The following is a 115,343-nucleotide window of genomic DNA, read 5'->3' on the forward strand; positions in this document are numbered from 1 at the left end:
GGGCGGGGAGGGCGGCTGCTCGGGACCGGCCTTCACGTGGCGCACCATCAGGGCCGCCTCGGCCAGCGCGAGCACGCCGTACAGGACGGTGAAGACGCTCAGGGAGATCGCGACCTCGATGAGACTCACCCCGGGCGAGACGCTCGCGGCCGTGAGCAGCTCACCCTGGACCGTCCACGGCTGGCGCCCGATCTCGCTGAGCAGCCAGCCCGCGATGATCGCCGCCGTCGGCAGCGGGAGCGCCAGGACGCAGGCCCGCGCGAACCAGGACGGCACCGGCGGCGCCGCGCCGTTCCCCATGCCGTTCCCCATGCCGTCCCCCATGCCGCCGCCCGCGCCGGGTCCGCCGAGGCTCCTGGTACGCCTTCCGCCGGCACGGCCGCGTCGCTTCCTGGTGAGCCAGAGGCCGAGCACCGAGAGGCCGACCGTCGCCATGCCGAAGCCGATCATCACGCGGAACGACCAGAAGACCACGGGCAGGTTGGGCGTGTAGTCGGCCGGGCCGAACTGCTGCTCGTACCTCCGCTGGATGTCGTCCACGCCCTGGACCGTGGCGCCGGGGTCGTGGGCGGCGAGCAGGCTGAGCATGCCCGGCACCGCGACGCCGGGGACGAGGGAGAAGGGCGCGCCGTCGGTGTCCCGGGTGAGCCCCTCGGCCGCGGCCAGCTTCATCGGCTGCTGCTCGCGCAGCAACTGGCCGGACAGGTCGCCGGTCCCGGCGACCACGACCCCGGCGAGGGCCGTCATGACCAGCGCGCCGCGCAGGCTCGTCCGCCACATGTCGGTACGGCGGCGCAGTGGCACCGTGATGTCGCCGTCGATGGCGGACCCGGCTCCCGTGACGGGCCTGCCGGTGAGCCCGACTCCCCGCTCGCGCAGGATCCGGTAGCCGCTGACCGCCAGCACGAAGCCGCCGGCCACGACGAACGCCGCCGCCACGACGTGCGGGATCTGGGCGAGCGCGGTCGAGTTGGTGAGGACGGCCCACAGGTCGTTCATCCTGGCCCGGCCGTTCACCACCTCGTAGCCGACCGGATGCTTCATCCAGGCGTTGGCAGCAAGGATGAAATATGCCGACAAATTGGACCCGATCACGGCGGCCCAGATGGCCGCCAGGTGGATCCGCTTGGGAAGCCGGTCCCAGCCGAAGATCCACAGGCCGAGGAAGGTCGACTCAAGGAAGAAGGCGAGCAGCGCCTCCAGCGCGAGGGGTGCTCCGAAGACGTCGCCGACGAAGGTCGAGTACTCGCTCCAGTTCATGCCGAACTGGAACTCCTGCACGATGCCGGTGACCACGCCCATCGCGAAGTTGATCAGGAACAACTTGCCGAAGAACTTCGTCAGGCTGAGGTAGTGGGCCTTGCCCGTGCGGTACCAGGCGGTCTGCAGTCCGGCGACGAAGACGCCGAGACCGATCGTCAGCGGTACGAACAGAAAGTGATAGACGGTGGTCACCCCGAACTGCCACCGTGCCAGGTCTAGCGCGTCCATGTCCCCCTCGCGGGTGCCGGAGCTCTACAAGTCGTAGTTCTACTAACAGTAGTACTACAGCCTGTAGAGCAATTGGTGGGACGACTGTGCCGCGAGATCTTTGTCACACGGATCGATGCCCCCATGATCCGCGTTCGCGGCACTTGTCCCGTTCGATACAGAGAATGCGTGCCGTGCGGTCCTGGATTGAAGGGACCAGTGGCCCGACTCTCCGGGAACGCCTCCTGGGAGGCGTGGTCTCAATAATGGACATGTCACGCGAAACCGGCGTCCGCCGCTGGGGTGATTCCGCGGTACGTCGCGCGAGGGACTGTGACGTGTGATCTTCTGCAGGCTCGTACGGAGCGGGGCGGCCTTCCGCCGGCCCCTTCCACGTCCCCCTTCGCCGGTCCTTCCGCGATCTTTTCCACGATCCCGTTCGAGGGACCGGCTCCTCCCCGATGTCAGGAGACCGGTACGCCTCCGGCCCGCATGTACGCCCGCAGATCGCCGATCTCGAACCCCCGGCGCCTGATCTTGTTGACGAGTACGCGGAAGTCCCTGGCCATGTTCGGCCGGAAATGCAGCAGCAGGATGTCCCCGGGGCGCAGCTTCTTGTCGGGCACCTGGTAGGCGATCTTGCCGCCGGGCTGCACGGTCGCGGTCCACATCATGATCGCCTTGATGCCGCATTCCCCGGCCGCCCGCGCGGTGGCCGCGTTGTGGTTGCCGAACGGCGGACGGAACAGCGTGGGGCGCCGCCCGATCTCCTTGCGGATGAGCGTGGACATCCCACAGATCTCGGCCTTCTGCCTCTCGTAGCCGAGCGTCCACAGGTTGGGGTGGCTGAACGTGTGGTTCTCGATCGGCGCCCCGGCGTCCCGCAGGTCCCGGAAGTAGTCCCACTTGCCCGCGCCCACATACCGGCCTCCCCCGGAGGCGGCGTCGGGGGACCCGGTGGCCTCGACCGCGTCCCGCATGGCGAACACCGTGATCGGGATCCGCTGATCGCGCACTTGCTTGAGGAAACCGGGATCCTGCTCCCAGCCGTCGTCGATGGTCAGGAAGACCACCTTCCGTTTGGTGGGAATGCTGCTGATCACCGGGATCCCTTCCGCCGGCCTGGGGATCCGCGCGACCTCACCCGGCCGGGGGAGCGCCGCACGGGGCGTCGGCGACGCGGAGGGGGACGTGGCGGTCAAGGGGGAACGCGCCTTCGCCGGGGCCGTCGACTCCGCCTGCGTGGTGCCGCCCTCCGCGCATCCCGCGGCCAGTGTCAGTCCGATGATCACGCCTGTCAGACGCCGGTTGCCCTTCATGACCGACAATCTTCGCGCAATTGGATCTATAGGGCGTATGGCCGATGCCGCCCACAGACGCGTGATCATCGCATCATTCGCGCGTCCGGCGTGAAGAGACCTGACGAGGGCCGATCATGGGAGTGGGCAGATGTTGCCCTTATCCGCACTGCCGGGGAGTCCTTAGTCTCCGGAGCCACAAGGGGTGCCAGAAGGAGTGATGGTGTGAAAATCACGGGAAGCGCCGTACTCGGTGTGGAACGGGGCCGTGTCTGGACCGCCCTGCAGGATCCGGGCGTCCTGGTACGGACGATCCCCGGATGCGAGCGGCTCGAGGCCGTCGGCGAGGACGTCTACAAGATGACCGTGACCGCCGGAGTGGCCTCCATCAAGGGGCTCTACCAGGGTGAGGTCGCGCTGTCCGACCCCGAGGAGCCGGAGCGGTTCGTGCTGCGCGCCCGGGGCCAGGGCGCGCCCGGCACCGTCGACGCCACCGTGCGGATCCGGTTGAGCGAGGTCGAGGAGGGCACCCGCGTCGACTACGACGCCGACGCCGTCGTCGGCGGCATGATCGGCGGAGTCGGCCAGCGGATGCTCGGCTCGGTCGCCAAGAAGACCGCCGGCGAGTTCTTCTCGGCCGTCGAGGAGCACCTCCTGTCCGGTGTGGCCGCCGTCCTCGAACCGGTGGCCGCCGCGGGCGCGCCGGTCGCGGCGGTGGCGGCCGGTGACCAGGCCGAGGTGGCGGCGGCGGTCGGCGCCGGGGCTGCCGTGCCGTACCAGGCGGAGGCCGGGCAGGTGTTCACCCGCGAGACGCCGGCCGCCCCGCGGCAGCCGCGTCCGGGCGTGCCGCCGTGGTCGATGCTCGCCGCGTTCAGCATGGGCGCCGGCGTCGCGCTCGGAAGCGCCGTCATCGGGTGGGTCCTCGGACGCCAGAGGCGATGACCTCGGACGCCGGAGGCGATGATCCCGGGGCCTGATGGATGGTTCCGGAGGGCCGATTCCGGGTGCGGTCGGCGGGAATGGCACGGTTTCGCGGCCGGTTAGAGCAGATCGTGAAGATTGAGATTTTCTCTGACGTCGTCTGCCCGTGGTGCTACATCGGGCACGCCCGGCTGGAGAAGGCGGTGCGGCTCTTCGACGGGGACGTCGAGATCGCCCACCGGCCGTTCCAGCTCGCCCCCGACGCGGTCTCGAACGGGGAGCCGCTGCTGCCCGCGCTGGCGCGCAAGTTCGGCGGGGCCGCCCAGGTGGCGCAGATGACGGCGCGGGTGACGCGGGCGGCGGCCGAGGACGGCCTGGAGATCGACTTCGAGCGGGCGATCCAGGCCAACACCCTCGAGGCCCACCGGCTGATCTGGCTGGCGCAGCGCGCCGGGCACGGCGCGGAGGCGGCCGAGCGGCTCTTCCGCGCGCACTTCGAGGAGGGCCTCGACGTCGGCGACGCCGCCACACTGGCGAAGCTGGCCGCCGAACTCGGCGTCACGGACACCGGCGAGGGTGCCGAGGAGGTCCGCGCCGAACTGGCCCGCGCTCGCGACCTCGGCATCAGCGGCGTCCCGCTGTTCCTGTTCGAGGGGCAGTTCGCCGTCTCGGGCGCCCAGCCCGTGGAGACGCTGCTCGCCGCCCTTCGCGAGGTCCGGACCCGTACGGCGGTCGCGGTCGCCCAGCAGGATTCCCAAGGAAGCGCCCAGGGGGACGGCGACGCCTGCGACGACGGTTTCTGCGCGGTCTGACGGCCGGGCGGAACCGCGGGCGGACCGCGTCACATCAAGATCTCGTCACACCCTTGCCGGGCTACTTCCGCATACGGCCGAAATGCGATCGGCTGATCCCCTATAGGCGGATATATACACCGTCGGCAGGCGGGATCGACTGAGGGATCTCCATCGCGTCGACGAGAGGCACAGGGGGCAGAGAAAGTGAGCCAGGACGAGAGCGCGCCGCGCGGCATCGACCTCACCGTTCCGAGCGTCGCGAGGATCTACGACTGGTGGCTCGGCGGCAAGGACAACTTCGCCGTCGACCGCGCCGCGGCCGAGAAGCTGCTGGCGCTGGTCGGTGAGGACGGGCGCCTGGTGATCCGCCAGAACCGCGATTTCCTCGGCCGGGCGGTGCGTTTCCTCAGCGAGTCCGGCATCCGGCAGTTCCTCGACATCGGCGCGGGGATCCCCACCCGGGGCAACGTGCACGAGGTCGCCCAGGAGGTCGACCCCGAGGCGCGCGTGGTCTACGTCGACAACGACCCCATCGTCGCCACCCACGGCCGGGCACTGCTCAGGAACGGCGGCCGTACCGGTGTCGTCGAGGCCGACATGCGCGATCCGGAGAAGATCACGGACAGCCCCATCACCCGCGACCTCATCGATTTCAGCCAGCCGGTGGCGGTGCTGTTCGTGAGCGTGCTGCACTTCGTCGACGACGACGAGGCCGCGCGGGCGGTCGCGTACTTCCGCGAGCTCATGGCGCCGGGCAGCTACATGGTGATCGCCCACGGCACTCAGGGGCGGCTGACCGAGCAGACCATCGGCGAGACCCGGCGCGTGTACGAGAAGTCGACCGCGGCGCTCAACGACCGTACGCCGGAGGAGATCGCGGGGCTCTTCACCGGGTTCGAGCTGCTCTCGCCAGGGCTGGTGGACGTCGCCGACTGGCGCAACGACAACAAGTTCATCGAGCACAGCAGGGGCGGCTACGTGCTGGGCGGGGTCGGCCGTCTCCTCTGACGCGCGCCCGCTCCTCTGACGTACGCCCGCTCCTCTGACGTACGCCCGCTCCTCTGACGTACGCCCGCTCCTCTGACGTGCGCCCGCTCCTCTGACGTACGCCGGCCGAGTGAGGCCGGCGGGAGGACGGCACGCCCGGCGCGCGAGGCCCCGCCGGGCGGCGAGGACGGTCCCGGTGCCGTCCTCGCGCGGAGCCCGGTCAGACGTGGGCCTCCCGGCCCGCCGCGGCTTCGGCGGGTGACGGCTCGCCGAGGTCGCCCGTACGGTGGTGGCGGCGGCACAGGACCCGGTAGTGCACCATGGTCTCGGCCGCGCCGTCCGGTTCGGCGGCGGGCGTGCCGGCCCCGGTGTCGGCGATGACGACCTGCTCGCCCGTCCTGGCCATGACCCCGCCGACGACGCGGGCGTTCAACATGCCCGGCCGGCCGCACCAGCACAGGACCTCCACCTGCAACCGGGAGACCTCGTCGGCGAGCTCGAAGAGCCGCTGCGCCGCCGGGAACATCTGGGACCTGAAATCGGACGCGAGGCCGAAGGCGTAGACGTCGATGCCGTGGTCGTCCACGAGATCGGCGAGCTGCTCGATCTGCCGGACACTGTAGAAGCACGCCTCGTCGCAGATCAGATAGTCGATGCGGTCGTGCGCGGCGACCAGTTCGACCAGGTCGAGGCCGTCCACGACCTCCACGGCCTCGTTCCCGAGGCCGATCCTGCTGGTGATCCGGGGTTCGCCCGAACGGTCGTGCTTGGTCAGCACGAGCCCGCGCCTGCCCTGTCGCCGGTGGTTGTAGTTCAGCTGCAGGGCCAGGGTGGACTTGCCGCAGTCCATGGGGCCGTAGAAGAACTTGAGCACGGCGTCCCGGAGGCCCTGATTAGGTGAAGAAGACAAGGCAGACAGATCAGTCACGGGGCGCCAGCTTAGTGGCAAGGTTCCCAGACGGTGCTCCCGTCCGGAACGCCCGTTCGGAAGTCCGGTGATTCCGGGATCAGCGGGCCCGGGGAGCGGCCGAGGCGGCCGAGGCGGCCGAGGCGGCCGAAGTGGCAGAGGTGGCAGAAAAGTGGCAGGCGATCATGTTCGCCTCCGGACGCGGGGAAGGCTCTTCGGAGAATCCGTACCGCCTGAGCCGGTCGATCATCTCGTCCATGGTCCGGGGTTCGAGCCAGGCGGCCCTGCTCCCGCCCGTCAGCGGCTCGCGCCCTCCGACGAGGGTGCGCTCGGCACCCTGGCAGAGGAGGCCGGGGTCCTCGATGACGAGGCCCTGCGGGTGAACGGTCATGATCTTCGCCCCGTCGGGCAGGGGGTCTCCCTGCGAGCGGATCCCCATGTTGTACGGCGGCCTTTCCCGCGGAAACACGAGCACCCGGGTGCCGGTCGGGATCGTCTCCTCGAAGTCCGCGACCGACTCCTTGTACGCCCGCTCGAACTCGATGAACATCACACCGCCGCGGAGGGATGGAGTCGTCCTGACGCCTTTCAGCGGATGGGTGACGCGCACCCTCATCAGCACGTAGGGGACGGGCGGGTCGCCCGGAAGGACGCCGAGAGTGGGCCCCCGCTGCCACCCGTCGACCTCGCCCACCGCGACGATCGGTTTCATGGCCGCCAGAGCCTCGGGCGACGGGACCGGGTCGTAGTCGAGCGCGCTCGACTGGATGCGGGAGAGGTCGAGTGTGCCGCCGGTCGGCTCGGCGGACGGGATCGGACGACCCGGGCTCGCGGTGGCGACGCCGGGGGAGACCGGTGCGCTCGCCGTTCCATCTGCCGTTCCGTCCGCTGTCCTGCCCGCCGTCCTGCCCGGACCGCTCCCGCCCGCCTCCGCCCCCGCCGACGGATCCGCTGTCTCCGCGCACCCCGTGAGGGCGATCGCCATCGCGAGCAGTGCGGCGACCCGGTGGCGGGTCGCCCGATCACGCCTCATCCGCCCGTCCTCTCCATGGTCTCGATCTCGTGGGCGAGCGTGTACGCCCGGGGGAGGAGCGCCGGGCTCGTCACATGGCGTATGGGAGGCCGCCGTACCGTCCTCGGGATGCCCGGCCGTACATTGTGATCTTAGAGACGATGATCATAAGAGGGCGGCTCGATCGCGATATCCCCGCGTCCTGAAGGGCAGAGCTGTTGGCGTGATTGGGAGCAACATGGGACATTCTTCTTCACTCGAACCCCAGGAGGTGCTGATGGCCACGCCCGAGGAGCAGCCGGACACGTCGAGCGCGCTGGAGGCGATGATGATCGCCGACGACACGGCGGCGGCCGAGGCGGAGGCCGCCCGCTGGCGCTACGGGTTCTATGTGGTCCTCACCGGTCTCGTGGTCACCCTGGTCGGCTTCAGCGTCGCCGTGATCACCACGGGCGAGGCGAGCACGCTCTTCGCCGGTCTCGCCGGAGTCGTGGGAACGCTCACCGGCGCGTACTTCGGCGTGCAGAGCGGCCAGTCGGGAAAGGCCAAGGTCGAGGCGGAGCTGCGCCGGGTCAACGACCGCGCCATGCGCATGGCGGCGTACGTCGGCGCCCAGAACATCGAGGAGATCATGGGACGCGCACCCGGTGGGAAGGCCGTGGCCCGCTGGCCACGCCGCCCCTGAGCCGTTCTGGGCGGCGCCGGGTGGCGCCGGGCGGTGCTTGGACGGTGGCCTGAACCGGTCCGTGTGCCGCCCCCGGTCCCTGTGCCGCCCCCGGGCGACGGGTTCCCGCCGGCGGCGTCGGCCCTGACCGGCGGGGATCCACGCCCGGCTCCCGCGGATACGTACGGTGCGGCAGCCTGTGACGAGGATTCGCCGATTCTTCGGCAGATTCTTCGGCAGAGTGCGCCGGTTCCCGCCGTCGGTGCGGGTCTGTAGACACTGGAACATGCCTAGCGTCCGCATCGGGGTCGACACCGGAGGCACGTTCACCGACGTGGTTCTGGTGGACGAGCACACCGGCAAGATCGTTACGACCAAGACTCCCTCGACTCCTGCCAATCCGGCCGACGGGTTCATGGCAGGCGTTCACAAAGTGCTGGAGCTCCACGCCGGAGACCCCGAGGGCCCGGACATGGGACTGGACCCGGGACTGGACACGGGATTGGACACGGGATTGGACACTGTGTCCGGGATCGTGCACGGCACGACGGTGGCGACCAACCAGCTTCTGGAGGACCGTGCGGATGGCACGGCCCATCTCGGGTTCGTCACCACGGAGGGCTTCGAGTTCCTCCTGGAGATCGCCCGGCAGAGTGTGCCCGACGGGTACGGCAACTCCTACTTCTGGGTGAAGCCGCCCAGGATCGTCCCGGTGCACCGCGTCAGGACGGTGGGCGGGCGGCTCGACCACCTGGGCCGGGAGGTCCGCCCGTTCGACGAGGACGAGGCGGTGGCGGCGGCCCGCTGGTTCAAGGAGCACGGCGTCACCGCGATCGGCGTCTGCTTCCTCCACTCGTACATGGACCCCGCGCACGAGCTCCGGATGAGAGAGGTGCTCGAACGCGAGCATCCGGAGGCCGTCGTCTCGCTGTCGAGCGAGGTGCTCCGGGAGTACCGGGAGTACGAGCGGTCCGTGACCACGCTGGTCGACGCCGCGGTCAAGCCGGTCATGCGCAGGTACATCCAGAACCTGTCCGACCGGCTCGGCCGCGGGTTCTCCATCATGAAGAGCAACGGGGGCGTGCTGTCGGCCGCCGAGGTCGTGCACCAGCCGATCACGACCGTCCTTTCCGGCCCCGCGGCGGGCGCGCTCGGCGCCGCCCTGATCGCCGGTACGGCCGGCCGGCCGAGCGTGATCACCCTGGACGGCGGCGGTACCTCCACCGACGTCGCCGTGGTGGTCGAGGGCGAGCCGTCCCTGACGACCGAGGGCAGCATCGGCCGGTACCCCTGCAAGATCCCGATGATCGACATCGTCACCGTGGGCGCGGGCGGCGGGTCGATCGCGTGGATCTCGCCCGAGGGGACGCTGAAGGTCGGGCCGAAGTCCGCGGGAGCCGACCCGGGGCCGCTCTGCTACGGCAGGGGCGGCACCGAGGTGACCGTCACCGACGCGCACGTCTTCCTCGGCAGGGTTCCCCCGCACCTGCTCGGCGGCGAGATCCCTCTCGACGTGGCCGCGGCCAGGGCGGGCATCGAGGTCCTGGCGGGCAAGCTCGGGCTGACGCCGGAGCGCTGCGCCACCGGCATCCTGGAGATCAGCGCCTTCAACCAGTCCAACGCCATCAGGCAGATCACGGTCAAGCGCGGGCTCGACGTGCGGGACTTCCCGATGGTGGCGTTCGGCGGGTCCGGCCCGCTGCTGGCCTGCCGCCTGATCGACATCCTCGGGCTGCCCGCCGCGGTGATCCCGCCCAACCCGGGCAACGTCTCCGCTTTCGGGCTGCTCACGGTGGACGTCAAGAACGACTACGTCCGTACGCACGTGTCCCGGACGCCCGCGCCGGACGCGCTCGCCGCGATCTACACGGAACTGGAGGCCCAGGCGGCGGACGCGCTCGACCGCGAGGGCTTCGCCGACCACGTGTACGCGCGCAGCGCCGACCTCCGTTACTACGGCCAGGCGTACGAGGTCCGGGTGCCCGCCCCCGGGGGCGCGATCGACGACGCGTGGTGCGCGGACGTGGTCGAGTGCTTCCACACCGAGCACGAGAAGCTCTACGGGTACGGCTACCGCGACGATCCCCGGCACGCGGTGGAATGGGTCAACCTGCGCGTCTCCGGCATCGGCCCGATCACGCGCCCCGCCATCGCCCGCGTACCGGAGCAGGTCGCCGAGGCGAGCCCGGTGGCGACCCGCGAGGTGTTCTACGAGCAGTGGGGGCGCACCGTGATCTACCGCCGCGCGGATCTCGGCGCCGGCGCCGTCGTCAGGGGCCCGGCCGTCATCGAGGAGTACGGCTCCACCCTGCCCGTCCACCCCGGCTTCACCGCCACGGTGGACGACCACGGAAACCTGGTCCTGGTGAGCGACCGATGACGAGGAGCGAGCAGATGACTCTGGCGGACCCGGTACTCGTGGAGATCGTGGAGGGCACCCTCGCCTCGGTCGAGAAGGAGGTCGAGACCGCGATCGCGCGGACGGCCCGCTCGCCGATGATCCGTGACGCGCACGACTTCCGCGCGGGGATCCACGACGTACGGCTCCGCAAGCTGACCGGCCGGTCGTACTCGGCGCTGGTCCAGCCGATCGTCCGGGACTTCCCCCTGGACACGATGAAGCCCGGCGACGTCTTCTTCCACAACGACGTCTACCTGTCCGAGGGCGGGATCGGTCATCTCCCGGACCTGTGCGTGACTGTCCCGGTGTTCCACGAGGGGGAGGTGGTGGCCTTCGTGCAGGCGTTCGGCCACCACGACGACATCGGCGGCGCCGTGCCCGGCTCGATGCCCTCGCACGCGCGCAGCGCCTTCGAGGAGGGCCTGATGGTCCCTCCGATCAAGCTGTGGGACCAGGGCGTGCCGAACCGCGCCGCGTTGACGATCATGACGCGTAACTCGCGGATGCCCGACTCCCTCGCGGGGGACCTCGACGCCGAGTGCTCGGCCTGCCTGATGGGTTCCCGCCGGTTGGGCGAGCTCTTCGACCGGTACGGCAGGGATGCCGTCGAGGCGTGCTTCGACGCGATCATCACGAAGACGACGGAGACGTTCCGCAGGGAACTGCTGGCGAAGATCCCCGAGGGGGTCCACGTCTGGGAGGACTACGCCGAGCACGACGGCGTCGACGAGCCCCGGCTGCACACGCAGCGGATCACGCTGACCGTGGACCACGCCGCCGAGGTCCCGCTGACGATCGACTTCACCGGGACGTCGCCGCAGGCCAAGGGGCCGATCAACCACGCGGGCGACTACGCGGACGGCGTCTTCCTCAAGAAGTGGCTCGCGCCGATCCTGCGCAACCTCGCCGACACCCCGGAACGCATGGCCGAGCTCGACGTCAACGAGGGCGTCGTCCCCCTGATCAGGATGGTGTTCCCGGAGAAGGGCACGCTGCTGACGCCGATCTTCCCGGCGCCGACGAACGCGCGGACGTTCGTGATCCTGCGGCTGCTCGGGGTGCTCGCGGGAGTGCTGGCCAAGGCCACCGGCGGCCGCATGCCCGCCGACCAGGAGACGATCAGGTACACCGGCGTCTACGGCGACTCCGATGACGGGCCGTACCTGATGCGGGAGGTCCTCGGCGGCGGCTCCGGCGGGCGGTGGTACGCCGACGGCGAGGACACGATCCACGTCGTCCCCGACTCGCGCAACATCCCGGTGGAGTTCGCCGAGGCCCGCTGGCCGTTCCGGGTGGAGCGGCTCGGGCTGGCCGTCGACAGCGGAGGTCCGGGGGAGTACCGCGGCGGCCTGGGCTACGACAAGCACATCCGCATGCTGCGTGACGCGTCGTTCATGTCGATCGCCGACCGGTCGATCCTGGCCTGCTGGGGCGTCAACGGAGGCCGGGCGGGCAGGCCGTTCGTCGTCACGGTCGACGGTGAGGAGATGGAGGGCCTGGTCGACGACTTCCCGGTCCGCGCGGGGGAGATCGTCCGGGTGCGCACCACCGGTGGCGGCGGGTGGGGCTCGCCGTACGACCGCGACCCCGAGGCGGTCGCCGCCGACGTCCGCGACGGCAAGGTCTCGGCCGAGGCCGCCAGGGAGGAGTACGGCGTCGTCCTGCACGGCCCGCGTGACGATGTGCGGATCGACGAGGAGCGGACCGCCGAGTTGCGGAACTCCCTCCGGGCCACCGTGCCGGAGGGAGCGCCGTTCTTCGACCGGGGCCGCGGCTACCCCACCCTCTCCGGCGGCCTCCCGTACGCCGAGGTGGACACGATCTGAACCGGTGAAAGGCGTGTCGGCCCGCCGCTCGGGTTCCCCATCCGGGCGGCGGCGCCGACGTGGTCGTGCGGCGGTGTGGTCGTGCGGCGGTGTGACCGGCGTGCCGGTGTGACCCGCGCGGCGCGAAGCGGACCGGAGCGCCGGCGGGCCCGTTCAGGCGGCGAGGTCTACGGGTTGCGAGTCAGGCGCTCATCCCGCGCGCCAGGGATTCGCGAGGCGCATGGCCGTCCCGTCGCCCTTGGGATTCGTTTGCAGCACCATGAACGCCTCGTCGTCGATGTCGATCGAGAGGGTCCTGGACTGCCACACGCCGTTGCATTCCTTGGTCGAGACCTCCCCGACGCCCCCGTGCCGCCACACCTTCAACCGGGCGCAGTGGCCGTCGCCGGGGCCGGAGTCGCGGAGCTGCCCGGAGACGGTGACCCAGACGCGCTTGTCGGCGGTGTCCTTGCGCCAGGTGACCGTGACGTTCCTGAGCTGGGCCCTGGCCGTGCCGGCCGACGGGAATCGCAGGTAGGAGTATCGGTACGTCTTGACGTAGACGCCGCGCTGGGCCGACGCCGAGGTGGTGGACACGGAGGTGGTGGACGCGGAGGTGGTGGACACGGAGGTGGTGGACACGGAGGCGGCCGAGGCCGCCGACGGTGCGGCGAGCGCCGCGAGTGTGAGCCCGGCCGCGAGCGCGGTACGGAGAGGTCGTTTCACTGTGCCCCCAGTGTCGATGAAATGTGCGCGGGGTGACGATCCGGCATGCCGGTATAAGGGCGGTATATCCGCAGGCGTATGCGCCGCGATGTCCGTCGAGGAGTCCACCGTGATGTCGACCGAGGAGTCCGCGATACGGTCACGGCTCCGTATCGACGCGATTTAATGATCTTGACAAAACGATCAAAGGACTAAAGATGGATATTGGTTGAAATTTCACGGACGTGGGGCGTGAGTGGAGTTCCGCATTCTGGGGCCGCTGGCCGTGTCGGACGGGGGCACGAACGGAGTCCCCGACCGGGATGACCGGGATGACGGGGATCTCGACATCGGGGGCGCCGGCAAGCCGAGGCTCCTCCTCGCCCTTCTCCTGTCACGGGCGCGGAGCCCGGCCCCCATCGAATGGCTGACCTGGGCCATGTGGGGCGATCACCCCCCGCCTTCGGCCCGGCGCAACATCCAGCTGTACGTGTACCGGCTGCGGCGCGTCCTCGGCCCGGACCGCATCCTCGGCCATCGGGACGCGTACTCCGTCGACGCCTCCGACGAGGAGGTCGACGCGCTCCGGTTCCGGCGGCTGACAGGAGAGGGAGACGCCGCGCTCGCCGAGGGTGACCACCGCCGGGCGGCCGAGCGCTTCAGGGAGGCGCTCGCGCTGTGGCGTGGCGAGCCGTACGGGGACTTCCCGGAGTGCGTTCCCCTCGCCTTCGAGGCGCACCGGCTCGCCCAGTTGCGCATCGCGGTGCAGGAGCGTCTCGCGGAGGCCGAGCTGGCGCTGGGCCGTTGCACCACGCTGATCCCGGACCTGTCCGAGCTGGCGAGCCGCCACTCCCTGAACGAGCGCTTCAGCGCCCAGCTGATGCTCGCGCTCTACCGGGCGGGCCGCAGGGGCGAGGCGTTGGAGACCTTCCAGCGGATCCGGGGAGAACTCGTCACCGAGCTGGGGCTGGAACCCGGTGCCGAGCTCCGTGAACTGCACCGGCGCATGCTCGCCGACGACGTACGGCTCCAGCCGCACTCCGGGCCGCCGAGCCGGTTACCGCCGGACATCGGCGACTTCGTGGGACGTGACGACGAGCTCATCCTGATCGAGAAGTACCTGTCGGCCAGGGAACCCCGAGCGGGGTCGAGCGCGGTGCCGGTGGTCGTCGTCTCCGGGCAGGGCGGGGTCGGCAAGAGCGCCCTGGCCGTACGCGCGGCGCACCGGCTCAGGCAGTCCTATCCCGGCGGGGCGCTGTACATCCGGCTGCGGGGGACCGAGGAGCAGCCGCTGCCGCCGATGGAGGCGCTGGAGCGGCTGCTCCGCGTCCTGGACGCCGACGCGCCCGCCGACGGCGCGGGTCTCGACGAGATGGCCGGGTGTTTCCGGCAGGCGCTGCACGGGCGGCGCCTGCTCGTCGTCCTCGACGACGCCGCGAGCGTGGAACAGGTCCGGCCGCTGATCCCGGGTGATCCCGGCTGCGGCGTGATCGTCACAAGCCGGCGCCGGCTGGCCGGCCTTCCGAGCACCGGCCAGGTCGAGATGCGGGTCCTGTCCGAGGCCGAGGGTGTGCGCCTGCTGAGCCGGGTCGCCGGTCACGAGCGGGTGCGGGCCGAGCCGGACGAGGCCGCCGAGGTCGTACGGCTCTGCGCCGGCCTGCCCCTGGCCGTACGCATCGCGGCGGCCCGTCTCGCCACGCGCCCGTACTGGGCGATCTCGGACCTCGTGGGCAGGCTCGCGGACGAGCGGCGCCGCCTGGACGAGCTGGCCGTGGACGACCTGGACGTCCGCGCGAGCGTCGCGCTCGGCTACCGGGGACTGACGGCGGACCAGCGCCGGGCGCTCCGGCTGATCAGCCTGCTGGGGTCGTCCGGGTTCGCCACCTGGGCCGTCGCCGCGCTCCTCGGCCTGCCTTCCGATCGGGCGCTCGAACTCGTCGAGGAACTGGTCGACCACCGGCTCCTGGAGGTCGTCTGCGGACGCGGACCCGACCTGCGCTGCCGTACGCACGACCTCGTCCGGGTCTACGCGGCCGAGCGCGCGGCGGCGGTGGAACCCCCCGAGAGGATCGCCGCGGCGGTCGAACGGGTGGCCGTCGCCAGCCTGCGGATGACAGGCACGATGTCCGCGCGGCTGCCGCTGGCGCTGCCGAGGACGCACCGCCCGCCCGGGCAGGCCGGACACGGCGAGTCAGAAGCGGCCCTCGGCCCCGGCTGGTTCGCCGCCGAGGAGGAGTTCCTCGTCGGACTGGTCGAACGCGCCGCGCAGACCGGGCTCGACGAACTGGCCTACGCTCTCACCGAGGCGCTGGTGCACGCGCTGTTCGCCGTCGGCAACAGGTTCGACCTCTGGAACCGCGCGCTCGACGCCGCTCACGCGGCCGCGAAGGCCGCCCGCAGCCATCGGGCCGAGGCGGCCGTCGAGAGCGGGCTGGGACAGCTGCGGTACTGCGAGGACCGGTTCGCCGACGCCAAACGGCATTTCGACCGCGCTCTGCTCCTGTATCGGGAACTCGGCGACGCGTACGGCGAGGCGAACACGCTGAACGGCCTGGGAACCGTGCACAAGGAGCTCGGCGAGCACAGGGAGGCGATACCGCTGCTCACCAGGTCCCGGCGGCTGTGCCGGGAACTCGGCGACGGCGAGGGCGTGGCGCACGCGCTCTACGGTCTGGGCGTCGCTTTCCGCGAGTTGGGCGCGGACCGGCGGGCGCTCGGCCGGTTGGGCCTGGCGGCGCGCGCGTTCCGCCTGGTCGGCCATCAGCCCGGCGAGATCATCGCCGTCCGCGGCATCGGCCTGGTGTTCCGGGCCAGGGGAGATCTCGCCAGGGCGGAGGAGTGGTGCGCGGAGGCGCACCGGCGGGCGGCCGGGCTCACCGACCGGCACCTGAGGTGCTACACCGGCCAGGCCCTGGCCAAGGTCTGGCTCCGCACCGGGAGGACGGCGGAGGCCGAGCGGCTGCTCGCCCCCACGCTGGAGACGAGCGCCGAGCTGGGGGACCGGTTCGGTACGGCCCTCACCCTGCGGACCATCGGCGAGGCACACCTCGCCGCGGGCCGTCCCGGACCGGCGCTCGACCACCTCCACCTGGCCATGGCCACGTGGGAGGACATGGAACACGACCTGTGGGCCGCCCGCACCCGCCGGGACATGGGCGCTGCGCGGGCCCTGCTCGACGGTTGCGCCGCCGCGCACGACCTCTGGCGCTCCGCCCTGCGCACCTTCACACGTACGGGCGTACGCGAGGCGGGCGAGCTGACCGCCTGGCGCCGCCGATGGGGCTGTGAGTGCGACCTCCCGGACGCTCACGTAGAACGATGACCCGGCCGGCAGCCGACCGCTCGATCTCGATGTGCGTGATGTCCGGCGTAACCGGGTGTCGCCGTACTTGTGGGCGCGCGCCTCGAAGGAGGTCACGAGGGTTAGCCGAGGTGGCTCGGTCAGGCCACACCGGTCACGCGTGCGTCCTGCTGGATCCGCGGAACCACATCGCTGAGGAATCGACTGTGCAGAGAGGGGGCATCCATGGCATTCCTTCCTGGTCGGAATGAATCTTTACCACGCAGTCATGCCGGAGCCCACGGAATTAACGGCGAACGGAATTAACGGCAATCGGAAGGCCGCGGCACAGAAAGGAACCCCGACACAGCCGCACGGCCGAAGTAGCGGTCCTGGGGCGTGCGCCTGGCCTCGACCTTGTACGGCGCGGGCACCGTGGCGATGGTCCACCGGCGTGCGCAAGAAGATCGGGCGAGGTGCGGGAACGGCTCCACCGGCCGGAGGTGGCCTCCGACGAGGCGGCGGCCCTCCGCACGCCCGAGGAGTGAGGCTGCCGAAGGCGTCAGAGCGAGTTCGGCGCATCGCGCGTAGCCACTTGACCTCAACTGCGCTTCAGCTTCTACGATCGCCGCATGATCTTCACTGAAGCGGAGCTCAAGTACCTGGAAGGGCAACTTCTCGGTCGTTTGGCCACCATCGGCCCAGACGGCGGCCCACAGAACAAGCCGGTGACTTTCCAGTTCAATCCCGAGACCCAGACCATCGATATCGGCGGCCACAACATGGGGCGCAGCCGTAAATTCAAAAACGTCGGTACCCACCCTCTGGTGTCCCTGGTCGTCGACGATGTCTCCGAACACTTTCGCTGCATCGAGATCCGCGGCAGCGCCGAGGCGCTGACCGGCCAGGCACCGCTGCAGCCGGGGTTCAGCGAAGAGATCATCCGCATCCGCCCGAGCCGTGTCATCAGCGCCAACATCAACCCCGGCGTCACCGGCCAGGTGGGCCGGGACATCCCCACTCCCTGACGGCGACCGCGCAGCCCGGGCGGTGGCGTAAGGCCCGCGCACGGTGAGAAGGCGTTCGTGGCCTTCCGGTGGTGCGAGGTTCTCGCCGAGATCATGTGCGTCTGTCGCGGAGCCTGGCGATCGTGATGACAGGGGTCCCAGGGTGGTCGCTTCGACGGTGTGCGGGTTGGCACAACCTGACAGTTGCCCCGGTGGAGCGACCTGGCAGGCTAGCCGGTGTGACACCGAGCCGCATCGGAGGATGATCTTGCGGGGACCGCTGGAGGGCATCGTCGTTCTGGACCTGTCCCGGGCGCTGGCCGGGCCGCACGCCGGCCAGATGCTCGGCGACCTGGGCGCCCATGTGATCAAGGTGGAGCATCCCTCCACCGGGGACGAGTCACGAGGGTGGGGCCCGCCGTTCGTCGGCCCTGATCACGACATATCCACGTACTTCCTCGCGGCCAACCGCAACAAGCAGTCCGTCACGGTCGACATGAAGACCGCCGAGGGCAAGGAGCTCATCGAGCGGCTCGTACGGCAGAGTGACGTCCTGATCGAGAACTTCCGCACCGGCGTCCTCGACCGGCTCGGCTTCCCGGTGGAACGGCTGCACGAGCTCAACCCCCGCCTGGTCATCCTGTCGATCACCGGCTTCGGGCACGACGGCCCCGAGGGCGGCCGTCCCGGATACGACCAGATCGCGCAGGGCGAGGCCGGCCTGATGTCGCTCACCGGCCCCTCCCCGGACGAGCCGTACCGCGTGGGGGCCTCGATCGCCGACCTGCTCGGCGGCATCCACGGGGCGTACGGCGTCGTCGCGGCGCTCTACGAGCGCGAGAGGACGGGCCGGGGCAAGGTCGTGCGCACCTCCCTGCTGTCCTCGATCGTCGGCGTGCACTCCTACCACGGCACCGCCTGGACGGTCGGCGGACAGGTGCCGAGGGCGGCGGGGAACCACCACGCGTCCATCGCGCCGTACGGAGCCTTCCGCTGCGCCGACGGCATGATCCAGATCGCGGCCGCCAACGACAGCCAGTGGCGCAAGGTCGCGGCTCTTCTCGGCATCGACCCCGAGACCCCGAAATACGCGAACAACCGGGAGAGGTTCGCCCATCGCGACGACCTGATCGGCGACATGGAGAAGGCCCTGGCCCAGCACGATCGGGCCCACTGGCTTGCCGCGCTCGGCGAGTTGGGCGTCCCCGCGGGCGCCATCCGCACCATCGACGAGGTGTACGCCTGGGACCAGGTCAGGTCGCAGGGTCTGCTCGTCGAAGTGGACCATCCCGTACTCGGCCCGATCGAGTTGCCTGGCCCGCCCCTGCGCTTCGAGGACGCGGGTTCCGGCGAGTCGCCGGCGCGTCGCCACGTCGCGCCGCCCCTGCTCGGCCAGGACAACGACGCCGTGCTCGGCTGGCTCCGCGAGCGCGAGGCAGACCCATCCGGGTCCCCGTCCGGCTCCTCGCCCGAAGCCCGGCCAAAGTCCCAGAACGAGTCCCAGAACGGGTCCCAGCCCGGTTCCCCACCCGGGACCGCGCGATGACCAGGCCGGACGCCCGGACCCTGATCGGCCGGGTGCTCGATCCCGACTCGTGGAAGTCGTGGGACGAGCCACCCGCCGACCCGGCCGAGCCCGGTTCTCCGTACGCCGAGGAACTGCGGGAGGCCCGCGCCCGGACCGGATACGACGAATCCGTGATCACGGGGGAGGGCACGCTCGACGGCCGCCGGGTCGCCGTCGCGGTCTGCGAGTTCTCCTTCCTGGCCGGCTCGATCGGGGTGGCCGCCGCCGAACGGCTGGCCCGCGCGGTCGAGCGCGCCACCGCGGAACGGCTGCCGCTGCTCGCCGCCCCGGCCAGCGGCGGCACCCGGATGCAGGAGGGCGCGCTCGCCTTCGCCCAGATGGTGAAGATCACCGCGGCTGTCGCAGCCCACCGTGCCGCCGGCCTGCCGTACGTCGTCTACCTGCGCCACCCGACCACCGGCGGCGTGCTCGCCTCGTGGGGGTCGCTCGGCCACGTGACGGCGGCGGAGCCCGGCGCGCTGATCGGGTTCCTCGGCCCGCGCGTCTTCGAGTCGCTGCACGGTTACCCGTTCCCCGAAGGCGTACAGGTGTCGGAGAACCTGTACGCCCACGGCCTCGTGGACGCCGTCGTCTCCGCCGAGGACGCGAGGGAGATCGCCATCCGGGCCCTGTCCGTCCTCTGCGCCCCGAAGAAGGGCCTCACCCGCCCGCCCGAGCCGGAGGAGGCGACCGAGAACGCCGAGGCGTGGGACGCGATCACCCGTTCCCGCCGCGACGACCGCCCCGGCGTGCGCACCCTGCTCAAGCTGGCCGCCTCCGACGTCACCCCGCTCAACGGAACCGGCGAGGGCGAGAACGACCCGGGCGTGCTGCTGGCGCTGGCCAGATTCGGCACGGTGCCCGCCGTCGTCCTCGGTCAGGACCGGCGCCGCCTGCGGGCCGGGGGTCCGCTCGGGCCCGCGGGGCTGCGGGTCGCGCGGCGTGGCATGCGCCTGGCGTCCGAGCTGGGCCTCCCACTGGTGACGGTGATCGACACGGCGGGTGCGGCGCTGTCCAAGGCGGCCGAGGAGCGCGGTCTCGCCGCCGAGATCGCCCGCTGCCTGGCCGATCTCGTCATGCTGGACGCGCCCACGGTCTGCCTGCTACTCGGCGAGGGAGCCGGCGGCGCCGCGCTGGCCCTGCTGCCCGCCGACCGGGTGATCTGCGCCCAGCACGGCTGGTTGTCACCGCTGCCGCCCGAGGGCGCGTCGGCCATCCTCTACCGGACGGTGGACTTCGCCCCCGAGATCGCCGCCTCGCAGGGCGTGCGCGCCGCCGATTTGAAACGCGACGGCATCGTGGACCGGATCGTGCCGGAACGGCCGGACGCCGCCTACGAGCCGGTGGCGTTCTGCCGCCGCGTGGCCGGGACGCTCGAATACGAGATCGCGGGCCTGCTCGACCGGCCCCCGGCCGACCGCATGGCCGCGCGGCTCGCCCGCTATCGGTCGCTGGGCTCCTGATCCCCGCCGATCCTCGTGGGAACGGGAACCCGTTCCACCCGGATGGACTGGACCTCGTCGCGCGGCACGACGACCTCGTAGGCGCCGTGGTCCACCAGCCAGTAGCCCAGCGCCTCGGCTTTCACGCCGCTGTGCCCCGTGTAGGCGATGTGCAGCCCGGCCACGTCGCCGGTGTCGTCCTCGTCCAGGACCAGGCAGGGCTCACCGCCGTACGCGCCGACCGTGCGGAGCATGGTCAGCCACTCCAGATCGGCGCGGAACACCTGGCGCCGCCAGTACCCCGCGGCCTGCGTGAAGCCGTTCTCCGGTGACTCGCTGAACAGGACCACGTCGCCGCTGTCCGGGCCGACGGCCGCGGCGTACGTCTGGCCGCGATAGCCGGCGACGAAGCCCAGCCCGACCGGCTCGATGTCACTCATGCCGTGCCCCGCTCCGAAGTCGTGGTGAATCCTGTGGGTCCTGCCCCGCCGTACCCGAAGGGTGTCCCGCGCGCCCGCTCACGACGCCGGGCGCCAGGACAGGCCGTCGTAGTGGGCGAAGGCGCGTTCCCCCGCCTTCGTCAGGTGGATGATCTCGGCCCCGGCCGGAATCGGCATCGGCATCGTGTGGAGTTGCGGCACGACGCTGTCCCTGGACGCGGTGAACCCGTTTCCGGTGAACGGGGGTGCATCGTTCCAGTCCCCGCCCATGTGCGGGCCGTACGGGACGACATAGCTGTCGGTGTCGCGCGCCTGCCACCGCATGATGTACAGCTCGGGCACTCCCGGCACCAGATCCGACCCCTCGAACCCGAGGTCGAGCGCGCCGACGAGCGCCGCGGGCGTGGTCAGCCGGCCGCAGTCCCGCACGCGGTACACGTACCCGGAGATGATCGTCCGTTTTCCGGAGAGATACGGCACGAGCAGTCGCGGCGGGATCACCTTCTGCATCGGTGTCCTGTGTCCCGGCTCGGTCATGACCGACAGTTTACGATCCGGTGACACTCGCTCCGGCGGGGCGGGAGAAAATGTCCGGTCGCCGGTGCCGCAGGGAGGGCACCGTCTCGCGGATCCGCTCACCGAGCGCCTGGTCGATCACCCCGGTCTGTACGGCACGAGCCGGGCCGAGGTCGTGCCGTACGACACCGAGGGGGTCGACCAGCATGCTGCGGCCCACCCCGAACCCGTCGGAGGCCGAAGGGTTCGGCGCCTGGCCCACCGCGATCGTCCATGTGGTGTTCTCGATGGCCCGGGCCCGGACCATGGTCGCCCAGTGCTCCTCCTTCATCGGGCCCGACCCCCACGCGGCGATGACCGCGAAGGTGTCCGCCCCCGCGTCCACCAGCGCCCTGGCCAGCTCGGGGAACCGGACGTCGTAGCAGGTGATCAGCCCGATCCTGAGCCCGGCCAGCTCGACCACCGTGGGAGTGTCACCGGCGACGACCAGATCGGACTCGCGGGCGCCGAACGAGTCGAAGAGGTGGATCTTCCGGTAGGCGGCCTTCAGCCCGCCGACCTCGGAGATCGCCACGGCCGTGTTGCGCACCCCGCCGTCCCCCGGCTCGAAGGTGCCCGCGATGATCGCGGTGCGGAACTCGCGCGCCGCCTCCCGCAGCCCGGTCACGAACGGCCCGTCCAGCGGCTCGGCGACCTCGGCCACGCCCCGGCCGAAACGGGCCAGTGTGGCCTCGGGGAACACCGCCAGTTCGGCGTCCCGAGCCTCGGCCAACGCCTCGCGTACGGCTTCCAGGTTGGTCTTCGGGTCATGGGAGATCGGGATCTGGCACAGGGCTACGCGTGTCACGGTTCCCATTCTGCCTGTTGGGCAGGGGTTCCCACCATGTGAGGCGGCGCCAGACCCACTCCAGCGGGCCGTACCGGTAGCGGGCCAGCCACCAGCGGGTCAGGACGATCTGGGCGGCGATCGTCAGCACGCTGACGGCGACGACGGTGAACCCGCTCTCGTCCGCGGTGAGTAGGGGGAGCGTGGCCAGGATGACCGCCGTCCCGGTGAGATAGCAGGTCAAGGCCATCCTGCCGAGCGTCCGGAAGATCTCGCCGACGGCCGGGATCGCCCGGGTGAGCAGCAGGAAGCCGGTGGCGTAGGCCACCGCCCCCGACAGCGCGGCGGCCAGGTAGAGCCCGCCGGTCTGGGACGCGTTCCATCGCAGGGTGAGGACCACGGTGAGCGACGCGGCGAGCGGGAAGATCACGTAGCCCGTCCGCCGGGCCGCCCGGCCGTACCCGGCCCCGGTCGCCGGTCCCGACGCACGCTGCGGTGCCTCTTGCGCCGCCTCCTGCGGCGCTGTCTTCTCGGGGGCCGTCTCCTTGAGCACCGCGGCCGTAGCGCCCGCGCCGAGGGCGAAGAGGCCGGCGATGAGCGGCCACGGATCGCCGACGGTCAGGGACACGGCCACGATCCCCGTCCCGACCAGGATGACCACCGGCGGGGCCAGGAATCCGGCCGGAAGCAGCACCAGCAGGCCGATGAGGGCGTAGGGGAGGAGCACATCGCCGGCGTTGACCGCCCCATGGAGTGCGCCGAACAGCGCGAGCACGACCAGTCGCGCGAGCGCCACCAGCCAGGGCCTGGCCGTCCGGGCCTTCGCCGACCGCAGGAACAGCGCGAACCCCACGCCGAACAGGCACGCGAAGATCGGATAGAAGCGGCTCTGCGCCAGATTGGTCATGGCCCAGTCGATCGACGTCGTACGGCCGTGGGCCAGGGTGTTCTGCCAGACGTTGACGACCGTCATCCCGCATACGGCGAAACCGCGAAGAGCGTCGATCTCGCCGATCCGGGACCGGGGGGCGGGACGGATCACGTCTGTCATCTTCGTCCGGAGACCCCGGATGCGGTCAACCGGTACATTGCGAGCGTGAGAGAGCCTCTGGTGGCACGGATGCGGGAGTTCGGGACGACCGTTTTCGCGACCATGACGCGACTGGCCGTCGAGACCGGTTCGATCAATCTGGGACAGGGTTTCCCGGACACCGACGGGCCCGAGGAGATGCTGGAGCGGGCCGTCGAGGCGATCCGCGGCGGCTTCAACCAGTACCCGCCCGGCCCCGGAGTGCCCGAGCTCCGTCACGCGGTGTCCGAGCACCAGAAGGACGGCTACGGCCTCGACTACGACCCCGACGGCGAGGTGCTGGTCACGGTCGGCGCCACCGAGGCCATCGCGGCGGCGGTGCTCGCGCTGTGCGAGCCGGGCGACGAGGTGATCGTCTTCGAGCCCTACTACGACTCCTATGCCGCCGCCATCGCCCTCGCGGGGGCCGTACGCGTTCCCGTGCCGCTACGCGTGGACGCCGGGAGGTTCACGTTCGACCCGGGCGAGCTCGCCGCGGCCGTGAGCCCCCGGACCCGCGCGATCCTCGTCAACTCACCGCACAACCCGACCGGGACGGTGTTCACCCGCGCGGAGCTCGCGGCCATCGCGGACCTGTGCGAGGCGCGCGATCTGATCGCGATCACCGATGAGGTGTACGAGCACCTGACCTTCGACGGCGTCGAGCACCTCCCACTCGCGACGTTCCCCGGCATGCGGGAACGCACCGTGACCATCTCGTCCGCGGGCAAGACCTTCTCCGTGACCGGCTGGAAGGTCGGCTGGGTCTGCGCGCCGTACGCCATGGTGTCCGCGGTGCAGGCGGTCAAGCAGTTCATGACCTTCACGTCCAGCGCTCCTTGGCAACTCGCCGTCGCGTACGGCCTGCGGCACGACATGGAGTGGGTGGCGAGCCAGCGCGCGTCCCTGTCCGCGAAGCGCGACAGGCTGATGGTGGGGCTGGCCGCCAGCGGGTTCGAGGTGCTCCGGCCCGCGGGGACCTACTTCATCCAGGCCGACATCCGGCCGCTGGGGTTCGACGACGGGCTCGCGTTCGCGCGGCGGCTCCCCGAACGCGCGGGCGTCGTCGCCATCCCCACCCAGGTCTTCTACGATCACCCCGAGTACGGCGCGCGGTACGTACGTTTCGCCTTCTGCAAGCGCGACGATGTCATCGACGAGGCCGTCGAGCGCCTCAAGCGCCTCTGACGAGGAGTCGCGGTCCCGCGGTCGCGCGGACCTGTGATCTGCGGTCGCCCGTCAGGCGGGTTGATCCCAGATGCTTGGTGTATCCGCTTCATGGCGCTTGCCCACCGGCTGGCCGGTGGGCCACTCAAGCGCCAGGCGCGCGTTCTCCAGGTCATCGGTGGCTATGACGACCTTCACGCCCCCGAAAGTGGTGTAGGCGAGGTCGACGTTGACGTTCGCGTCGGCGAGTTGCCGGGTCAGCTCACCCAGAGTCCCCGGCCGATCCTCGATGTCCACCACCAACACCGGGCGTTCATCGGCGACCCCCAGCCCGGCGCCTTCCAGCACTTCCCGGCATCTGTCCGCGACCGCGTCGTCGACGAGTACGTGGACCACGCCCTTGCCTTCACCTGTGAAGGCCGCGAAGCCCTGGATGTTCACGCCGGATTCGCCGGTGACCTCCCCTAGGCGGGCCAGCTCACCCGGTTGATCGCTAAGAATGACGGTAATGTCCTTCGGCATCGCCCTTCAATCTTCCCACTACGCCACAAATGCGGCAATCCATCCGCTTCGGCGGCACCGACAGGGTCCGGATCCGAGTTCAGGCAGTCAGGGTTTCTCAGCGGATAGCCGATCAGCACTGCCACAGGAACGAGCCTTTCTCGCACGGCGCGCACGCGAAGGCGTATCCGCAGCCGCCTCCACCGAAGTTCATCGCTGTCCGGTGGTCGCGTCCCTCCTCGAGTTGGGCCATGAAGCTCATCGGCTGCGCGCACGACGGGCATGCCGGCGTCTCGTCGTGCTGCAGCCAGGACGGAACGCCGCGCAGCTGGCCGAGGACGTCCCGCAAGGGGCGGCCGTAAGTCTGCGACCAGTTACCGGTCGGGAAGCCTAGATGCGTCCGCGCCCTCGGCGAACACGCCGCCGCCGAACTCACGCAGCGCTGGCGCGCCCTGCGGCACGTCACGCTCAGCTCCAGCCGGATCGGCGCCATCGCCGCGCCGCCCTCGTCCTTAACGGAACATGGAAATGATCACCGTTGAGAAAACGTCAGTTCCCGCCCAAGCTCGGGGCGGAAGACATCCTCGGGCTCGACCGGCATCGGCCGGGGCAGGGCGGGGGGCATGGTTAGCAGTGACCGCTGCGATGGCGTCGGCGCCGAGGTTGACGTAGCGCATGGCGGTGCGAGGGCGTTGTCTCCTCGCCGCCGCAGGGCGAAGGCGCGATCGTAACGGCTCATCCAGTCAACAGGTCGGACTCCTGGACGGCGTTCTGGTGGCTGGCGGCGAGAAAGGCGTGGATGGTCGCGAGTTGTTCCGCGCTGAATTCGCTCATCAGCCGGCGGCTGCGCGTGTCCAGTCCGGCATAAAGGGCGGCCACCTTGCCGAGCGCGTCAGGCACGGCCTCCACCAGAACGCTGCGGCGATCTTCTGGATGCGGTCGGCGCTGGACGTATCCCGCCCTCTGGAGCCGATCGATCATTTGGGTGATGGCGCCGGTCGTGCGACCGAGGCGGGCGCTCAGCGCACCCGCGGTGCTGGGGCCTTCCCGGTTGAGGGTGTGCAGGCACAGCAGGTCGGTGGGACCGACCCCCACCCGTTGAGCGACCAGGTCGTTCAGCCGTCCCATCGCCCCGGCTAGATCGGTCATCGCAAGCACGATCCGATCGGCGAGCGCGCCTTCATCCTCATGGTCCGGTTTGACGTTCATGCACACTCCTCAATATCTTCGCTACTAAGAAGTTTAGCTTCTAAGATACTTTCGCGCTAAGGCAACCTTAGCTCGTCCCCGTCGACCGGAGGGCCTCGGTGTCTCCTGACGCAACCCACCTGACCACCTCTGCCACCAGCGGTCGCACGCGTACGATCGCCCTGATCGTGATCTTGCTGGCCGGCTTCATGGACCTGCTCGACGTCACCATCGTCAACGTCACCGTGCCCTCCATCAGGGCCGAACTCGGCGCCTCACCCGCACAAGTGCAATGGATGCTCGCGGGCTACACGCTCGCCTTCGCCCTCGGCATCATCACCGGCGCTAGGCTCGGCGAGCTCTACGGCTACCGCCGCGTCTTCCTGATCGGCATCGCAGGGTTCACCGCCGCCTCGGCGCTGTGCGGCGCCGCCCCGACGGCCGAAGCCCTGGTGGCGGCCCGCGTCGTCCAGGGCGTCTTCGCCGCGGCGATGGTCCCGCAGGTGCTCTCGCAGATCCAGCTCATGTACGCGCCGCACGAGCGCGGCGGAGCGATGGCCGCCTTCTCGTCGCTGTCCGGCCTGGCGGCGGCGGTCGGGCCGATCCTCGGCGCGGCACTGCTGGAGGCCAACTGGTACGGCCTTGGCTGGCGCGGCGTGTTCTGGCTCAACGTCCCGGCCGGAATCCTGGCCCTGATCATGGCCGCACGCGTCCTGCCCCACGGGCACGGCACCACCCGGCCGCGCCTGGACCTGGCAGGCATGCTCATCTGCGCGGCGGGCCTGCTGCTGGTCCTCTGCCCCCTCATCGCGGGCAGCGAGGAACGCTCCTGGCCGGTCTGGACGTACTTCAGCCTGGTGGCGGGCGTGGCCGTGCTGACTGGGTTTCACCGTCATCAGCGACGGCTGGCACACCGCGGCGACTCTCCTCTGCTGGAGGTGTCCCTCTTTCGAGTGCGCTCGGTGGGCGGCGGGCTGCTGGTGCAGTTCCTGTTCTTCGTGCCGGTGATGGGGTTCTTCTTCACCTTCATGCAACTGCTCCAATCCGGCCTGGGCATGGCCCCGCTGGAGGCCGGGGTGACGATTCTGCCCTGGCCGATCGCCACCACCGTGGCCGCCGGTCTCGGCGCGACGGTGCTGCTTCCCCGGCTGGGCCGGGGGACTGTGCAGCTCGGGCTGGTCGTCCTGGCCGCGGGGTTCGCCCTTTTGGCCATGACCGCGACCACCGCCACACCGGACACCGGATGGCTCGCCTTCCTGCCCGGCGTGGTCGTCGGGGGTGCGGGCATGGGCCTGACCGTCGCCCCTCTCGCCCAGCTGACTTTGGAGAACGTCCCCGCGCGGCATGCCGGGTCGGGCTCTGGCCTGTTCAACACGGTCGCCCAGGTCGCCGCCTCGGTCGGCGTCGCAATCATCGGCACGATCTTCTTCCCGCTGCTGGCCGAGCACTCCGGCGAAGCCACGCGCGGGTACGGCACCGCCTTCAGCGTCACAATCTGGGTCAGCCTCGCCCTGCTGGCACTCACCACCGCGGTCAGCTTCCTGCTGCCCCGCAGGTCTACCAGCGGCTGACGCCCTGCGGGAGAGCCTCAGCGACACCTCGCGCCTTGGTCACTTCCGCAACGGGCACCGAAGTGTCGGAGTCAGACGAGGCGGACGGGGAAGCGCTTGGCCCGGACGGCGGACCGGATCGCCGCGGCCAGCCGGGCGTACTCTGCGGCGCGGGGTGAGGTGCCGCGATAGGCGAGCCCGATGCGACGGCCGGGCGGGCGCGCGAACCGGCGCAGGGCGATGCGGACCCGCTTGCCCGTCTCGACCGGGACCGCGAGCTCGGGGATGAGCGTCACGCCGAGACCGCCGGCGACGAGCTGGACCAGCGTGGGCAGGCTCGTCGCGTAGGTCGTCATCGTCGCCTTCGTGCCGACCTCGCGGCAGACGTCGATGGCCTGTTCGCGCAGGCAGTGCCCCTGGTTGAGGAGCACGATGTCGAGCCCCTTCAGCGCCTCGCGGCTCAACGGTGTGTCGTCGCCCGCCAGCGGGTGATCGTATGGCAGGGCGAGGAGGAAGTCCTCGTCGTAGAGCGGCTCCTCGACCAGGCCGTTCGCGTCGGTCGGCAGGGCGAGCAGGACCATGTCGAGGCGGCCCTCGCGCACCTCTTCGAGGATCGTCTCCGTCTTGGCCTCGTGCACGGTCAGCTTGAGGCGCGGGAAGTCCTTGGCGAACATGGGCAGCAGCAGCGGCAGCAGGTAGGGCGCGACGGTCGGGATGACCCCGAGATGGGCGGGGCCGCTGTACGGCTCGCGTGTCTCGGCGACGTCGCTGATCAGCTCGTCGAGGCCGGCGAGGATCCGCGCCGCGTGCAGGCTCACCCGCTCGCCCGCCGGCGTCAGCAGGACCTTTCTGGTCGTACGCTCCAGCAGGCGGGTCTCCAGGATCTCCTCCAGGGCGGAAACCGCGCTCGACAACGCCGGCTGGCTGATCCGGAGCGTGGCGGCCGCCTCCCGGAAGTGGAGGTGATTGGCCACCGCGAGGAAGGCCCGCAGCTGGGCGATGGTGGGCACCGCCTCACTGATAAGAATCACCTCTCAGATTAGTCCGACTGCTCGATTTCTCGGATCAATGGTATGTGCGGCAATCTGAGCACGACAACGTCGTCCTCAGGAAGGTGCCTGACATGCTCACCGTTGGTGACCAGTTCCCCGAATACGAGCTCACCGCCTGCGTCTCGCTGGACGCCGACAGCGCGTTCGAGACCATCCACCACAAGTCCTACGAAGGCAAGTGGCGGGTCGTCTTCTTCTGGCCGAAGGACTTCACCTTCGTCTGTCCCACCGAGATCGCCGAGTTCGGCCGCCTCAACGACGAGTTCGCCGACCGTGACGCGCAGGTCCTCGGCGCGTCCGTGGACTCCGAGTTCGTTCACCACGCGTGGCGCAAGAACCACCCCGACCTGCGCGACCTTCCCTTCCCGATGCTGTCCGACATCAAGCGTGAGCTGTCGTCCGAGCTGGGCGTCCTCGGCGAGGACGGCGTGGCCATGCGCGCGACCTTCATCGTCGACCCGAACAACGAGATCCAGTTCTCGATGGTCACCGCCGGCTCCGTGGGCCGGAACGTGAAGGAGGTCCTCCGGGTCCTCGACGCCCTCCAGTCCGACGAGCTCTGCCCCTGCAACTGGAACAAGGGCGACCAGGGTCTCGACGCCAAGACGCTGCTGGCCGGCTGATGTCGATCGACAACCTCAAGAACGCCCTTCCGGCGTACGCCAAGGACGTCAAGCTCAACCTCGGCTCCCTTGTCACCACGTCGTCGCTGACCGAGCAGCAGCTCTGGGGGACGCTGCTCGCCACCGCCATCGCGACGAGGTCGCCGAAGGTCATCGCCGAAGTGTCCGCCGACGCCGCCGACTACCTGTCGGCCGAGGCTTTCACCGCGGCGAAGGCCGCCGCGAGCATCATGGCGATGAACAACGTCTACTACCGGACGACGCACCTGATCGGTGACGAGACGTACGCCACGATGCCCGCGAAGCTGCGGATGACCATCATCGGCAACCCGGGCGTCGAGAAGCTCGACTTCGAGCTCTGGAGCCTCGCGGTGAGCGCCATCGGCGGTTGCGGCAAGTGCCTGGAGTCGCACGAGCAGGTCGTACGCAACGCGGGCCTGTCGCGCGAGCAGGTGCAGGAAGCGGTCAGGATCGCCGCGGTGGTCAACGCCGTCGCGACGACGATCGAGGCTGAATCCGTCTCCGTCGGGGGATGAGACGGTAGGCCCCGCAAGGGGTCGTGAACGGTGTGGCAGGTACAACCGGAGCGGGTGGGCACCCTTGTGGGGCCCACCCGCTTTCGGCTTCTACGCAAGGCTTGCCGAAGGATGGGGCACCGGTGGGCGAATGTCGCCAATGAAGCCCGGTCGCCCGCTGGATAGTTTCGCGATGTGGGCGAACGCGTACTGATCGCACTGGGCGGAAACGCCATGACGTCTCCCGACGGGAGCGCGTCACCGGAGGACCAGCGCCTGGCGGTCGAGCAGGCCATGGCGCATGTCGCCGCTCTGATCCGGGCCGGGCACGAGGTGATGCTCACGCACGGGAACGGGCCGCAGGTGGGCAACATCCTGCTGAAGAACCAGCTCGCCGCGCACGTCGTGCCGCCGGTCCCGCTCGACTGGTGCGTGGCGCAGACGCAGGGCACGATCGGCACGCTGATGATGAACGCGCTGGAACGCGCGCTCGCGCCGCTGCCGGCCAAGGTGGCCGCCGTGGTGACCCGAACCCTGGTCGATCGGGACGATCACGCGTTCGCCGACCCGGTGAAGCCGATCGGCCAGTACTTCCCGGAGGACGACGCCCGCCGTTCCGAGAAGCTGGGCCAGACCTGGAAACACTTCGAGCGCGGCTGGCGCAGGGTCGTCGCCTCGCCCGAACCGATCGAGATCCTCGACGCCGACGCGGCGATCGCCCTGATGGAGGCGGGATACACCGTCGTCGCCTCCGGGGGCGGCGGGGTGCCGGTCGTCCGCACCCCGGACGGGACGCTGGACGGCGTCGAGGCGGTCATCGACAAGGACCTCGCCGCCGCGGTGCTGGCGAGAGCCGTACGGGCGACGTCGCTCGTCATCGCGACCGACGTCCCCGGCGCGGTCGCGGGGTTCGGCACGCCCACCGCACGGCCCATCGGAAGGGTCGGCGTCGGCGAGTTGCGGTTCCTGCAGGCCGCCGGGCACTTCGCGAGCGGCAGCATGGGACCGAAGGTGGAGGCCGCGCTGCGCTTCGTCGGGGACGGCGGCCGCCGAGCGGTGATCACCTCACTGGAGCACATCGGCGCCGCCCTTGGGGAGACGGCCGGGGCCACCGGGATCATCGGGACGATTCTCGAGAGATGAGCGGGGACTCCGGTCCGAGACCGGCCGCCGAACCGGCGGCGCACACAGCGGTGAAGTCAGCCACGCGGCAGCGGTGAAGTCAGCAGTACCGGGCAGGCCGCACAACGAGTCGCACAACGAAAGGTGCAGGAGATGCCGGATCCGATCGAGGTACGCAAGGTCGCCATCGAGAGCGTCACCGACGCCTCCGGGCTCGCGAAACTGATCGACGACGGAGTGATCGAGGCCGACCGTGTGCTCGCGGTGATCGGCAAGACCGAGGGCAACGGCGGGGTGAACGACTACACCCGCATCCTGGCCGACCGCGCCTTCCGCGAGGTGCTGGTCAGCAAGGGCACCCGGACCGAGGACGAGGTGAAGCAGGTTCCCCTCGTCTGGTCCGGAGGCACCGACGGCGTGCTCAGCCCGCACGCCACGATCTTCGCGACCGTCGACCCGGCGACCGCCGTACAGACCGACGAGCCGCGGGTCAGCGTCGGCGTGGCGATGAGCGAGGTGATCCTCCCCGAGGACATCGGCCGCCCGGCCATGGTGGAGAAGGTGGCCAGGGGAGTCCGCGAGGCCATGAAGATCGCGGGCATCGACGACCCGGCCGACGTCCACTACGTGCAGACCAAGACGCCGCTGCTGACCCTCGCGACGATCACCGACGCCAAGGAGCGCGGCCACACGGTCGTCACCGAGGACACGCTCAAGTCGATGGACATCTCCAACTCCACGACCGCGCTCGGCATCGCCGTCGCGCTCGGGGAGATCGAGATGCCCGCGGCCGAGCAGATCCACAAGGACCTGTCGCTCTACTCGTCGGTCGCCTCGTGCTCGTCCGGTGTCGAACTCGACCAGGCCCAGATCGTCGTCGTCGGGAACGTCCGCGGCATCGGCGGCCACTACCGCGCCGGGCATTCCGTCATGAAGGACGCGCTGGACGCCGACGGCATCTGGGAGGCGATCCGTGACGCGGGCATCGAGCTTCCCGAGCGGCCCCACCCGAGCGACCTGGGTGACAAGCTGGTCAACGTCTTCATGAAGTGCGAGGCCGACCCCTCGGGGCGGGTGCGCGGCCGCCGCAACATCATGCTGGACGACTCCGACGTGCACTGGCATCGCCAGATCAAGGCCACCGTCGGCGGCGTCGCGGCCGCGGTGACGGGCGACCCGGCGATCTTCGTCTCGGTCGCGGCCGTGCACCAGGGGCCCTCCGGCGGCGGCCCGGTCATCGCCATCGCCGACCTGTCCTGAGCGACGTCCCGGGCCCCCTCCACCGGTGTGGGGAGGGGGCATGGGGGCGGGTAGGCTCGCGAATCGTGCTGACCATTCCGCAGCCGCTCGCGCCCGATGACGACGGAAGCGCGGACGCCGCCGTCGCCTCCGCCCTTTCCGCGTTCCAGGCCGGTACGGCTTCCGCCGCCGACGTCCTCCCGGCGATCAGCCGGGCACGGCTGCTCGTGCCCGTGGTCGCGCTCCTCACCGAGTCCGAGATCGGCGATCACGGGCTGAAGCGGGAGAAGGAGAGCGAGATGGCGCTGCCGAAGCTGGTCGGCAAGGACGGGCGGGAGGCCGTCCTCGCCTTCACCGGCACCGAGGCGCTCACGATGTGGCGCCCGGACGCTCGGCCCATCCAGGCGACCGGCCCGCAGGTGTGCCAGGCCGCGCGCCTGGAGAACGCCGCGGCCGTGGTGATCGATGTGGCCGGGCCGATCCCCTTCGTGATCGAGGGCGGGATGTTGCGGGCCCTGGCCGCGATCGAGGACGTCAAGCGCGATCCCTCGGCCCTGGACGACCTCGCGGACGCCATACCCGGGATCACGGTCACCAAGATCGGTGAGGCCGCGCCCCGGCGTCGCTGGTTCCAGCGCAAGCGGTCCTGATCCTTCGCCGGCGCGTTAGGGTCACGGCGTGCCCCTCGCCGTCGTCGCCCCTGTCTCCGCCTGCCTGATCGGGCTGATCGGGCTGACCGGGCTGATCGTGGGAGCGTACGCGCGGGCGTTCGCCGACGGGTTCGGCGAGCATCCCGACGTCCCTCTCCGTGAGGCGCGCGACGCCCTCGCCCGGGCCACGCGGATCACGCCACTCCCACGCCGCCCGTTCGTCGTGGAGATCGTCATGGCCGGAGTCTTCGGCCTGGTGACCTGGCGGTCCGCGAGCGGGACCGGCGGACCGGCGGCCGGTGTGGCGGCCGGTGTGGGGGGCGGCGTGACGATCATGACCGCTGTCCTGCTGTACGCGGCGGCGGCGGGGGTGACCCTGAGCGTGATCGACTGGCGGACTCGGCGGCTCCCGGACGCGATCACCCTGCCGTCCTATCCCGCCCTGGCCGTCCTGCTGGCGCCCACCGGCCGCCTCGGCGTCGCGCTGCTCTGCGGGCTCGCCCTCGGCGCCGCGTACGCCGTGTTGTGGTTCGTCCGCCCCGCGGCGCTGGGCCTGGGCGACGTGAAGCTCGCGGGACTGGTCGGCATGGTGACCGGAGCCGTCGGCGTGAACGCCGTGATCCTCGCCGCCGTCGGGGCGCACGTCCTCGGCGCGCTGTACGCCGTGGGGCTGCTGATCACCCGGAGGGCGACCCGTACGAGCGAGTTCCCGTTCGGCCCCTTCATGCTCGGCGCCGCGCTGTTCGCCGTCGTGCTCCCCGTGACCTGACGCGTTGCCTCACGCGTTGCCCGGTGCGGGGTCCGGTGCGGGGTGCGGTGCGGGGTGCGGCGCGGGGTGCGGCGCGCGATCGCCGTCTCGCCTGGTGAGCAGGTGGGACGTCGCACTGTGGGACACATGGAAGACTTGTCATCATGCTGCGCTGGTTGACCGCCGGGGAGTCCCATGGCCCCGAACTCGTCGCGATCCTTGAAGGCCTGCCCGCCGGGGTGGAGGTGACCACGGCCGACCTGGACGAGGCGCTGCGCCGCCGTCGCCTCGGTTACGGCCGCGGGGCGCGGATGAAGTTCGAGCAGGACGCGGTGTCCGTGGTCGGCGGTGTACGGCACGGCCGCACGCTCGGCTCGCCCGTCGCCGTCAGGATCGGCAACACCGAGTGGCCCAAGTGGGAGACGGTGATGGCCGCCGACCCGGTGGATCCCGCGCTGCTCGAAGGCCAGGCGCGCAACGCGCCGAGGTCACGGCCGCGGCCGGGCCACGCCGACCTCGCCGGCATGCAGAAGTACGGCTTCGACGACGCGCGACCCGTGCTCGACCGGGCCAGCGCGCGGGAGACCGCCGCTCGGGTCGCGCTCGGCCAGGTCGCCCGCAACTTCCTCAAGCAGGCCCTCGGCGTCGAGATCGTCAGCCATGTGGTGTCCATCGGCGGCGCGGCCGCGCCCGAAGGCGTGATCCCCGAGCCCAAGGACCTCGCCGCCATCGACGAGGATCCGGTGCGCTGCTTCGACCCGGCCGCGAGCGCGGCCATGGTCGCCGAGATCGACAAGGCGCACAAGGACGGCGACACGCTGGGCGGCGTGGTCGAGGTCGTCGCGTACGGCCTGCCGCCGGGCCTGGGCGGCTACGCGCAGTGGGACCGGCGCCTCGACGCCCGCCTCGCCGGCGCGCTCATGGGCATCCAGGCGATCAAGGGCGTCGCGGTCGGCGACGGGTTCGAGACGGCCCGGCGTCCGGGCTCACGTGCCCACGACGAGATCGTCAACACACCCGAGGGCGTGCGCAGGGTCACCAACCGGGCCGGCGGCATCGAGGGCGGCATGACCAACGGCGAGCCGCTCCGGGTCAGCGCCGCGATGAAGCCGATCTCCACGGTGCCCCGCGCGCTCGCCACCGTCGACGTGGTGACCGGTGAGGCCGCCAAGGCCCATCACGAGCGGTCGGACGTGTGCGCGGTGCCCGCCGCCGCCATCGTCGCCGAGGCGATGGTCGCCCTGGTGCTCGCCGACACGGCGATCGAGAAGTTCGGCGGCGACTCGGTGGAGGAGGTCGCCAGGAACCTGTCCGGCTACCTCTCCTCGCTGATCATCAAGTAAGCCGCCCGATGACCGCGAGAGAGCTCCACGACATCGACGACACCCCCAACACCCACGACGCCCACGACACCCACGACATCCAAGGCACCCAGGACACCCACGACATCCGCGTACGCCAGGCGGGATAAGGCTCGATAAGGTTCGTGACCATGCAATCGGCAGAACAGCGGCGGCCCGCCGCGGTCCTCATCGGGCCGCCGGGATCAGGCAAGACGACGATCGGCACCCTGCTGGCCGGGTACCTCGGTGTGGGCTTCCGCGACACGGACGCCGACGTCGAGGTGGTCGCGGGCAAGCCGGTGAGCGACGTGTTCGTCGAAGACGGCGAGGCGCGCTTCCGCGAGTTGGAGGCGGCCGCCGTACGCGCCGCGCTGGAGGAGCACGACGGCGTCCTCTCGCTGGGCGGCGGCGCGATCCTCGACCAGTCGACGCAGGAGGCGCTGGCCGCGCACCAGGTCGTCTACCTCCAGGTGAAGCTCGACCAGGCGGTCAGGCGGGTCGGTCTCGCCTCCGCCCGCCCGCTGCTCGTGCTGAACCCGCGCAGCCAGCTCAGGAAGCTGATGGAGGAGCGCCGCCCGATCTACGAGCGGCTGGCCAAGGTGATCGTGGTCACCGACGAGCGCGAGCCGGCCGACATCGTCGCCGAGATCGTCAAGGAGCTCGCATGACCGCGCGCCGCCCCGGCTCTCCGCGCTCCCGCGAGGTGGCGCCGTGACCGCCACCCGCATCGCCGTGCGGGGCGACAGCCCGTACGACGTGGTCGTCGGCACCGGCGTCCTGGGCGAGCTGCCCGGCCTCATCGGCGCCGGCGCCCGCACGGTCGCGGTGATCCACCCGGCCAGCCTGCCCGAGATCTCCCGCCCGGTGTGCGGGGTGCTGGAGGCCGCCGGATACGAGGTGGTCGCACTTCCCGTGCCCGACGGCGAGCAGGCCAAGTCCGTCCACGTCGCCGCCGAGCTGTGGTCGGCGCTCGGCCGGTACGGCGTGACCAGGTCCGACGCGGTCGTCGGCGTCGGCGGGGGAGCGACCACCGACCTCGCCGGGTTCGTGGCGGCCACCTGGCTGCGCGGCGTCCAGGTCGTCCAGGTCCCCACAACGCTGCTCGCCATGGTCGACGCGGCCGTCGGCGGCAAGACCGGCATCAACACCCCCGAGGGCAAGAACCTGGTCGGCTCGTTCCACCCGCCGAAGGGCGTCCTGTGCGACCTCGCGACGCTGGTCAGCGTGCCGCGCGAGGACTACGTCGCGGGTCTGGCCGAGATCATCAAGGGCGGCTTCATCGCCGACCCGGTGATCCTCCAGCTGATCGAGGACGACCCCGCCGGGGCGTGCACCCCCGAGGGCGGCCACACCCGCGAGCTGATCGAGCGCAAGGTCCAGGTCAAGGCCGACGTGGTCGGGGCCGACCTGCGCGAGAGCGGGCTCAGGGAGATCCTCAACTACGGCCACACACTGGCCCACGCCATCGAGCGGGTCGAGGACTACCGCATCCGGCACGGCGAGGCCGTCGCGATCGGCCTGGTGTACGCCGCGGAGCTGTCCCGGCTCGACGGGCGCGTCGGCAGCGAGATCGTCGACCGGACCCGGTCGATCCTCACGTCCGTCGGCCTTCCCACGGCGTACCGGCGGGAGGCGTGGCCCGCGCTCCGCGACCATATGCGGATCGACAAGAAGAGCCGGGGGGCCACGCTGCGATTCGTGGTCCTGGACGGGCTGGCCCGGCCGTCCCGTCTGGAGGACCCGGCCGAGGAGCTGCTGGAGGCCGCCTACCACGAGGTCGCGCGGTGACCTCGTGGCGTCCCACCCGCGTTCACGGCTCCCGTGACCATGGCTCCCGTGACCATGGCTCCCGTGACCATGGATTTCGTGTCCGCGGTTTCCCTGCTCGCGGCTCCTCTGTCCGCGGCTTCTACGAGAAGGCGGTGCGCCGATGCGGCCCGTGCTGGTTCTGAACGGTCCCAACCTGGGGCGCCTGGGCAGCCGTGAGCCGGACGTGTACGGCGCCGACACCCTGGAGGACCTGGCCGCGCTCTGCCGGGCGACCGGCCGTGAGCTGGGGCTCTCCGTCGAGGTCAGGCAGACCGACGACGAGGCGGAGCTCATCGGCTGGATCCACGAGGCGGCGGACGGCAAGATCCCGGTCGTGCTGAACCCCGCCGCGTTCACGCACTACTCGTACGCGCTGCGGGACGCCATCGCCCAGCGGACGGCTCCGCTCGTGGAGGTGCACATCTCCAACCCGAACGCCCGGGAGGAGTTCCGCCACACCTCGGTCGTGGCCGCCGTCGCCACCGGCACGATCGCCGGATTCGGGATGCGATCGTACGTCCTCGCGCTGCAGGCGATCGCCGAACTGCCGGAGTGACTCCGCCGGACCCTTGTGACCGGAGTGATACCCCCGCGTTTCGTCCAGCTGACCGGCATGGGGAAAATTAGCCGAAAGCTCGGTTGATTCGTGTCGTGCCGGACGCGAACGGCAGGGGGCGGATCGACACAAGGGGGTAGGACGTGGCCTACACGTCGTTCGTGGCCGTCGGGGACAGCTTCACCGAGGGGCTCAACGATCCCCCCGTCGGCACGACGGGCCCGACCCCGGGGCAGGCGGACCGTTTCCGCGGCTGGGCCGACCGCGTCGCCGAGCGTCTCGGCCAGGTGCAGCCCGGCTTCCGGTACGCCAACCTCGCGGTGCGGGGCAAGCTCCTCGACCAGATCGTCGAGCACCAGGTGCCCCTGGCCGTGGAGATGAGGCCGGACCTCATCAGCTTCTGCGCGGGAGGCAACGACCTGCTGCGTCCCGGCAGCGATCCGGACCGGATGGCCAAGAAGCTGGCGGGGGCCGTACGCGACCTGCGGAGCACCGGCGCCGACGTGCTGCTCTTCACCGGTGTGGACCCGCGCGACACGCCGATCATGCGGCGGGTGCGGGGCAAGTTCGCCACGTTCTATCTGCACATCCGCTCGATCTCCGACCTGTACGGCTGTCGCCTCGTGGACCAGTGGTCGATGCAGGGCCTGCGGGACTGGCGGGCGTGGAGCGACGACCGCCTGCACATGAACGAGCACGGCCACCGCATGGTCGCCGCGAAGGTCCTCGACGTGCTGGGCGTGCCGTCCGAGGACTCCTGGCGAACGGTGTGGCCGCCGAGGGAGAACGTCGACGCGAGGGCGAAACGCCGCGAGGACGCCCAGTGGGTGCGTGAGCACCTCGCCCCGTGGATCGGCCGTCGTCTCAGCGGACGTTCCTCGGGAGACGGCCTCGATCCGAAACGCCCCGACCTGACTCCTTTCGTCGGAGATTCCTCCATTCTGTAACGAAATCGTGGTGTTGACGGTTAGTTAATAGGGAATTGACGGCTAGGTGAACTTTGGCGTAACGGGGGAGAACTAAAGTCCTCTGCGTCTTTCCGTGGTGTATCGGCATGGAGGTCGGATTGCCACAACCTGGCCAGGATGAGACGAACGTCAGTGCCACGAGCCTGAAGAGGCAGGCGGGGGAGTTCCGGGACCAACGCGACGCGCTGGAGGCGGCGTTCACCCAGGCCATGCAGAGCCTGCGAAGCCTCGGCAACTTCTGGGGCGGTGACGACGTGGGCCAGAAGTTCGCGGGCACGGAGGAGGGCAAGGGCTACCGGGCCGCGGTCAAGGAGGCCGCGGAGCACGTCGCGCACGTCCGGGACGGCTACCTCGCCATCGGCGACAATCTCGACGCCATGGCGGTCAACGTCGACGGGGCCAACTGGGCGTCCGTCGTCGCCCTCGTCACCGAGATCCACGGGCCGGAGATCGCGGTCCCGGTGACGCCGGCGGAACTCGAATGAGCCCGGCCCTGGGCTTCGTCAAGGCCCATCCGTTCGCGAGCGCGATGGGCATCGGCACGCTGGGCGGGGCCGGGCTCGTGACCTCGCTGCTCGCGGTGAGCTGGCCCGAAGGAGATCCGGACAGGCTGCGCAAAGCCGCCGATATCTGGGATGACCTCGCCGAGGCGATCGAGCGCACCAGGAAGGACGCGAACGACGCGGTCGGCCAGGTTCTCAAGAGCAATTCCGGTCCGGCGGTGGACGAGTTCCGGAACATGTGGACCGGCCGGTTCGCGGCCTATCCCGGCGACGTCGCGACATACTGCCGGGCCGTCGCCAAGGCGTGCCGCGAGTACGCCAAGGCCGTGGAGATCACCCGCTACGTGCTCGTCGTGCTCGCGATCCAGATGTTCGTGAACATCCTCTTCACCGTCGCCTGGGGGTGGGGGACCGCCGGAGTCGGCTCCCTCGTCCAGAAGGCGGTCATCGAGAAGGCGTTCAAGGGCCGCGCGATCCTGCAGAAGAAGCTCTTCAAGCTGAGCGTCGAAAAGATCATCTACAACTCGTTCTACTACCTGGGGGACAGCCTCGCCTACGCCGGTGGCCAGCAGGTCATCCAGTGGAGCATCTTCGAGCTCGCCGGCGTCCGGAAGGACCTCGGCGGCAACGAGGTCACCACCCTTGGGGTGAACGCGGAGCAGTTCGGGCGCGGGTTCGCCGCGAACATGGCCTTCAACGGCGTCTACGACCTGACGAAGGTGGCCCGCGTCCCCGTCAGCCCGACCGGCAACCTCCTGTCCAGGCTCGCCGGATCCGGCATGTACACCGTGACGGACAACGCCCTTCAGGGCGACATGTCCGCGCCCACGCTGGAGCAGTGGATCGCCAAGATCATCATTCACGGCGCCCGGACGGCCAAGCCGGTCAACGCGCCCGCGTCGGCCGGGCCGTGACCGGGCGTCCGGCCGGACATCCGGCCTCCGGGCGAGGAATACAGGAGAGACCATGATGCCGTTCTCCCCGACCGGGGATCCCGACGCCGACCGTGTGCTCGCCGGACTCCAGGAGCACATGGAGCGCGCGGAGGAGGTCGGGCGGAGGCTGGCCGAGGTGCGGGGCAGGGGCGAGGCCGCGGGGGGTCACGTCCGGGCGGACGTGCTGGCGACCGGCGCCCTGACCGGTCTGTACATCGATCCGAGGGCCATGCGCCTGGGCTCCGAGGCTCTCGTGGAAGCGATCATGGAGGCGGTCGGTGAGGCCGCAAGGGCGGCGACCGAGATGGCCGACGAGCTGATGACGCCGCTGCTCGAACCCTTCGATTCCTGACGTCTGAGGCGCCCCGCGCGTCGCCTCTCGGGTTCACGTCATCGGAGTGCGCGTCTCCGCCGGTGTACCCGTGAACGAGGCCGGATCGCAGGCGGGCGGGCGGCGATATGCCGACGTGCCACGAGGGGTGGTGGCGGCCCTGCGGTGATGCGCGGGCGGACCGGTCCGGCGACATCGGCGTGACGGCCGGTGGTGGTTCCCGAGAGAGCGCTCTATCGTTCGGTCATGCACCTCCGTGATATCCACATTTATCCCCTAAAGTCGGCTTCTGGTGTGCGGGTCGACCACGCATCCATCGAGCCCTGGGGTCTCGACGGAGACCGCCGGTGGGCCGTGATCGGTGACGACGGTGCGAACCTCTGGCTGGGCGAGTTCCCCCGCATGCTCTCGGTGACGGCGCGCAATCTGGCGCACGGAGGGCTCTCCCTGACCGCGCCGGGGCTGCCGGACCTCGTGGTGCCGCCCGCGACCGGAGAGAGCGTCCCCGTCGGCTTCACCGGGCTGGACCGGGCGGTCACCGCCGACGAGGCGGCCCACGCCTGGTTCTCCGAGCTGCTCGGCCGCCCGGCCCGCCTGGTCTGGTTGGACGACCCCCGGCGCCGGACCATCGATCCGAAGCACGGGGGACTGCCCGGCGAGGTGGTCAGCTTCGCCTGGGACGCGCCCCTGCTCCTGACGTCGGCGTCCTCGCTCCGGCTGCTCGACGAGTGGATCTCCGCAGGGGCGGTGCAGCGCGGTGAGGAACCCCCGGGCCCGCTGGCCATGGCGCGGTTCCGGCCCAACGTGGTCGTCGAGGGCGCCGAGCCGTACGAGGAGGACGGTTGGACGGAGGTGCGCATCGGCGACGTCGAGTTCCGGATGTCGGAGATATGCGACCGCTGCGCGGTCACCACCATCGACCCGGACACGTGGGTGAAGGGCAAGGAGCCGATCCGCACCCTCGCCAGGCACCGCAGGTGGGACGGAAAGACCTGGTTCGGCGTCCGACTCGTCCCGCGCACCCCGGGGAAGATCAGCGTCGGCGATCCGATCGTCCCACTGGCCCGGACCTGAGTCGCGGGACGCCGGATCTCAGGACGCTCCCGGCGGCCGCGGCACGGCGGGCGGGGCTCAGGCGGTGAGGCGGCGCAGGGCCTCCCGTACCTTCGCCGGGTCGGTGGTGCGCCAGAACGGGGGCAGCGAGCCCAGCAGGAAGCCGCCGTACCGCGCGGTGGCCAGCCGGGGGTCGAGGACGGCGACGACGCCCCGGTCGGTCATCGACCGCAGCAACCGGCCCGCGCCCTGGGCGAGGAGCAACGCGGCGTGCGTGGCCGCGACGCTCATGAAGCCGTTCCCGCCCTTGGCCGCGATGTGCCGCTGCCGGGCCGAGGCGAGCGGGTCGTCCGGACGCGGGAACGGGATCCGGTCGATGATCACGAGTGTGAGCGAGGGACCGGGGACGTCCACGCCCTGCCACAGGGACAGCGTGCCGAACAGGCAGGTCGCCGGATCGGCCGCGAACTGCTTGACCAGCAGTGACGTGGAGTCGTCGCCCTGGCAGAGCAGCGGCACGTCGAGCCGATCGCGCAGCGCCTCGGTGGCGGCCTTGGCGGCCCGCATCGAGGAGAACAACCCCAGGGTCCGCCCGCCCGCCGCCTCGATCAGCTCGGTGATCTCGTCGAGGTACGCCTCCGGAAGGCCGTCGCGGCCCGGCTGCGGGAGATGCTTGGCGACGTACAGGATGCCGCTGCGCGGGTGGTTGAACGGCGAGCCGACGTCGAGGCCGGTCCAGTCGTCGTCGGGGAGGCCCCACTGGCGGGCCATGCCGTCGAAGGAGCCGCCGAGGGCCAGCGTGGCGCTGGTGAGGATCACCGTGCGGTCGCCGAACAGCTTGTCGCGAAGCATGCCGCCCACGGACAGCGGGGCCACCCGGAGCGTCGGCGGCACCCTGCCGTGCCCGGCGTCCAGCCAGACCACCTCGGCGCGGTCCGCCTCGGACTCGGCGCCGAACGCGTCGAGCATGCGTTGCGCGGTGTCATGGGTCTCGTCGAGCGCCATGAACGCCGCCTTGCGCGCCCCCGCGCTGTCGGGATCGTCCTTGTCCTTGTTGCGCGGCCCGAGGGCGGTGATGCAGGCGAACGCGGCGTCCCTGACGAGCGCGAGGGTGAACCCGAGCGACTGGGGGAGATCGTCGACCCGCCCGGGCGGCGCCGCCGCGAGGAGGGCGCCGAGATCCTCGCCCGCCTCCTTCAGCCGGTCGGCCACACCCTGCTCGACGAGCCTGCCCGCCCGGCGGACCGCCAGGGCGACACCGGCCTCCGACAGCTCGTCGGTGACCACAGAGGTCACCCGGTCGACCAGCTCGTGCGCCTCGTCGACCACCACGACGTCGTGCTCGGGCAGGACGGGGAAGTCCTCCATCGCGTCGATCGCCAGCAGTGCGTGGTTGGTGACCACGACGTCCGCCTCGCCCGCGCGCTGCCTGGCCAGCTCGGCGAAGCACTCGGCGCCGCTCGGGCAGCGCTGCGCGCCCAGGCATTCCTTGGCGTGCACCGAGAACTGCCGCCAGGCCAGGTCGCTGACGCCGGGGACCAGCTCGTCCCGGTCACCGGTCTCGGTCTCGTTCGCCCACTCCTGGATCCGCTGGACCATCCGCCCGGTGGCGCTCACCTCACGCGGGTCGAAGAGCTGGTCGTCCTCGTCGTCGGGCATGCCGGCGCCGGTCTTGTGGCGGCAGAGGTAGTTGCGCCGGCCCTTGAGGATCGCGAACTCGGGCTTGTGCGGCAGATGCTTCTCCAGCGTGTCCGCCAGCCGGGGCAGGTCGCGATCGACGAGCTGGCGCTGGAGCGCGATCGTCGCGGTCGACACGACGATGGCGTCGCCGGTCTCCATGGCGTGCCTGATCGCGGGGACGAGGTAGGCGAGGGACTTGCCGGTGCCGGTGCCCGCCTGGACGGCCAGGTGCCGGTCGCTCTCCACGGCCTCCTGCACGGCTCGCGCCATCGTGACCTGACCGGGCCGCTCGGCGCCCCCGAGGCCGGTCACCGCCGCGGTGAGCAGCTCGTCGACAGGGGGCAGCGCGATCTTGGAGTCAGTGGATGGCACGGGAGAACGCTACCTGCTGCCGCCGACATTCGTTGCGTGACCGCGTCGGCACATCCCGGCGTTCCCGGTCCGGCTGGGCGAGCCGCATGGCACACTGGCGAGCATGCCCCTGATGGTCAAAAGTGATCTACCCGGCGGGGCGCGGGGGGTCCGGGACGGCACTGGAACTGGCGTTTCTGTAGGGATTCCCGTGGTCGAGTGGACGGATAAGGGCAGGTAAAGGCACTATGTCTGCCATGTCGGAAGTTGTCCCACTGCCATCGTTCGGTGAGGTGTTCTTTGACGCCCGCGGCCAGGACCGCGTTCTCCGGGTCACCTGGCACGAGGGAACGCTCGTCCTGAGCCTCTGGCGGGGCGAGATGTGCACCGCGAGTTTCCGCATGCCCATGGACGACGTCGGACGCCTCATCGACACCCTCGATGACGGCTTCACCGAGGCCGGCGGCCAGTACGCCGACGACCCGGGGACCGGCCCGCTGCACCAGGTCGACACGGGCCGGCTCGACGCGGGGGAGTACCCCGGAACCGGCCAGTACACCCGCCCGCAGCTCACCGAGCCGCCCGCGCAGGGATACCCGCCCCAGCAGGGCCAGGGAGGGTACGCCCAGCCCGGCCAGGGCGCCGTGCCGTACCAGCCGGAGCCGCAGGCTCCCGCCTACGCGCAGGCCGGCCCGGACGGCGGCTACGGCCGACCCGACGGTTACGGTCAGGACGGTTACGGCCAGGCGGACGGTTACGGCCAGGCGGACGCCGGCTACGGGCACCCGGACGCCGGCTACGGCCCGGACCAGGGCTACGGCCAGCCGGATCAGGGCTACGGTCCCGACCAGGGCTACGGCCAGCAGGACGGCGGTTATCCGCAGGCCGGGCCGGACTACGGCAGGGCCGACCAGGGCTACGGCCAGCAGGACCCCGACTACGGCCAGCCGGTGCCGTACCAGCAGGAGCCGGCGCCGGCCGCCCTCGGCCCGAACGACGTGCTGGTGGCCAGGGGCGCGCCCGGCGGCAGGGACCGGCGTGGCGCCTCCTCGGGCGACAGCGTCCCCAGGGAGAACATGATCGTGGGCGACTCCCTGCCCTACGAGCCGTCCCCCGGTTCCTACGGCCAGTACGAGACCGGCCAGGGGCAGTACGACCCGGGCTACGAGAGGGGCCAGTACGACCAGGGGGCGCGGTCCTACGACGCGGCGTCCCGGCCCGCCGACTCCTCTGGGGGCTCGTACGACCCGGGGGAGCCGGTGTACCAGTTCCCCTCTCCGGTGCCGGGACGGCCGGCGTACCGGTTCGATCCCGAGCCCTACCCCCAGCAGGGGCAACACCAGGGCCAGCAGCAGCCGCCGCACCAGCCGCCGCACCAAGGGGTGGATCCGAACGATCCGCTGGGCCTCGGCACGTCACCGGCGCGCCAGACCGACCCCTCCCTGACCCGGCCGTACGTGCAGGATCCGGTTTACACGACCGGCGAGCGGCTGCGTCCGGAACAGCGGGACGAACGCGACTGGTGATCGGGGGACCGCCCGGAGCCCGTGACGGCCGCGCGGGTACGCTCGACCGTTGATGGATATCTCGACGGCGGCCGGACTGGTCCTGCTGGCCACCGGCGCCCTCGTGGTGGCCGCGATCGCCAGGAGACGGGACCTTTCGGCGCCCCTGCTGCTGGTGATGGCCGGGCTGGCCCTGTCGTACGTCCCGGGAGTGCCCGAATACCGGCTCGACCCCGAGATCGTCCTGGTGGTGTTCCTCCCGCCGCTGCTGTACTCGGCCGCGCTGGACAGCTCCTACCTGCGGCTGCGCGACACCAAGCGGGCGGTGGGCCTGCTGTCGGTGGGCCTGGTGCTGTTCACCACCGTCGTGATCGGCCTGGTCGCGCACGCGATGATTCCGGAACTGCCGCTCGCCGCCGCCTTCGCGCTGGGCGCGATCGTGGCACCGCCGGACGCGGTCGCCGCGGTCGCCATCGGCCGCAGGCTCGGCCTGCCGCGCAGGCCGCTCACGATCCTGATCGGCGAGAGCCTGTTCAACGACGCCACCGCGCTCACGGCGTTCCGGGTCGCGGTCGGCGCGGTGGTCGGGACGGGTGTCGGGCTTCTCGAGGCGGGCGGGGAGTTCCTCTACGCCGCCGGCGTCGGCATGGCCATCGGCCTCGCCATCGCCTACGTCGCCGGGCTCCTGTTCCGGAGGCTCACCGACGCGCTCGTGACGAACGCCACGTCCCTGATCCTGCCGTACGGCGCGTACCTGGCGGCGGAGTCCGCGCACGCCTCCGGCGTGATCGCGGTCGTGATCGTGGGACTGTACCTCGGCCACCGGCTGAGCCACACGTCGTACGGGACCCGGCTCATCTCCAACGCGGTCTGGCAGGTCGCCGACTTCATCCTGGAGTCGATCGTCTTCATCCTCATCGGGCTCCAGCTCCGCCCGATCGTGCTCGGGCTGTCGGGTGAGCCCCTCGGCCGGATCCTGACGTACGCGCTGGTCCTGTTGCTGGTGGCGGTGGTGGCGCGGGTGGTCTGGATGATCCCCTCGACGTACCTGCCGAGGATCCTGTCCAAGCGGATCAGGCGGCGCGAGCCGAACCGGCCGCCGTGGCGGCACGTGGTGGTCCTGAGCTGGGCGGGCATGCGCGGCGTGGTCTCGCTCGCCGCCGCGTTCGCCCTGCCGCAGGACTTCCCCCGGCGCAACCTGCTGCTGTTCGTGACCTTCGTCATCGTGATCGGCACTCTGGTCGTTCAGGGGTTGTCCTTCCCCTGGCTGATCAGGAAGCTGGGCGTGTCGAACGAGCGCGAGCGCTACCAGGACGACCTGCACGAGGCCGCGGCGCAGCAGGCCGCCGCCGACGCGGCGCTGGCCAGGCTGGACGAGATGGTCGCCGACGGCGTGCTCGACGTCCACGAGGAGGTCATCACGATCCTGCGCGACCGTGCCGAGCGCAAGGCGCTGCACGCGTGGGAGCGGCTGGGCGGCGGCATCGGCCCGGAGGGTGAGGAGACGCCCGCGTCGCTCTACCGCCGTCTGCGCCGGGAGATGATCGACACGGAGCGAGAAGTGATCATCCGGCTCCGGGACGAGCGCCGCATCGACGACGAGGTGCTCCGGCGGATGATGCAGGAGCTCGACTTCGAGGAGGCGACCCTGGTCCGGGACTGACCAGCAGGTCCCGTCACGCCGGGTCAGGCCATCAGATTGTCCAGGTAGCACCAGCGCCAGCTCTCTCCGGGCTGGAACGAGACGATGACCGGATGTCCGGTGTCCCGGAAATGGGCGGTGGCGTGCCGTCCGGGCGAGGAGTCGCAACATCCGATGTGCCCGCAGTCCAGGCACTTGCGCAGGTGGACCCAGTGCGTCCCCGTGGCGAGGCACTCCTCGCACCCCTGCGGGGTCACCGCCGCCGGACTGCCCGCGGCCTCCAGATGTTCGCACGATGCCATGGGGTTCCACCCTTTCCTCAGGTTCAGGTCTCTCGGGGTCCCGGATCTCCGGGGTCTCCCTGCCTCTCCGGCGAGATCTCGGGCAATCCTGTTCGTGAGCCGCCGAAAAGGCGTGCTCGCGCGTCTTCAGCCTAGGTGCCGCCGTTCCCGGGAACATGCCTGCCCGTTTCCGGCATTCCACCATAACTAAGGGGAAATACGGCAAAATATCCTGTGTTTCATGGATGGGCACGAACCGGACCCTCGTTTCACGCTGGCCAACGAGCGGACGTTCCTCACCTGGCTCAGCACCTCGCTCGCGATGAGCGCGGGCGGCATCGCGATGGCGGCGGTGCCGGCGAACATCTTCGTGGACTGGGTCAAGACGCTGCTCGCCGTCGTGCTCGTGGTGCTGTCCGCGATGACCGCGGTCATGGCCTATCCCCGCTGGCGGCGCGTCCAGCAGGCGCTGCGCCGCCAGGATCCGCTCCCGCCGCCCGCCCTCGCGCCCCTGTTCGGGTACGGCGTGGCCGCGGTGGCGGTCATCGCCCTCGTACTGATCCTGATGGCCTGACGCCTCCCGAGACGGGAGTCCCCGAGATGGGTTCTGACATCACCTCCGCGGCCTGGGATCCCGGGCTGCAGAACGAGCGCACCCGCCTGGCGTGGGTCCGCCTGGGCGCGGCCTTGTGCACACTCGGCCTCGTCGCCGCCGGCGTGACCGTACGGCACGGCATGGGCGGCGTGCCGCTCGCCGCCTTCGCCTTCGGCGCGCTGTGCGGCGCGATGCTCCTCGCCCGCGTCGGCGTCCGCTTCGAGCGGCTCCAGCGGGCACTGCACCTGGGACATCCGCTGGACTTCATGACCGACGCGCTGATCGCCTGGTCAGGCGTCATGGCCGTCGTGGCGGGCGCCGTGATCTTCGTCGTGTCCGCGTGAGACCGGCGCCCCGCGGGCCCGCCGATCTCCTGAACGTCTCAGCCCTCGCGTCGCTCCGACCTGCGGCGACGAGGGCCGCGGCCGATATCGGCGCCTGGCCGCGCCCGCGTGACCAGGGTGCGAGGAGCCGCTCGGAGGCGGGGGATCAGTCGGCGGCCAGCGCGATGGTCGCGGCGACCTCCTCGTGCCGCTCGGTCTCCTCCTGGGCGAACCGCTCCGCGTCGAGCTTTTCGGCGATCTCCTCGTCCTGCCTCATCAGGGCCTCAAGGCTCTGCCCGGCCATGTCGAGGACGCCCATGTCGGCGTACGCCTGCTGCAGGCGCGGGCTCCACAGGCCGATGTCCTTGACGCACGGCACGATCCGGCTGAACAGCAGCGAGCGGAACAGCTTGAGGTAGTCCGACTCGTCGACGCACCGCATCGCCTCGTCGACATCCTGCCTGGACAGGTCGAGGGCCTCCCACGTCTCACGGCCGCGCAGGCGGTCGCGCATCAGGTAGCAGCCTTCGATGACGAAGTCCTCGCGCTCGCGCCGCTCGGCCTCCGACAGGTTCTTGTAGTAGTCGCGCAGCGCCATCCGGCCGAACGCGACGTGCCTGGCCTCGTCCTGCATCACGTACGCGAGGATCTGCTTGGGCAGCGGCTTGGTGGTGATGTCGCGCATCACGCCGAACGCGGCGAGCGCGAGGCCCTCGATCAGCACCTGCATGCCGAGGTAGGGCATGTCCCAGCGGGAGTCGTTCAGCGTGCTGTCCAGCAGGGCCTTGAGGTGTTCGTTGATCGGGTAGGCCAGCCCGACCTTCTCCTTGAGGAACCGGGCGTAGGTCTCGGCGTGCCGGGCCTCGTCCATCGTCTGGGTGGCGGCGTAGAACTTCGAGTCCAGGTCCGGCACCGACTCCACGATGCGGGCCGAGCAGATCATCGCTCCCTGCTCGCCGTGCAGGAACTGGGAGAACTGCCAGGCCGCGCCGTGGAGGCGGACGTCCTGGCGCTGCTGCTCGCCCATCCGCTCCCACAGGGGGGTGCCGTAGATCGCGATCGTGTTGTCGGGGATGCCGAGAACGTTGTACGGGTCGACTTCGAGGTCCCAGTCGATGCGTTTGACCGAGTCCCACTGCTTGTCCTTGCCCTTCTGGTAAAGGGCGAGCATGCGGTCCCGGCCGTCATCGTATTCCCAGGTAAACCTGGCAGAACCGGTCATCTCCACGTCCCACGTGGAGAGCTCGGCGGGGATGGTGTAAAGCTCGTGGGTCGACACCTTGACCTCCCGTCTACGTACACCGTACGTACGTCACCGTGTCACGTACGCTGTACGTCGTCAATGGCCTGGGGGAGAATCGGTTCCATGTCCACCCTGAACCGGGCGAGGATCGTCGCCGCCGCCGTGGATCTCATCGAGCGCGAGGGCGCCGACGCGATCTCGATGCGCAGGATCGCCGCCGAGCTCGGCGTCGGGGTGATGTCCCTCTACAACCACGTGCCGAACAAGTCGGCCCTGCTGGACGGCGTGGCCGAGGCGGTGCTCTCGGAGATCGAGTTCACCGACGACCCGTCCGCCCATTGGACCGATCGGGTCCGCATCCAGGCGCGGGCGTTCCGGCAGATCGCCCATCACTACCCGCGCTCCACGATGGTCGTGGTGAGCCGCCAGCTCCGGTCCCCGGCGGGGATGCTCCCGGCCGAGCGCGCCCTGGCCACCCTGCGCGACGCGGGCTTCGAGGGCGGGGAGGCGGTGCGGATGTTGCGCATGTTCATCGCCTACATCGTCGGCTCGCTGCTCCGCGAGGTCGGTGTGACGCCGACCTTCGCCCCCGTACGCCCGGACGCTCCGGTGGCCGAGGCCGATCCCGCCCTGTTCCCCGAGCTCAGCGCCCGCGCGCAGGAACTCGGCGCGTGCGATCACGAGGCGGAGTTCGAGTTCGGGCTGGAGCTGCTCGTCCAGGCCATGGCCGTACGGCTCGGCGAGCGCGGCCTGTCCGGCCACGAGACGGCGTGACATCACCCGGAATGCTCCTGATCCCCGGTTCTCGACGGACTCGAAGGTCACGCCCGTCGTCCCGGCACCGGAGGCCGGTCCTGCCGGCCGGCGCGAGGCGACGGCCGACAGGATCCACGTCGAGACCTCAATAGACGTCGAAGACGACGTCGACCCAGTAGTTGGTGGCTTGGAAGGTGTTGGTCGGGAAGGTGTTCGTCGCGCTGTAGGAGTACACGCCGTTGCCGCCCTGTGCGCCGTCCGCGAGCCCGATGAGCGGCTCGTTCGTGTATTGCGTGGTGAAGTACGGCCGGGTCACGGAGTAGTAGCCGGACGTCGTGTGGTAAGAGGCGACGTACGTGGTGCCGGCGGAAACGGGGACAGGTGTCAGGAAGAACACCTGCTGCCAGCCGGAGGCGGTCTCCCCGAAGGACGTCGTGCTCGCGAGTAACTGTCCGTCGCTCGTCCAGAGACTCACGGTGTGGGTCCCCGTGTTCAGCGGCCCCTTGTAGAACCGGATGCCCCGGATGCTTCCGCCGGTGATCGATGAGAATTTGACGCCGAGCGCCACGGGCTGCGGGTCGGGCTGGCTCACGACGGCCGGAACCGCCCCGTCGTCCCACAGACTGGCCGAGGGCGCGAACATCACGTCGACCCAGTAGTTGGTGGCCTGGTAGGTGTTGGCCGGGAAGGTGTTCGTCGCGCCGTAGGCGTATACGCCGTTGCCGCCTTGATCGCCGTCCTGCGGACTGACGAGCGCCCCGTTGGCGTACGCGTCAGTGAAATAGGAGTTATTCGTCGAATAATGGCCCGACGGTGCCAGGTAAGAGGCGACATAGGTGGTGTTGGCGACGATCGACACGGGGGTTGAGAAGGTCACCTGCTGCCAACCCGAAGCCGTTTCATTGGTGAACGTCGCGCTGGCGAGCTGCTGTCCGGTGCTCGTCCACAGGCTTCCGATGTGGGTTCCCGTGTTCTGGGGGCCCTTGTAGAAGCGGATGCCGGTGACCATGCCACTCGTGACCGCCTGGAACTTGACGCCGAGCGTCACGGACTGGGAGTCCGGGCTCGACAGAACCGCGGGGATGAACGTGTCGTCCCACAGGCTGTCCATCGGTACGAACAATACGTCCACCCAGTAATTGCTGGATTGGTAGGTATTGGTCGGGAACGAGCTGGTCGCACCGTAGCTGTAGACCCCGTTGCCGCCGCCCGCGCCGTCCGCGAGGGCCGTGAGCGGCCCGTTCGTGTGCGGGGTGGTGAAATACGGGCGCGTGAACGAATAGTGTCCCGACGGCGCGAAATATGAGGCGACATATGTCACGCCGGCGCTGACGGTGACAGGCGTGGCGAAGTCCACCTGCTGCCACCCGCTCGACGTCTCGCTGGTGAACGTCGCACTCGCCAGGAGCTGGCCGCTCGAACTCCAGAGATTGCCGGTGTGCGTTCCCGTGTTGAGCGCGCCCTTGTAGAACCGGATGCCCCTGATGACGCCCGCCTGGCTCGCCTGGAACCTGACCCCGAGCTCCACCGAGTTGGAGTCGGGGGAGGAGTCCACAGCGGGCACGTCGGTGGGCGCGAAGATCGTACAGGCGGTGCACGCCGTCACCACCGTGACGTTCAGCGTGGTGGAGGTGGTCTGGAGGTTGCCGATGTCGTCGACGGCCCGGACACTGATCGTCGCGGGCCCGGCGGTCGTGGGCTCCCAGCGGTACTGCCAGCTTGAGCGGCCCGTGGCCGGATGCCACGTGGCGCCGCCGTCGACCGACACCTCGACACCACCCACCACGCCACCGCCGGTGTCGGAGGCTGTTCCCTGGATGACCGTGGTCGTCAGAGTGGGCACCGTGCTGCCGCTCGCCGGGGCGGTGATCGTGGACGTCGGGGGGCTCGTGTCCGTGGACGCGGTGGCCGGGACCAGTCCGGGCTGGAGGCTGGCCGGCTGGGCTTTCATATCGGCGAAGAGGTTGACCGTGGCCTGCTGCATGGAAACGTTGGTGGGCGTACCGGGCCGGTCGTGCACGGCGTCGAGTCCCCATGCCCACTGGGTGGTCCCCGCTCCGAAGGTGAGCGCACCGTTCGAGGTTCTGTACAGCGTCAGAGCGTGGGTCGCGGTGCCGGGGCCGAACGCGCCGCCGAAGTTGACCAGGTATCTGTTCGTGACGCTGACGGATGTCCGCGAATACTTGACCGGGCCCGGCGGCTCCACCCCGTTGTTGGGCGTCACGTCCCATTCGTAGCCGAGCGTGCCGGCGGGGAAGACGGCGGTCTGGCCCGGCTGCAGCGACGCGACGGACGTGTTGCGCCACAGCCGCATGTCGCCGAACTCCGCCGGGACCGTGATCGAGTCGTTCGCGGTGCCGTTCACCCGGAACCATGTGCCGGTCACGGCGTTCTCCGGCCGCCCGCCGTCCGAGGGCGGCGAGAAACGAGGGTCGCGCCAGGTGCCGGTCCACTGCGGGCTCGGGTCGATCTTGGCGTTGGCCGTCGTCTCCTTGTAGCAGACGAGCGTCCGGAAGGGCGTGGCCGACCCGTCGACGCTGGCCTCCCACCTCGTCTTCCAGAACATCTCGTTTCCCGAGAAGAAGGCGAGGTTGACACCCTGATTCTGGGCGGCCACGACATTGTTGCGCATCTCGTTGGACCAGTACTCGTCATGTCCGCTGGACATGTACATCTTGTGGGTGAGCAGCGCCGCCGGGCGCATGGCGGTGTCGACGTCCGTGGTGTAGCTGACGTCGTAGCCGTTCGCCTCGGCCCATCGGACCATGGGGTACTCGGAGTTGAAGAAGAAGCTCTCCACCGAACCGTTGCAGCAGCTGCTGCCCCGGGTGGTCACCGGCCGGTTGTAGCTGACCTTGAAGGCGCGACCCGCGGAGGTGGGCGCCAGGTAGAGGCTCCCGCCGCCGTAGGTGTTGTACGCCTGCCAGGTGGCGTCGGAGGTCTGCAGCAGGATGTCCGATCCGCGCTCGTCATCCCGCACCACGAAGATGATCTGGCTCGCGCCGGTCGTACCGTCCGTCCTGACCAGGTTGGCGAGATAGACGCCAGAGACCGCGCCGGCGGGCACGGCCCATGACGCCGACACGGCCCAGTTGCCGCAGTCGTACAACCCGGTCGACGTGTCGCTGACGCAGGCCGGCTGGGTCTGTGGCAGGGCCGCCGAGGGAGTGATGCTCGTGATCTGCCGCGCGCCGTCTCCCCCGTAGTAGCCGACGCGGTAGATGTCGACGCGATAGGCGGTCGCGTCCGTATTGACCTTGAACTGGACCGTCTGCCCGTGGTTGACGCTCATCTGTGTCGCGAAGCCCTGGATGTTGGTGCTGCCCGCTCCAGGGATGTCCCACTGGCTCGGCGGAGTGCCGGGCAGGCTGTTCTCCAGGCAGATGATCGAGGTCGGCGGGCAGGCCGCACGGAGCGCGCGAGCACTGACCGCTCGGTTCCTGGCCGCCGGACCTCTGCTTGCAGAGCCGTTCTTCTTCGCGACGCCGGCCTTGTACGCGTGGGCGAGCGTCGTGGCGGGGCCGGCCCGGTGCGCCTGGGCGAGCGTCCTCGCGGACGCCGGGAGCGCGGTGCCGGCACCGGTCACCGCGCTCGTATGGAGGATGGGACCGCCCGGCCTCGCCTTGTCCGCCGAGGAGGACGAATCCAGCAGACCGATGACCACGATCAGGCCGAGTCCGAAGGCGATCAGACCCGCCCGGAGCAGGCGCCGGTCGGATGAGGGGGTTCTCGTCATATTTGGCATGCGCATTCCCATTCGCACAGCCCGCCGCGGGTTCGGGTAAAGAAGACCGGCCAGGTCGGCGCCCGACGTGTGGTTTACGCGAGAGGATCGGCGGGTTTCCCGTAATGGGGAAGGGGGTCGGGGGTTTCTCTTGAAAGCGTATTTTCGGTTGGTCGAACTGGGAAGAGCAGGTCGAGATGATGTGTGTGGAACCGTGGGGCCCGGCCGGGTCGGCTGGGATGTCAGCTGATGTCGAAGACCACGTCGACCCAGTAGTTGGTGGACTGGTAGGTGTTCGTGGGGAACGTGTTGACGGCGCTGTAGGTGTAGACGCCGTTTCCGCCCTGGTCGCCGTCCTGGAAGGCGATCAATGACTGGTTGCTGTACTGGGAGGTGAAGTAGGGGCGAGTTATCGAGTAATTTCCGGATTTCGTGTGATATGAGGCGACATAGGTGGTGTTCGCGGTGATGGGGACGGCGGTGGGGAAATTCACCTGTTGCCAGCCGAACGCGGTCTCGTTGGTGGAGGTGGCGGTGGCGAGCTGCCGGCCGTCGGCGGTCCACAGGCTCGCGGTGTGGGTGCCGGTGTTGAGCGGCCCCTTGTAGAACCGGATGCCCCTGATCGTGCCGTTGGCGACCGCCTTGAATTTCACGCCCAGCGCCACGGCCTGTGGATCGCCCTGCGTCGTGACCGCCGGGGTCGTGGAGTTGCTCCACAAGCTGGCGGACGAGACGAAGACCACGTCTACCCAGTAGTTGCTGGCCTGAAAGGTGTTCGTGGGAAACGTGTTGACGGCGCTGTACTTGTAGACGCCGTTCCCGCCCTGGTCGCCGTCGGCCGGTCCGACGAGCGGGTCAGTGCTGCGCGGGGACGTGAAGTAGGGACGAGTTATCGAGTAGTTTCCGGATGCCGTGTGGTACGAGGCGACGTAAGTGGTGTTCGGAATTATGGGGACAGGGGTGGAAAAGTTCACCTGTTGCCAGCCGGACGCGGTCTCGTTGGTGGAGGTGGCGGTGGCGAGCTGCTGGCCGTCGATGGTCCACAGGCTCGCGGTGTGGGTGCCGGAGTTGAGCGGCCCCTTGTAGAAGCGGATGCCGGCGACCGCTCCGGCCGTGGCCGTCCTGAACTTCAGACCGAGCACCACGGGCTGCGGGTCGTTGACCGACGCGATGGCCGGGGTCGCCGAGTTGTCCCAGAGCGAGGCCGTCACCACCTGGGTGATCGGCTGCGACTTGCTGGGGGCGAAGTGGATGATCGCCTCGTTGTCGGGCGTGTTCCCGCCCAGATAGACGGCCGTGATCGAGTGCTCACCCGCGGACAGTGACGTGGTGTACGTGACCGACCCGACGCTCTGGTCGTAGACGATCGCGAGCACCGTGGTTCCGTCCTTGAAGGCCACCTGCCCCGCGGGAACGATGGAGCCGCTGACCGCGTTGACGGTGGCCGTGAACGTGACCGGCTGCCCCTGCGCCGAGGGGTTCTGCGAGACGGTGAGCGTCGTGGTGGTCGGCGGGTCGTTCGGGACGATGACGAGGGTGCTCGGCAGGCCGTTGTTCGTGCCCTGGATCTGGACGTCCTCGGCCAGCGCGAGGACGCGGCCGAAGATCGACGCGCCGAAGGAGATCGTGGCCGTGGCCTGCGTGAGGACGTTGCCGCGGAACGTGCAGTTCTGGCCGAAGTTCGTGTCGCCGGTGAACTCCCAGAACACGTTGTTCGCCTGAGCTCCGCCGACCAGGTCGATGTTGCTGACGTTCGCGGCGGCCAGCGTGTTGCCCCTGAAGATGAAGACCGCGTCCGGGTCGCTCTGCGCGTCGAGCGTCAGGGTGCCCGTGATCGTGAAATTGCCCCCTGCCGTGGTGTAGAGACCCGGGGTCTTGGTCGTGCCGCCGAGCTCCGCGTTCACGTTCGTGGCCCCGGTTCGCCCGGCGATGTCGTTGTAGGCGGCTACGGCGTCGGACCTGGCGCTCGCGGCGTTCGTGTCGTTGGCGTGGATGACGCCGGTGACGGCGCCCGGAGGGAATCCGGCGATGGACCCGCTCGGGCTGACCCCGAGGTTTCCCATGAGGCTGGTCTGGTTCACGTTTCTGACGAGCGTGGTGCCGAGGACGGCGTAGGACGACGCGGAGCCGAGGCTCACCGGTGCCTGGACGGCGGCGGCGGTGTCGGACATGACGACGATCGTCCCCAGCGCGAGGACCGCGGCGATCGCGGCCGCGAGCAGTGGCCGGCGACGGGCACGGATGGCACGCGGGATCAGCGTCACCGCGTGCGCGTGGTGTGCGGGCTCCGCCGCGTCGGGCGTTTGATGCGGGGCGTCGCGATGAGATGCGGACATACGACTCAACTCTTCAATCTTTGCCGTGCCGGCTCTTCTGGCCGGGCGCCGATGGCTGCAGAGATATGAAAAATGCGGCATTTGCCGTTTTTGGCCACCGCCGCCCGGCGGAGAGGCTCTTCCATCGCGCCGCCCGCACGACTTCGGGAGAATTGTGGCGGGTTGCGATTGACCACGACATTACCTCCGAGGAATCCCTGATCGCCAGAGGGTATGGTCATGGTCATTACGCGCTAAGAATTGCGAAATTTCCTGATATTTCGGCCTTTACAGTGCCAGTTTCAGGTCCGGTCGCGTTTAACGACCTTGTCAATGGCACGATCACGGCAAGAGCGTGATCGTGCAAGAGGGGCTCCGGCGCGACCCCGGATGAGTTCCGTGGGCTTCGTCATCGAGGGATGAACCCGGTCGGCGAATGGAGGGGGAAGAGATATCCGGCCGCGGCGCGGAATCGGCCCGCTCGGCTCGGACGGAAGAGATCCACGCTGTGATCGGCCTCGGCGGCCGGGGACCTCGAAGGCCGCAAGGAAAATCGAAATGCCGTGCATATGCAGAGAAGCGCCCGGGCCGCGGCCCGGGCGCTTCACGAGGAGCGGTCCCTTCCCCTGGTCACTCCTCGGTCTCAGAGGTGTCCACCACGTCCACGAGCTTCAGATCATGACGTGCGGAACCGTCAGTACCAGTTGTTGGATTGGAAGTGGCCCCACGCTCCGCACGGCGAGCCGTACCGGAGCCTGATGTACTTCAGCCCCCATCTGATCTGGGTCACCGGGTTGAACCGCCAGTCGACGCCGGTCCCGCTCATCTTGTTGCCGGGCAACGCCTGCGGGATGCCGTACGCCCCGGAACTCGGGTTCTCCGCCCGATGGTTCCAGCCGCTCTCCCTCGTCCACAGGCTGTCCAGGCACTGGAACTGGGTGCCCGGCCATGATCGACGGGCCACGAGGCGGAAGGCGTACGCCTTGTTGAGAATCGCGGGTGCCGCCGCGCTCACCCTGCGCTTGACGGCCTTGGCGCTGGTCCTCCAGACCGCGTTGTGCACCGTCGTTATCCCGCGTGCGGACATCGCGTCCGCCTGTTCGGCGGCCGCTTCGGCGGCCTCCGTCGTCGCCTGGTCGGTGGCCTGCGTGGCGGTCCGCTCGGTACTCGCGGCCGCGCCGCTTCCCGCGCCTCCGACCACGGAGACGGCGATGACCGCCGCCGCCGCGTTGCGCATGAGAACTCTGTTGCTGTCCAATTCGGTCCTTGTCGTCGGGTCGCGTGCGGAGGGGGCGCACTCGCGGTACGCCCGCCAGGCGGTCCAGCGCCCATGGCGTGGGCACGGCCGTCCGCTCGGCCTCACCGGATTCAACGTGCACTCCCGGGCAGGCGCCGCGACGGGTCCTTCAGCCGGATTGAAGTACGCCACCCCGCCCCGATCCGGTGAACTGCGACACACTGCAGAAAGTTGTTTGCCGCTCCCGCGATGACTTCTGGAGCTCCCAAGAGGATCCGCTGGTCAGGTGCCCTCGCGGGCGGGGACGTCGGTTCCGGAAAGTTGCCCGTGGCTTGGGGTTTGCCGCTCACACCCTGTCTGACCAGCGGATCCGTCCGCCGCGCGACCGTCGCGTGGCATGCTCGCGACGGAACTTTTACCGCCTCCCGCCGCGTCCCGCCGAATGGTGTTCTGGGTAAAGTCGGCGCCATGAGCATTCTCGAGATTCCGGTTCGGACCCTGGACGGAGCGGCGACCACGCTCGGCGACATCCTCGGAGGCCGGGCGGCGCTGGTGGTCAACGTGGCGTCGAAGTGCGGGCTCACCCCGCAGTACGGCGGCCTCGTCCGCCTCCAGGAAACCTACGGCGACCGCGGCTTCACGGTCGTCGGCGTGCCGTGCAACCAGTTCATGGGCCAGGAGCCCGGCTCCGCCGAGGAGATCCAGGAGTTCTGCTCCACGACCTACGGCGTGGACTTCCCCCTCCTGGAGAAGACCGACGTGAACGGCGACGACAGGCACCCGCTCTACGCGACCCTGACCGAGGTGTCCGACGCCGAGGGCGCCGCCGGCGACATCCAGTGGAACTTCGAGAAGTTCCTGGTGGACGGCGCGGGCGAGGTGGTCGCGCGGTTCCGGCCGCGTACCGAGCCCGAGGCGCCCGAGGTCGTCGAGGCGATCGAGAAGGTCACCACCGGCTGACTCGGCCTTCTCGGCGGCATGGCGGCCGATGTCACTGGCGTGGCCTCCTGGGCCCGCAGCTGGCCCGTACGACGAGTTCGGAGGGCAGCATGACCGTGCGCGGCCTGCGCCCCTGCCGCAGGACCAGTTCCGCGGCACGGTAGCCGATGTCCTGGGCGGGCTGAGCGATCACCGTGAGCGGGGGAGAGCACAGCTCGGCCCAGGGCACGTCGTCGAACATGATCAGTGAGACGTCGCGCGGGACGCGCACGTCCAGCTCCCTGGCGGCCAGGACGGTCGCCTCGCCCAGGATGTTGCCGCCGGTAAGCACGGCGGTGACGTCGGGGCGGCGCTGCAGCAGGCCCGCCGCCGCGGCGTAGGCCGAATCCCGGCTCGCCCGCGCGTGGACGACGAGTTCGTCCTCCACGGGCACGCCGAGCGCCTTGAGCGCGCCGGTGAACGCCGCCACGCGCTGCGACTGGCCGCGCCGGGCCAGGAAGGCGATCTTCCGGTGGCCGAGACCGGTCAGGTACTCCACCGCGGTCCGCACCCCGCCGCGGTCGTCGGCCAGCACGGCGGGCACGTCCGGCACGTCAGGCTCCGCCCTCCGGCTCGCGAAGACGACGTTCACCCCGGCGCGCAACACCGGATCCCACGCGTCGCCGTCGCCGGACGGCACCGCGATGACCCGGTCCATGCTCTGCTCGATGAGCGTGCCGATCATCTCGCTCTCCCGCTCGGGATCGTCGCCGGTGACGCCGATCGTGACCGGCTCGCCGTACGAGCGGGCGCAGGACAGCACACCGTCGGCCAGTCGCGCGTAGAAGCTGTCGGTGATGTCGGGGACGAGCAGGCCGACGCCGCCGGTGCGCCGCTGGCGGAGGTTCCGGCCGAGCGCGCTCGGGTGGTAGTCGAGCCGCGCCGCCGCCGCCAGCACCTTCTCCCTGGTCTCGGCGCTCGCCGACCCGCCCGACAGCACGCGGGACACGGTCGCGACGCCCACACCCGCGGCCTCCGCCACATCCTTGATCGTCGTACGGCGCTGCACTGGCATCTGCATGGAAACGATTCCATCATCTTTCCATCGCCGTCGCCAGTCTCAGAATGGTAACGAGGCCCGTGTGACAAGCGGAATAAGTTGACAGGTCCCGATCTGTCCGCTGTGATTCTTGAAAACGTATCCACTTCCTGTGGTCATCCCCAGGAGAGGAAGCCCAGCCCGCATCGGGGGGACCCAGACTGCTGGACGGGGCGGAATCGTCAGGAAGCGACGAAGGACTGAGATGGCTTCTATCGTTCTGAACGGCGTCGACAAGATCTACGCGGGCGGCGTCAAGGCAGTGAACGGCCTGAACCTGGAGATCAGGGACGGTGAGTTCATGGTGCTGGTCGGCCCGTCCGGCTGCGGCAAGTCCACGGCCCTGCGCATGATCGCGGGCCTCGAGGACATCAGCGGCGGCGAGATCGTCATCGGCGACCGGGTGGTCAACCACCTGCCCCCGAAGGACCGCGACATCGCGATGGTGTTCCAGAACTACGCGCTCTACCCCCACATGACGGTCGAGGAGAACCTCGCCTTCGGCCTCAAGCTCCGCAAGATGCCCAAGGCCGAGATCGCCAAGCGGGTCAACGAGGCCGCCAAGATGCTCGGCCTGGAGCAGTACCTCAAGCGCAAGCCGGCCGCCCTCTCCGGTGGTCAGCGCCAGCGTGTCGCCATGGGCCGCGCCATCGTCCGCGAGCCGCAGGCGTTCCTGATGGACGAGCCGCTTTCCAACCTGGACGCCAAGCTCCGCGTCTCCATGCGCGCCTCGCTGAACCAGCTCCACGAGCGTCTCGGCGTCACCACGGTCTACGTCACCCACGACCAGGTCGAGGCCATGACCCTCGGCGACCGCGTCTGCGTCCTGCGCGACGGCCTGCTCCAGCAGGTCGACACCCCGCAGAACCTGTTCGACAACCCGGTCAACCTGTTCGTCGCGGGCTTCATGGGCTCGCCGTCGATGAACTTCACCTACGCCGAGCTGGTCAGGGACGGCAGCGGCGCCGCCGTCGCGTTCGCCAGCTACCGGCTCCCGGTCCCGGAATCCACCTTCGCGGAGAAGCCGGGCCTCGACCGCTACATCGGCAAGAAGATCATCCTCGGCATCCGCCCGTCCGACTTCGAGGACTCGGTCGCCGCGAACGGCAACGCCTCCGGCTGGGTCCGCCTCGCGGTCCGCGCGAACGTGACCGAGGAGCTGGGCTCCGAGATCAACGTGCTGTTCACGATCGACGCCCCGCCGGTCGAGCACAAGGACACCGTGGCCGCGCAGAACGACGGTGACGAGGAGGAGACGACCCTGCCGCTGGCCGGGGACAAGTCCCTGTGGACCGCCCGCGTCAACGCCCGCAGCCACGTCCGTCCCGGCCAGAACATCGACCTGGTCGTCGACACCCACAACCTGCACTTCTTCGACGTCGACTCCGGCCTGTCCATCGGACACGAGGCCAACGTCGGCCGCTGAGCCGCACGGCTCACCTTCCCGGGGCCCTCGCCGCCTTCCCCCTCTCGCGGCGAGGGCCTTCCGGCTTCTTCCGGTTCTTCCGGCCCTTCACGCGCGCCGGCGGCTCACCAGGGGACAGGGGCGCCGGCGGGCAGGGTCACCAGGGCTGGTCGACGGGCACCCGGGGCGCCAGCCAGGGGAATACGACGTACCAGAGCAGACCCGCCGCGATCCCGATGAGCAGCAGGAAGACGACGAGCCGAGCCGCGGTGCCGCCGGGCAGCCGCCGCCAGATGAATCCGTACATGTCGGCCTTTCCCGGTTCAGGTGCGGCGTTCCCGGTCGGCGAGCACGCCGTGGACGATCAGGCGCTCGCTGGCGGAATACATCGGATTGCATGTGGTCATGGTGATCAGTGCCTTCGAGGGCGGTTCGGAGGGGTGGCCCGGCACCGGGGCGATGACGTCCAACCGGGTGGGGAGGACGACCTCCTTGCGGGTGACCCGGTAGGTGTACCGGGCCTCGTGGGTGTCCACCACGATGTCGTCACCGCGTCGCAACTCGCCGATGCGGTTGAACGGCGCCAAATACGTCGTCCGGTGCCCTGAGACGACGAAATTTCCTGTCTGTCCGGGCAATGCCGTGCCCGGATAGTGACCGGGACCCTCGCGCAATGCCTCGGCGTCCACGCCCTCGACGATGGCGAACGTGTAATCGGAACCCAGTCGGGGGATGCGGAGCAACGCGAGCGCGCTGCCGAGTCTGACCCTCCCGAGGCTCCTTTTCCCGTTCTTCTCGTGAATCTCCTGCTCGAACTGCTGTCGCAGGACGCGTTGGTGCCGCTCGGTGTAGGAGCCGGTGCCCCAGAGCAGATACGCGCAGAACATCAGCAGGACGACCCCGGCGGTGCCGCCGATCTCGCAGACGACTCGGAGAGCCGCCCTCACGGCGCTGTGGGTTTCGGCTGGTCACACACGCATCGAGTATCGCCGGACCGAGTGTCGGGAGGCGGCCTCGGTGACGGCGTTGGCCGATTCTTTAGTGACACGTCGCCGGACGGACATTCAGGTGCGCATATCAGCGCGTGCTCCTTCACAACCAGCCACGGCACCCGAAACCGACGTAAAGCCGAACGAATATCGGCGAGACGCTCCGCGAGCAGCGGTCGAAGCGTGGATGCTCCATGCGGCGATCGGATCCGCGGCACCGAAATAAGGCGATCGTCAACAAAGGGAGAACGGTCAGTGATCAGTCCGTAAGAAGCACGTGCCTGGCGGGGAACCTCTCAGCTTGCCGCATATAAAGCTTACGAGGTGAACGTGTCGCTGACATTTCGCCCAAATCGCCCATGGCGCGACCTATTACCATCGGGGAGTCCTAAGTGGTACGAAAAAACGCGATACCTATTCTGTTGTCGATGATGACGGCGGGAGCATTGTCTCTCGGACCCGTGGCGGCGGCGACCGCCGAAGCCGCCCTGCCGGTACCAGAGGGCATCGTGGTCGGGCAGCCGTATCCGCCGCTCCCCAACCTGCACCAGAACCTTCATCAAAGCCAGTCCCAGTCCCACGGGCAGCAGGGCAGGCAGCACCAGCGCAACAGGCAACACAACAGGTCGAACAGCTGGTCGCGCAGCGGCAACTGCAGCCCCAGCTGTGGGGGCTGCAGCGGTTGCCAGGCCAAGGGAGAGCTGCCGATGACGGGCGCTCCCGTGGCGGCGATGGCCACCGCCGGCGGAGGACTGCTCGCCGCCGCGGCGGCCGGACTCATCCTCACCGCGAGGCGTCGTCGATCCTCCCATGTGGGGCGGTAACCGTCGCCGTCTGGCCCTCATCGGCCTGTCGCTCCCAGCCGCCGGCCTCGTGCTGGCCGGCGGCTGGTCGGCACATCTCGGCCTGAGCGTGCGGGACCATCTGGAGGCCGCGAAGAACGCGTTCCTTCTGCTGGAATCGGAGGATCCCCGGGAACTGGCCGGGCCGTTGGCGGAAGCGCGGCGGCACGCGGCCGAGGCCCGGCGGCTGACCAGCGGTCCCGGCTGGTGGCTCGTCGCCCACGCTCCGTTCGTCGGAGACGCGGCGACCACCACGCAGGGGCTGGCCGAGGCCGCCGACGAGCTCAGCGATGTTCTCGGCGGGGTCTACCGCAGGGCCGCGCCGTTCCTGACGGCGAACACCCTCTCGATGAGCAACATGCGGCAGTTGCTCGACGGTCTCGACGCCGCGGCCCCGGTGCTGGACGACGGCGCCGCCCGCCTCGCCACGGCGAGCTCCCGCCTCGCCGCCACTCCGGCGGACACCGGCGTGGACCTGCTGGACCAGGCACGCGGTACGGCGCTGCGCGAAATGGATCGGCTGCACGACCGCCTCGGCGCGGCCGCGGACGCCGCCGTGCTGCTGCCGCCGATGCTGGGGCATGACGGCCCCCGCCGCTATTTCCTCGCGTTCCAGACCAACGCGGAGGCCCGTGGAACGGGAGGCCTGGTCGGAGCGTACGGCGTCCTCAGGGCCGACCACGGCAGGCTCGGGATCCAGCGGCTGTCCGCGGAGAACGGTCTCGCGAGTCCGACGCCGGTCGTCGATCACGGGGAGGCGTACCGCGCTCGTTACGGGCCGAGCGCGACGTCGCTGCTCTCCGTTTCCAACCTCTCCCCGCATTTCCCGTACGCGGCGGCCACGTGGGCCGGGCTCTGGGAGCGCCGGTACGACCACAAGCTGGACGGGGTCGTGGCCACCGATCCCGTGGGCCTCTCCCATCTGCTGGAGCTGATCGGCCCCGTCACCCTCCCCGACGGCGAGACGGTGACCGCGGGCAACGTCGTCGATCTCACCGAGCGGACGGCGTACGCCCGATATCCGAACACGGCGGAACGCAAGCGGTTCCTCATCACGGTCGCCGGCGCCGTCAGCGAGGCGATCAGCCGATCCCTCGCCGAGCCCGCGCGCTTGCTGCCCGTCCTGTCCCGGCTCGTGGACGAGCGGAGGATCCAGATCTGGAGCCGCGACCCCGCCGAGGAGCAGCGGCTGGCGGCCACCCCGCTCGGCGGCGCGCTTCCGCGACAGCCGGGACCCTTCGCCGGACTGGTGGTCAACAATTCGGCGGGCGGAAAGCTCGACTACTACCTGCGGCGCTCCCTCACCTACAGTCTGGACGCGTGCCGGGACGACGGGCTGCGCGCCACGACAGTGCGCGTCCGGCTGGACAACGACGTGCCCCGAGGGGAGTTGCCGAGCTATGTCACCGGCCGGCTCGACTCGCCGCAGGGGAACCACGCCCTCGGCTCCAACCTGCTGTGGGTGTCGCTTTACGCCACCCCGGGCGCGAGGCTGAGCGGAGTACGCCTCGACGGTCACAAGTCCGCCGTCATCATCGAGGCGGAACGATCCCATCCGGTCTACTCCACGTTGCTGGAGTTCGCTCCCCGGCAGACGCGGACGCTGGAATTCAGACTGGTGGAACCCGTCACCGCCGAGCCGCCGGCGGCTCCCGTGCAGCCGCTCGTCCGGCCACAGCGCACCCGGATCACCGAGAACCACCATGGTTGCCCGGCACCGCCGTCGTGACGGGAGACGATGCCGGAAAGGGTAAACCCCGGCGTGCCACGCAGGATCGCCAGGAGACGACGATCTACCGTCGCGTTCATGGAGGGTATCCGCGAGTACGTTGAAATCAGCGAGCCCGCGGAGAGGGCGCTGTCCAGGAAGCGCGGCATGCGCAGGGCGATCATCGGCTGTGGAGTCGCCGGCCTCGCCCTCTCGGCGGGCATGGTCCTGGGCGGCCGCGCGCTGCTCGGCTCGTACGAGCGCGGCGTCGAGCGTGTTCCCGGGGTGGTCCCTCCGGTGGGTGAGCGCCATCACCCCGCCGCCCGGCCGGTGGGGGAGGACCGCGGTGGGAAGGCCGCTGGGGCCGCCGGCGAGGTCCGGAACAGCAGAGCCGCGAAGAAGGACGAGCCGCCGGTCGCGCCCGGCGCAGGCGACGGGGAGAACCGGTGGCGCCCGATGGCGCGCCGCCCGGAGTGTTCCCCGTTCCTGGAGATTCCCGGGTTCCCGTGCCGTGACAGGGCACGATGACGATCAACAGTGTTCGACGTCCCGCGCACCCCGGCGCTGTGGCTCCAGATGGGAAAGGCGGTACCGCCGATGTCGTCTCAGGCTGACAAGGGTTTCCACGTCCTCATCGTGTGCACGGGCAACATCTGCCGCTCACCGATGGCGGAGCGGCTGGCCCGGGCCGCCATCGGAGCGGGCTCGCCGGTCAAGGTGACCAGCGCGGGCACCCGCGCCGCGCGGGGAATGCCGATGGCCGAGCGAGCGCGGGAGGCGCTGGTCCGGCTCGGCGGCGATCCCGGCGGGTTCGCCTCCCGCCCGCTCACCGAGGAGCTGGTCGCCGACTCCGACCTCGTGCTCGCGGCCACCGCCGAGCACCGGGCCGAGGTGGCGGCCCTGCACCCTCCCGCCGTCGCCCGGGTCTTCACCATCGCCGAGTTCGGCGTGCTGACCCGGGGTGTGCCGGCCGAGGCGATCGTCTGCCACCGGGATCCCGTACGGCGGGCCCGCGCGCTCGTGGCCGAGGCCGGAGCGCGCCGCGGGCTGGTCCGGGTGGACCAGCCCGACATCGCCGACCCCTACGGTCGTTCCCGGCGTGCCTACCGTGTGGCGGGACGGGCGATCGCCGACGCGTTGTCCGTCCCGCTCACGCTCATCACGCATTCACCGGCGTCTTGACGTCCGTGGAGTAGCCGTAGCCGTAGCCGTAGTAGTTCCCGCTCTTCGCCGGGGCGAAGTTCAGCACCGCGCCCACCAGCCGGGCGTTGACCGACGTCAGCAACTCCACGGCGCGGCCCACGTGCTCGCGCCGGGTCTTGCCGTACCGCGCGACGAGCAGCGTGGCGTCGCAGACGGCGGCGAGCGCCGCGGCGTCGGTGACGGGCAGCAGCGGCGGCGCGTCGATGACCACGATGTCGTAGTTCCGCGAGAGCTGGGCCAGCACCGTCCGCATGTTCTGCGAGCCGAGCAGCTCGCTGGGATTCGGCGGGACCTTGCCACTCGGCAGGACGGAGATGCCCGGGGTGCCCCAGACCTGGGTGACGTCCTGCAGCGCCGCCTTGTCGATGAGCACGTCGGTGAGGCCGGCGGCGCCCTCGATCCCGAGATAGCTCGGGATGCGGGGCCTGCGGAGATCGGCGTCCACCAGGACCACCCGCCATCCGGCCTGCGCCAGGGTGATCGCGAGGTTGACGGACGTCGAGGACTTGCCCTCGCTCGGCAGGGAGCTGGTGACGATGAGCGTCTTCGGCTGCCGGTCGACCCCGATGAACTGCAGGTTCGTCCGCAGCGAGCGGAATGCCTCCGCCCGCGTGGAGTGGCCCGCCTCCCGGACGACGAGGGGATGCCGCTGAGCGTCCTTCTCGTAGCCGATGATCCCGAGGATCGAGGTCTTCGACGTGTCCTGCAGCGTCTCGATGGTCTTGATCGTCGTGTCCAGCCGGTCGCGCAGGACGATCGTGCCCATCGCGAGGAGCAGCGCGAGCAACAGGGCGACGGCCTGGTTGACCAGCGGCTTGGGGCTGACCGGAACCGTGGGGACCGTCGCCCTGTCGACCACCGTGACCTTGACGGCGGGTCGGCTCCTGGGCGTCGGCCGTTCGATCTGGTCGATCAGCTGCGAGAACGTTTCGCCGAGGTTGTTGGCGAGCCGGGCGGCGCGCACCGGGTCGGCGTCGGTCACGGTGGCACGCAGGAGCACGGTTCCGGGGATGGCCTCAGCCGTGACAGCCGACTGGAGGCGGCCGAGGTCGGCCGGATCGGTGATCTTGCTGAGCACCCTGCGGCTTGTCAGAAGGCTCGCGTAGGACGTGACGCGCTGCGCGGACAGCATCCCCGACTGGTAGGCCGTGGACAGGTCGGATTCCTTGTCGGTGCCGGACACGATCATCGAGGTCGTCGCCGTGTAGGAGGGCGGCGTGTTCGCCGTCACCACCACCGCCGCGGACGACGCGATGATCAGGGATAGCACGATGAGCGGCCAGCTCCTGCGGGCAAGCCGTAGGTAATGGAGCAGTTCCACCGGTCTAAGGTCGCCTTTCATATGTGACTTTGGGAAGTTTCTGGGGCTGTCCGTAGATGGGCACCCGTTGCGGCAGTGTGATGAGGACGAGGGCCGAGACGATGGCGGAGATCATCGCGATGATCGGCGAGATCCAGTGCAACGCCATGGCCAGGCCGAGCGTCCCGGTCGCGCCGGCGACCGAGGCGAGCAGCAGCGCCGTCAGCCTGGCGCCGAATCCGAGCCGGCGTAGCCGGTGGGACACATGGTCCGTCCCTCCCTGGAACACCGGACGGCCCGCCCTCCTGCGTGACAGCGTCACCACGCCGGTATCGACGGTGGCGACGAAGGTCGGAAGCAGCAGTCCGGCGATCGCCGTGCCGGTTCCCTCGCCGGTGACCAGCAGGGCCGCCAGGCAGGCGGTGGTGAATCCGATGAACAGCGATCCCGCGTCTCCCATGAACACCTTCGCCGGCGCCCAGTTGTGCGGCAGGAAGCCGAAGCCGGAGGCCGCCAGGGTGACCAGGAGCAGCCCGGCCCCGTACTCGCCGCGGACGAAGGCCGCCACGGCGAGGGGCGCGGCGCCGGCCAGCGCGATGGCGCCCAGAGCACCGTCCATGTTGTCGAGCAGATTGAAGGAATTGGCGATGACGACGATCCATATGATGGTGATCGGCCCGTCCAGCCAGGTCCTGGTGATCGATGCCTCGACCCCGCTGAGCACGACCCCGGTCGCCGTCACCGACTCGACCACCAGCCGCGTCGACTTGGGAAGCGGTGAGATGTCGTCGATGAGGCCGAGCAGGGCGATCGCGGTCGCGCCGATCATGATGGCGGTCGTCCGATGATCGCCGAAGCCGAGCAGCACGAGCGCCGGCACGACGGTACCCAGCATGATCGCGATGCCGCCGAGGTAGGGCACGGGCCTGACGTGCGTCTTGTAGCCCCCCGGCCGGTCGGTGATGCCCCAGCGCAGCGCCAGGCGTCCCAGCGCATGGGTGCCCCCGGTGGCCAGCAGGAACGCGGCCGTTCCCGCGCCCGCGACGGTGACGCCGTTCACCGCTGTGATGCCTCGGCGCGGGCCTCGTCGATGATGGCCCGCAGGATGTCGTCGAGTGTCCGCACGGGAGCCCAGCCGGTCAGCGCCCGAAGCTTCGTCGTGTCCGGCACCCGTCGCGTCATGTCCTCGAAGCCCAGCTCGTACGCCTCGGCGTACGGGATGAGGTCCACTCTGGACGTGCTGCCCGTGAGCTCGCTGATCAGCTTGGCCAGTTCCAGGATGCTGACCTCGTCGCCGACGCCGATGTTGTAGGTGTTCCCCACCGCGTCGTCGTGGTCCAGGAGCAGCAGGAGCGCGCGGACGACGTCCTCGACGTGCGCGAAGCATCGGGTCTGTGTGCCGTCGCCGTACACGGTGAGGGGCACGCCGCTGACGGCCTGCCTGACGAGGCGTGGGATGACCATGCCGTACGCGGGGCTCTGCCGGGGTCCCACCGTGTTGAACAGGCGGACGATGATCGCCCGCAGGCCGCGCTCCTTGTGGTAGGTGTTGGCCAAGATCTCGTCCACGGCCTTGGCGGTGCTGTAGGCCCACCGGGCCACCGTCGGGCTGCCGAGGATCCGGTCGGCGGACTCGGCGAGGGCTCCGCTGGAGTTCTTGCCGTAGATCTCGCTCGTGCTGGTCACGAGGATCTTGCGTCGGTAGCGGTGAGCCGCCTCGATCACGATCTCCGAGCCGCGGATGTTCGTGGTGAACGAGCGCAGCGGCTGCTCGACGATCAGTTTGACCCCGACGGCCGCCGCGAGATGGACGACCACGTCACACTGATGGACGAGCTCGTCGACCATCAGCTCGTCGAGCACCGACCCCTGCACGAAACGCAGGTTCGGGTGCGGGGTGAGGTTGGTGAGCCGGCCCGTCGACAGGTTGTCGAGCACCACGACCGAGTCACCGCGTGCGAGCAGCGCGTCGCTCAGGTGGGAGCCGACGAAACCGCTCCCTCCAGTGATCAGGTACGTGCTACTTGGTGATGTGGTCACCGAATTCTCCTGGGACATATGTGTTGAGAGGGTGATTGAGAACGAGTGGATCGGGAGATACGCGCGAATCAGGCCCGCTCCGCGGTCTTCTCGAACCACTCCACGGTCAGGCGGAGCCCTTCGTCCAGCGGCACCGGCCGGATGTCCGGGAACATGTCGAGAAGCAGCCGGGGCGACGCCTGCGACTCGCGGATGTCGCCCACACGCGGAGGCAGGAACTCCGTCTCGACCGGCCGGCCGAGCACCGCGGCGAGCGCGTCCTTCAGGGACAGCAGCGAGATCCGCGTCCCGTACGCGAGGTTGACCGGGGTGCTGCCGCCCACCCGGCGGATCACGGCGTCGGTGAGCACCTCGGCCACCGATCCGACGTAGGTGAAGTCGCGTGCCTGCGTGCCGTCCCCGTGGACCGGAACCGACCGCCCGTCGAGCGCGGCGGACACGAACATCGGGATGACCGCCGCGTACGCGTGGCCGGCCGGCTGCATGGGGCCGTACACGTTGAAGAAGCGGAAGGGCAGCACCCGCAGGCCGAAGCTCTCCGCGAACGCCAGCGCGTACGCTTCCGTGGCGAGCTTGCTCGCGCCGTACGGGCTGAGCGGCCGGGTGGGCAGCTCCTCGTGCTTGTACGGCTCGGCGCAGTTCCCGTAGACGGACGACGAGGACGCCAGGATCACGTGCGGCCTGGTGGCCCGGCACGCCTCCAGGACGTGGAGCGTGCCCGTCGCGTTGACGGCGTGTGATGCCAGCGGGTCCATCAGCGATCTCGGCACCGAGGGGAGCGCGGCGAGGTGCACGACCGTCGTCGCCCTCGGGATGAGGTCGGCCAGCAGCTCCCGGTCCAGAATGCTTCCCGGGACCAGGTCCACCCCGATGTCCTCGACGTTCCGCCGGTCTCCGGTGCTGAGATCGTCGAGCACCGTGACGCTCTCGACCTCGGGACGGTTGACGAGCGCGCGGCAGAGGTTCGCGCCGATGAAGCCGGCGCCACCCGTCACAAGGATCCTCATATGTTGGTTCCCTCCGGTGTAAGGCGGTGCCGGGAGGCGCCGCGAAGTGATCGGTACAGGGCCTCGGTGTCGGCGACGAGACGTTCGACGCCGAAGGCGCCCGTTGTCCAGTCACGGGCCGACGAGCCCATCCGAGCGGCCGCACCGGGATCGGACAGAAGCCGCACGACGTGCCCGGCGAGCGCGGCGGTGTCGGGCTCGGCCAGTAGCCCGGTGTGCCCGTCGCGTACCACCTCCGCGACGCTGCCGACACGGGTGGCGACGACCGGGGTCCCGGCCATGCCGGCCTCCACGAGCGTGAGCGGTGTGCCCTCGTTGTCCGAGGTCAGTAGCACCACGTCGGCCGCCGCGTAGACCGTCTCGACGTCCCTCCGCCACCCCAGCAGGTGGAAGGCGTCCCGGACGGGCGCGATACCGCGCTCCGTGTCCTCCCGCAGGTCGCCGTCACCGCAGACGACGAACCTGCAACCGGGAACGCGGTGGAGTACCGCGCCCGCCACGTCGAGGAAGCGGTCGGGCCGCTTGACCCGGGTGAGCCGGCCGACGTAGGCGACGACCGGCGCGTCGAGGGGAAGTCCCAGCTCCGCGCGGGCCGCTTCCCGGCCGGGCACCATGCCCAGCCGTACGCCGGGAGGGATGACGACGTACTGCTCCGGGCGGCCGATCCCCGCGGCGAGCAGCTCGTCGCGCACCCGCGCTCCGACCGTCACCAGGCGGTCCGACATCGAGGCGAGCGCCCTTTCCGTCCGCACGTAGAGGCCCAGCTTGGCGGGGGAGAAGTACCCGTGCAGCAGGTGGCCGTGGAACACGTGGATCCGCGCCGCTCCCACCCCCGACAGGCGGGCCGCCGTACGGCCGAGCGCGCCTGCCTTGGCCGTACGCGTGTGCACGATGTGCGGCCGGAACCTGCGCATGGCGCTGACCAGACGGAACATGGCACGGAAATCATCGGTCGGGTTGATCGATCGGCCCAGGCCGCGCACCCGGTGCACCCGTACGGACGTGTCGCGCAGGCGCAGATGGTCGCCCTCGTCGCCCTCGACGTAACCGGTGTAGAGGCGGTGGTCGAACTCCTCCGGATTCAAACCCTCCGACAGTCCCAGCACCTGCGTGGCGGGTCCGCCGACATTCATCCGAGCGATGATTTCCATGACACGAATCCGGCTGTCCCTCTTCATCGGGCTCCTCGCTGACATGCCTGCTTCACGCCGGAGAAGCTAACTTGGCCGCGAGTCTTCCCATAGATGCGCTCACTGTGGCGGCGAAGAGTTTCCGAATTCGGTACGCGAACATGATCCAGCGCTCGCCATTCCATGAGGCTGGGGGCGTGGCCGATCACAACTGTGGCGATGTGGATCTGGGGCCCGCCGTCCGCGCCACAGGTGTCCGTGCAGGCTGAGTTTGCCGCAAAGAAGAAGCCAAGGGGCCGTGTGTCGCTTGTGGCGGACCGCCGCCTCGTCGATTCTCCTTGCGTTTGCGGGAGTGTTGGGGGAGTCGGCGTAAAAGCGCTTTCCGGCAACTCTGGGCCGCGATCCCGGATGGCACAGAAGAAAAGTCGGTGTACAGATACGTGAATATTCATTCAAATTCTCACCGCAATGATGGGGCGCGGCGCCCGGAGGTGAGCACGATGAGGGGTCTCCGAGTGTGCGAGGTCGTGAAGACCCTGAACGTCGGGGGAGCGGAGGTGCTTCTGGTCGAGCGGCTTCTGATGGCCAGGAACCGAAGCGCGAACCGCGCCGTGGACTACACGGTGATCTGCCTGCGGGCCTCGACCGGTGAGCTCATCGAGCGGCTACGCTCAGCCGGAGTCACCGTCATCGATCTCAGCGCGTGCCCGCGCACGCTGGTCTACGCCAGACTTGTCGCCGCGGTCCGTCGGATCGCGCCGCATGTGTTGAACGTGCATTCTCCGGCGCCCGCCATCGCGCTCCGCCCGTTACTCAGGTTCGCGAGGCACCGGCCCGCGCTCGTTTCGACGGTCCACAGCGAGCGATGGCCGAAGACGATGTATCTCGACCGCCTCACCCGAGGGCTGGACGACCGCACCGTGGCCGTGTCACCGCAGGTGGCACGGTCTCGCGCCGTCATCGGCGCCCGCCACGTGCTGACCCGCATGCACGGTGTCGACGTGCGCGAGCAGTGGCGGTGGGCGGCCCAGGCGAGCGTCGTGCGGCGCGAGTTCGATGTCGACGAGAACACCTTCCTGTGCGCCTGCGTGGCCAACTTCCGGCCGCAGAAGAATCACCGCATGCTGCTCCAGGCGGCCCGGGAGGTGGCGCGGACCCGCCCGGACGTCGTCTTCCTGCTCGCCGGTGACGGTCCGTTGCTGGACGAGGTCACCCGCGAAGTGAGGGAGCGGCGCCTCGGCGACCACGTGCGCGTCCTCGGGCCGGTTCCCGATGCCAGAAGGCTGGTCGCGGCGGCCGACCTGCTGGTTCTCAGTTCCCACTACGAGGGGCTGCCCGTCGTGGTGATGGAGGCACTCGCGGCGGGGGTGCCCGTCGTCTCCACCCGGGTCGGGGGAGTGCCCGATCTGATCATCTCGGGTCGGAACGGGATCCTGACCGAACCGGGCTCGCCTGAGGCGCTCGCCAGAGCCGTGGTTCAGGCGATGGAGCCCCAGACGCACCGTGAGCTGCGAGCCGGCGCCCTGGCCAGTGCGGACAGGGTCGACATGGCCGGCACGGCGGAATGGTTCGAAGAGCTTTATGAGGACGTGGTCAGGAGCGTGAAGGCCTGATGTGTGGAATCGCGGGGATCGCGTCGACGACGGCGCCTGATCCGGAGATCGTCCGCCGGATGTGCGATGTGATCGCGCACCGGGGCCCCGATGGTGCGGGCTTCTACAACGACGACCGCGTGGCGCTGGGGATGCGACGTCTGGCGATCATCGACGTGGCGACCGGTGACCAGCCCGTCCACAGTGAGGACGGACAGGTCGTCGCCGTCTTCAACGGCGAGGTGTACAACTTCGCCGAGCTGCGGCAGGACCTGGCGCGGCGCGGGCACACGCTACGTTCGACGGGCGACTCCGAGTGCCTCGTGCACCTCTACGAGGAGTACGGCGCCGACATGGTCCACCGGCTTCGGGGGATGTTCGCCTTCGCGGTCTGGGACCGGGCCAGGGGACGGCTCCTTCTCGCGCGGGACCGCGTCGGCAAGAAGCCGCTGTACTGGCGATCCGACGGCGAGACCATCTGGTTCGGTTCCGAGCTGAAGTCGCTCGAGCAGGACCCCGGCATGTCCCGCGAGACGGACCCGGTCGCCCTTCATCACTACCTCTCCTATCACTACGTCCCGGCACCATGGTCGATCTACCGGGAAGCGCGCAAGCTCCCGCCGGGCCACGTACTCGTCTGGGAACGGGGCCGCGCCACGCTGCACCGCTACTGGACGCCCGACCCGGCCACACGCGAGGTGGCCGACGAGAACGAGGAGGAGGAGCGGCTGCGCGAGCTGCTGCTGGAGGCCACCAGGATCCGTATGGTGAGCGAGCGCCCCGTCGGGGCGTTCCTGTCGGGAGGGATCGACTCGTCGGCGGTCGTCGCCGCCATGGCGATGCAGAGCCCGGAGCCGATCAGGACGTTCTGCATCGGGTTCGAGGACAGCAGGTACGACGAGCGCCACAAGGCGCGGATGGTGGCGGACCGGTACGGCACCGATCACCACGAGCTGGTCGTCACGCAGGGCATGCTGGATGTGCTGCCACGTCTCGCCGGGCACTTCGACGAGCCGTTCGCCGACTCCTCGGCGATTCCGAGCTTCTACGTCGCGGAGCTGAGCCGCAGGCACGTCACGGTCGCCCTCAACGGTGACGGCGGAGACGAGTCCTTCGGCGGCTACCAGCGCTACGCTCTCATGAACATGGCCCGCCGGATTCCCGCGCTGCCGCGTCCTCTGGCCGCGGCGGGCGCGAGGCTCGGCGCCACCATCGTGGAGCGGAGTGACTACGGCACGCTCAGGCGCCGCCTCGGCCGTCTCATCAGGTTCGCCGCCGAGCCGCCGTCACGCCGGTACGCCGGACTGATGTGCTGCTGCACCGAGGACCAGAAGTGGGGCATCTACAGCGACGAGCTGCGCGTTCTGCTGTCCGAGGTGGACAGCGGCGCCCTGGTCGAGGATCTCTTCCTGCGCTCGCGGGCCGAGACCGACCTCGGCCGCGCTCTGGACGTCGACATAGCCAGCTATCTCCCGGGAGATCTGCTGGTCAAGGTCGACACCACCACGATGGCCCACTCCCTGGAGGGCAGGTCACCGTTCCTGGACCACCACCTGATGGAATGGGCCGCGGGTCTGCCCGCCTCACTGAAGGTCCGCAACCGCCAGACCAAACTGCTGTTGAGGCGGGCGGTCGCCCCGTGGCTCCCAGGGGAGCTGTTGGACTACCCCAAGCAGGGGTTCGGCGTCCCGCTCGCCGCCTGGCTGCGCGGCGAGTTGCGCGACCTCGCCTGGGCGGTGCTCACCGACGGCACCGCGCGCGGCCGGGGCCTGTTCCGGCCGCCCGCCGTACGCGATCTGCTGCTGCGGCACATGGGCGGCGCGGACCACAGCGCCATCCTCTGGCCCCTGATGCAGTTCGAGCTCTGGGACCGGGCCCGCGCCGTTCAGGCGAACGTCGGCGTGGCATGCGCGGGGGACCCGACCGGCTCGGCGAGGGGCTGACAGCGAACGCATGAGGGGCATCGCGATGGCGGTGCCCCTCATACGCGTTCCGCGGAGTCAGCGCGGATCGACCGGGATCTCGTAGACGGCGAAGTCGCCGGAGCGGAATCGCGGGATCGCGTAGTTCGCGATCCCGTGCTCTCGACCGGTGTTCCGTTCGTCCGCGAAGAGCCAGCGGACGCCGTAACGTGCCCGCAGACGCCGGATCGACTCCCGGGACGGCTGGAGAAACGCCTGGTCGTTCGAGCGGAGCCGGTCGGCGTCCCAGAAATCGGTCGCATTCCGCTGGCGACCTGGCTGCGGCCGATCCCAGTTCGTCACGGTGTAGGTCCATCCTTCAAGCAGGACGCGCCGTTCGGTGAGGGCGCTCACCCAGGAGTGGCGGCCGTCGCAGTAGTCCGCTTCGTATCCCCAACGGCAATGCCCGTTCGTGGCGACCACGTCGTCGGCATCCGAATGGTCGCGCAGCCATCGCCCGGCGGTCAGGGCACCCCGAGGCACCGCGGTTTCCGTCGAGATCGCGGGGGCTCCCGCCGACTCGGCCCGGGTGGCGGCGTGGGTCACCGAGAGGACGCGCGCGTGCGCCTCCGCGGGCAAACCCATCGCCGCGGCCATCGACAACGTGAGCGCGAAGCCCGCGGCGCCCCGTCGCGCGATCAGGGCGATCGCCGTCGCCCCGAAGAGAAGCAGCAGCACGACGTAGGGCAGAAACAGGAGTACGTCGGACCGCCCCTGAGGTTGCGGGATTTCGACTCCGCAGGCGAGAGGGATCAGGTAGGCGAAGGCAAGGCCGACACCGGCCACGGAGGCCACCCTGACACGGGAGACACGCGTAGCGCGGACGAGAACGACCAGCCCGTACACCGCGACGATCCCCATGTAGGGGAAGGTGGCCCTGAGGAAGTAGAGCTGATCGAGAGCCTGGTTCCCGAACAGAAGGGCCATGCCGAGGCCGGCGGCACCCATGCTGACCATGATGACGACCGCGGGGCGAGCCAGCAGGCGCGGCCGGCTCAGCAGCCCCAGCACCCCGGACCAGGTGATCCCCCAGCTCATCAGGTACACGAGGATGAGGCCGATCGCCGCGGTCAGGGCCGGAGGGTCCGCCTGTCCGGTGAGATCCCTCCACACGTGCGCGGGGAGAACGAGGAGGGAGAGGCTCAGACCCTGCCGGGCCCCCTGGAACAGCACGATCTGCGCACAGAGAAGGCAGGCCGCGGTCATCCCCAGCGCGAGGAGAGGGGATCGCGGCCACCGGCGGTTCTTGGCCGCTTCCACGGCGGCGACCGCGGCCAACCCGACGGTCAGCAGCGGAAGGTAGGTCGCCTTGGCGCCCATCAGCGCGACGAGGAACACGGCGAACAACATCCATCTGCCGCCGGCGCGTGACCTGCCTTCGAGAATTTCGACGAGCAGGAGGACGACCGGTGCGAACAGGGTGGCGCCGAACGTCTGGCTCGGGCTGTTCCATGCCGCGTCCTGAATCCCACCCCACGTGAATATCCCGTTGCTGCCGAGATAGAGGCTGGGAGCCGCCATGAATATCGCCGCCACGACCGCCAGGAGCGCTCCGACCCGTGTCTTCATGACGCGCAGGGCGATCGTGCCCACGAGGACGACGAGCACGGCCAACATGGGCAGCATGGCGAGGCGGAGAAGCAGGACGACCGGCTCGATTCCGGTCACCCAGCTCGTCGCGGCCATTTCCGCGTGGACGAACCAGTGATAGAAGAGCGGCTCTCCGGCGACCCCTGGAGTCGTGGGAGGCATGTGGTGTTTCAGTTCACCGATCAACGACAGGTGAAACGACGCGTCGACATTGGAAAGTCCGAGTGCCGGCCAGGTCAGGGCGTTCGCTCTGAAGAACGCCACCGCGCTCCAGGCGACCAGATATGCGACCGTCAGCGCGATCGACCACGACCACCACAGGGGTACACCCCGGCGGTGCGAACCTCTCCAGTGACGGCGCAGCCGGGGAACGACGAGGAAAAGCGTGTACGTGCCGACGGGCCAGGCCAGGACGAGCAGCGGCATGCCGGCCGCGCGTGCGGGGATGTACGCCAGCACTTCGAGCGCGTAGCCGAGTGCCAATCCCAGAGCGATCTCCTCTGCCAGGGATCGAGCACCGCCGTACAAGGACCGGACCACAAGTACACCGGGAAGCGCCAGGCCCAGGGCCACATAGGTGGCGAAGACGGCGATGTCCGGGACGGAGACGCCGTAAAAACGCAGCGCGGCGACGGTGAACGAGCCCAGAAAAGCCGCGGGCAGCCACCGTTGCCTCAGAATGCTCCGCGAAAACCGGTTGAGACGATATCGGCGGGCCGAAGGAATATTCTGCCGAGCGGTCCCCGTGTATTCTCCGGACGTTTCCGGTGAATTCTTTATAAGTGGCCCCGTGTCCATGGGGGTACCGTAATGGCTTGCGTTTGATCGGCGAGATCGGACACGGACTGTTGGCTTCTTCCTTGTCAAAGATTGTAGGCACGGCATGGTTGCCGGCCGGCCGTTTCCCGGTGGGGCCGGACGGTTACTTCACACCGCGCACGACGTATATGCCGCGATGGCGCTCGATGGAGACCTCGCTCAGCGCGAGATCCCTGGTCCACCGCTCGAGGCGGCGGCGCGTCTGCGGGCTCTCGTACCGTGGGGCCAGCCAGTCGAACGTGTCGAGCACGGACCAGTTCCGCAACATTCGGTGGTCCTTCAGATTCAGGTAGCGGTGGTTGGCGACGGGCACCAGCCGGGCCAGGAGCGGCCCCGCTTTCGGCACCGCGTGGAGCGCCATGGACAGGGGCAGCAGGCGGGGCGCCGTCTTCTCCACGAGGGAGTAGAGCGTGGCCGGAGGCATTCGCCGGGTGAACGGGCGCAGCAGGTGCCGCGGATGCGTGTAGGCCACCATCGCGGCGTACACGTCCACGCAGAACCGGCCGCCGGGACGCAGGTAGCGGAACATGGTCTTGAACGTCCGCTCGACGTCGGGGGTGTGCTGGATGACCCCGAAGCAGAGCAGGTAGTCGAACGACTCCTCCGGGAACGGCATCTCGTAGATGCTCGCCTGGACCAGGCGCAGATTGGGGAAGCGTCCGTTGGAGGCGGCGTTGGCGTGGACGGCGCTGGAGATGTCGAGGGACGTCACCTCGGCGCCGGCCTCGCACAGGATCTCGGTGAACCGCCCGGCGCCGCTACCGCATTCGAGCACCCGCCGGCCACGCAGTCCGTCGGCCGTCCAGCGGCTGGACCGGAAGAGCCGGTCGCGGGATATCGGCAGACCGGAGTGCGAGTCGAGCTGGGTCAGCCGATGCTGGTTCCACTGGTATCCGAATCCCTTCGCGTAGTTGTCCGCGGGGACGAACCGGGGAACTCCGCGGTCGACAGGGTACGTCGCGGGGCACGCGTCGCACCGCAACCCGTCCTCCACGCGAAGACCACCGCGACAGCCGGGGCAGCGAAGCTCGGACCACCATGCGCGCGGTGTGTCCGTGCCGGCGGAAGCGTGTTTCGAGAGAGTCATTGGACACCTATCGGTGAGACGGGAAGGACCGTGATGGCGTCGCCGTCCGATCGCGAATTGTAAGGATCATCGTACGGAGGGTCACCTCGCGGACACGCGTGTTCCGCCGGTGTGTCTCGACACGGACCGTGAGATCGTCGCTCGTCCCCCTGACATGGATCGGATTTCCCGGGAGAGGACGACGGTGTCGGCACGTCGTCACACTCTCTGGAGCGGGAGCGCCGCCCGTTCCGCCGGGGTGGGCGCCTCCGATCGGGGGGCTGTGACGGTGACGCGGCCCAGCATCACCAGCCAGAAGCCACTGCCGAGGGCGGCGAGAGCCAGCGTCCCCGACGCGAAATGGAGAGCGGTCGCCACGGTGCCGGACGCGGACCAGTGCGCCACGAGGAGAGCCGCGACGAGAAGGGTCGCCTCGGCGGTGAGATAGGAGAGCCGCCAACCCGGCTTTCCCACGCCGAGGGCGAGGATGTTGGACCAGCACGCGATGCCTTTGACGCATGCGGTGCAGAGAAGGAGCATCGCCACCGCGCCCGCGTCCGCGTACTCCGTTCCGTACGCCATGGCGATGACGGTGCCGATCAGTGGGAACGTGACCACCGCCGTCACCACCCCACTCACGGAGAGCAGCAGAGAGGTCCGCCTGACGATTCGTTCGATGAACGCCGATCCGGTCCCCGTCGCGACGGCCTGGGTGATCCGGGGGAGCAGCATCGTCGTGACCGGGATGGTCAGGTTGGCGTAGAAGCGGCCCGGAGCCATCGCGATTTTCAGGACGGTCACGAGAGACGGCCCCCCGAGGAGGCCCGCGATCGTGAGGATGCCCGTGTCGGAGATACCGGCGACGGTGGTCCCCACCGACGTCTTGAAGGTGAACGGGATCAGCCCGGCAGGCAGCCGTGCGCGCTCCGTCACCGGCCCCAGCGCGGATACCGTCGCTCGCGTCGCGGTCAGGCAGATGACGGCGGCCATGGCCAGCGCGCCCGCCGCCTGCCCGGCGAGGTAGAGCAGGGGACCACCGGCCGACAATCCCACGAGCGACAGGCCGAAGGACAGGAGCGCGGCCAGCACTCGGAGCATGCCGAATGTCCGCAGCCGGTTCGCCAGCGCGAGTCCCGCGCCCGCCGTCGCGTACGGGACGATGGCTCCCCGTCCGACGACGGCGAGGGCGAGCATGAGCGCGAGACCGTCCGGGACGAGGCCGAGCAGCCGGGCGGCCAGCACCGCCACGAGGGCGAGCGCGGTCGCGGCGAGGCCGATGCCTGTGCTCCAGCGCAGCAGGAGGAGGAAGAGCGCTGTCCCCCTGCCACTGCGCCGCTGCTCCAGCGGGACGAAGCGCTGAGTCGCGTCCTCGAGGCCCGGGTTGGACACGAGGAACCAGAGCCCGGCAACGGACTGGGCGAAGATGACCTGACCGGAGATCTGCGTGCCGGTCATCCGGACCAGGGCGATCAGGCTGAGCGTGGGGAGAACGGCCTCTCCGAGCCCGGCCGAGCTCAGCGACGTGAAGGTCAGCAGTTGCCGCCCACCTGGTAGCCGGACGTGACGAGTGGATCTACTGCGCGTGTTGATGGACATGACCGAAACCCCTTCACCCACCGAACAGACAAGATCATCCGGCTGCGGCCTGTCACAGGGCCGTTCATCTCGCCGTCAGGACCGGCACCCGGTGGGAGGTGACCATCTCGTACCAGCGCTCGATCTGCGCGGCCACCAGCGGCCAGTCGAGGTCCTCCGCGGCGCGGACGCCGCGCTCGCTCATCCGCCGGCGCGTTTCGTCGTCGTCCAGGAGAGCGTGGAGCCGGGCGGCCAAGTCGGCTGCGTCCCCCGACCGGAATATCCGATAAGCGTCCCGCGGGACCACCGGGTCCAATGTGGACTCCGATGAGGCGAGAACGGCGGTGCCGAGCGCCAGCGCTTCCAGCGCGGCGTTCGGGATCCCCTCGCCTATGCCGCGCAGCCGCTGCGACGAGTGCACGAGGACCTCGGCCCGGTTCACCAGTGAATAGACGCGGTCGGGCGCGATGTGCCCGGTGAACTCGATCCCCGGACCGGTGGCCGCGAGTCGCTGCAAGCGGTCTCGTTCCGGTCCCTCTCCCGCTATGACGAGGCGGGCGTCCGGACGTACGGCCCGCACCCGGTGGAACGCCTCGATGGTCAGCTCGTGGTTCTTCACCTTCACCAGCGAACCCACGCTGATGATCAGTCCACGCCGGACCCGGCCGCTGTCACGAAATCCGGCGAGCCGGCCGACGTCCAGACCGGCCGACGTCATGCGGATGAGGCGGTCGGGGACGCCGACGGTGTGCAGGTCCGCCCTGGGACGTGTCCCCGCCACGATGAAGCCGCCGACATGGCGGAACGCCCACGGCATGATCGCGCGATGGCGCATCGTGAGGGCCCCGTGAATGTGGAGCATCAGCGGAATGCCGAGGCGCCGGGCGGCGGAGCCGAGCGCGAGCGCCTCCCGGTGATCGCCGTGCAGGTGGATGACGTCGGGCGCGGGCACGCGGGAGAGCGCCTCGGCACACTCCATCGCGAAGGCGATCTCGTCTGACTTGAGGGACACCGCCCGGCTGGCCCCGGTGCGCGTCAAGGGCATCGGCGCTGTGCCTCGCGGAAGCTCGCCCCGCCGGTGCGCGACGATCACCTCGTGCCCGCGTGGCAACTGCGCTCGGATGAGGCGTTCGATGTGGAGCTCCATGCCTCCGGGCTCCGGCGGCAGTCGATACGCGATGTGCAGAATTCTCATGACGACTTCCTGTGGTGCGTGTCAGGGACCGACAGCCGGCGCCGCCTCCGTCGGCCGCGCGGCGGGCGGTGTGGGAGGGCCGGGCGGAGCATGGCCGTGGCGCTGCGGCATCCGGGTCCAGGCGACCGCGGACAACAGGCTCACGATCATGACGATCGGCATCCGCTGCCGGAAGATGAGACCGATGTTGGACATGGTCGTCGCGTACACGATCGTGCAGGGCACGATGAAGAGCAGCAGGAGCATCAGGACTCTTCGGTCCTGAACCCACAATTGCCGTGTTCCTCGCGCCGCGCAGAAGAGCAGGTAATACCAGACCAGGGTTTCGATTTTCGCGAGCTGGAGCACCATGCTTCCCCCCATCCAGGGAAACGGTGACAGCACGGTGTAGACGAGTTTCGGCGCGAAAGCGCTCCATGGGTCTCCGCCGTCGTCGAAGACGACCCCGGATCCTGTCTCCGCGTTCGCGAGGCGGACCGCTTCGGACTGGCCGAGCTCAAGCTGTTCCTGCATCGTTTCGACAGCCGCGTTCGGAGCCGCTCCCGGAAAGAACGCGAGCGATGCCAGTACCCCCGCGAGAAGGGCGAGGGTGCAGAAGGGGAGAGCGCGCCTGGCCCCGACGAAACCGAGGACGAGCGGCAGCCCGCACATGAACACCATGTAGGGGCGTACGTTCCACAGAGCCCACAGCAATGGTGCGAGCAGCAGCACTTTCCGGATGTCGAATCTCTGCACGTTCGACGTGGCCAGCGCCAGGCACGACACGACGAGGAACACGTTGAAACCGTCTTTGAAGGTGTCCGACGTGTGCAGCAGGAACGCGGGCATGAACGCCATCAGGACGAGGAGGCGGAAGGAGGAACGCTCGTCGGCGCCGATGACCCTGGCGAACCTGTACATGACGATGCACAGAGCGCACGCCATGAGCGCTATCACAGATGTGCAGGCCAGGAGAGCCGGACCGCCGCACACATACATGATGAGCGCGAAGACGTTGCACGGCACCGCCACGGAGTAAAGCGAGGGAATCTGGTCGGAGGTGACGTACTGGAATCCCTCACGCTTCCAGTACGCGACGATCTCCAGTGCCCTGTGCTCATAGGTGTAGTTGTCGCCCCCATACGGCAGCAGGGTCCGCATGACGAGGACGTGGATGACCAACCGGGCGACGAAGGCCAGCAACAGCACCCGCAAGGCCCGTCGTGCCACGTGTCCATCCAGGCAGGACTGAACGAGGAAGACGAGTATCGTCGCGGCCACCGCGACAATTATGTACTCCACAAAGAATCACCCGAATGATGTTATGGCGGGGACGTTCCGGGACGTCCGGCCACTGTAATCGGGGGAGTCTGAAAAGGCGCCGGACGCATGGCCGCGCGATATTCCAAGCCCCCGTAAAGAATCGAATACGCACCTGGCGGGGAGACGATGGCACGCCGCCGGGGACCGTGAACGGTTTCTCGTCCGCCAAAACGGCTTTGACGACAACAAAGGCATGGCAATGAAACGGTGGTCACGCTGCGTCGGAGCCGCCTCCCGGCACGCGTGTCGCCAGTCTTGCGGTCATGGACACGATCTCACCCGTTCACGGTTCCACGTCGGGCTCGCACACGCCCGAACGGATCGCGGACGTGGGCGGGTCCGCGGAGGGCGGGCGGCCCGCCGGCCGGCGCCGGAGGGCGGCCGCGTTCCTGACATCCCGGTGGCTGCCCGCGATCGCGGCGTCCGGGCTCAGCGTCGCGGTGCTCCTCCACTACGGTGTGTCCGTTCGCGACCTGGTCGTCTTCAGCGCGTACGTGCTCCTCTGCGTCGCCGTTCCCGGCGTGCTCCTGATCCGCGCCCTGTACAAGGGCCGCCGTACGTGGGCCGAGGAGATCGCCCTCGGGCTGGCCCTGGGTTACGCCGTCGAGGTCTTCACCTACATCGCCGCCCGCGCGATCGGCCTGCCCCTCCTGGTGCTGGTCTGGCCGGCCACCACCTACGCGATCTTCATCGCCGTCCCCCGCCTGCGTCGGCACTGGAGGGGTGGGCGGCACACGGGCACGACCCCGCTCTGGTTCTCCTGGGCCCTCGTGCTGCTCGTCGCGTATCTGCTCGGATGGGGGGCGGCTTCCTATTTCGCGGTGACGCCGCTCGACTGGCCGGGGCTTGCCGCCGCCCCGCCGGACGTGGCGTTCCATCTGGCTCTGACCGGCGAGCTGAAGCATCAGATGCCGCCCATGGTGCCGATGGTCGCGGGCGAGCCCCTCTCGTATCACTGGTTCGTCTACGCGCATTTCGCGGCGTCGAGCTGGATCACCGGCGTGGAGCCGCTGGTTCTGGTGAACCGTATCGGCGTGCTGCCCATGCTGCTCGCGCTCGTCGTGCTGTTCGGAATGACCGCGCGACGTGTCACGCGCTCCTGGACCGCGGCGCTGCTCGCCACGGCAGGCACGGTCATGGTCGCGATTCCGGGCTTCTTCGTCGGCCAGAACGGGCCGTTCAGCTGGGGAGGAGTGCCGGATCTCGCGTGGACGAGCCCCACGCAGACTTTCGGGGCACTCCTGTTCGCCACGGTCGTGCTCCTTCTGATCGATCTTCTGGAGCACAGGCACACTGGCAGCGCGTGGATCCTGCTGGCGATCTTCCTTCTGGCGGTGATGGGGGCCAAGGCCACCTATCTGCCCATGCTCGGCGCGGGGCTCGCGGCGATCACCCTGGTCGAGGCCGTCAGACATCGGAGGTTGCACCGGCCCGCGCTCGTGGCACTGGGGATGACCGCGGCCTGCCTCCTGTACGCGCAGTGCGTGCTGTTCGGCGGGGCCCGGTCCGCCATCGTGATCGCGCCGCTGTTCTTCATGCGCACCTGCTGGCAGGCGTGGAGGGGGCTGAGCGCGGCGGTCGATCCTCCCACGGGCTCCCTGGTCGGTGTCACGTCGGTGTTCCTGCTGAGCTTGGTGGTCATGTGGTCCGGAATCCTCGGCCTGCTGAGCCGGGCGCGGTCACTCACGCGCCACAGCGTGATCCTCATGCTCGGCATCGGAGTGATCGGGCTCGGCACGGCACTCATGCTCGGCCACCCCGGTCGCAGCCAGCTCTTCTTCATGTACGGCGCCTACCCCTACCTGGTGATCCTGTCGGTGTACGGGCTCCTCGTACTGGTGCGGCGAGCGCGGGTGCCACGCAGGGCGGCGATCTGTGCGGCCGTGGCCGGAATCGCCGTCGCGTACCTGATCCCCTTCGTCTGCGGCGTCACGATTCCGCTGGGCCGAGGCCAGGGCGACAGTGTCCTGTACCGGCCCTATCTGGTGCTCGTGGCCGTTTCCGCGTTGGCGGGGACATTCCTTCTCCGTACCTGGGGCGGGTACCGCGCGTGGGCGCTCATGTCCGTCGCTTCCGTGGCGATCGCCCTGCAGGCGGACGTGCAGGGTCACGTCCTGTCGGTGCTGCCCCGCGTGGTCGGTGGCGGGCTGCACGAGGCGGCCGGGTCCACCGAGTTCCAGGAGTCCCAAGCCGTCCAGAGCACCCTGACGGCCCCCGGCCTCATGGCGGCCGGCCGATGGCTGCGTTCCCACTCGGATCCGCGCGACCTCATCGCCACGAACGCTCATTGCCGGCCCGATGGGCAGGTCGCGTGCGATGAACGCCATTTCTGGGTCGCCGCGTTGAGTGAACGGCGCGTACTGGTCGAAGGATGGGCCTTCACCGGCAGGAACATGAGTCAGTGGCGGCCGGGCACGTTCCCGGAGTATCTACCGTTCTGGGACCGCGAGCGCCTGCGCGCGAACGATCTGGCCTTCACCTCGCCGTCCCGCGACACGATGGAACGGCTGCGCGACCGGTACGGCGTGCGCTGGTTGTTCGTCGACGAGCGAGACGCGAGCTCGCGGATCGGCGCGTTCGCGACACTGCGATTCCGATCTCCCGGCTGCGCGATCTACGAATTGCCGCGCGCCGCGTAAGGCTTTCGCAATGGCTCGCCAAGCGGCGGCGGCGCCGCGGGAGGCGGCGTAGCCGCCCGTTATTCACTGCACTCGTGACAACAGCCGACACGATTCCCTTCAACAGACCGCACGTCGCCCGGAACGAGCTGGAGTATCTCGCCGAGGCGGTACGTCGCGGATCCACGTCCGGTGACGGGCCGTTCACAGCGCGGGCCACCCGGCTGTTGACAGAGATCACGAAGTCCCGCGGCGCGTTGCTGACCACGTCGTGCACACACGCCCTGGAGATGAGCGCGCTCCTGCTCGACCTGCGGCCGGGCGACGAGGTGATCATGCCGTCGTTCACCTTCGTCTCGACCGCCAACGCCTACGTTCTCAGGGGCGCGGTGCCGGTGTTCGTCGACTGCCGTCCGGACACGCTGAACATCGACGAGCGGCTCGTCGAGGGAGCGATCACGGACCGCACACGAGCGGTCGTCGTCGTCCACTACGCGGGGGTCGCCTGTGACATGGAGACGATCGGCAAGCTCTGCGAGCGGTACGGCCTCGCCCTGATCGAGGACAATGCCCACGGCCTGGGCGGTTCCTACAACGGCAGACCACTCGGCTCCTTCGGCGGGCTGGTGGCGCAGAGCTTCCACTCGACGAAGAACGTGCAGTGCGGTGAGGGCGGGGCCCTGCTGATGAACGACCCGGGGCTCGCCTCGCGCGCGGAGATCATCAGGGAGAAGGGCACCGACAGGAGCAGGTTCTTCCGGGGACAGGTGGACAAGTACCGCTGGGTCGACGTCGGCTCGAGCTACCTGCCCTCCGACATCCTCGCCGCGATGCTCACCGCGCAGTTCGAGTCCTTCGACAGGATCCAGTCGATGCGACACGCCGTCTGGGCCAGGTACCACGAGGAGCTGGCCGGCTGGGGGGAGGCGAACGAGGTCCGCCTCCCGATCGTCCCCGACGATTGCGAGCACCCGGCGCACCTCTACTACCTGCTGCTCTCCGACCTTGAGAACCGGCAGGCGTTCATCGCCCACCTCGCCGGGCACGGCGTGCAGGCGACCTTCCATTACCAGGCCCTGCACTCCGCCCCCGCGGGCGCCCGGCATGGGCGGGCGGCGCCCGGCGGATGCCCGGTCACCGAGGAGGTGGCCGACCGTCTGGTACGGCTGCCGCTGTTCGCCGACCTGGACGAGGACGACGTGACCCGCGTGATCGACGCCGTACGCTCCTTCACGGTGAGCTGATGGGCTGGCATGAGGTGATGGAGGCGGAGGCCGTGCGCACCGCGGCGTCGCCTTTCGAGTCCGCCAGGTTCGGCCGCTCCGTCGAGCGACTCACCGTCTCCGCCGAGTCGGCCGCTGAGCTTGCCGACGTGCGCGCGGTGATCCTGGCCTCGGACGCCGACATCATCATCCTGCGCTACCCGGCCGAGCGCGTCGGCTGGTTCGCAGGGCTCACCACGCTGGGCCGCACCGCCATCCCCGCCGACTCGCTCACGTACTGGCGGTTGCGTGTGGGGGAGGGGAGGGCGCCCGATCCCGAACCCGGGATATGGCCGGGGGGCGCACCCGCCGCCGCCGACGTGCGGGCGCTGGTGCGCGGCATCTTCGGCGCGTACGGCAACCACTACCTGGCCAACCCGTTGTTCGACGCGGTAGCCGCACTCGACGGCTATGAGGAGTGGGCGCTGAGGTCGGCGGCGCAGGGGGCCTGCGTAGTCGTGTCGGGCCAGGCGGGCGTGCTGGCGCTCGCCACGCTGGAGGAGGACACAGTGCGTACGGAGATCCTGCTCGCCGGTGTGGTGCCCGCGGCCCAGGGGCGCGGTGTCTACGGGCACCTGCTCCGCGCGGTCGAGGACCGCGCGGCGTCACGTGGGGCGGCCGAGGTGGTCATCTCCACTCAGGGACACAACACACGGGTGCAGCGGGCGTGGGGGAGGTACGGCTTCGAGCCGGTGCAGACGGTGCTGACGGTCCACCTGATCCGGAACCGGCTCCTCGTGTGAAATGCCCCGGCCGGTCGGGCTTCGGGCATACCTGATGTCCGGGATCCACATTCCTGGCCGGTCGTCACCCGTCATAAAAGGACCGGCAAGGACACTGCCTTCCGCGAGTGTCCGAGAAGCCGCCGACGCACGGTGTGGCCAGGCTTTCGCACATGGGTGAAGCTCCGTCCCTCCTGAGTTCCGCACCGGAAGCGGGCAGCGGAGAGACCTACGCGAACAGGTCGCCCGCCCACGTGCGGAAGGCGGTGAGGTGGCTACCGGCGCTGTCCGTGACCGTGCTGGTCGTGGGAGTCGTGCTCCACTTCGGGGTCAGCGTCACGGATGTCGCCGTTTTCGCGGTGTACGTCGGCCTCCTGATCGCGTTGCCGGGTGTGCTCGTGCTCCGAGCCGTGTACAGCGGCTCCCGCACACTCGCGGAGGAGATCGCCCTCGGCCTGGCCGTGGGCTACACGATCGAGACATTCGCCTATATCGGCGCGCGGGCTGCGGGAACGCCACGGCTCGTGGTGATCTGGCCGATCGCCACGTACGTCCTCTTCCTCGCGGTCCCTCGGCTGCGCCGCCATTGGAACAGCCGGCGGAGCCGCACCACGGCCCCGCTCTGGTACTCCTGGTCACTCGCCCTCGCCTTCGCCTATCCGGTGGCCTGGGGGGCCGTCTCCTATCTCAAACAGACGGTGTTGACCTGGCCGGGGCTCGCCAATTCCGAGGCCGACGTCTTCTACCATCTGGCCCTGATCGGCGAGCTGAAGCACCACATGCCGCCCACCGTCCCGATGGTCGCCGGCGAGCCGCTGCTCTATCACTGGTTCGTCTACGCCCACCTCGCCGCGACGAGCTGGGTCACCGGGTTGGAGCCGTTGGTGCTGCTGGCTCGGCTGGCGGTGCTCCCCATGCTGGCGGCCCTCGTCATCTTGATCGGGATGACGGCCAGGCGCGTCCTCGGCCTGTGGGCCGGCGCGTCGCTCGCCGTCGCCGCGGCGATGCTCGTCGCGATCCCGAACCTGTACATCGGGAGCAACCTGTCGTTCAGCGGGAAAGGCATTCCCGATCTCGCGTGGACGAGCCCGACGCAGGCTTTCGGCGCGCTTCTGTTCGCCGCCGCCGTGCTCGTGCTGATCGACATGCGTCGTCATCGAGGGAACGCCGCCGCCCGCGAGTCGCTGTTGCTGGGCGTCCTGCTCCTCGGGGTCATGGGTGCGAAGGCGACCTATCTGCCGATGCTCATCGTGGGTCTGCTGGGGATCGCGTCGGTGGAGATCGTGAGGCGGCGCCGACTGACCCGGCCCACGATCACGACGCTGACGCTCGCCACGGGGTGTTTTCTCTATGCGCAATTCGTCTTGTTCGGTGGCGTCCGGCAGGCCATGGTCGTCACTCCGCTCTACTTCATCGGGACTACCTGGAGGGAGCTCACGGGATCGAGCGGTTCCGGGGGGCCGTCGCCGGGTTTGTTCGTCGCCCTGGCCATGGTGTGGGTGCCGGTCTGGCTTCTTTCCTGGTCCGGGGTGCTGGGCCTGCTGACCCGGCCGCGCTCGCTCCTTCGTGCCCCGGTGACCCTCGTGCTGGGCATCGGCGCGGCAGGTCTCGGTGGGGCGCTGCTCTTGGGCCAGTCCGGCGGAAGTCAGTTCTTCTTCCTCTGTGGCGCCTATCCCTATCTGGCGATCGCGGCGGCCTACGGGATCATCGCCGTCGCCCGGCGCGCGAGGCTGACCCGGCCGGCGATGATCGCCGCGCTCTGTGCCGGACTGGCCGCCGCCTACGCGATTCCCGTCCTCTGCCGAGTCCGGGTGCCCCTCGCCCCAGGTCAGCCGGATGACCTGCTGATCCGTCCCTACGTCGTGCTGCTGGTCGTCATCGTGCCGGTGACGGCCGCACTGATCGCGGTGTGGGGACGCCTGCGCGCGGCGGCCATGACGATCGTCGTCTTCTCGACCGTCGGCCTGCTCGCCGACGCTCACGCGTACATCCTCGCCTCCCCGCACCTGCTCGGCGGGATCGGCCCCGCCGAGTCGAATCCGGTCGCACAGCCCCGGACGGTCCCGAAAGGGGCCATGGACGCCGGGCGCTGGCTGCGCGCGCACTCGAGCCCCGACGATCTCGTCGCCACGAACGAGCATTGTCTTCCCGGACAGGGAGACCGCTGCGACAGCCGCCACTTCTGGGTGTCCGGACTGTCCGAACGGCGCATGCTGGTCGAGGGGTGGGCGTTCACGTCGACCAATCAGGACCGATGGCGGCCAGGACAATCGGTGGAGTACTTACCGTTCCGGGACGGCTCGCGACTGAAGGCGAACGACGCGGCCTTTTCCGCACCTTCCGCGGCATCGATGCGGCTCCTGGCCGAACGCTACGGAGTGCGCTGGCTCTTCGCCGATGAGCGGCTGACGGGGCCGGGATCTCGGATCGGCGAATTCGCCATTCCCAGGTTCCGTTCCGGCGACTATGCCGTTTACCAGGTGCCGGACGGCTCCCGCGTTCCCGCAGACGTTCCCGGTGGCCGCCGAGGGTGAGCGCATGCGTGCGGCAGGGCGGGCCGATCACGGCGCAAGGGTTTCGTAATGACTCGATAAGAGGTAACGGCGCGTCCCCTGCCGCCTCACCTGCCGTGTTTCACTGCGGCATCGAAGATGTTCGGCGATGTCCGCGCCGCCCGTCGGGCGCGAGGGGAGCAGCGTGTTGATCGGCGTTCATCTGACGCCAGCAAGCCGTGAAGACAGGGAGAGCGGATGTGGCTGACCGGATCGCTGTGAACGACCTCCACCGGCATGCGATCACGACAGAAGCGACCGTGCGTACTTCTGCCGAGCGCGTGCTGCGCAGCGGGTGGTACGTCCTGGGCAAGGAGGTCGAGGCCTTCGAGCGGGAGTTCGCCGAGTACTGCGGCGTGGGCCACTGCGTCGGTGTCGCCAGCGGAACGGACGCCATCGAACTCGGGCTCCGTGCCCTCGGCGTCGGCCGGGGAAGTCGCGTGGCCACGGTCGCGAACGCCGGCTTCTACACGACGACGGCCCTGATGGCGCTCGGCGCGGAACCGGTCTTCGTCGACGTGGAGCGTGAGACGAAGCTGATGGATCTCGTCCACCTCAAGCAGGTCCTCGGAGAGACCACCCTTGACGCGGTCGTGGTCACCCATCTCTTCGGGCTCCTGCACGACATGGAACCGGTCCTGGATCTCACGGCCCGGGCCGGCGTTCCCGTGTTCGAGGACTGCGCGCAGGCCCACGGCGCCCGCCGTGGCGGTCGAGCCGCCGGCTCTTTCGGAGCCGCGGCGAGCTTCAGTTTCTATCCGACGAAGAACCTGGGCGCGCTCGGTGACGGCGGCGCCGTGGTGACCGGCAGCGCGGACGTCGCCCAGTCGGTCGGACGTCTGCGCCAGTACGGGTGGGGGTCGAGGTATCGCGCGGAGATCAAGGGTGGGCGTAACAGCCGTCTGGACGAGATGCAGGCCGCGATTCTGCGAGCCAAGCTGCCTCTTCTCGACGGCTGGAACCGGCGGCGCCGCGACATCGCCACGCGGTACTCCCGGGAGATCGGCAACCCGCGAGTGGACCGCCCTCCCGTCCACGGGGAGGAATACGTCGGCCATCTCTACGTCGTCGTGAGCGACGACAGGGAAGCCCTCCGCGCTCATCTCGCCGAGGCGTCGATTCTGACGGATGTGCACTATCCGCTCCCGGACCACCGCCAACCGGTGTTGGCCGCCCACGGCGGCGGGACCGGACTCCCGGTGACCGACGACCTGTCGGAGGCGATCCTGACTCTGCCGTGCTATCCCGAGCTCTCCGACGAGGAGGTCACGCGAGTGATCTCTCGCGTCAACAGTTGGTGACGCCATGTTCTCAGTGATCGTCCCCGTCTACCGGAACGCCGAATTCGTGCCGCAGTTGATCGCGGAGTTCAGCGCCATCAACGCGATAGTCGCGGAACGCTACGCCATGCCGATGGAGTTCGTCTTCGTGGTCGACGCGAGCCCGGACGACAGCTTCGACCTGCTCAAGGAGGCTCTGCCGCGGGCGCCGTTCCAGTCGCAGCTGCTGCTGCACGCGCGCAACTTCGGCTCGTTCGCGGCCGTCCGCACGGGTCTTCGCGCGGCCAGGGGCGACTACTTCGCCACGATCGCCGCAGACCTCCAGGAGCCGCCTGACCTGCTGCTCAGATTCCTCGACCGCCTGGTAAACGATGCCGACATCGCGGTCGGAGTGCGGGAGGGGCGTGAGGATCCGGGGGTGTCGCGGCTGTCCGCCAACATCTTCTGGGGCTTCTACCGGCGTTTCGTCGTGCGCGACATCCCGCCCGGTGGGGTCGACGTCTTCGGGTGCAACCGGCGGATCAGGGACGAACTCCTACAGATGGAGGAGGCGAACAGCTCCCTCGTCGGCCTCGTCTTCTGGCTCGGCTTCCGGCGTTGCGAGATACCGTACGAGCGGCGCGCGCGAGCGTACGGCAAGAGCGCCTGGACGGTACGCAAGAAGATCAACTATCTGCTGGACAGCGTCTTCGCCTTCACGGACCTGCCGATCCGGATCCTCACGATCCTGGGAGCACTCGGATTCGTCGTGGCGGGCTGTCTCGCCGTTCTGGTCATCGTCATGCGGCTGACCGGCCAGATCCCGCTGGCGGGATACACGGCCACCATCCTCGTCATCACCTTCTTCGGAGCGCTGAACACTCTGGGGCTCGGCTTCATCGGGTCGTACGCGTGGCGGAGCTACGAGAACACGAAGAAGCGGCCCCTGGCCCTGGTGAGTTCCGCCCGCTCCTTCGACGGGGCTCCGGAATCCATCTCCGATCTCCTCCACACCGGCGGGCGTGTATGAAACAGACCTTCGTCCACCCGCAGGCCCTCTGCGAGAGCACGGACATCGGAGCGGGCACCCGCGTCTGGGCGTTCGCGCACGTGCTCCCGGGAGCGCGGATAGGGGCCGACTGCAACATCTGCGACGGTGTCTTCGTCGAGAACGACGTGGTGCTGGGAGATCGCGTGACCGTCAAGTGCGGTGTCCAGATCTGGGACGGCATCACGATCGAGGACGACGTCTTCATCGGCCCCAACGCGACCTTCACGAACGACGCTTTTCCGCGCAGCAAGGTCTACCCGGAGAAGCCGACCCGCACGCTGGTCCGCTCCGGCGTGTCCATCGGCGCGAACAGCACGATCCTGCCGGGTGTGGAGATCGGCACGGGCGCGATGGTGGGGGCGGCAGCGGTCGTGACACGTTCGGTTCCCCCCAACGCGATCGTGGTCGGCAATCCGGCGCGCATCAAGGGATACGTCGCGGGCGGGGAACATCTCGGCACGCCTTTCGCGGGCGGCGGCACCAGGCAGACGGGGAAGGTGGGGCTCGGAGTCGGGGCCGCCAGCCTGCACGAGTTGCACGTCACGAAGGACCTGCGCGGCGAACTCTCCGTCGGGGAGTTCGAACGTGAGCTGCCATTCGTGCCCAAGCGCTATTTCCTGGTCTTCAACGTGCCGAGCATGGAGGTACGGGGCGAGCACGCCCACAGAAGCTGTGAGCAGTTCCTGATCTGCGTGCGCGGGTCCTGCGGGGTCCTGCTGGACGACGGTCACAACCGTCGTGAGGTCACGCTGGACCGCCCCAGCCGCGGCGTCTACATGCCGGCCATGATCTGGGGCACGCAGTACCGGTACTCGCCCGACGCCCTGCTCCTCGTGTTCGCCTCCGACTACTACGACCCGGACGACTACATCCGCTCGTACGAGGAGTTCCAGCGGATCGTGTCCAGGCAGGCGGCGCGCGCATGAGGGGTTCGTCGTTCGTCCGGTTTCTCGTGGCCGGAGCCGCCAACAGTGGCATAACGTACGGGCTGTTCGTGATCCTGGCGTGGTGGATGCCGCCGTCGGTCGCCTATTCGCTGGTCTTCCTCTTCGGCATCGCTCTCTCCTACGTCCTCAACGCCGCTTTCGTGTTCCGCACCAGGGCGTCGATCCGTACCGCCGTCCGATTTCCGGGCGTCTATCTGGTCCAGTACCTCACCGGTCTGGCCCTCCTGACGCTGTTGGTCCGCTGGGGGGTCGCCAGCTGGGCGGCGATGCCGCTGACGATGTGCGTCACCGTCCCGCTCACGTTCGTGCTGAGCCGGCGCGTCCTCCGGGGCGCGGCCCGGCGGGTCGAATCCGCGCCGGAGCCCGACCGCGTCTCCGTCTAGTGCCGGAGGGGTTAGGTACGACCGCGCCGCGTCTTCCTCACCGGTCACCCGATCCGGAGCCGACTCCCACGGGAGCGTCGAGGTCGTCGGACAGCCGCCCGGCGGGGTGGTCGCCCGCCGTCTCGGCCCGCTCGCGTACGAGATAGGTCGGGCGGCCCATCCCGCCACCGTGGATGCGGCCGACGTACTCGCCGAGCACCCCGATGGATATGAGCTGCGCCGCCGAGAAGAGCGCGACCATCGAGGCGATCGTCGTGAACCCCGCCACCGTGGTGTCGCCCGTGACGAACCTCCACAGCACGACCGCGCCGAGCAGCAGGCCGATGATCCCCGCGAGGAACCCCAGGTAGCTGGCCGCCTTCAGGGGAGCGGCGCTGTAGCCGACCAGCATGGTGACGGCGTGTCGCACGAGCAGGCGGGGTGTGTAGTTGGATCGGCCGTGGTCGCGCTCGCTCATGCGCACCCGCACCGAGTCGACGCGGGTGGTGGTCCACGAGAGCGCGACGTCGATGGACGCGTGCGGACCGGACAACCCGTCGAAGCCGTCGCGAAGGCGGGTGCGGAAGGCACGGAACGCGCTGATCGCCCGCGCGGTGCGGATGCCGAGCGCGGCGGCCATCCCCGCCTTCATCGAGCGGGACGCGAGGCTGCGCAGGAATCCGTGCTCCTCCTCGTGCGGCACGCCGTACACCAGGTCGAGGCGCTCGCCCTCGAGCGCGGCGAGCAGGAGGGGGATCTGCTCCGGCAGGTGCTGGAGGTCGTCGTCCATCGTGACGACGACGTCGAACCTGGCCTCCCTGATGCCCGCGACCAGGGCGTTGTGCTGGCCGTAGTTGCGGGAGAGGTGGAGGGCACGCACGCCCTCGACCCGGCGTGCCAGGTCGGAGGCGACGGTCCAGGTGTCGTCCGGGCTTCCGTCCACGACGAGGATCACCTCGTGATGGGGAGACACGTCGCGCAGCACCGGCATGAGCCTGGCGACCAGCGGCGGAAGGGTCCGCGCTGAGCGATAACACGGAATTACCACCGACACCGACATTGATCCCCCGATTCATTCTCGCCGACGATTACACTCCCCCTGATCGGCCGTCGACAGCAGACCCGGAGTGACCCTAATATGCTCGAACTCAAAAGCCGTAGTGCCCGGGAGAACCCGACGGTGCGACGGGCCCTGATCCCGGCTTTCCTCGGCCAGCGCATCACATACCTGCTGGCCGGTGCCATGACGGCCGGGGTGTATTACGCTCTTCTTTGCCTAGGATTGCTGGTCGCCAAGAATGCGGTGCCCTACCTTTTCCTCGTCGTGGTCAGCCACTTCATCACCGTGGTGCTCGTCTATCCGGCGTATCGGCTGGTGGTCTTCAAGGTCTCCGGCGTGGGATGGCTGTCCGGTTACCTGCGCTTCTACGCCGTCGGGCTGAGCTTCCTCGGCCTGTCCGTCATCGGTCTGCCCATTCTGGTGGAGTTCGCCGGGATTCCCATCATGGTGGCTCAGGGCCTGATAATCCTGATGAGTCCGCCGCTGAGTTACGCGATACACCGAGCATGGACCTTCCGGTAGCGGGAGGGCGTCTGCAACGTCTAGCCCTGGCAACATGTGCAACACCGTTCGGCAAAAGCGGCCTGCGGTGCGACGTTCTCGATTCGAGCCCTCGGTAATTTCGACCGGTCAGATGGTCGCTGCGGCCATGCGTTCTTCAATGAGGGATCCAAAAGCATGGAAGGACTCGAAGAGCGGTGAAGGCACTCGTTCTGGCGGGCGGCAAGGGGACCAGACTGCGCCCGCTGACCCACACGTCGGCGAAACAGCTGGTCCCTGTCGCGAACAAGCCGGTGCTCTTTTACGGGCTCGAGGCGATCCGTGAGGCGGGGATCACCAGCGTCGGCGTCATCGTCGGCGACACGGCGCACGAGATCCGCGAGGCCGTCGGCGACGGTTCGGCTTTCGGGCTCGACATCACCTACATCGAGCAGGAGGCCCCGCTCGGCCTCGCGCACTGTGTCCTGATCGCCAGGGAGTTCCTCGCCGACGACCCCTTCGTGATGTATCTCGGGGACAACTTCCTGATCGACGGCATCACCGGCCTGGTCGACGCCTTCGAGGCGGCCGACTGCGACGCCCGGATCCTGCTCACCCGGGTCGCGGAGCCGCAGTTCTACGGCGTCGCGGAGCTCGGGCCGGACGGAGAGATCGTCGCGCTCGAAGAGAAGCCGGTGAACCCGCGCAGCGATCTCGCGATCGTCGGGGTCTACACGTTCTCACCCGCCATCCACGAGGCCGTACGCGCGATCAGGCCGTCCGCCCGGGGCGAGCTGGAGATCACCGACGCCATCAAGTGGCTCATCGACGCCGGCCGTCGGGTCCAGTCACATCTCGTCACCGGCTATTGGAAGGACACCGGTCGGCTGGAGGACATGCTGGAGTGCAACCGGATCGTGCTGGAGGCGATCGAGCACGACTGTAGGGGCACGGTGGACGGGCTCTCCGAGATAACCGGGCGGGTCGTCATCGGCCCCGGCGCCGTCGTGGAGAATTCCGTGATCCGTGGGCCCGCGGTCATCGGCGCCAATACCAAGATCGATCGCTCGTACATCGGCCCCTACACGTCCATCGGGGACGGCTGCACGGTGGAGGAGGCCGAGGTGGAGTACAGCATCGTCCTGGGCGAGTCGGCCATCAGAGGCGTCGGCAGGCTCAGTCGCTCCCTCATCGGCCGTAATGTCGAGGTCACGAAGGCGGCCGGAGTGCCGAACGCCTGTCAGCTCATGGTGGGAGACCACAGCAAGGTTCAGGTGCGCGCATGAGGATCCTGGTCTCGGGGGGTGCCGGATTCATCGGCTCCACCTATGTCCGGTCGCTGCTCACCGGGGCGTACGCCGGCTACGAGGACGCCCACGTGACGGTGCTCGACAAGCTCACCTACGCGGGCAACATGGCGAACCTGCGGCCGGTCGAGGGGGCCGCCCGGCTCACCTTCGTCCACGGCGACATCACCGACGCCGCCCTTCTCGCCGAGTTGGTGCCCGGCCACGACATCGTCGTCAACTTCGCCGCCGAGACGCATGTGGACCGCTCGATCACCGGCGCGGGCGACTTCGTGGTCACCAACGTGCAGGGCACGCAGTGTCTGCTCCAGGCCGCACTCGACCACGACGTGCGCACGGTCGTCCAGGTCTCGACCGACGAGGTGTACGGGTCGATCGAGGAGGGCTCGTGGACCGAATGCGAGCCGCTGCTGCCGAACTCGCCCTACTCCGCCGCCAAGGCGGGCGCCGACCTGCTCTGCCGTGCCTACCATCGGACGTACGGCCTCGACGTCCGCGTCACCAGATGTTCCAACAACTACGGCCCCTACCAGTACCCCGAGAAGGTCATCCCGCTCTTCGTCACCAACCTCATCGACGGCCGACCCGTCCCGATGTACGGCGACGGCCGCAACGTGCGCGAATGGTTGCATGTCGACGACCACTGCCGGGGCATCCAGACCGTGGTCGACAAGGGCGGCGCGGGAGAGGTCTACAACATCGGCGGCGGGGTCGAGCTGACCAACCTGGAGCTGACCCGCCGGCTGCTCGAGGCCTTCGGCGTCGGCTGGGAGATGGTCGAGCACGTGCCGGATCGGCTCGGCCATGACCTGCGCTACTCCGTCGACTCCGGCAAGATCCGTTCGATCGGCTACGAGCCTCTGGTCGACTTCGACGAGGGGCTCGCCGAGGTCGTGCGGTGGTATCGCGACCACGAGGACTGGTGGCGCGGGCTCAGGGCCACGACTTCCTGATCGTAGGGCGGTTGTGGTCGTCCGCCATGCGGATGCCGGCACAGCGGTGGAACCGATCATGGAATTCACGCGCGCCCTGGGGCCCTGTCACGGCGGGCCGCCGGGCGCCGTGCGCTGACGGCTCGGAGCGCTCAGCTCTCGCACAATCACCAAGCCAATTTCCAGGGAACAAAACATGCGGATCGTCCTATTCTGTAATGACCGGACTGGTCTTGAGATCGCGACGTGGCTTCATGGCAGGCCGGACGCGGAGGTGGCCGCGGTCGTCCTCAACGCTCCCGGGCAGCAGCGTCGGGCAGACGAGATCAGGAGCCTGTTCCCCGACCTGGAGCGAGCGGGCCTCGTCCTCACCGGGGACATGCTCAGGAACGGAGAGGCGGCGCGCCGCATCGCAGGGCTCGGCGCGGAGTTGGGGATCTCCCTGTATTTCGCGCACATATTCACGTCGGAGCTCATCAACGCGTTTCCGCGTGGGATCGTCAACCTCCATCCCTCCTTGCTCCCATACAACCGGGGGCGGCGGACGGCGATCTGGTCGATCATCGACGGAACACCGGCAGGTGCGACGTTGCACATGGTCGACCAGGGAGTCGACACGGGTCCGGTGCTCGCGCAGGAAGAGGTTCCGGTCCACCCGCACGACACGGGCGGTTCGCTCTATCGAAAGGTCGAGGACGCCGCCGTCGAACTGTTCCGGAGTTCGTGGCCGCTGCTGTGCGCGGACGCGCTCACACCGAAGGAACAGGATCACGACAAGGCCACCGCACACACGACCAGCGAGTTCGAGGCACTCGGGTACCTTGACCCGGACCAGATCATGACGGTCGGGCGAATGGTGGACATCATGCGGGGCCGGTGCTTCAACCGGGACAACTGCGTGCGACTCCGCACGCTCGACGGCACCGTGATCCGCCTCTTTCTGGAGCTGATCCCGGAGTGACCGTCGGACGCGTGTGATGGTCGACGACAAACAGCTGACGCGGAGATTCGAGAGCAACGCGCTCGGACGGTGAACGCCCGCCGCGCCGTGTCGCCACTCCTCGCCGGGATCTTCGGGCTCCTGCTGGGCGCGCCCGCTCTATGGCGTGTCGCCGCGGTTTCGCGGCAGGGGAGACCACGGCCGCGGGATTCGCCACCATCGCCTCGATGGTGGCGCTCCTTTCCGCCGCCCGACCCATCGCCGTCGGGGGTTCTGGGGGAGTACATCGGCCGCATCCACAGCTTGGGTGCTGTTTCCAATCGCCGGTCTCGTCGATGACGAGTACCGCGACCGGGTCGCCACCTGGTCGACTGCCCAGGTGGCGACCCGGTCGCGGACGGCGTTGCCAGTTCGGCCGGCCCGGAACGAGAAGTGTTACGGCACGTGTGGGCCACGGTGGGCGCGGTGGGCGCGGTGGGCGCGGTGGCCGACCGCCTCGCCGAAGGTCCGGCGGTTGGCCGTCTCCTCATCTCGATCCACAACTGGCGCATCAAGATCGTGAAAGCCCGGTCGGGCGGGCAGGCTGGGGTGACGACGCTTCACGGCACCCTCGTGGAAGTGGCGATCTTCAGATACCTCTTGGCGTTCGGTCCGGTGCTGAAGATGAGATCGAGAACGCTCACGTGATGGTCGAAGGGCGGGTGGAGTTGCGGATACTCGGGATAGCCCGAGTAGTCGAACCATTGAGTCTCGATTCCCGCATTCTGGAAGATGGTTTCGTCGAAGTAGGCTCGAGCGGCCGGGCCGGTGATGTATCGGGTTGCTCCCGACTTCCGGCACAGGTCGACGAGACGCTCGGTTTTGGATCCCGTCGCACCGTAGTCGGTGGACTGGCGCAGGTTGGCCTGAATGCCGAGGATCGAGCAGAGCCCTTCGAGGAAGTGCCTGTTGATTTCGGACAGCCTGTTTCCTTCGCATTCTCGGTACATTTTTTCCAGGGCTGTGGCGTACTCGTCGAAGTAGGGGGCCCTCCGGTAGGCGTGTGTGAGTGTTCGCCAGTGCTTCTCACGCCAGGACTGGTCGGTGACGGTCGCCTCGTTGATGAGCAGGCTCCGGCTTCCGCGCCCTACCGGAATAGAGAGCCATAGAGGGCCCGTGGCCGTCTTTATGCGGTTGCGATTACGCCAATCCCTGTTGGTGTATTGCACGTCGTCGAGAAGGATGAACTCGTCGACATGGGCGATGAGATCGAAATATCCCTTCCAAGGGATATAGTTCGATTGCACTATCGCAACTCGCTTCATTCGGTTCACGCTTTCGTATTGTTCGGCGTGGGTTGGTGTCCGGCGAGCGCGGCGATTCTGCGGCCCTCCTCACTTCGGGCGGGGCTCCGACCGGCGACATGGCCGTGACGGGCGTCACCTGTGGGGCACATCAGCCGCCTCGCGTGGAGGGGCGACAGGAACCTATGGCGGCAGCGACCGGTTGACCGTTCGAATTTACGGGGAAACCGATCAACGGTCCCGCGCGGCCCGTCGATTTTGCCGAAAAGCATCGGGCTCCTTGCCGGGCGTTTACCGGGGTCGGAAGTCGCCTCGGCCACACGATCCGGACTCATGCCGGCAGACCCCGGCGTGTTTCTTCCCTCGCGCGAAGCGGCCCCTCTGTTCGAAAGTCGATTGCGTCTGTCCGCGGGGCGACGTTATGACGGCGGTTCGCCCGATGCCGGGCGTGGCGGGCGACACGCCGAATCTGCCTTCGGGGGTTCAGGATCTCCTGACTTCTAGAGTCGGGACATCTGATCTGGAAATGACGGGGGTCCTTGGAAGTGGGAGAGAAGCTGGTCGTGATCGGCCAGGGATACGTCGGCCTGCCACTCGCGATGCGGGCGGTCGAGGCCGGGTTCGACGTCGTGGGGATCGACCTCGACGAGTGGAGGGTGAAACGCCTCAACGCCGCCGAGAGCTACGTCGAGGACATCGGTGACGACGTGCTGGCCGCCGCGCACCGGTCCGGCCGCTATCACGTCTCAACGGACTACGCGGGCGCCGAGGGGTTCGACGTCTGCGTGATCACGGTGCCGACGCCACTGAGCGAGGGCGCACCCGACCTGCGCCACATCGCCTCGGCCGGCCGGTCCATCGCCCCGTTCGTACGGCACGGCTCCCTGGTGGTGCTGGAGTCGACGACCTATCCGGGGACCACCGAGGAGTACCTTCGACCGATCCTGGAGGAAGGGTCGGGGCTGCGGGCCCCCGAGGACTTCTTCCTCGGCTACAGCCCGGAGCGGATCGACCCGGGCAACGCGCGCTGGCGGCTGGAGAACACCCCGAAGGTCGTCTCCGGCCTCGACGAGGCGTCCCTCGCCCGGATCCGGGCCTTCTACGGCGCCATCGTGGAGCAGGTCGTCCCGGTGTCGTCGCTCCAGGTGGCCGAGCTGTGCAAGCTCCTGGAGAACACGTTCAGGCACGTCAACATCGCCCTGGTGAACGAGCTGTCGATCTTCGCGCAGCAGCTCGGGATCGATGTCTGGGAGGCCATCGACGCGGCCTCGACCAAGCCGTTCGGCTACATGCGCTTCACCCCGGGACCGGGAGTCGGCGGGCACTGCCTCCCGATCGACCCGTCGTACCTGTCCTGGAAGGTCAAGCGCAGCCTGGGGCACAACTTCCGGTTCGTCGAGCTGGCCAACGACGTCAACGACCACATGCCCGAGCACGTCGTCCACCGGCTGACGCTCGCGCTCAACCAGCGGTTCAAGCCGGTCAAGGGCAGCCGCGTGCTGCTGCTCGGCCTCGCGTACAAGAAGAACGCGGGCGACTGCCGGGAGTCTCCCGCGATCGAGGTGGCCCGCGCGTTGGCGAAGCTGGGCGCGGAGGTGCGGGCGGCCGATCCGCACATCGATCTCGGCCGGCTGCCGGCCGGGATCGAGCTCGCGGAGGCGTCCTACCACGAGCTGGCCCGGGCGGACGCGGTCGTCGTCCTCACCGACCACGACTGCTTCGACTACGAGCTGGTCCAACGCGCCGGCACCTTCGTCTTCGACACCCGCGACCGCTGCAGGGGCTTCAACGTCGAACGGCTCTGACCCGCCCCGCGCCGGGTGAAGTACTGGCAAAGACGACGGCACGAGGGCGCGCCCGCCGCCAGACTCTCCGCATGGTCAGGACCATCGCGGCGGGCCCGTCCATCGGCGGGGGAAGGCGCGCCGGACGGCATCGGAGATCCCGCCTGGCCCGGTGGGCGCCCGCGGCGCTCGCCCTCGTGTTCGCGGCCACGGTGCTGGGGCTCAACGGTGTGTCGATCCGGGATCTCGCCGTCTTCGGGCTCTATCTCGCGCTGGCCCTCGCGCTCCCCGGCGTCCTGCTGGTCAGGGCGCTGTACGGAGCGGTCAGAGGTGACGGGAAGGACGCCGGCCGCACGCCGGGGGAGGAACTCGCCCTCGGCGTGACGCTGGGATACGCGATCGAGGTGCCCGCGTACATCGCCGCCCGCGCGGCGGGCCATCCGCTGCTCGTCCTGCTCTGGCCGGCGGCCGTCTACGCCGCCTTCCTGGCCGTCCCACGGCTGCGTCGCCACTGGAGGCGCCTGCCGCCGGGGCCCGCCGCGCCGCGGTGGTGGTCCTGGTTCCTCGCGCTGGTCGTCGTCTACCTCACCTGGTGGAGCGCCACGAGCTTCTTCGACGCGAACGCGTTGACCTGGCCCCGGGCCGGCGCCTCCCTCTTCGACATGCCCTACCACCTGGGCCTCGTCGGCGAGCTGAAGCACCACATGCCGCCGGAGGAGCCCACGGTCGCCGGCGAGCCGCTCCTTTACCACTGGTTCGTCTACGCCCACCTCGCGTCGTCGAGCTGGGTCACGGGCATCGAGCCGATGGTGCTGCTCTTCCGCCTGGCCGTCCTGCCGATGTTGGCCGCCTTCGCCGCCCTCATCGGGATGATCGGGCACCGGGTCACCGGATCGCGGGTCGCGGCGGCGCTCGCCGTCGCCGGAACCCTTTTCGTGTCCATGCCGCGCCTGTACGCCAACACCGACGGGCTGCTCCTGTGGAACGGTCTCCAGCCGAGCGGATGGGGGAGCCCGTCGCAGATATTCGGGGCGCTGCTGTTCGCGGCCGTCGTCCTCGTGCTCGCCGACCTCCTGGAGGGGCGCGGCGGCCGGGGCGCGTGGGTCCTGCTGGCGGTCCTCATGATCGCCGTCATGGGGGCCAAGGCCACCCATCTGCCGCTGCTCTTCGCCGGGCTGGTCGTGGTCGGCGCGGTGCGGGCGGTCCGGGACCGGCGTCCGCCGTGGGCCGTGCTCGCCACGCTCGGAACGACCCTCGCGTGCCTGGCCTTCGCGCAGGTCGTCCTGTACGGCGGCGGCCGCCAGGGGATGATCGTCGCCCCGCTGTCCTTCGTGCGCACGACGTGGGTGAAGCTCGCTGGGCTGGGCGACGCGGCGCAGCCGTCACCGGCCTCCCTCGCCGGGATGACCGCGGTCTACCTGATCTGCTGGGCGGTCACCTGGTGCGGGATCGCCGGGTTGCTGCGCCGCCCCCGGCTGCTCCTGGGGCCGCCCGTCGTCCTCATGCTCGGCATGTGCGCGGCGGGCGTCGGCGCCGTGCTCCTGCTGGGCAGCACCTACCTGAACGAGGGGTACTTCCTCCAGGCGATCTATCCGTACCTCGCGATCCTCTCGGCGTACGGGTTCCTGGTCGTGACGAAGGGGGAGCGGCCGTCGCGCTGGGCGGTCGCGGGCGCCGTCGCCTCGGGGCTGGTGGTCGCGCACCTGATCCGCGTGCTGTCCGGCGTCGTCGTCCCGCTGGGGCCGGGCCGTGCCGAGGCCGTGCTCTACCTGCCGTTCGCCGTCGTGTTCGCCGTCGCGATCCTCGCGGCCGCGGCCGCGTTCGCGCTGCGGCGGCGCAGGGTGCGCGCCTGGTCGCTCGCGCTGTCCATGGTCGCGGCCATGGGCGTCCCGGCGTCCTGGCAGGCGCGCGCGCTCGCGCTCGGCGACGACCCCGGAGCCGACCCCGCCGCGGCGCGGGTGGTCCACCCCGACAGGGAGAAGGTGCCGCGCGGGGCGCTCGCCGCCGGGCGGTGGCTGCGCGCCCACTCGCGGCCGGAGGACCTGGTCGCCACCAACGCGCACTGCGTCTGGGGCCGTGAGGACCCCTGCGACAGCCGCCACTTCTGGGTGACCGCGCTGTCCGAGAGGCGCGCGCTCGTCGAGGGATGGGCGTACACGCTGACGAACATGGACCGCTGGCGGCCCGGCCAGTCGGTGCTGCGGCTCCCGTTCTGGGACTCCGAGCGCCTCCGGCTGAACGACGCGGCCTTCCGCCGCCCGTCGGCCGCGGCCTTCCAGTACCTGCGCGACCGCTTCGGGGTCCGCTGGCTCGTCGTCGAAGAGCGCCGGTCACCGCCGATCGGGGACGCCGCGAACCTGCGCTTCCGCTCCGGCGACTACGCGGTGTACCGGATACCGGCCAAGCTGCCGAGGTGACGGGGGCGGCCCGGGTCAGCGGCGCCCGATGCGGGCGGAGACCTGCCCGACGAGGTTCCGCGGGACGAGCTTGCCGACCGACACGATCGCCTTGTAGCGGGCCGAGGGAACGCTGACCCTCCGGCCGCGGGCGAGGTCGCGCATCGCCTCGGCCACGACCCGGTCGGCCGACAACCACAGGAAGCCCGGGATGCCGGACACGTCCATGGCGGCCCGCCGGTGGAACTCCGTACGGACGAATCCGGGACAGAGGGCCATGACGCGCACGTCGCGGTCGCCGGCCTCGGCGGCGACGGACTCGCTGAAGTTGACCACCCAGGCCTTGGACGCGCTGTAGGTGCCGCGGGTGAAGAACGCCGCCACCGACGCCACGTTGATCACGGCCCCCCGGCCGCGTGCCCGCATCCCGGGCAGCGCGGCCAGCGTGAGCCGCAGCACCGCCTCGCAGTGGACCCGGAGCATGGTCACCTCCTCGTCCACGGGGACGTCGAGGAAAGCGCCGGGATGCCCGAACCCCGCGTTGTTGACCAGCAGGTCGACACCCTGCCTGAGGCGCTCCTCGACCCTCGTCACGCCCTCGTCGAGGGAGAGGTCGGCGGGCAGCACCTCCACCGCCACGCCGTACCGCTTGCGCAGTTCTCCCGCCGAGGCGGACAGACGGGCCGCGTCACGGGCGACCAGCACGAGGGAGAAGCCGTCGGCGGCGAGGCGGCGGGCGAAGGCCGCGCCGATTCCGGCGGTCGCGCCGGTGATGAGTGCGGTGGGCATGACGGCAGACTAGTCCCAACGCCACAGAACGGCGGCCCCGGCCGGCCCGCGACTCCTGGTGGGAGCGCGGGCCGGCCGGGGCCGCCGGATGTTCGTGACCGTTCGCCTCAGGCGGTGAACCGCAGGCAGGTGAAGGCTTCGGCCAGGGGCTGTCCGCATTGGACGCCGCGTACCGCGGCGAGGCCGCGGAGCGCCTCCTCAGAACGGGTATGGGGATGCGTTCGCCACTGACTCGCGTAACGACGCAGCCCCTCGATCTTCTGATCGAGGTCGATCGGCTCGATGCCGACGTAGAAGTTGCGCGGCGAGATGCTCTCGCCGCTCCAGCCGTCCGCCACCTCCTCGTACATGAGGACGATGTCGGGTTGATGACGCTCATTCCGTGGCCCTGGCCGCAACGCGGTGATTCCCGCGTGCGCGACACTCTTGTGGTCCTGGTTGTAACTGGTGATCTCCGGCAGCAGCACCACGGACGGGCGGATCTCGGAGAAGGAGAGCGGACTGTCGCGCTCGAGCAGGTCGATCAGCCGCTGCCGCGGCAGATGGTCGAGCCGCAGGTGGTAGTCGCTGCCCCGAAGCGCGATGTGGTGGCCGTCCACACCGAAGTGCTTGACGACCTCCTCGATCTCGCGCTCGCGCTCGGAGCCGGTGGACTGTCCCGCCTGCGAGAAATCTCTCGTGTCGCCGACGGTGACGAAGAGAACGAATACCTGTCCGCCCGATCGCTTCACCAGGTTGATGAGGCCGCCGCAGCCCAGGAGTTCGTCGTCCGGATGCGGAGCGACCACCAGAAGTCGCTGGTCCGTCCAGTTGATCATGATGTTCCCCGTGTGATCTGTAGTAGAGGGTGGTGCCGCTCAGGCGGACTTCGTTGCCACCACCGCGACCATCTCCTTGGACACCGGCATCGCGCCGCTCGGAGGGCAGTACGCCTTGAGGTCGTCGAGCGAGTGGCCTTCGCGCTCGGCGATCTCCTCGTAGAGCAGGGTCGAGCAGAAGTAGCGGAGGAACTCGTCCCGGTTCGGAAAGGTCAGCACGGAATTGATGACCTCTGCCCGGACGCTGCCGAACATTCCCAGAGCGAGAGGCAGGAACTCGTTGACGATCCGCTCCGATCGACGCAGTGTCTTGTCGTCCGCTTTCCGCCCGGTCACCTTCTCGTTGAATTCGTAGAGCTCTGCCACATTGTTGGCAGTAGGCCCGATCATGACGAGTTCGCCGTTTTTGTCGAGCACGCGATGCAGTTCGCGGAGGGTGAATTCCGCGTTCCTGGCGTTGTATACGGCGAAAGTCACCATGCAGAGGTCGAACGCGCCGTCCTCGAAGGGCAGGGCGTCATCCATGGAGCCGACGCGCAGGGAAAGGTTCTCCACGTCCAGGTAGCGAGCCTTGGCCCGGTTGATCAGCGCTTCGTCCCGGTCGGCACCGGTGACCGTTCCGGCGTCGCCGACGTGGCGCAGGTAGAGGTCGATGTGGTTCCCGTCGCCGCACCCGAGGTCGAGAACGTTCACGCGTGGGCGATGGCCGAGGAAATCGTCGATCCAGTCGGTGATATCGAAGTTGCCGAACAGCTTGTGCGCGCGTATACGGCTTGTCAGGCGATCCTGGGTTTCGTGGTAGCTGATATCCATTTCGGTACCCCTCCTTGGATCGATGGTCATGCGTCTTCGCGCACGCCTGTCCGCATTGGATCGCTCCGCTGCTTTTCAGTCAAGGAGGTGGTGCCGAGGTGTGTCGCCGAGTGGTGACGCCTCTGTTCCGGTCGGCGATTGATTCGGTCGACCGCGGAAAATGCGGACACGGCCGCATCGAGTTATTTCCGAAATGCGATGAGGATACGAGCGCGGACTGTTGTGGCGCGCCGTCCGTAGCCGCCCCCGCCGGCGTCCGGCGCGCGGGTTCGCCGGGGAGGGACCGGTCCCGGCGTCAATCCCCTGCCGACCGCTCGATCAGCTCCTCGACCTGGGAGTTGAGCCGGGCGCCGCGCGGCCAGCCGGCGTAGTGGGTCAGGAACACGACGACCTCGCGGAGCTCCGTGGGGGTCAGCTCCCCGGTGCGCAGCGCGGTGTCGAGTTGGACGCGCAGCGCGTCGTCGAGCCCCTGGCCGACGAGCAGGCCGAGCAGAAGCAACCGCCGCTCCCTGACCGAGAGCACGTCGCGCGACCAGATCTCGGCGAACAGATGCTCCACCGTCATTCCGAAGAACTCGCCGGGCGCGTCGGCGGGATGGTCCCATCCGTTCACGCGCTTCATGATCTCCAGTCCGCGAGCCCAACGGTCAAGGTCGTCCACGCTGTCGCTCATAGAAGTGCTCCAAGTCCGTCGGCTGTGCGTCTGTGGCGAGCCCGGCGAGCGGCACCCCCGCCCCCTCCATCCTTGGCCACTTCGCGCGCTCGCGATAGGCCATTTTTCGTCGCGCTCTCCGATCTTTAGCACTATCTCACGCGATCAGTCATCCCCTGTTGCATGATCGAGTTGACGTGTTCATTGTTTAGTGGTGGATAACAGGCGAAGCCAAGATATGGCCAAGATTTGGGCAAGATTTCCGAGATGACCATCGCCGATGTCGAGATGGATACTCGGAAAACGGGCACTACTACCTCGTACACCCGCAAAGCGGAGGTTGGGCCCTGGTGGAAAGATCGCGGGTTAGGTCCGGAATGGTGGCGGTAACGACAGCCTCCGCACTGCTCACAGGGCTGTCAAGCTGCGCCGGCTCCCAGTTCACGTACGTACGTGACGACGACGGAGCGACGTACTTCAAAGTCCCTTCGGAATGGCGCAAGGTCGATCAGGCGTCGCTCGACACCAAGGTCTTCGGCGACCTTCAGTCCGAGACCGCGCGGCTCCAGAAACAGCTCACCTGGACGGTCGGGTTCGACGCCCACTCACGGCCGTCCGCCGACCACCTGCTGGTCCCCGGCTCACTGGTCGAGGACCAGCCGTTCGTCATGGCGAAGGTGCAGACCCTCACCCCGTCACAACGGAACGAGGTGTCGCTCAACGTGCTGCGCAACTCCTCCGGTCTCCCCGTCGCGCTCAGCACCGAGGCGCGGCAGCAGCTCGAATCGTCGTCCGCCTCGCCGTTCAAGGACTTCGAGCTGCTGACCGACCAGGTGCTGCCGGTGAAGGACGGTGTCCGCGGGATCCGGGCGATCTTCAACTACCGCCTGCTCGGCGGGCCGGTCCAGACGTTCGACGAGACGGCCTACCTCTCCGCCGACGGCACGCATGTGTCCACGCTGCTGATCCGCTGTACGGCCGCCTGCTACAGGAAGCGGACCAAGGAGATCGACCAGGTCGCGCAGTCCTTCAAGGTCAAGCGACTCACCTCGTGAAGGAGCCCCTCAGATGAACACGGCACACCAGCCCGAGGGGCTGCGCGAACCCGGCTCGGGCCCCGTGGACCGCGACCCGCTGACCAGGAAACGGCTTCCCTTCTGGGACCGGGCCAAGTTCCTGGTCCTGCTCGCGGTGCTGTTCGGCGTCCTGGTGATGAACACCTACGGCAGCTTCCCCGGGATCATCCCGGTGCGGGACGCGGTCACCAAGACGGCTGAGGAGTCCACCTGGATCCTGTGGCTGGCGGGCCTGGAGCTGATCAGGCAACTCCACTTCCTGATCAGCGAGAGGTCCGCCGGATACCACCGGTTCTGGACGAAGAAGGTCTTCGGCGGATGGAACCGCTGGACCCGCCGCAGGTTCAGCGACTGGACCCGCTTCCGGCTGGCCCGCGCGCTGAAGTGGACGATCTGGATCGCCGTCATCGCCGTCGTGCTCGGCAAGCTGGGGGACACCTCGCCCCTGGAGGCGCTGATCCAGGCGCCGGCCCAGGCGGTGGGATACCTCCCGACGGTCCTGCAGGTGCTCCTGTACATGCTGCTGGCCGTCGGCCAGTTCGCCGCCATCTTCTGGTTCCTCTCACGCGGCGGCGTGGACGTCTACTTCCCCGACGACATCAAGACGCGCTTCTCCGACGTGTGGGGCCAGGACCACGTGGTCGAGCGGGTCAAGGAGAACATCGTCTTCCTCGAGCGGCCCGACGAGATCGAGGACAAGGGCGGCTACGTCCCGAGCGGCATCCTCCTGTGGGGCCCTCCCGGCACCGGAAAGACCCTCATGGCCGAGGCGGTCGCCGGCTCGACCGGCAAGCCGTACGTCTTCGTGGACCCCGGCGCGTTCATCAACATGTTCTTCGGCGTGGGCGTGCTGAAGGTCAAGTCGCTGTTCAGGAAGCTCCGCAAGCTGGCGCTGCGCTACGGCGGGGTGATCGTCTTCTTCGACGAGGCCGACTCCCTCGGCAACCGGGGCGCGCTGGCCTCCGGCGGGCCGGGCGGATGGGGCCGGGTCGTCCCCGCGCCCTTCCAGCAGGCGGGATGCAACGGCTTCTCCTACCTCGACCAGGAGACCCGATGGCTGCTCGGCCGCAACGCGGTCGGTCACGGGCAGGGGCAGGCGGAAGCGGCCGCCCCGGTCTCCAGGACCGGCGCCCTCGTCAGCCGTCTGGTCTACGGCGCCGGCATGGGCGGTGGCGGTGGCGGCATGGGCACGCTGCAGGCGTTGCTCACCGAGATCTCCGGCCTGAAGAAGCCGCGCGGGTTCGTCAACCGGCACGTGCGGCGGCTGCTCGGCATGCGTCCCAAGCCGCCGCCGAAGTACCGCATCCTGATCATGATGGCGACCAACCTGCCCGAGGCGCTGGACGAAGCGCTGCTGCGGCCGGGCCGGATCGACCGCATCTACAAGGTCGGCTATCCGTCGAAGGACGGCCGGATCCGCACCTACAAGGGATACTTCGACAAGGTACGGCACGAGCTGACCGACGCGCAGGTCGACAAGCTGGCCACGATCACTCCGTACGCCACCGGCGCGACCATCAAGGACCTCGTCAACGAGTCGCTGATCACCGCGATCAGGGACGGCCGGGACGTGATCACCTGGTCCGACGTGATGCGGGCCAAGCGGCTCAAGCAGCTCGGGCCCCCGGAGGACGTCGAGTACATCGAGAGGGAGCGGCACGCGGTGGCCGTGCACGAGGCGTGCCACGCCGTCGTGGCCTACCGCACCCGGCACCACCTGGAGATCGACCTCGCGACCATCGAGAAGGGCGCCGACTACCTCGGCATGGTCTCCAGCATCAAGCCGGAGGACCAGTTCACCAGGTGGAAGTCGGAGTACGAGGCCGACATCATGGTCTCCCTCGCCTCGCTGGCGGGCGAGCGGATGTTCTTCGGCGAGGACAACTCCTCCGGCGTCTCCGGCGACCTCCAGTCGGCCACGCTGCTGACCGGGCTGATGGAGGCGCACTGGGGCATGGGCATCGGCGTCGCGTCGCTGCCCGCCCTGCAGGACCTCGGCATCCGTGAGGGCAGGGCCCAGAATCCGCCCGGCCAGGGCGGAGGCATCGGCTTCCTCGGCACGCCCAGGTCGCCGGGGAACGACCTGACGCCCGACATGCTCCCGGAGCGCATCGAGTTCAACCTGAATCAACTGCTGGAGAAGACCGCCGAACTGCTCAGGGACAACCGCCGCGAGGTGCTGAGCGTCGCGCACGCCCTGGAGCACCACAAGACGCTCAACGGCGACGACGTGGTCGCGGTCATCGAGAAGACCCGCGGGCCGCTCGTGGACGGCACCGTCTACGGCTCCGACGAATTCTTCGAGGAGATCGAGGCGTACCACGCTGCGGCGGCGGACGCGCACCGGAGCCACAGCGCCGTCCCGGTGGAGCTGCCGGCGCCCGGACGGGTGCTGGAGCTCGAACCGTCGGCCGTCGTCGCGGCCGCGCGCCCGGCCTCCGCCGGCCCCGGAACGCCGGGGCCCGGGTCGCCTGGGTCGTCCGCGGCGTCCGCGTCTGTGCCGCCCGGGTCGCCGAGCTTCGCGCCTCCACGGGCCGACGACCCGTACGAGCCGCACCCCATGACGACCGGCATGTCTCCCGGCGTGCCGGTGCGGGTCGCGACGAACGGCTGGGGCAACGGCGTCGTCCAGCCGGACCTCGTGCCGCTGAACGGGTCCGTACCCGACACTCAGCCGGAACCGGCGTTCCCGCCGCCGGGGACGCGGCGCGGCAGGTCGCACGGCCTGCTGTGGGCGGTCATCGGCGGCATCATCGCGCTGGTCGTCATCGCCCTGCTCGGCGCGGCGCTCCTGCAGGGCGGCGCCGCCGGGGCCATGGAGGAGGCGGCGAAGGGGGTCTCGCCGGGAACCGCCCTGGTGCTGTTCCTCGCGCTCCTCGGCGTCCTCGGCCTGATCGTGGTCGCCGTCGCGGTGGTACGCGCCCAGCAGGCGGGCCGCAGGCAGGCGGAGGACGCCAGGGACCGGGCGGCCGAGCGGGCGCAGCTCCTCGCGGCGGCCATGGATCCCGAGGTCGCCATGCGGCTGCTCGGATACGACGGCCGCCGCGGTCCCGACGGCACCACGTGACGTCTGGCGGTGTCCGGATGTGTCAGAGGCGGAAGGCCAGATCGGGCGTGATGTCGGCGACGTCCATCTGGGCCTTCTGCAGCCTGCCGGAGTAGTCCCAGTTCATCGCCTGCCAGCGGGTGAACTGGTCGAGCACCCAGACGCCGCTCTGCCTGCTGCCGTTGCCCGACTTGCCGTTACCGCCGAACGGCAGGTGCGCCTCGGCCCCCGAGGTCGAGTTGTTGACGCTGACCATGCCGGCCGACACGCCCGCGCGGAACCGGAACGCGGCCTTCGGGTCGGTGGTGTAGATCGACGACGACAGCCCGTAGCCCGGCCTGTTCGCCAGCTCGATCGCCTCGTCGAGCGAGTCGAACGCGGTCACGCCGACGATGGGGCCGAAGGTCTCCTCGAGGAAGATCCGGTCGTCCGGGCGCACTCCGTCGACGACGACCGGGTGGTAGTAGAGGCCCTCGCCGTCCATACGCCCGGTCGGGCCGGGCAGCACGGTGTGGTGCGGCTGGATCCAGGTGAGGTACTCCTCGTACCGCTCGGCGAACTTGTGGTCGAGCAGCGGCCCGTAGAGCACGTCGCCGTTCGGGTCGCCGATCTTCGCCGCCTGTACGGCCTGGACGTACCGGCGTACGAACTCGTCGTGGACGTCCCGGTGGACGATGACCGTGCCGAGGGACGTGCAGCGCTGCCCGGCCGTACCGAACCCGGAGAACAGCGCGCCCTCGACGGCGAGGTCGAGATCGGCGTCGGGCATGACGACCATCGGGTTCTTGCCGCCGAGCTCCAGGCAGGCGGACTGCAGGTGCCGTCCGCACAGCTCGCCGACGCTGCGCCCGACCGCGCTGGACCCGGTGAAGCCGACCTTGTGCACGGTGCCCTCGGACAGCGCCTGGTCGAGCCCCTCGTACGTCCGCGCGCCGTCCGCGAACACGATGTTCAGCACGCCGTCGGGCAGCCCGGCGGCGGCGAACAGGCGGTACAGCGCGTGCGCGGACGCGGCGGCGTACTCGGCGGGCTTCCACACGACGGCGTTGCCGCACAACAGAGCGGGCACCAGGTACCACGACGGGACGGCAACGGGGAAGTTGCCCGCCGTGATGACGGCCGCGACTCCGACCGGGACCCGGAAGGTGAACAGGTTCTTGTCCGGCATCTCCGACGGCACGGTCTGGCCGTAGAGGCGACGCCCCTCACCGAGGAAGAAGTCGCACGTGTCGACGATCTCGCGGACCTCGCCCAGCGCCTCGGCGTACGGCTTGCCGATCTCCTCGGTCACGAGCCGGGCCAGGGCCTCGGTGTTCGCCTCGACCAGCCGGCCGATGGACGCGATCACGCGGCCGCGCACCGGCGCGGGCACGCGGGCCCATTCCTTCTGCGCGGTGGCGGCCGTACGGCACGCCCGGGCGAACGTCGCCGCGTCCGCGAGCGGAACCGTGGCGACGACCTCCGAGGGCCGGGCCGGATTCGTGGACGAGTAGGGGGAACCTTCGGGTGCGTTCTCTCCACCGATGACGGAAGTGATCTGGCGGGTCACCGTTGACCTCCTCTTTCGGGCTACCGTCGCATTCTTTCAAGCGGGTACGACAGGGTGAAGCGTGAACCGGGGAGACGATGGATCACGCACCGGATCCTGCACCGGACCAGTCAGTGGATCATCACACCGGATCACTCACGGGGTCACTCACTGAGTCACTCGCCGAGGGCCGCTCCCTGCCGATGGGCGATCGCCGCCGCCTGGGTACGACTGGCCACGCCGAGCTTGGCCAGGATGTTGGAGACGTGCACGCTGACGGTCTTCTGCGAGATGTACAGCAGCTTGCCGATCTCCCGGTTGGGCAGGCCGGCCGCCACATGTTCGAGCACCTCGCGCTCGCGGCTGGTCAGCGCGTCGAGGCCGCCCCCGCCGCCCCCAGCACCTTGGCCGCCGGTACCGCCGGCGGGGGTGGGGCGGTGGGCCGCGCCGAAACGGGCCCGGAGGCCCAGCGTCTCCAGCGCCCGGCGCAGGGGAACGGCCCCGAGCCGGTCGGCCGTCTCGACGGCCCGGGACCACTCGGTCCGTGCCGCCTCGCGGTCGCCCGCGTCGAGCAGGGACTCGGCGAGCCGCCAGCGGGACCGCGCCTCCTCGTAGACGAACCCGAACCCGAAGGCGTGGGCGGCCCGCCGCCACATCTCCGGCTCCGCCGTCCCCTTGGCCCGGTGCCATTCGGCCTCGGCCCGCAGCAGCCAGGCGGCGCCCTCCGGGCCCAGTTCCAGGCGTGGCCCGTACGGGCCGTTCACGGCGGACCAGCGCGCCCGTTCGATCAGGTCGTCGGCGCGCTCGCGGGCATCATGCGGCGCCGCGCCCTCCGCCAGCGCCCACAGGCCGGTCGCGCAGATCCGGATGAGCCCCGGATCGAACGGGTCGAGCGCCTCCACCACAGCCGTCACATGGGCGAGGGCGGTCTCCGGGTCGCCGCGCCAGAGAGCCTGTTCGGCGGCCAGCCCGCGCGCCATGTAGATCACCAGGTAGTCGGCCTGGCCGTCGCGCTCGTCCGCCTTCCAGAACGGCCGCAGCCACGAGAGCCGATCGTCGGCCGCGTCGCTCCCTCGGCCTACCTCGATGAAAAGGGCGAACGACGACAGGTGCGCCTCGGCGGGCATGCCGACGCGCACGCCGAACCCCGCCGCGACCCGCTCTGCCGTGTCCCAGTCACCGGACGCGTAGTGGATGAGGAACTGGAGGAAGCGCAGGTCCGTGCCGTACGTGCTCCAGGTCAGGCCGGTGCGCGCGGCCAGCTCGATGCTCGCGTCCGCCGTGCGCGCGGCGGCGTCCAGCTCTCCGTGCTCGTACCGCACGCGGGCCTGGTGGAAGGCGGCGCGCAGGTCGATGCTGAGGTCGCCCGATCGCGTCGCGGTGGCGCGGTCGAGCAGCGCCTCCACCTGCTCCACCGTGCCCGTCGCCTCCTCCACGATGGCCAGCGAGATCAGGGCGCTGACCTCGGCGTCCCGCGCTCCGGCCGCCCGCGCGGCCTCAAGCGCCCGGGTCGCGAGGTCCCGTACGGTGGTGCCCGACGTGGCGAACATGGCCCGGGCGTACGTGGCCAGCGCGCGGGCGAGCAAGGGGGTCGGCTCGCCGGGCGGCAGCACGTCGACGGCGGCGCGCGCCGCTTCTACCATGCCGGCGCCGAGGTCGGAGTCGGTGAGGTAGTAGGCGATCCGCTCGTCCGTCTCGGAGATCAGGAGCGGATCGTCCAGCGACGGGCGCAGGCGCCGCAACCGGGCCACGGCGCGGCGGTAGTCCCCGGCGGCCGCGGCGGACGCGGCGCTGGACAGGGCGACGCGTACGGCGTTCGTGCCGGTGAGCCGCTCCGCGTCGGCCACGTGCTCCCAGATCTCGAGAGCCCGGTCGAAGTGGCGGTGAGCCTCCGCGGGCGCGCCCACCTCGGTCGCGAGCCGGCCCGCCTCGACCGACGCCCGGAGCGCGCCCGGCAGGTCGTGGCCGGCCTGGTAGTGATGGGCCAGCTCCGCCGCGGCGGCGCCGCGCGCGGCGAGCAGGCGGGCGAAGGTCCCGTGCAGCCGGGTCCGTTCGCCGGGAAGCAGGTCGTCGTAGACCGCCTCCTGGAGCAGCGCGTGCCGGAACGCGTAGCCGCTCCTGTTCGTGGTCAGCAGGCCGCGCGAGACGATCTCGCGCAGCGCGTCCTCCAGGGGGATCTCCCCGAGATCGGTGGCGTCCCTGAGCATGTCGTGATCGACGCTGTGACCGGCCACCGCGGCCACCCGCAGGACGTGGCGCGCCTGGTCGGGCAGCGCCTCCACCCGGGAGAGCAGGAGGTCGGACAGGGTGCCGGGCATCCTGTCGCACATCGCCGCCGCGGCGAGCAGTTCCTCGGCGAAGAACGGATTACCGCCGGCGCGCTCGACGACTCCGCCGATCACGTTGCCGAGCACGCTTCTGGGGGTCGTGTCGATGGTCGCGAGATATTCGGCCAGGTCGTCGTTCGCGAGAGGGGGCAGCTCGGTCGCGGTGACCAGCGGCAGCCGTTGCAGTTCGGCGAGGACCGGCCGCAACGGGTGCTTCCTGTGCAGGTCGTCGGTCCGGTAGGTCCCGACGACGGCGACCCGCTCCCGCTGGAGCATCCGGGTGAGGAAGACCAGCAGGTCACGGGTCGAACGGTCGGCCCAGTGCAGGTCCTCGAACACGAACAGCACCGGGTGGCCCTCGGCCAGCTCGGACAGGAAGCCCAGCACCGAGCCGAACAGCTGCTGCTGGGCGAGCGCGCCCGCCGCGGCCCCGGCCGCGCCCGGGTCGGCGCCGGGGAGCAGCCGCCGCAGCGCGGGCCAGGCGCTCAGCGCGTCGTCGGCCGCCGTGCCCGGCTCCGCCGCCCCGCGCAGCGCGTCCACGAGCGGCAGGTACGGCAGGGAGTCGCCGAGCTCGGCGCACTGCCCGACGAGGACGGTGAAGCCGCGATCCTCGGCCAGATCGCGGACCTCGGTGACCAGCCGGGTCTTGCCGATCCCCGCGTCGCCGCCCACGAGCGCGACCCCGGCCAGGCCGCCCTCCGCCGCGTCGAGCACGCGCACCAAGCGGTCGAGCTCGCCCGACCGGCCGATCAGCGCCGTTCGCGCGGTTCTCGGAGTCACGGCGTGAGTATGCCACGCTACTTGGACATATCCCTCGTGCTTGGAGCTTCCGTACAGGCCGGGCGTGCCGTACATGGCGGGGGAGGCGCGGCCGGGTCCTCACGGTGATCCCGCCATTGTCGGGCCGTCGGCCGGGACCCGCACTGACCTGCGCTTTCGGGGTCGCGAGAGGCGAGGTCGCGGTTTTGTCGGCGGCGCTGGCTACTGTGCGGCGCGTGATCGAACGGTGGAGCCGCGATCAGGTGCTGGCACTGGCACCCGACGCGGCGTCGCAGAAGGCCGCGTCGGGCGTCAGCTCGCCCGGGAAGTGGTCCGTCCTCGGGGCGACCCCGGAGGTGCTCTGGGGTGAGTGCAAGGGGAGTGGGTCGAAGCCCTACCGCGCGTGCGTCGACCTGTCCGAACCGGCGTACCGGTGCAGCTGCCCGAGCAGGAAGTTCCCCTGCAAGCACTCCCTCGGCCTGCTTCTGCTGTGGTCGGCCGACGGGGTGCCCGCGGCGGACGAGCCGGCGGACTGGGCGGCCGAGTGGATGGACCAGCGCAGGGAGCGCGCCCTGAAACAGGCGTCCAAGATCGCCGCCGCTCTGGAGGCGGCTCAGGGCGCGGCGGATCAGGGGGCCGAGGCTCAAGGCGCTGAGGCTCAAGGGATCGCGGCTCGGGGCGCTCAGCCGGGACCGGACGGCCAGGCCCGGCCGGGAGATGAGCCGGGACAGGGAGAGGGGGCGGAGCGGCGCGGTGACGGTGACCTCTCGGGCGGGCAGGCGGGGTCCTCGGCACCGGACCGGCGCGCCCGGCAACGGGAGCAGCGGGTCACCGCCGGGCTGTCCGAGTTGGAGAGGTGGCTGGCCGACCAGATCGCGCAGGGCATCGCGGGCGCCAGGCAGACCGGCCCGGGCGACTGGGACGCCCTCGCCAAACGCATGGTCGACGCCCAGGCGCCGGGGGTGGCGGGGATGTTCTCCCGGCTGCCGCCCGTGCTGCGCGAGGAGGACTGGCCGCGCCGCCTCCTGGGTGAGTACGCGCTGGTCCACCTGCTGGCCGTCGCGCATCGCCGTATGTCCGAACTGCCGCGCGATCTGGGGGAGGTGGTCCGATCCCGGATCGGCTTCCCCTTGGCGCGGGAGACCGTGCTCGCCTCACCCGCGGTCCGTGACCGGTGGGACGTGGTCGGCAGCAGGGATGAGGAGCAGGATCGGCTGATCGCC

The 115,343-nt window shown here is 69.5% G+C and carries 98 protein-coding genes (1 of these 98 running past the window's edge); 58 read left to right on the top strand and 40 right to left on the bottom strand.

All coding sequences use genetic code 11. The features are described from left to right. Both IMZ11_RS15180 and IMZ11_RS15185 read right to left on the bottom strand, forming a co-directional pair. A partial coding sequence (locus tag IMZ11_RS15180) for a cytochrome ubiquinol oxidase subunit I (RefSeq protein WP_228641851.1) occupies positions 1-1,491 on the bottom strand: 1,491 nt, incomplete at its 3' end. 443 nt (positions 1,492-1,934) lie between these two features. Continuing rightward, the gene (locus tag IMZ11_RS15185; RefSeq protein ID WP_228641853.1) at positions 1,935-2,789 is read right to left on the bottom strand and encodes a polysaccharide deacetylase family protein; all 855 of its coding nucleotides are present in this window, start codon (positions 2,787-2,789) and stop codon (positions 1,935-1,937) included. Positions 2,790-2,993: 204 nt separating this feature from the next. Here IMZ11_RS15185 and IMZ11_RS15190 point away from each other — a divergent pair, with 204 nt between their 5' ends. The 3 genes from IMZ11_RS15190 to IMZ11_RS15200 all read left to right on the top strand — a co-directional run bounded on the left by IMZ11_RS15190 (position 2,994) and on the right by IMZ11_RS15200 (position 5,491). Beyond that, the gene (locus IMZ11_RS15190; RefSeq protein ID WP_228641855.1) at positions 2,994-3,710 is read left to right on the top strand and encodes a carbon monoxide dehydrogenase subunit G; all 717 of its coding nucleotides are present in this window, start codon (positions 2,994-2,996) and stop codon (positions 3,708-3,710) included. Positions 3,711-3,820: 110 nt separating this feature from the next. Continuing rightward, complete coding sequence (locus tag IMZ11_RS15195; RefSeq protein WP_374462275.1) at positions 3,821-4,501, top strand: DsbA family oxidoreductase; 681 nt, start codon at positions 3,821-3,823, stop codon at positions 4,499-4,501. A 186-nt stretch (positions 4,502-4,687) separates the two neighbouring features. Continuing rightward, a complete protein-coding gene (locus tag IMZ11_RS15200) occupies positions 4,688-5,491 on the top strand; it encodes an SAM-dependent methyltransferase (RefSeq protein ID WP_228641859.1) in 804 nt (267 codons plus the stop codon). A 199-nt stretch (positions 5,492-5,690) separates the two neighbouring features. Here the strand turns inward: IMZ11_RS15200 and IMZ11_RS15205 are convergent, their stop codons facing one another. Next, a complete protein-coding gene (locus tag IMZ11_RS15205) occupies positions 5,691-6,398 on the bottom strand; it encodes a thymidine kinase (RefSeq protein WP_228641862.1) in 708 nt (235 codons plus the stop codon). A gap of 79 nt (positions 6,399-6,477) precedes the next feature. Further along, complete coding sequence (locus IMZ11_RS15210) at positions 6,478-7,410, bottom strand: hypothetical protein (protein ID WP_228641864.1); 933 nt, start codon at positions 7,408-7,410, stop codon at positions 6,478-6,480. A gap of 256 nt (positions 7,411-7,666) precedes the next feature. Between IMZ11_RS15210 and IMZ11_RS15215 the strand changes: the two genes are divergently transcribed. From IMZ11_RS15215 to IMZ11_RS15225, 3 genes are all read left to right on the top strand, one after another. Next, positions 7,667-8,074 carry a hypothetical protein gene (locus IMZ11_RS15215; RefSeq protein WP_061255405.1) on the top strand — a complete coding sequence of 136 codons (408 nt, stop codon included), beginning with the start codon at positions 7,667-7,669 and terminating at the stop codon, positions 8,072-8,074. 265 nt (positions 8,075-8,339) lie between these two features. Further along, positions 8,340-10,433, top strand: a complete 2,094-nt coding sequence (locus IMZ11_RS15220) for a hydantoinase/oxoprolinase family protein (protein WP_228641866.1) — start codon at positions 8,340-8,342, stop codon at positions 10,431-10,433. Between the two features lie 14 nt (positions 10,434-10,447). Next, entirely contained in the window at positions 10,448-12,280 is a 1,833-nt protein-coding gene (locus IMZ11_RS15225; protein WP_228641868.1) for a hydantoinase B/oxoprolinase family protein, read from the top strand. Positions 12,281-12,469: 189 nt separating this feature from the next. On the opposite strand, the gene IMZ11_RS15230 is transcribed toward IMZ11_RS15225, so the two are convergent. After that, the gene (locus tag IMZ11_RS15230; protein WP_228641870.1) at positions 12,470-12,985 is read right to left on the bottom strand and encodes a hypothetical protein; all 516 of its coding nucleotides are present in this window, start codon (positions 12,983-12,985) and stop codon (positions 12,470-12,472) included. A 235-nt stretch (positions 12,986-13,220) separates the two neighbouring features. On the opposite strand from IMZ11_RS15230, the gene IMZ11_RS15235 reads away from it, so the two are divergent. The 4 genes from IMZ11_RS15235 to IMZ11_RS15250 all read left to right on the top strand — a co-directional run bounded on the left by IMZ11_RS15235 (position 13,221) and on the right by IMZ11_RS15250 (position 20,281). Further along, a complete protein-coding gene (locus tag IMZ11_RS15235) occupies positions 13,221-16,286 on the top strand; it encodes a BTAD domain-containing putative transcriptional regulator (RefSeq protein ID WP_228641873.1) in 3,066 nt (1,021 codons plus the stop codon). Positions 16,287-16,876: 590 nt separating this feature from the next. Beyond that, positions 16,877-17,272, top strand: coding sequence for a PPOX class F420-dependent oxidoreductase (locus IMZ11_RS15240; RefSeq protein ID WP_228641875.1), 396 nt, complete (start codon positions 16,877-16,879; stop codon positions 17,270-17,272). Between the two features lie 241 nt (positions 17,273-17,513). Next, the gene (locus IMZ11_RS15245; protein WP_228641877.1) at positions 17,514-18,797 is read left to right on the top strand and encodes a CaiB/BaiF CoA-transferase family protein; all 1,284 of its coding nucleotides are present in this window, start codon (positions 17,514-17,516) and stop codon (positions 18,795-18,797) included. Then, the gene (locus tag IMZ11_RS15250) at positions 18,794-20,281 is read left to right on the top strand and encodes an acetyl-CoA carboxylase carboxyltransferase subunit alpha/beta (RefSeq protein ID WP_228641879.1); all 1,488 of its coding nucleotides are present in this window, start codon (positions 18,794-18,796) and stop codon (positions 20,279-20,281) included. Before IMZ11_RS15245 ends, IMZ11_RS15250 begins: the two co-directional genes overlap by 4 nt. Here IMZ11_RS15250 and IMZ11_RS15255 read toward each other — a convergent pair. From IMZ11_RS15255 to IMZ11_RS15270, 4 genes are all read right to left on the bottom strand, one after another. Beyond that, on the bottom strand, positions 20,260-20,700 hold the full coding sequence (locus IMZ11_RS15255; protein WP_228641881.1) for a hypothetical protein: 441 nt from the start codon (positions 20,698-20,700) through the stop codon (positions 20,260-20,262). The genes IMZ11_RS15250 and IMZ11_RS15255 overlap by 22 nt on opposite strands. Before the next feature lie 78 nt (positions 20,701-20,778). After that, the gene (locus IMZ11_RS15260) at positions 20,779-21,237 is read right to left on the bottom strand and encodes a hypothetical protein (protein WP_228641883.1); all 459 of its coding nucleotides are present in this window, start codon (positions 21,235-21,237) and stop codon (positions 20,779-20,781) included. A gap of 10 nt (positions 21,238-21,247) precedes the next feature. Next, the gene (locus IMZ11_RS15265; RefSeq protein WP_228641885.1) at positions 21,248-22,063 is read right to left on the bottom strand and encodes a carbon-nitrogen hydrolase family protein; all 816 of its coding nucleotides are present in this window, start codon (positions 22,061-22,063) and stop codon (positions 21,248-21,250) included. Continuing rightward, a complete protein-coding gene (locus IMZ11_RS15270; RefSeq protein ID WP_228641887.1) occupies positions 22,023-23,084 on the bottom strand; it encodes a DUF418 domain-containing protein in 1,062 nt (353 codons plus the stop codon). The genes IMZ11_RS15265 and IMZ11_RS15270 overlap by 41 nt, the downstream gene beginning before the upstream one ends. Positions 23,085-23,138: 54 nt before the next feature. Between IMZ11_RS15270 and IMZ11_RS15275 the strand changes: the two genes are divergently transcribed. Beyond that, positions 23,139-24,299, top strand: coding sequence for a pyridoxal phosphate-dependent aminotransferase (locus IMZ11_RS15275; RefSeq protein WP_228641889.1), 1,161 nt, complete (start codon positions 23,139-23,141; stop codon positions 24,297-24,299). Between the two features lie 51 nt (positions 24,300-24,350). Here IMZ11_RS15275 and IMZ11_RS15280 read toward each other — a convergent pair whose 3' ends face one another. From IMZ11_RS15280 to IMZ11_RS15290, 3 genes are all read right to left on the bottom strand, one after another. Further along, complete coding sequence (locus tag IMZ11_RS15280) at positions 24,351-24,800, bottom strand: hypothetical protein (protein ID WP_228641891.1); 450 nt, start codon at positions 24,798-24,800, stop codon at positions 24,351-24,353. A gap of 112 nt (positions 24,801-24,912) precedes the next feature. After that, entirely contained in the window at positions 24,913-25,128 is a 216-nt protein-coding gene (locus tag IMZ11_RS15285) for a hypothetical protein (protein WP_228641893.1), read from the bottom strand. Positions 25,129-25,514: 386 nt separating this feature from the next. Further along, positions 25,515-25,988, bottom strand: a complete 474-nt coding sequence (locus IMZ11_RS15290) for a MarR family winged helix-turn-helix transcriptional regulator (protein ID WP_228641895.1) — start codon at positions 25,986-25,988, stop codon at positions 25,515-25,517. Positions 25,989-26,086: 98 nt separating this feature from the next. On the opposite strand from IMZ11_RS15290, the gene IMZ11_RS15295 reads away from it, so the two are divergent. Then, a complete protein-coding gene (locus IMZ11_RS15295) occupies positions 26,087-27,538 on the top strand; it encodes a DHA2 family efflux MFS transporter permease subunit (RefSeq protein WP_228641897.1) in 1,452 nt (483 codons plus the stop codon). Positions 27,539-27,609: 71 nt separating this feature from the next. On the opposite strand, the gene IMZ11_RS15300 is transcribed toward IMZ11_RS15295, so the two are convergent. Continuing rightward, a complete protein-coding gene (locus IMZ11_RS15300; protein ID WP_228641899.1) occupies positions 27,610-28,548 on the bottom strand; it encodes a hydrogen peroxide-inducible genes activator in 939 nt (312 codons plus the stop codon). A 92-nt stretch (positions 28,549-28,640) separates the two neighbouring features. Here IMZ11_RS15300 and IMZ11_RS15305 point away from each other — a divergent pair, with 92 nt between their 5' ends. The 15 genes from IMZ11_RS15305 (at position 28,641) to IMZ11_RS15375 (ending at position 40,985) form a co-directional block, all read left to right on the top strand. Continuing rightward, complete coding sequence (locus IMZ11_RS15305; RefSeq protein ID WP_228641901.1) at positions 28,641-29,192, top strand: peroxiredoxin; 552 nt, start codon at positions 28,641-28,643, stop codon at positions 29,190-29,192. Further along, positions 29,192-29,728 carry a carboxymuconolactone decarboxylase family protein gene (locus IMZ11_RS15310; protein WP_061255420.1) on the top strand — a complete coding sequence of 179 codons (537 nt, stop codon included), beginning with the start codon at positions 29,192-29,194 and terminating at the stop codon, positions 29,726-29,728. The genes IMZ11_RS15305 and IMZ11_RS15310 overlap by 1 nt, the downstream gene beginning before the upstream one ends. A 174-nt stretch (positions 29,729-29,902) precedes the next feature. Continuing rightward, positions 29,903-30,850, top strand: a complete 948-nt coding sequence (locus tag IMZ11_RS15315; RefSeq protein ID WP_228641903.1) for a carbamate kinase — start codon at positions 29,903-29,905, stop codon at positions 30,848-30,850. Positions 30,851-30,982: 132 nt separating this feature from the next. Continuing rightward, a complete protein-coding gene (locus tag IMZ11_RS15320) occupies positions 30,983-32,089 on the top strand; it encodes a ring-opening amidohydrolase (RefSeq protein WP_061255421.1) in 1,107 nt (368 codons plus the stop codon). Between the two features lie 65 nt (positions 32,090-32,154). Then, a complete protein-coding gene (locus IMZ11_RS15325) occupies positions 32,155-32,718 on the top strand; it encodes an SseB family protein (RefSeq protein WP_228641905.1) in 564 nt (187 codons plus the stop codon). A gap of 28 nt (positions 32,719-32,746) precedes the next feature. Beyond that, the gene (locus tag IMZ11_RS46210) at positions 32,747-33,487 is read left to right on the top strand and encodes an A24 family peptidase (protein ID WP_228641907.1); all 741 of its coding nucleotides are present in this window, start codon (positions 32,747-32,749) and stop codon (positions 33,485-33,487) included. A 143-nt stretch (positions 33,488-33,630) separates the two neighbouring features. Further along, positions 33,631-34,809, top strand: a complete 1,179-nt coding sequence (gene aroC / locus IMZ11_RS15335) for a chorismate synthase (RefSeq protein ID WP_061255424.1) — start codon at positions 33,631-33,633, stop codon at positions 34,807-34,809. Between the two features lie 149 nt (positions 34,810-34,958). Then, on the top strand, positions 34,959-35,477 hold the full coding sequence (locus IMZ11_RS15340; RefSeq protein ID WP_228641909.1) for a shikimate kinase: 519 nt from the start codon (positions 34,959-34,961) through the stop codon (positions 35,475-35,477). 43 nt (positions 35,478-35,520) lie between these two features. Continuing rightward, positions 35,521-36,597 carry a 3-dehydroquinate synthase gene (gene aroB / locus IMZ11_RS15345; protein WP_061255425.1) on the top strand — a complete coding sequence of 359 codons (1,077 nt, stop codon included), beginning with the start codon at positions 35,521-35,523 and terminating at the stop codon, positions 36,595-36,597. A gap of 142 nt (positions 36,598-36,739) precedes the next feature. Next, positions 36,740-37,174: a type II 3-dehydroquinate dehydratase gene (gene aroQ, locus IMZ11_RS15350; RefSeq protein ID WP_061255426.1), complete on the top strand. Its 435-nt coding sequence runs from the start codon at positions 36,740-36,742 to the stop codon at positions 37,172-37,174. Between the two features lie 143 nt (positions 37,175-37,317). Then, complete coding sequence (locus IMZ11_RS15355) at positions 37,318-38,121, top strand: SGNH/GDSL hydrolase family protein (RefSeq protein ID WP_228641911.1); 804 nt, start codon at positions 37,318-37,320, stop codon at positions 38,119-38,121. Positions 38,122-38,228: 107 nt separating this feature from the next. Then, positions 38,229-38,627 carry a hypothetical protein gene (locus IMZ11_RS15360; RefSeq protein ID WP_228641913.1) on the top strand — a complete coding sequence of 133 codons (399 nt, stop codon included), beginning with the start codon at positions 38,229-38,231 and terminating at the stop codon, positions 38,625-38,627. Next, entirely contained in the window at positions 38,624-39,559 is a 936-nt protein-coding gene (locus tag IMZ11_RS15365; protein ID WP_228641915.1) for a hypothetical protein, read from the top strand. The genes IMZ11_RS15360 and IMZ11_RS15365 overlap by 4 nt, the downstream gene beginning before the upstream one ends. Positions 39,560-39,611: 52 nt before the next feature. Further along, the gene (locus IMZ11_RS15370) at positions 39,612-39,932 is read left to right on the top strand and encodes a YbaB/EbfC family nucleoid-associated protein (protein WP_228641918.1); all 321 of its coding nucleotides are present in this window, start codon (positions 39,612-39,614) and stop codon (positions 39,930-39,932) included. A gap of 225 nt (positions 39,933-40,157) precedes the next feature. After that, positions 40,158-40,985 carry an MOSC domain-containing protein gene (locus IMZ11_RS15375; RefSeq protein WP_228641919.1) on the top strand — a complete coding sequence of 276 codons (828 nt, stop codon included), beginning with the start codon at positions 40,158-40,160 and terminating at the stop codon, positions 40,983-40,985. Between the two features lie 57 nt (positions 40,986-41,042). Here the strand turns inward: IMZ11_RS15375 and IMZ11_RS15380 are convergent, their stop codons facing one another. Beyond that, positions 41,043-43,016, bottom strand: coding sequence for an ATP-dependent DNA helicase (locus IMZ11_RS15380; RefSeq protein WP_228641921.1), 1,974 nt, complete (start codon positions 43,014-43,016; stop codon positions 41,043-41,045). A 236-nt stretch (positions 43,017-43,252) separates the two neighbouring features. Between IMZ11_RS15380 and IMZ11_RS45925 the strand changes: the two genes are divergently transcribed. Together IMZ11_RS45925 and IMZ11_RS15390 are read left to right on the top strand one after the other, a co-directional pair. Beyond that, entirely contained in the window at positions 43,253-44,521 is a 1,269-nt protein-coding gene (locus tag IMZ11_RS45925; RefSeq protein ID WP_305075877.1) for a hypothetical protein, read from the top strand. Between the two features lie 52 nt (positions 44,522-44,573). Then, complete coding sequence (locus tag IMZ11_RS15390) at positions 44,574-46,163, top strand: Na+/H+ antiporter (RefSeq protein ID WP_228641924.1); 1,590 nt, start codon at positions 44,574-44,576, stop codon at positions 46,161-46,163. Between the two features lie 23 nt (positions 46,164-46,186). Here IMZ11_RS15390 and IMZ11_RS15395 read toward each other — a convergent pair whose 3' ends face one another. Then, on the bottom strand, positions 46,187-46,444 hold the full coding sequence (locus IMZ11_RS15395) for a UBP-type zinc finger domain-containing protein (RefSeq protein ID WP_228641926.1): 258 nt from the start codon (positions 46,442-46,444) through the stop codon (positions 46,187-46,189). 220 nt (positions 46,445-46,664) lie between these two features. Between IMZ11_RS15395 and IMZ11_RS15400 the strand changes: the two genes are divergently transcribed. Both IMZ11_RS15400 and IMZ11_RS15405 read left to right on the top strand, forming a co-directional pair. After that, on the top strand, positions 46,665-46,997 hold the full coding sequence (locus IMZ11_RS15400) for a YidH family protein (protein ID WP_228641928.1): 333 nt from the start codon (positions 46,665-46,667) through the stop codon (positions 46,995-46,997). Positions 46,998-47,023: 26 nt separating this feature from the next. Then, positions 47,024-47,362 carry a DUF202 domain-containing protein gene (locus tag IMZ11_RS15405; RefSeq protein WP_228641930.1) on the top strand — a complete coding sequence of 113 codons (339 nt, stop codon included), beginning with the start codon at positions 47,024-47,026 and terminating at the stop codon, positions 47,360-47,362. A gap of 145 nt (positions 47,363-47,507) precedes the next feature. On the opposite strand, the gene IMZ11_RS15410 is transcribed toward IMZ11_RS15405, so the two are convergent. Then, complete coding sequence (locus tag IMZ11_RS15410; RefSeq protein ID WP_228641932.1) at positions 47,508-48,620, bottom strand: ferritin-like domain-containing protein; 1,113 nt, start codon at positions 48,618-48,620, stop codon at positions 47,508-47,510. 87 nt (positions 48,621-48,707) lie between these two features. Between IMZ11_RS15410 and IMZ11_RS15415 the strand changes: the two genes are divergently transcribed. After that, positions 48,708-49,358, top strand: coding sequence for a TetR/AcrR family transcriptional regulator C-terminal domain-containing protein (locus IMZ11_RS15415; protein WP_061255437.1), 651 nt, complete (start codon positions 48,708-48,710; stop codon positions 49,356-49,358). A gap of 127 nt (positions 49,359-49,485) precedes the next feature. On the opposite strand, the gene IMZ11_RS15420 is transcribed toward IMZ11_RS15415, so the two are convergent. Together IMZ11_RS15420 and IMZ11_RS15425 are read right to left on the bottom strand one after the other, a co-directional pair. After that, a complete protein-coding gene (locus tag IMZ11_RS15420; RefSeq protein ID WP_228641934.1) occupies positions 49,486-53,076 on the bottom strand; it encodes a DUF4082 domain-containing protein in 3,591 nt (1,196 codons plus the stop codon). A gap of 230 nt (positions 53,077-53,306) precedes the next feature. Further along, positions 53,307-55,400: a DUF4082 domain-containing protein gene (locus IMZ11_RS15425; RefSeq protein ID WP_228641936.1), complete on the bottom strand. Its 2,094-nt coding sequence runs from the start codon at positions 55,398-55,400 to the stop codon at positions 53,307-53,309. Between IMZ11_RS15425 and IMZ11_RS15430 the strand changes: the two genes are divergently transcribed. Beyond that, positions 55,391-55,738: a hypothetical protein gene (locus IMZ11_RS15430; protein ID WP_228641938.1), complete on the top strand. Its 348-nt coding sequence runs from the start codon at positions 55,391-55,393 to the stop codon at positions 55,736-55,738. The genes IMZ11_RS15425 and IMZ11_RS15430 overlap by 10 nt on opposite strands. Positions 55,739-56,073: 335 nt before the next feature. Here IMZ11_RS15430 and IMZ11_RS15435 read toward each other — a convergent pair whose 3' ends face one another. Then, on the bottom strand, positions 56,074-56,637 hold the full coding sequence (locus IMZ11_RS15435; RefSeq protein ID WP_228641940.1) for a lytic transglycosylase domain-containing protein: 564 nt from the start codon (positions 56,635-56,637) through the stop codon (positions 56,074-56,076). A gap of 447 nt (positions 56,638-57,084) precedes the next feature. Between IMZ11_RS15435 and IMZ11_RS15440 the strand changes: the two genes are divergently transcribed. Then, complete coding sequence (locus tag IMZ11_RS15440; RefSeq protein ID WP_228641942.1) at positions 57,085-57,576, top strand: glutathione peroxidase; 492 nt, start codon at positions 57,085-57,087, stop codon at positions 57,574-57,576. Positions 57,577-57,607: 31 nt separating this feature from the next. Here the strand turns inward: IMZ11_RS15440 and IMZ11_RS15445 are convergent, their stop codons facing one another. Beyond that, positions 57,608-58,615: a LacI family DNA-binding transcriptional regulator gene (locus IMZ11_RS15445; protein WP_228641944.1), complete on the bottom strand. Its 1,008-nt coding sequence runs from the start codon at positions 58,613-58,615 to the stop codon at positions 57,608-57,610. A 223-nt stretch (positions 58,616-58,838) separates the two neighbouring features. Here IMZ11_RS15445 and IMZ11_RS15450 point away from each other — a divergent pair, with 223 nt between their 5' ends. Further along, entirely contained in the window at positions 58,839-60,059 is a 1,221-nt protein-coding gene (locus IMZ11_RS15450) for an ABC transporter ATP-binding protein (protein WP_228641946.1), read from the top strand. 136 nt (positions 60,060-60,195) lie between these two features. On the opposite strand, the gene IMZ11_RS15455 is transcribed toward IMZ11_RS15450, so the two are convergent. Together IMZ11_RS15455 and IMZ11_RS15460 are read right to left on the bottom strand one after the other, a co-directional pair. Next, positions 60,196-60,345, bottom strand: coding sequence for a hypothetical protein (locus IMZ11_RS15455; protein ID WP_228641948.1), 150 nt, complete (start codon positions 60,343-60,345; stop codon positions 60,196-60,198). 16 nt (positions 60,346-60,361) lie between these two features. After that, positions 60,362-60,985, bottom strand: a complete 624-nt coding sequence (locus IMZ11_RS15460; RefSeq protein WP_228641950.1) for a class E sortase — start codon at positions 60,983-60,985, stop codon at positions 60,362-60,364. 773 nt (positions 60,986-61,758) lie between these two features. On the opposite strand from IMZ11_RS15460, the gene IMZ11_RS46710 reads away from it, so the two are divergent. From IMZ11_RS46710 to IMZ11_RS15480, 4 genes are all read left to right on the top strand, one after another. Beyond that, positions 61,759-61,851: a hypothetical protein gene (locus IMZ11_RS46710; RefSeq protein ID WP_374462276.1), complete on the top strand. Its 93-nt coding sequence runs from the start codon at positions 61,759-61,761 to the stop codon at positions 61,849-61,851. Further along, positions 61,838-63,598, top strand: coding sequence for a DUF4012 domain-containing protein (locus tag IMZ11_RS15470; protein WP_228641954.1), 1,761 nt, complete (start codon positions 61,838-61,840; stop codon positions 63,596-63,598). Before IMZ11_RS46710 ends, IMZ11_RS15470 begins: the two co-directional genes overlap by 14 nt. A gap of 78 nt (positions 63,599-63,676) precedes the next feature. Beyond that, entirely contained in the window at positions 63,677-64,105 is a 429-nt protein-coding gene (locus tag IMZ11_RS15475) for a hypothetical protein (protein ID WP_228641956.1), read from the top strand. A gap of 69 nt (positions 64,106-64,174) precedes the next feature. Continuing rightward, positions 64,175-64,759 (top strand): hypothetical protein, encoded by a 585-nt coding sequence (locus IMZ11_RS15480; RefSeq protein ID WP_228641959.1) that lies wholly within the window; start codon positions 64,175-64,177, stop codon positions 64,757-64,759. Here IMZ11_RS15480 and IMZ11_RS15485 read toward each other — a convergent pair. The 5 genes from IMZ11_RS15485 to IMZ11_RS15505 form a co-directional block, all read right to left on the bottom strand. Continuing rightward, the gene (locus IMZ11_RS15485) at positions 64,737-66,101 is read right to left on the bottom strand and encodes a polysaccharide biosynthesis tyrosine autokinase (RefSeq protein ID WP_228641961.1); all 1,365 of its coding nucleotides are present in this window, start codon (positions 66,099-66,101) and stop codon (positions 64,737-64,739) included. The two genes, IMZ11_RS15480 and IMZ11_RS15485, sit on opposite strands and share 23 nt — an antisense overlap. A gap of 4 nt (positions 66,102-66,105) precedes the next feature. Then, positions 66,106-67,140 carry an MraY family glycosyltransferase gene (locus tag IMZ11_RS15490; protein ID WP_228641963.1) on the bottom strand — a complete coding sequence of 345 codons (1,035 nt, stop codon included), beginning with the start codon at positions 67,138-67,140 and terminating at the stop codon, positions 66,106-66,108. Continuing rightward, a complete protein-coding gene (locus IMZ11_RS15495) occupies positions 67,137-68,120 on the bottom strand; it encodes an NAD(P)-dependent oxidoreductase (protein ID WP_228641965.1) in 984 nt (327 codons plus the stop codon). The genes IMZ11_RS15490 and IMZ11_RS15495 overlap by 4 nt, the downstream gene beginning before the upstream one ends. Before the next feature lie 68 nt (positions 68,121-68,188). Further along, positions 68,189-69,127, bottom strand: a complete 939-nt coding sequence (locus tag IMZ11_RS15500) for an NAD-dependent epimerase/dehydratase family protein (RefSeq protein WP_228641967.1) — start codon at positions 69,125-69,127, stop codon at positions 68,189-68,191. Further along, complete coding sequence (locus IMZ11_RS15505; protein ID WP_228641970.1) at positions 69,124-70,260, bottom strand: glycosyltransferase; 1,137 nt, start codon at positions 70,258-70,260, stop codon at positions 69,124-69,126. The genes IMZ11_RS15500 and IMZ11_RS15505 overlap by 4 nt, the downstream gene beginning before the upstream one ends. A gap of 497 nt (positions 70,261-70,757) precedes the next feature. Between IMZ11_RS15505 and IMZ11_RS15510 the strand changes: the two genes are divergently transcribed. Continuing rightward, a complete protein-coding gene (locus tag IMZ11_RS15510) occupies positions 70,758-71,870 on the top strand; it encodes a glycosyltransferase (protein ID WP_228641972.1) in 1,113 nt (370 codons plus the stop codon). Further along, entirely contained in the window at positions 71,870-73,792 is a 1,923-nt protein-coding gene (gene asnB / locus IMZ11_RS15515) for an asparagine synthase (glutamine-hydrolyzing) (RefSeq protein WP_228641974.1), read from the top strand. Before IMZ11_RS15510 ends, asnB begins: the two co-directional genes overlap by 1 nt. 57 nt (positions 73,793-73,849) lie before the next feature. Here the strand turns inward: asnB and IMZ11_RS15520 are convergent, their stop codons facing one another. The 5 genes from IMZ11_RS15520 to IMZ11_RS15540 form a co-directional block, all read right to left on the bottom strand. After that, positions 73,850-76,198, bottom strand: coding sequence for a hypothetical protein (locus IMZ11_RS15520; RefSeq protein WP_228641976.1), 2,349 nt, complete (start codon positions 76,196-76,198; stop codon positions 73,850-73,852). 124 nt (positions 76,199-76,322) lie between these two features. Next, on the bottom strand, positions 76,323-77,213 hold the full coding sequence (locus IMZ11_RS15525; protein ID WP_228641978.1) for a bifunctional 2-polyprenyl-6-hydroxyphenol methylase/3-demethylubiquinol 3-O-methyltransferase UbiG: 891 nt from the start codon (positions 77,211-77,213) through the stop codon (positions 76,323-76,325). A gap of 291 nt (positions 77,214-77,504) precedes the next feature. Beyond that, positions 77,505-78,881, bottom strand: a complete 1,377-nt coding sequence (locus tag IMZ11_RS15530) for a lipopolysaccharide biosynthesis protein (protein WP_228641980.1) — start codon at positions 78,879-78,881, stop codon at positions 77,505-77,507. 64 nt (positions 78,882-78,945) lie between these two features. Further along, on the bottom strand, positions 78,946-80,055 hold the full coding sequence (locus IMZ11_RS15535; RefSeq protein WP_228641982.1) for a glycosyltransferase family 4 protein: 1,110 nt from the start codon (positions 80,053-80,055) through the stop codon (positions 78,946-78,948). A 21-nt stretch (positions 80,056-80,076) separates the two neighbouring features. After that, positions 80,077-81,336 (bottom strand): hypothetical protein, encoded by a 1,260-nt coding sequence (locus IMZ11_RS15540; RefSeq protein ID WP_228641984.1) that lies wholly within the window; start codon positions 81,334-81,336, stop codon positions 80,077-80,079. 284 nt (positions 81,337-81,620) lie between these two features. Between IMZ11_RS15540 and IMZ11_RS15545 the strand changes: the two genes are divergently transcribed. The 8 genes from IMZ11_RS15545 to IMZ11_RS15590 all read left to right on the top strand — a co-directional run bounded on the left by IMZ11_RS15545 (position 81,621) and on the right by IMZ11_RS15590 (position 92,151). Further along, positions 81,621-83,996: a hypothetical protein gene (locus IMZ11_RS15545; protein WP_228641986.1), complete on the top strand. Its 2,376-nt coding sequence runs from the start codon at positions 81,621-81,623 to the stop codon at positions 83,994-83,996. Between the two features lie 74 nt (positions 83,997-84,070). After that, a complete protein-coding gene (rffA, locus tag IMZ11_RS15550) occupies positions 84,071-85,219 on the top strand; it encodes a dTDP-4-amino-4,6-dideoxygalactose transaminase (RefSeq protein WP_228641987.1) in 1,149 nt (382 codons plus the stop codon). After that, the gene (locus tag IMZ11_RS15555; RefSeq protein ID WP_228641989.1) at positions 85,219-85,980 is read left to right on the top strand and encodes an N-acetyltransferase; all 762 of its coding nucleotides are present in this window, start codon (positions 85,219-85,221) and stop codon (positions 85,978-85,980) included. The genes rffA and IMZ11_RS15555 overlap by 1 nt, the downstream gene beginning before the upstream one ends. A gap of 152 nt (positions 85,981-86,132) precedes the next feature. Further along, complete coding sequence (locus IMZ11_RS15560) at positions 86,133-88,493, top strand: hypothetical protein (protein WP_228641991.1); 2,361 nt, start codon at positions 86,133-86,135, stop codon at positions 88,491-88,493. Between the two features lie 278 nt (positions 88,494-88,771). Further along, positions 88,772-89,812 carry a DegT/DnrJ/EryC1/StrS aminotransferase family protein gene (locus tag IMZ11_RS15565; protein WP_228641993.1) on the top strand — a complete coding sequence of 347 codons (1,041 nt, stop codon included), beginning with the start codon at positions 88,772-88,774 and terminating at the stop codon, positions 89,810-89,812. A 4-nt stretch (positions 89,813-89,816) separates the two neighbouring features. Then, on the top strand, positions 89,817-90,800 hold the full coding sequence (locus IMZ11_RS15570) for a glycosyltransferase family 2 protein (protein WP_228641995.1): 984 nt from the start codon (positions 89,817-89,819) through the stop codon (positions 90,798-90,800). Further along, positions 90,797-91,747 (top strand): WxcM-like domain-containing protein, encoded by a 951-nt coding sequence (locus tag IMZ11_RS45930; protein ID WP_305075878.1) that lies wholly within the window; start codon positions 90,797-90,799, stop codon positions 91,745-91,747. The genes IMZ11_RS15570 and IMZ11_RS45930 overlap by 4 nt, the downstream gene beginning before the upstream one ends. Beyond that, positions 91,744-92,151, top strand: coding sequence for a GtrA family protein (locus IMZ11_RS15590; protein WP_228641998.1), 408 nt, complete (start codon positions 91,744-91,746; stop codon positions 92,149-92,151). The genes IMZ11_RS45930 and IMZ11_RS15590 overlap by 4 nt, the downstream gene beginning before the upstream one ends. 37 nt (positions 92,152-92,188) lie before the next feature. On the opposite strand, the gene IMZ11_RS15595 is transcribed toward IMZ11_RS15590, so the two are convergent. Beyond that, the gene (locus IMZ11_RS15595) at positions 92,189-93,190 is read right to left on the bottom strand and encodes a glycosyltransferase family 2 protein (protein ID WP_228642000.1); all 1,002 of its coding nucleotides are present in this window, start codon (positions 93,188-93,190) and stop codon (positions 92,189-92,191) included. A 78-nt stretch (positions 93,191-93,268) separates the two neighbouring features. On the opposite strand from IMZ11_RS15595, the gene IMZ11_RS15600 reads away from it, so the two are divergent. From IMZ11_RS15600 to IMZ11_RS15615, 4 genes are all read left to right on the top strand, one after another. Then, complete coding sequence (locus IMZ11_RS15600) at positions 93,269-93,712, top strand: GtrA family protein (protein ID WP_228642002.1); 444 nt, start codon at positions 93,269-93,271, stop codon at positions 93,710-93,712. A gap of 176 nt (positions 93,713-93,888) precedes the next feature. After that, a complete protein-coding gene (locus IMZ11_RS15605) occupies positions 93,889-94,956 on the top strand; it encodes a glucose-1-phosphate thymidylyltransferase (protein ID WP_228642004.1) in 1,068 nt (355 codons plus the stop codon). Then, positions 94,953-95,930 (top strand): dTDP-glucose 4,6-dehydratase, encoded by a 978-nt coding sequence (gene rfbB / locus IMZ11_RS15610; RefSeq protein ID WP_228642006.1) that lies wholly within the window; start codon positions 94,953-94,955, stop codon positions 95,928-95,930. The genes IMZ11_RS15605 and rfbB overlap by 4 nt, the downstream gene beginning before the upstream one ends. A 175-nt stretch (positions 95,931-96,105) precedes the next feature. Continuing rightward, complete coding sequence (locus tag IMZ11_RS15615; RefSeq protein WP_228642008.1) at positions 96,106-96,870, top strand: methionyl-tRNA formyltransferase; 765 nt, start codon at positions 96,106-96,108, stop codon at positions 96,868-96,870. A 578-nt stretch (positions 96,871-97,448) separates the two neighbouring features. Here the strand turns inward: IMZ11_RS15615 and IMZ11_RS15620 are convergent. Then, positions 97,449-98,153, bottom strand: coding sequence for a WbqC family protein (locus IMZ11_RS15620; protein ID WP_228642035.1), 705 nt, complete (start codon positions 98,151-98,153; stop codon positions 97,449-97,451). A 524-nt stretch (positions 98,154-98,677) separates the two neighbouring features. Here IMZ11_RS15620 and IMZ11_RS15625 point away from each other — a divergent pair. Both IMZ11_RS15625 and IMZ11_RS15630 read left to right on the top strand, forming a co-directional pair. Next, positions 98,678-99,937 carry a nucleotide sugar dehydrogenase gene (locus IMZ11_RS15625; RefSeq protein ID WP_228642010.1) on the top strand — a complete coding sequence of 420 codons (1,260 nt, stop codon included), beginning with the start codon at positions 98,678-98,680 and terminating at the stop codon, positions 99,935-99,937. 71 nt (positions 99,938-100,008) lie between these two features. Continuing rightward, positions 100,009-102,333, top strand: a complete 2,325-nt coding sequence (locus tag IMZ11_RS15630; RefSeq protein WP_228642012.1) for a hypothetical protein — start codon at positions 100,009-100,011, stop codon at positions 102,331-102,333. 15 nt (positions 102,334-102,348) lie between these two features. Here IMZ11_RS15630 and IMZ11_RS15635 read toward each other — a convergent pair whose 3' ends face one another. The 4 genes from IMZ11_RS15635 to IMZ11_RS15650 all read right to left on the bottom strand — a co-directional run bounded on the left by IMZ11_RS15635 (position 102,349) and on the right by IMZ11_RS15650 (position 105,405). Then, a complete protein-coding gene (locus IMZ11_RS15635; protein WP_228642014.1) occupies positions 102,349-103,101 on the bottom strand; it encodes an SDR family oxidoreductase in 753 nt (250 codons plus the stop codon). Between the two features lie 107 nt (positions 103,102-103,208). After that, entirely contained in the window at positions 103,209-103,919 is a 711-nt protein-coding gene (locus IMZ11_RS15640) for a PIG-L family deacetylase (protein ID WP_255706499.1), read from the bottom strand. Positions 103,920-103,958: 39 nt separating this feature from the next. Beyond that, entirely contained in the window at positions 103,959-104,732 is a 774-nt protein-coding gene (locus IMZ11_RS15645; RefSeq protein WP_228642016.1) for a class I SAM-dependent methyltransferase, read from the bottom strand. A gap of 295 nt (positions 104,733-105,027) precedes the next feature. Beyond that, complete coding sequence (locus tag IMZ11_RS15650) at positions 105,028-105,405, bottom strand: carboxymuconolactone decarboxylase family protein (RefSeq protein WP_228642018.1); 378 nt, start codon at positions 105,403-105,405, stop codon at positions 105,028-105,030. A 356-nt stretch (positions 105,406-105,761) separates the two neighbouring features. On the opposite strand from IMZ11_RS15650, the gene IMZ11_RS15655 reads away from it, so the two are divergent. Beyond that, on the top strand, positions 105,762-106,439 hold the full coding sequence (locus tag IMZ11_RS15655; RefSeq protein ID WP_228642020.1) for a hypothetical protein: 678 nt from the start codon (positions 105,762-105,764) through the stop codon (positions 106,437-106,439). 13 nt (positions 106,440-106,452) lie between these two features. Further along, entirely contained in the window at positions 106,453-109,527 is a 3,075-nt protein-coding gene (locus IMZ11_RS15660; RefSeq protein WP_228642023.1) for an AAA family ATPase, read from the top strand. Between the two features lie 22 nt (positions 109,528-109,549). Here IMZ11_RS15660 and IMZ11_RS15665 read toward each other — a convergent pair whose 3' ends face one another. Further along, complete coding sequence (locus IMZ11_RS15665; protein WP_228642025.1) at positions 109,550-111,055, bottom strand: aldehyde dehydrogenase family protein; 1,506 nt, start codon at positions 111,053-111,055, stop codon at positions 109,550-109,552. 155 nt (positions 111,056-111,210) lie between these two features. Then, positions 111,211-114,141 carry an AAA family ATPase gene (locus IMZ11_RS45935; protein ID WP_308066795.1) on the bottom strand — a complete coding sequence of 977 codons (2,931 nt, stop codon included), beginning with the start codon at positions 114,139-114,141 and terminating at the stop codon, positions 111,211-111,213. Positions 114,142-114,356: 215 nt separating this feature from the next. Here IMZ11_RS45935 and IMZ11_RS15680 point away from each other — a divergent pair, with 215 nt between their 5' ends. Further along, positions 114,357-115,343, top strand: partial view of an SWIM zinc finger family protein gene (locus tag IMZ11_RS15680; RefSeq protein ID WP_228642027.1) — the 5' portion only. The gene runs 720 nt beyond the window's last position; the window shows 987 of its 1,707 coding nt (coding positions 1-987); it begins with the start codon at positions 114,357-114,359; its stop codon lies beyond the right edge, outside the window.

It is taken from the genome of Microtetraspora sp. AC03309 (genome assembly GCF_020826795.1).
Lineage (GTDB): Bacteria > Actinomycetota > Actinomycetes > Streptosporangiales > Streptosporangiaceae > Microtetraspora > Microtetraspora glauca.

Bases quoted from the DNA above. Each gene is read 5' to 3' on its own strand.
- IMZ11_RS15185 (WP_228641853.1), bottom strand. From the start codon at position 2,789: ATGAAGGGCAACCGGCGTCTGACAGGCGTGATCATCGGACTGACACTG.
- IMZ11_RS15210 (WP_228641864.1), bottom strand. From the start codon at position 7,410: ATGAGGCGTGATCGGGCGACCCGCCACCGGGTCGCCGCACTGCTCGCG.
- IMZ11_RS15215 (WP_061255405.1), top strand. From the start codon at position 7,667: ATGGCCACGCCCGAGGAGCAGCCGGACACGTCGAGCGCGCTGGAGGCG.
- IMZ11_RS15220 (WP_228641866.1), top strand. From the start codon at position 8,340: ATGCCTAGCGTCCGCATCGGGGTCGACACCGGAGGCACGTTCACCGAC.
- IMZ11_RS15225 (WP_228641868.1), top strand. From the start codon at position 10,448: ATGACTCTGGCGGACCCGGTACTCGTGGAGATCGTGGAGGGCACCCTC.
- IMZ11_RS15240 (WP_228641875.1), top strand. From the start codon at position 16,877: ATGATCTTCACTGAAGCGGAGCTCAAGTACCTGGAAGGGCAACTTCTC.
- IMZ11_RS15245 (WP_228641877.1), top strand. From the start codon at position 17,514: ATGATCTTGCGGGGACCGCTGGAGGGCATCGTCGTTCTGGACCTGTCC.
- IMZ11_RS15250 (WP_228641879.1), top strand. From the start codon at position 18,794: ATGACCAGGCCGGACGCCCGGACCCTGATCGGCCGGGTGCTCGATCCC.
- IMZ11_RS15255 (WP_228641881.1), bottom strand. From the start codon at position 20,700: ATGAGTGACATCGAGCCGGTCGGGCTGGGCTTCGTCGCCGGCTATCGC.
- IMZ11_RS15260 (WP_228641883.1), bottom strand. From the start codon at position 21,237: ATGACCGAGCCGGGACACAGGACACCGATGCAGAAGGTGATCCCGCCG.
- IMZ11_RS15280 (WP_228641891.1), bottom strand. From the start codon at position 24,800: ATGCCGAAGGACATTACCGTCATTCTTAGCGATCAACCGGGTGAGCTG.
- IMZ11_RS15290 (WP_228641895.1), bottom strand. From the start codon at position 25,988: ATGAACGTCAAACCGGACCATGAGGATGAAGGCGCGCTCGCCGATCGG.
- IMZ11_RS15305 (WP_228641901.1), top strand. From the start codon at position 28,641: ATGCTCACCGTTGGTGACCAGTTCCCCGAATACGAGCTCACCGCCTGC.
- IMZ11_RS15310 (WP_061255420.1), top strand. From the start codon at position 29,192: ATGTCGATCGACAACCTCAAGAACGCCCTTCCGGCGTACGCCAAGGAC.
- IMZ11_RS15320 (WP_061255421.1), top strand. From the start codon at position 30,983: ATGCCGGATCCGATCGAGGTACGCAAGGTCGCCATCGAGAGCGTCACC.
- aroC (WP_061255424.1), top strand. From the start codon at position 33,631: ATGCTGCGCTGGTTGACCGCCGGGGAGTCCCATGGCCCCGAACTCGTC.
- IMZ11_RS15340 (WP_228641909.1), top strand. From the start codon at position 34,959: ATGCAATCGGCAGAACAGCGGCGGCCCGCCGCGGTCCTCATCGGGCCG.
- aroQ (WP_061255426.1), top strand. From the start codon at position 36,740: ATGCGGCCCGTGCTGGTTCTGAACGGTCCCAACCTGGGGCGCCTGGGC.
- IMZ11_RS15360 (WP_228641913.1), top strand. From the start codon at position 38,229: ATGGAGGTCGGATTGCCACAACCTGGCCAGGATGAGACGAACGTCAGT.
- IMZ11_RS15365 (WP_228641915.1), top strand. From the start codon at position 38,624: ATGAGCCCGGCCCTGGGCTTCGTCAAGGCCCATCCGTTCGCGAGCGCG.
- IMZ11_RS15370 (WP_228641918.1), top strand. From the start codon at position 39,612: ATGATGCCGTTCTCCCCGACCGGGGATCCCGACGCCGACCGTGTGCTC.
- IMZ11_RS15375 (WP_228641919.1), top strand. From the start codon at position 40,158: ATGCACCTCCGTGATATCCACATTTATCCCCTAAAGTCGGCTTCTGGT.
- IMZ11_RS45925 (WP_305075877.1), top strand. From the start codon at position 43,253: ATGTCGGAAGTTGTCCCACTGCCATCGTTCGGTGAGGTGTTCTTTGAC.
- IMZ11_RS15390 (WP_228641924.1), top strand. From the start codon at position 44,574: ATGGATATCTCGACGGCGGCCGGACTGGTCCTGCTGGCCACCGGCGCC.
- IMZ11_RS15395 (WP_228641926.1), bottom strand. From the start codon at position 46,444: ATGGCATCGTGCGAACATCTGGAGGCCGCGGGCAGTCCGGCGGCGGTG.
- IMZ11_RS15400 (WP_228641928.1), top strand. From the start codon at position 46,665: ATGGATGGGCACGAACCGGACCCTCGTTTCACGCTGGCCAACGAGCGG.
- IMZ11_RS15405 (WP_228641930.1), top strand. From the start codon at position 47,024: ATGGGTTCTGACATCACCTCCGCGGCCTGGGATCCCGGGCTGCAGAAC.
- IMZ11_RS15415 (WP_061255437.1), top strand. From the start codon at position 48,708: ATGTCCACCCTGAACCGGGCGAGGATCGTCGCCGCCGCCGTGGATCTC.
- IMZ11_RS15420 (WP_228641934.1), bottom strand. From the start codon at position 53,076: ATGACGAGAACCCCCTCATCCGACCGGCGCCTGCTCCGGGCGGGTCTG.
- IMZ11_RS15430 (WP_228641938.1), top strand. From the start codon at position 55,391: ATGCGGACATACGACTCAACTCTTCAATCTTTGCCGTGCCGGCTCTTC.
- IMZ11_RS15425 (WP_228641936.1), bottom strand. From the start codon at position 55,400: ATGTCCGCATCTCATCGCGACGCCCCGCATCAAACGCCCGACGCGGCG.
- IMZ11_RS15440 (WP_228641942.1), top strand. From the start codon at position 57,085: ATGAGCATTCTCGAGATTCCGGTTCGGACCCTGGACGGAGCGGCGACC.
- IMZ11_RS15445 (WP_228641944.1), bottom strand. From the start codon at position 58,615: ATGCAGATGCCAGTGCAGCGCCGTACGACGATCAAGGATGTGGCGGAG.
- IMZ11_RS15450 (WP_228641946.1), top strand. From the start codon at position 58,839: ATGGCTTCTATCGTTCTGAACGGCGTCGACAAGATCTACGCGGGCGGC.
- IMZ11_RS15455 (WP_228641948.1), bottom strand. From the start codon at position 60,345: ATGTACGGATTCATCTGGCGGCGGCTGCCCGGCGGCACCGCGGCTCGG.
- IMZ11_RS46710 (WP_374462276.1), top strand. From the start codon at position 61,759: ATGGCCACCGCCGGCGGAGGACTGCTCGCCGCCGCGGCGGCCGGACTC.
- IMZ11_RS15470 (WP_228641954.1), top strand. From the start codon at position 61,838: ATGTGGGGCGGTAACCGTCGCCGTCTGGCCCTCATCGGCCTGTCGCTC.
- IMZ11_RS15475 (WP_228641956.1), top strand. From the start codon at position 63,677: ATGGAGGGTATCCGCGAGTACGTTGAAATCAGCGAGCCCGCGGAGAGG.
- IMZ11_RS15480 (WP_228641959.1), top strand. From the start codon at position 64,175: ATGTCGTCTCAGGCTGACAAGGGTTTCCACGTCCTCATCGTGTGCACG.
- IMZ11_RS15500 (WP_228641967.1), bottom strand. From the start codon at position 69,127: ATGAGGATCCTTGTGACGGGTGGCGCCGGCTTCATCGGCGCGAACCTC.
- IMZ11_RS15505 (WP_228641970.1), bottom strand. From the start codon at position 70,260: ATGAATGTCGGCGGACCCGCCACGCAGGTGCTGGGACTGTCGGAGGGT.
- IMZ11_RS15510 (WP_228641972.1), top strand. From the start codon at position 70,758: ATGAGGGGTCTCCGAGTGTGCGAGGTCGTGAAGACCCTGAACGTCGGG.
- asnB (WP_228641974.1), top strand. From the start codon at position 71,870: ATGTGTGGAATCGCGGGGATCGCGTCGACGACGGCGCCTGATCCGGAG.
- IMZ11_RS15520 (WP_228641976.1), bottom strand. From the start codon at position 76,198: ATGGACACGGGGCCACTTATAAAGAATTCACCGGAAACGTCCGGAGAA.
- IMZ11_RS15530 (WP_228641980.1), bottom strand. From the start codon at position 78,881: ATGTCCATCAACACGCGCAGTAGATCCACTCGTCACGTCCGGCTACCA.
- IMZ11_RS15535 (WP_228641982.1), bottom strand. From the start codon at position 80,055: ATGAGAATTCTGCACATCGCGTATCGACTGCCGCCGGAGCCCGGAGGC.
- IMZ11_RS15545 (WP_228641986.1), top strand. From the start codon at position 81,621: ATGGACACGATCTCACCCGTTCACGGTTCCACGTCGGGCTCGCACACG.
- IMZ11_RS15555 (WP_228641989.1), top strand. From the start codon at position 85,219: ATGGGCTGGCATGAGGTGATGGAGGCGGAGGCCGTGCGCACCGCGGCG.
- IMZ11_RS15560 (WP_228641991.1), top strand. From the start codon at position 86,133: ATGGGTGAAGCTCCGTCCCTCCTGAGTTCCGCACCGGAAGCGGGCAGC.
- IMZ11_RS15570 (WP_228641995.1), top strand. From the start codon at position 89,817: ATGTTCTCAGTGATCGTCCCCGTCTACCGGAACGCCGAATTCGTGCCG.
- IMZ11_RS45930 (WP_305075878.1), top strand. From the start codon at position 90,797: ATGAAACAGACCTTCGTCCACCCGCAGGCCCTCTGCGAGAGCACGGAC.
- IMZ11_RS15590 (WP_228641998.1), top strand. From the start codon at position 91,744: ATGAGGGGTTCGTCGTTCGTCCGGTTTCTCGTGGCCGGAGCCGCCAAC.
- IMZ11_RS15595 (WP_228642000.1), bottom strand. From the start codon at position 93,190: ATGTCGGTGTCGGTGGTAATTCCGTGTTATCGCTCAGCGCGGACCCTT.
- IMZ11_RS15600 (WP_228642002.1), top strand. From the start codon at position 93,269: ATGCTCGAACTCAAAAGCCGTAGTGCCCGGGAGAACCCGACGGTGCGA.
- rfbB (WP_228642006.1), top strand. From the start codon at position 94,953: ATGAGGATCCTGGTCTCGGGGGGTGCCGGATTCATCGGCTCCACCTAT.
- IMZ11_RS15615 (WP_228642008.1), top strand. From the start codon at position 96,106: ATGCGGATCGTCCTATTCTGTAATGACCGGACTGGTCTTGAGATCGCG.
- IMZ11_RS15620 (WP_228642035.1), bottom strand. From the start codon at position 98,153: ATGAAGCGAGTTGCGATAGTGCAATCGAACTATATCCCTTGGAAGGGA.
- IMZ11_RS15630 (WP_228642012.1), top strand. From the start codon at position 100,009: ATGGTCAGGACCATCGCGGCGGGCCCGTCCATCGGCGGGGGAAGGCGC.
- IMZ11_RS15635 (WP_228642014.1), bottom strand. From the start codon at position 103,101: ATGCCCACCGCACTCATCACCGGCGCGACCGCCGGAATCGGCGCGGCC.
- IMZ11_RS15640 (WP_255706499.1), bottom strand. From the start codon at position 103,919: ATGATCAACTGGACGGACCAGCGACTTCTGGTGGTCGCTCCGCATCCG.
- IMZ11_RS15645 (WP_228642016.1), bottom strand. From the start codon at position 104,732: ATGGATATCAGCTACCACGAAACCCAGGATCGCCTGACAAGCCGTATA.
- IMZ11_RS15650 (WP_228642018.1), bottom strand. From the start codon at position 105,405: ATGAGCGACAGCGTGGACGACCTTGACCGTTGGGCTCGCGGACTGGAG.
- IMZ11_RS15655 (WP_228642020.1), top strand. From the start codon at position 105,762: ATGGTGGCGGTAACGACAGCCTCCGCACTGCTCACAGGGCTGTCAAGC.
- IMZ11_RS15660 (WP_228642023.1), top strand. From the start codon at position 106,453: ATGAACACGGCACACCAGCCCGAGGGGCTGCGCGAACCCGGCTCGGGC.